Origin of the sequence: Prevotella sp. 20925_1_30, from assembly GCF_041433025.1 — a bacterium.
GTDB classification, from domain to species: domain Bacteria; phylum Bacteroidota; class Bacteroidia; order Bacteroidales; family Bacteroidaceae; genus Prevotella; species Prevotella vespertina.
In genome coordinates this window covers 115,344-217,581 of sequence record NZ_JAPWAR010000002.1, presented here as the reverse complement: position 1 = coordinate 217,581, position 102,238 = coordinate 115,344, and the positions used below count along the sequence as shown (strand labels likewise).

At 42.0% G+C, this 102,238-nt stretch carries 84 protein-coding genes, 1 tRNA gene and 1 pseudogene (1 of these 86 running past the window's edge); 37 read left to right on the top strand and 49 right to left on the bottom strand.

What is annotated here, in order from left to right; all coding sequences use genetic code 11:
- The 8 genes and pseudogenes from O3603_RS01960 to O3603_RS01925 all read right to left on the bottom strand — a co-directional run.
- Positions 1–1,030 (bottom strand): annotated as a pseudogene (locus tag O3603_RS01960) (hypothetical protein); the annotation flags it as partial.
- 49 nt (positions 1,031–1,079) lie between these two features.
- Positions 1,080–1,247, bottom strand: coding sequence for a hypothetical protein (locus tag O3603_RS01955; RefSeq protein ID WP_371520021.1), 168 nt, complete (start codon positions 1,245–1,247; stop codon positions 1,080–1,082).
- Between the two features lie 449 nt (positions 1,248–1,696).
- The gene (locus O3603_RS01950) at positions 1,697–2,581 is read right to left on the bottom strand and encodes a SusF/SusE family outer membrane protein (RefSeq protein WP_371520018.1); all 885 of its coding nucleotides are present in this window, start codon (positions 2,579–2,581) and stop codon (positions 1,697–1,699) included.
- A gap of 542 nt (positions 2,582–3,123) precedes the next feature.
- Positions 3,124–4,530: a chromosomal replication initiator protein DnaA gene (gene dnaA, locus O3603_RS01945; RefSeq protein ID WP_155716166.1), complete on the bottom strand. Its 1,407-nt coding sequence runs from the start codon at positions 4,528–4,530 to the stop codon at positions 3,124–3,126.
- A 371-nt stretch (positions 4,531–4,901) separates the two neighbouring features.
- Entirely contained in the window at positions 4,902–5,882 is a 981-nt protein-coding gene (locus O3603_RS01940; protein ID WP_314867546.1) for an MlaD family protein, read from the bottom strand.
- Positions 5,883–5,892: 10 nt separating this feature from the next.
- Complete coding sequence (locus O3603_RS01935; protein ID WP_371520014.1) at positions 5,893–7,173, bottom strand: N-acetylmuramoyl-L-alanine amidase; 1,281 nt, start codon at positions 7,171–7,173, stop codon at positions 5,893–5,895.
- Positions 7,174–7,225: 52 nt separating this feature from the next.
- Complete coding sequence (gene folB / locus O3603_RS01930; RefSeq protein WP_311453946.1) at positions 7,226–7,609, bottom strand: dihydroneopterin aldolase; 384 nt, start codon at positions 7,607–7,609, stop codon at positions 7,226–7,228.
- A 74-nt stretch (positions 7,610–7,683) separates the two neighbouring features.
- Complete coding sequence (locus O3603_RS01925; RefSeq protein WP_371520011.1) at positions 7,684–10,284, bottom strand: adenosylcobalamin-dependent ribonucleoside-diphosphate reductase; 2,601 nt, start codon at positions 10,282–10,284, stop codon at positions 7,684–7,686.
- A gap of 94 nt (positions 10,285–10,378) precedes the next feature.
- Between O3603_RS01925 and O3603_RS01920 the strand changes: the two genes are divergently transcribed.
- The 5 genes from O3603_RS01920 to rmuC all read left to right on the top strand — a co-directional run bounded on the left by O3603_RS01920 (position 10,379) and on the right by rmuC (position 16,631).
- Positions 10,379–11,116, top strand: coding sequence for a nitroreductase family protein (locus O3603_RS01920; RefSeq protein ID WP_371520008.1), 738 nt, complete (start codon positions 10,379–10,381; stop codon positions 11,114–11,116).
- Between the two features lie 109 nt (positions 11,117–11,225).
- A complete protein-coding gene (locus tag O3603_RS01915; RefSeq protein ID WP_371520005.1) occupies positions 11,226–12,038 on the top strand; it encodes a GSCFA domain-containing protein in 813 nt (270 codons plus the stop codon).
- Positions 12,039–12,057: 19 nt separating this feature from the next.
- Positions 12,058–12,477, top strand: coding sequence for a Fur family transcriptional regulator (locus O3603_RS01910; protein WP_371520003.1), 420 nt, complete (start codon positions 12,058–12,060; stop codon positions 12,475–12,477).
- A gap of 96 nt (positions 12,478–12,573) precedes the next feature.
- Complete coding sequence (locus O3603_RS01905; protein ID WP_371520000.1) at positions 12,574–15,054, top strand: bifunctional UDP-N-acetylmuramoyl-tripeptide:D-alanyl-D-alanine ligase/alanine racemase; 2,481 nt, start codon at positions 12,574–12,576, stop codon at positions 15,052–15,054.
- Positions 15,055–15,233: 179 nt separating this feature from the next.
- Complete coding sequence (gene rmuC, locus O3603_RS01900; RefSeq protein ID WP_371519997.1) at positions 15,234–16,631, top strand: DNA recombination protein RmuC; 1,398 nt, start codon at positions 15,234–15,236, stop codon at positions 16,629–16,631.
- Positions 16,632–16,727: 96 nt separating this feature from the next.
- Here rmuC and O3603_RS01895 read toward each other — a convergent pair whose 3' ends face one another.
- A complete protein-coding gene (locus O3603_RS01895; RefSeq protein WP_315440904.1) occupies positions 16,728–17,096 on the bottom strand; it encodes a helix-turn-helix domain-containing protein in 369 nt (122 codons plus the stop codon).
- A 235-nt stretch (positions 17,097–17,331) separates the two neighbouring features.
- Here O3603_RS01895 and O3603_RS01890 point away from each other — a divergent pair, with 235 nt between their 5' ends.
- From O3603_RS01890 to ettA, 3 genes are all read left to right on the top strand, one after another.
- Positions 17,332–17,784 (top strand): cupin domain-containing protein, encoded by a 453-nt coding sequence (locus O3603_RS01890; RefSeq protein WP_315440905.1) that lies wholly within the window; start codon positions 17,332–17,334, stop codon positions 17,782–17,784.
- A complete protein-coding gene (locus tag O3603_RS01885; RefSeq protein ID WP_371519994.1) occupies positions 17,778–18,068 on the top strand; it encodes a winged helix-turn-helix transcriptional regulator in 291 nt (96 codons plus the stop codon). The genes O3603_RS01890 and O3603_RS01885 overlap by 7 nt, the downstream gene beginning before the upstream one ends.
- Positions 18,069–18,332: 264 nt before the next feature.
- The gene (gene ettA, locus O3603_RS01880) at positions 18,333–20,030 is read left to right on the top strand and encodes an energy-dependent translational throttle protein EttA (protein ID WP_371519991.1); all 1,698 of its coding nucleotides are present in this window, start codon (positions 18,333–18,335) and stop codon (positions 20,028–20,030) included.
- Positions 20,031–20,135: 105 nt separating this feature from the next.
- Here the strand turns inward: ettA and nhaA are convergent, their stop codons facing one another.
- Together nhaA and O3603_RS01870 are read right to left on the bottom strand one after the other, a co-directional pair.
- Positions 20,136–21,461: a Na+/H+ antiporter NhaA gene (gene nhaA / locus O3603_RS01875; RefSeq protein ID WP_371519989.1), complete on the bottom strand. Its 1,326-nt coding sequence runs from the start codon at positions 21,459–21,461 to the stop codon at positions 20,136–20,138.
- Between the two features lie 308 nt (positions 21,462–21,769).
- Positions 21,770–24,271, bottom strand: coding sequence for a YfhO family protein (locus O3603_RS01870; protein WP_371519987.1), 2,502 nt, complete (start codon positions 24,269–24,271; stop codon positions 21,770–21,772).
- A gap of 108 nt (positions 24,272–24,379) precedes the next feature.
- Here O3603_RS01870 and O3603_RS01865 point away from each other — a divergent pair, with 108 nt between their 5' ends.
- The 3 genes from O3603_RS01865 (at position 24,380) to O3603_RS01855 (ending at position 27,088) form a co-directional block, all read left to right on the top strand.
- Positions 24,380–25,078, top strand: a complete 699-nt coding sequence (locus O3603_RS01865) for a 5'-methylthioadenosine/adenosylhomocysteine nucleosidase (protein WP_371519984.1) — start codon at positions 24,380–24,382, stop codon at positions 25,076–25,078.
- Positions 25,079–25,129: 51 nt separating this feature from the next.
- A complete protein-coding gene (locus O3603_RS01860; RefSeq protein ID WP_004383851.1) occupies positions 25,130–25,615 on the top strand; it encodes an S-ribosylhomocysteine lyase in 486 nt (161 codons plus the stop codon).
- A 120-nt stretch (positions 25,616–25,735) separates the two neighbouring features.
- Positions 25,736–27,088, top strand: a complete 1,353-nt coding sequence (locus tag O3603_RS01855) for an MATE family efflux transporter (protein WP_371519981.1) — start codon at positions 25,736–25,738, stop codon at positions 27,086–27,088.
- A 249-nt stretch (positions 27,089–27,337) separates the two neighbouring features.
- On the opposite strand, the gene O3603_RS01850 is transcribed toward O3603_RS01855, so the two are convergent.
- The 3 genes from O3603_RS01850 to typA all read right to left on the bottom strand — a co-directional run bounded on the left by O3603_RS01850 (position 27,338) and on the right by typA (position 31,912).
- Positions 27,338–28,021, bottom strand: a complete 684-nt coding sequence (locus O3603_RS01850; protein ID WP_371519978.1) for a porin family protein — start codon at positions 28,019–28,021, stop codon at positions 27,338–27,340.
- Between the two features lie 105 nt (positions 28,022–28,126).
- Positions 28,127–29,341: a DUF1810 family protein gene (locus O3603_RS01845; RefSeq protein WP_371519975.1), complete on the bottom strand. Its 1,215-nt coding sequence runs from the start codon at positions 29,339–29,341 to the stop codon at positions 28,127–28,129.
- A gap of 768 nt (positions 29,342–30,109) precedes the next feature.
- A complete protein-coding gene (typA, locus tag O3603_RS01840; RefSeq protein WP_009434312.1) occupies positions 30,110–31,912 on the bottom strand; it encodes a translational GTPase TypA in 1,803 nt (600 codons plus the stop codon).
- Between the two features lie 202 nt (positions 31,913–32,114).
- On the opposite strand from typA, the gene rpsO reads away from it, so the two are divergent.
- Positions 32,115–32,390: a 30S ribosomal protein S15 gene (gene rpsO, locus O3603_RS01835; protein ID WP_311453962.1), complete on the top strand. Its 276-nt coding sequence runs from the start codon at positions 32,115–32,117 to the stop codon at positions 32,388–32,390.
- 75 nt (positions 32,391–32,465) lie between these two features.
- Here the strand turns inward: rpsO and O3603_RS01830 are convergent, their stop codons facing one another.
- From O3603_RS01830 to O3603_RS01800, 7 genes are all read right to left on the bottom strand, one after another.
- The gene (locus O3603_RS01830; RefSeq protein WP_371519972.1) at positions 32,466–34,901 is read right to left on the bottom strand and encodes a C10 family peptidase; all 2,436 of its coding nucleotides are present in this window, start codon (positions 34,899–34,901) and stop codon (positions 32,466–32,468) included.
- A 112-nt stretch (positions 34,902–35,013) separates the two neighbouring features.
- A complete protein-coding gene (folK, locus tag O3603_RS01825) occupies positions 35,014–35,424 on the bottom strand; it encodes a 2-amino-4-hydroxy-6-hydroxymethyldihydropteridine diphosphokinase (protein WP_004383840.1) in 411 nt (136 codons plus the stop codon).
- Position 35,425: 1 nt separating this feature from the next.
- Positions 35,426–36,610: an S-adenosylmethionine:tRNA ribosyltransferase-isomerase gene (locus tag O3603_RS01820; protein WP_009434313.1), complete on the bottom strand. Its 1,185-nt coding sequence runs from the start codon at positions 36,608–36,610 to the stop codon at positions 35,426–35,428.
- A gap of 20 nt (positions 36,611–36,630) precedes the next feature.
- Positions 36,631–37,329 (bottom strand): tRNA pseudouridine(55) synthase TruB, encoded by a 699-nt coding sequence (gene truB, locus O3603_RS01815; protein ID WP_371519969.1) that lies wholly within the window; start codon positions 37,327–37,329, stop codon positions 36,631–36,633.
- 26 nt (positions 37,330–37,355) lie between these two features.
- A complete protein-coding gene (locus O3603_RS01810) occupies positions 37,356–38,216 on the bottom strand; it encodes an undecaprenyl-diphosphate phosphatase (protein WP_371519966.1) in 861 nt (286 codons plus the stop codon).
- The gene (locus O3603_RS01805; RefSeq protein WP_004383836.1) at positions 38,216–38,458 is read right to left on the bottom strand and encodes a DUF3098 domain-containing protein; all 243 of its coding nucleotides are present in this window, start codon (positions 38,456–38,458) and stop codon (positions 38,216–38,218) included. Before O3603_RS01805 ends, O3603_RS01810 begins: the two co-directional genes overlap by 1 nt.
- 37 nt (positions 38,459–38,495) lie before the next feature.
- A complete protein-coding gene (locus tag O3603_RS01800) occupies positions 38,496–39,374 on the bottom strand; it encodes an ABC transporter permease (RefSeq protein WP_273541556.1) in 879 nt (292 codons plus the stop codon).
- Between the two features lie 184 nt (positions 39,375–39,558).
- On the opposite strand from O3603_RS01800, the gene O3603_RS01795 reads away from it, so the two are divergent.
- A complete protein-coding gene (locus O3603_RS01795; RefSeq protein ID WP_371519963.1) occupies positions 39,559–40,341 on the top strand; it encodes a radical SAM protein in 783 nt (260 codons plus the stop codon).
- Between the two features lie 634 nt (positions 40,342–40,975).
- On the opposite strand, the gene O3603_RS01790 is transcribed toward O3603_RS01795, so the two are convergent.
- From O3603_RS01790 to O3603_RS01755, 8 genes are all read right to left on the bottom strand, one after another.
- A complete protein-coding gene (locus tag O3603_RS01790) occupies positions 40,976–41,440 on the bottom strand; it encodes an HU family DNA-binding protein (protein ID WP_371519961.1) in 465 nt (154 codons plus the stop codon).
- A gap of 289 nt (positions 41,441–41,729) precedes the next feature.
- On the bottom strand, positions 41,730–43,328 hold the full coding sequence (locus tag O3603_RS01785; RefSeq protein ID WP_371519958.1) for a hypothetical protein: 1,599 nt from the start codon (positions 43,326–43,328) through the stop codon (positions 41,730–41,732).
- A 33-nt stretch (positions 43,329–43,361) separates the two neighbouring features.
- Entirely contained in the window at positions 43,362–43,568 is a 207-nt protein-coding gene (locus O3603_RS01780) for a hypothetical protein (RefSeq protein WP_371519955.1), read from the bottom strand.
- 736 nt (positions 43,569–44,304) lie between these two features.
- A complete protein-coding gene (lpxA, locus tag O3603_RS01775) occupies positions 44,305–45,087 on the bottom strand; it encodes an acyl-ACP--UDP-N-acetylglucosamine O-acyltransferase (protein ID WP_371519953.1) in 783 nt (260 codons plus the stop codon).
- 31 nt (positions 45,088–45,118) lie between these two features.
- Positions 45,119–46,498 carry an efflux transporter outer membrane subunit gene (locus tag O3603_RS01770; RefSeq protein WP_371519950.1) on the bottom strand — a complete coding sequence of 460 codons (1,380 nt, stop codon included), beginning with the start codon at positions 46,496–46,498 and terminating at the stop codon, positions 45,119–45,121.
- Between the two features lie 21 nt (positions 46,499–46,519).
- Positions 46,520–49,783, bottom strand: coding sequence for an efflux RND transporter permease subunit (locus O3603_RS01765; RefSeq protein WP_371519947.1), 3,264 nt, complete (start codon positions 49,781–49,783; stop codon positions 46,520–46,522).
- A 114-nt stretch (positions 49,784–49,897) separates the two neighbouring features.
- Positions 49,898–51,229: an efflux RND transporter periplasmic adaptor subunit gene (locus O3603_RS01760; protein WP_371519944.1), complete on the bottom strand. Its 1,332-nt coding sequence runs from the start codon at positions 51,227–51,229 to the stop codon at positions 49,898–49,900.
- A 278-nt stretch (positions 51,230–51,507) separates the two neighbouring features.
- Positions 51,508–52,932, bottom strand: a complete 1,425-nt coding sequence (locus O3603_RS01755; protein WP_371519940.1) for a CCA tRNA nucleotidyltransferase — start codon at positions 52,930–52,932, stop codon at positions 51,508–51,510.
- A 593-nt stretch (positions 52,933–53,525) separates the two neighbouring features.
- Here O3603_RS01755 and O3603_RS01750 point away from each other — a divergent pair.
- The 11 genes from O3603_RS01750 to O3603_RS01700 all read left to right on the top strand — a co-directional run bounded on the left by O3603_RS01750 (position 53,526) and on the right by O3603_RS01700 (position 64,945).
- Entirely contained in the window at positions 53,526–53,690 is a 165-nt protein-coding gene (locus O3603_RS01750; protein WP_371519937.1) for a single-stranded DNA-binding protein, read from the top strand.
- A 45-nt stretch (positions 53,691–53,735) separates the two neighbouring features.
- Positions 53,736–55,829 carry a hypothetical protein gene (locus O3603_RS01745; protein ID WP_371519934.1) on the top strand — a complete coding sequence of 698 codons (2,094 nt, stop codon included), beginning with the start codon at positions 53,736–53,738 and terminating at the stop codon, positions 55,827–55,829.
- Between the two features lie 756 nt (positions 55,830–56,585).
- Positions 56,586–57,134: a DUF1599 domain-containing protein gene (locus O3603_RS01740; protein ID WP_314868261.1), complete on the top strand. Its 549-nt coding sequence runs from the start codon at positions 56,586–56,588 to the stop codon at positions 57,132–57,134.
- Complete coding sequence (locus O3603_RS01735; RefSeq protein WP_371519931.1) at positions 57,127–59,247, top strand: BT_3928 family protein; 2,121 nt, start codon at positions 57,127–57,129, stop codon at positions 59,245–59,247. Before O3603_RS01740 ends, O3603_RS01735 begins: the two co-directional genes overlap by 8 nt.
- Positions 59,248–59,322: 75 nt before the next feature.
- A complete protein-coding gene (locus O3603_RS01730) occupies positions 59,323–60,012 on the top strand; it encodes an SPOR domain-containing protein (protein ID WP_371519928.1) in 690 nt (229 codons plus the stop codon).
- Positions 60,013–60,183: 171 nt separating this feature from the next.
- Positions 60,184–60,777, top strand: a complete 594-nt coding sequence (folE, locus tag O3603_RS01725) for a GTP cyclohydrolase I FolE (protein ID WP_155716205.1) — start codon at positions 60,184–60,186, stop codon at positions 60,775–60,777.
- A 30-nt stretch (positions 60,778–60,807) separates the two neighbouring features.
- The gene (locus O3603_RS01720; protein ID WP_371519925.1) at positions 60,808–61,410 is read left to right on the top strand and encodes a DUF4840 domain-containing protein; all 603 of its coding nucleotides are present in this window, start codon (positions 60,808–60,810) and stop codon (positions 61,408–61,410) included.
- Between the two features lie 32 nt (positions 61,411–61,442).
- Positions 61,443–62,192 (top strand): exodeoxyribonuclease III, encoded by a 750-nt coding sequence (locus O3603_RS01715; protein WP_371519922.1) that lies wholly within the window; start codon positions 61,443–61,445, stop codon positions 62,190–62,192.
- 10 nt (positions 62,193–62,202) lie between these two features.
- A complete protein-coding gene (locus O3603_RS01710; protein ID WP_371519918.1) occupies positions 62,203–62,955 on the top strand; it encodes an SGNH/GDSL hydrolase family protein in 753 nt (250 codons plus the stop codon).
- A 36-nt stretch (positions 62,956–62,991) separates the two neighbouring features.
- A complete protein-coding gene (locus O3603_RS01705; RefSeq protein ID WP_371519915.1) occupies positions 62,992–64,473 on the top strand; it encodes an MBOAT family protein in 1,482 nt (493 codons plus the stop codon).
- A gap of 1 nt (position 64,474) precedes the next feature.
- Positions 64,475–64,945 carry a hypothetical protein gene (locus tag O3603_RS01700; RefSeq protein ID WP_371519913.1) on the top strand — a complete coding sequence of 157 codons (471 nt, stop codon included), beginning with the start codon at positions 64,475–64,477 and terminating at the stop codon, positions 64,943–64,945.
- A 248-nt stretch (positions 64,946–65,193) separates the two neighbouring features.
- Here the strand turns inward: O3603_RS01700 and O3603_RS01695 are convergent, their stop codons facing one another.
- The 5 genes from O3603_RS01695 to xpt form a co-directional block, all read right to left on the bottom strand.
- Positions 65,194–65,703, bottom strand: a complete 510-nt coding sequence (locus tag O3603_RS01695; RefSeq protein WP_273541310.1) for a toxin-antitoxin system YwqK family antitoxin — start codon at positions 65,701–65,703, stop codon at positions 65,194–65,196.
- A gap of 417 nt (positions 65,704–66,120) precedes the next feature.
- On the bottom strand, positions 66,121–66,684 hold the full coding sequence (locus tag O3603_RS01690) for a DUF4251 domain-containing protein (protein WP_371519910.1): 564 nt from the start codon (positions 66,682–66,684) through the stop codon (positions 66,121–66,123).
- A gap of 42 nt (positions 66,685–66,726) precedes the next feature.
- Entirely contained in the window at positions 66,727–67,191 is a 465-nt protein-coding gene (locus O3603_RS01685; protein WP_371519907.1) for a hypothetical protein, read from the bottom strand.
- A 125-nt stretch (positions 67,192–67,316) separates the two neighbouring features.
- Positions 67,317–68,660, bottom strand: coding sequence for a nucleobase:cation symporter-2 family protein (locus O3603_RS01680; protein ID WP_009434428.1), 1,344 nt, complete (start codon positions 68,658–68,660; stop codon positions 67,317–67,319).
- 127 nt (positions 68,661–68,787) lie between these two features.
- Positions 68,788–69,360: a xanthine phosphoribosyltransferase gene (gene xpt / locus O3603_RS01675; RefSeq protein ID WP_371519904.1), complete on the bottom strand. Its 573-nt coding sequence runs from the start codon at positions 69,358–69,360 to the stop codon at positions 68,788–68,790.
- 221 nt (positions 69,361–69,581) lie between these two features.
- On the opposite strand from xpt, the gene O3603_RS01670 reads away from it, so the two are divergent.
- Positions 69,582–71,654, top strand: a complete 2,073-nt coding sequence (locus O3603_RS01670; protein WP_371519901.1) for a TonB-dependent receptor — start codon at positions 69,582–69,584, stop codon at positions 71,652–71,654.
- Positions 71,655–71,958: 304 nt separating this feature from the next.
- On the opposite strand, the gene O3603_RS01665 is transcribed toward O3603_RS01670, so the two are convergent.
- The 6 genes from O3603_RS01665 to O3603_RS01640 all read right to left on the bottom strand — a co-directional run bounded on the left by O3603_RS01665 (position 71,959) and on the right by O3603_RS01640 (position 80,186).
- Positions 71,959–73,629 (bottom strand): RNA-binding domain-containing protein, encoded by a 1,671-nt coding sequence (locus tag O3603_RS01665; protein WP_371519898.1) that lies wholly within the window; start codon positions 73,627–73,629, stop codon positions 71,959–71,961.
- A 591-nt stretch (positions 73,630–74,220) separates the two neighbouring features.
- On the bottom strand, positions 74,221–74,667 hold the full coding sequence (locus O3603_RS01660; RefSeq protein ID WP_371519895.1) for an HU family DNA-binding protein: 447 nt from the start codon (positions 74,665–74,667) through the stop codon (positions 74,221–74,223).
- A 448-nt stretch (positions 74,668–75,115) separates the two neighbouring features.
- Entirely contained in the window at positions 75,116–76,822 is a 1,707-nt protein-coding gene (locus tag O3603_RS01655; protein WP_371519892.1) for a hypothetical protein, read from the bottom strand.
- Between the two features lie 44 nt (positions 76,823–76,866).
- Positions 76,867–77,061 carry a fatty-acid--CoA ligase gene (locus tag O3603_RS01650; RefSeq protein WP_371519890.1) on the bottom strand — a complete coding sequence of 65 codons (195 nt, stop codon included), beginning with the start codon at positions 77,059–77,061 and terminating at the stop codon, positions 76,867–76,869.
- A 481-nt stretch (positions 77,062–77,542) separates the two neighbouring features.
- On the bottom strand, positions 77,543–79,771 hold the full coding sequence (locus tag O3603_RS01645) for a family 20 glycosylhydrolase (RefSeq protein WP_371519887.1): 2,229 nt from the start codon (positions 79,769–79,771) through the stop codon (positions 77,543–77,545).
- A gap of 340 nt (positions 79,772–80,111) precedes the next feature.
- Positions 80,112–80,186 (bottom strand) — tRNA-Pro (locus O3603_RS01640).
- Between the two features lie 124 nt (positions 80,187–80,310).
- Here O3603_RS01640 and O3603_RS01635 point away from each other — a divergent pair.
- The 5 genes from O3603_RS01635 to tsaE are packed head-to-tail and all read left to right on the top strand — an operon-like array spanning position 80,311 to position 87,476.
- Entirely contained in the window at positions 80,311–81,564 is a 1,254-nt protein-coding gene (locus O3603_RS01635; protein ID WP_371519884.1) for a 3-phosphoshikimate 1-carboxyvinyltransferase, read from the top strand.
- 45 nt (positions 81,565–81,609) lie between these two features.
- Positions 81,610–82,008, top strand: a complete 399-nt coding sequence (locus O3603_RS01630) for a FeoB-associated Cys-rich membrane protein (RefSeq protein WP_004383806.1) — start codon at positions 81,610–81,612, stop codon at positions 82,006–82,008.
- Between the two features lie 52 nt (positions 82,009–82,060).
- On the top strand, positions 82,061–85,399 hold the full coding sequence (locus O3603_RS01625) for a tetratricopeptide repeat protein (protein WP_371520024.1): 3,339 nt from the start codon (positions 82,061–82,063) through the stop codon (positions 85,397–85,399).
- 18 nt (positions 85,400–85,417) lie between these two features.
- Complete coding sequence (locus O3603_RS01620; RefSeq protein WP_371519881.1) at positions 85,418–87,040, top strand: PglZ domain-containing protein; 1,623 nt, start codon at positions 85,418–85,420, stop codon at positions 87,038–87,040.
- Positions 87,041–87,065: 25 nt separating this feature from the next.
- Positions 87,066–87,476: a tRNA (adenosine(37)-N6)-threonylcarbamoyltransferase complex ATPase subunit type 1 TsaE gene (tsaE, locus tag O3603_RS01615; protein WP_371519878.1), complete on the top strand. Its 411-nt coding sequence runs from the start codon at positions 87,066–87,068 to the stop codon at positions 87,474–87,476.
- A 237-nt stretch (positions 87,477–87,713) separates the two neighbouring features.
- On the opposite strand, the gene O3603_RS01610 is transcribed toward tsaE, so the two are convergent.
- The 3 genes from O3603_RS01610 to O3603_RS01600 are packed head-to-tail and all read right to left on the bottom strand — an operon-like array spanning position 87,714 to position 89,406.
- Positions 87,714–87,974: a DUF4834 domain-containing protein gene (locus tag O3603_RS01610; protein WP_314517565.1), complete on the bottom strand. Its 261-nt coding sequence runs from the start codon at positions 87,972–87,974 to the stop codon at positions 87,714–87,716.
- Positions 87,975–87,989: 15 nt separating this feature from the next.
- Entirely contained in the window at positions 87,990–88,694 is a 705-nt protein-coding gene (locus O3603_RS01605; protein ID WP_009435660.1) for a phosphatidylcholine/phosphatidylserine synthase, read from the bottom strand.
- Positions 88,695–88,704: 10 nt separating this feature from the next.
- Positions 88,705–89,406: a phosphatidylserine decarboxylase family protein gene (locus O3603_RS01600; RefSeq protein WP_009435658.1), complete on the bottom strand. Its 702-nt coding sequence runs from the start codon at positions 89,404–89,406 to the stop codon at positions 88,705–88,707.
- 131 nt (positions 89,407–89,537) lie between these two features.
- On the opposite strand from O3603_RS01600, the gene dnaE reads away from it, so the two are divergent.
- Positions 89,538–93,257, top strand: a complete 3,720-nt coding sequence (gene dnaE / locus O3603_RS01595) for a DNA polymerase III subunit alpha (RefSeq protein WP_371519874.1) — start codon at positions 89,538–89,540, stop codon at positions 93,255–93,257.
- Between the two features lie 91 nt (positions 93,258–93,348).
- Positions 93,349–93,663 (top strand): thioredoxin, encoded by a 315-nt coding sequence (gene trxA / locus O3603_RS01590; protein WP_009435672.1) that lies wholly within the window; start codon positions 93,349–93,351, stop codon positions 93,661–93,663.
- A 446-nt stretch (positions 93,664–94,109) separates the two neighbouring features.
- Here trxA and O3603_RS01585 read toward each other — a convergent pair whose 3' ends face one another.
- The 4 genes from O3603_RS01585 to O3603_RS01570 form a co-directional block, all read right to left on the bottom strand.
- A complete protein-coding gene (locus O3603_RS01585) occupies positions 94,110–96,206 on the bottom strand; it encodes a cytochrome c biogenesis protein CcdA (RefSeq protein ID WP_371519871.1) in 2,097 nt (698 codons plus the stop codon).
- A 190-nt stretch (positions 96,207–96,396) separates the two neighbouring features.
- Positions 96,397–97,107 carry a UMP kinase gene (pyrH, locus tag O3603_RS01580; RefSeq protein ID WP_004383793.1) on the bottom strand — a complete coding sequence of 237 codons (711 nt, stop codon included), beginning with the start codon at positions 97,105–97,107 and terminating at the stop codon, positions 96,397–96,399.
- Positions 97,108–97,119: 12 nt separating this feature from the next.
- Complete coding sequence (locus O3603_RS01575; protein ID WP_371519868.1) at positions 97,120–97,911, bottom strand: biotin--[acetyl-CoA-carboxylase] ligase; 792 nt, start codon at positions 97,909–97,911, stop codon at positions 97,120–97,122.
- A gap of 16 nt (positions 97,912–97,927) precedes the next feature.
- Positions 97,928–98,293 (bottom strand): YraN family protein, encoded by a 366-nt coding sequence (locus O3603_RS01570; RefSeq protein ID WP_371519865.1) that lies wholly within the window; start codon positions 98,291–98,293, stop codon positions 97,928–97,930.
- An 82-nt stretch (positions 98,294–98,375) separates the two neighbouring features.
- Between O3603_RS01570 and O3603_RS01565 the strand changes: the two genes are divergently transcribed.
- The 4 genes from O3603_RS01565 (at position 98,376) to O3603_RS01550 (ending at position 100,254) form a co-directional block, all read left to right on the top strand.
- Positions 98,376–98,828 carry a nucleoside deaminase gene (locus O3603_RS01565; RefSeq protein ID WP_371519862.1) on the top strand — a complete coding sequence of 151 codons (453 nt, stop codon included), beginning with the start codon at positions 98,376–98,378 and terminating at the stop codon, positions 98,826–98,828.
- 117 nt (positions 98,829–98,945) lie between these two features.
- Positions 98,946–99,395 (top strand): hypothetical protein, encoded by a 450-nt coding sequence (locus O3603_RS01560; protein WP_371519859.1) that lies wholly within the window; start codon positions 98,946–98,948, stop codon positions 99,393–99,395.
- 6 nt (positions 99,396–99,401) lie between these two features.
- A complete protein-coding gene (locus O3603_RS01555) occupies positions 99,402–99,893 on the top strand; it encodes an RNA polymerase sigma factor (RefSeq protein ID WP_371519856.1) in 492 nt (163 codons plus the stop codon).
- On the top strand, positions 99,880–100,254 hold the full coding sequence (locus tag O3603_RS01550) for a PTS cellobiose transporter subunit IIC (RefSeq protein WP_371519854.1): 375 nt from the start codon (positions 99,880–99,882) through the stop codon (positions 100,252–100,254). Before O3603_RS01555 ends, O3603_RS01550 begins: the two co-directional genes overlap by 14 nt.
- Positions 100,255–100,331: 77 nt before the next feature.
- On the opposite strand, the gene O3603_RS01545 is transcribed toward O3603_RS01550, so the two are convergent.
- Positions 100,332–101,246 carry a hypothetical protein gene (locus tag O3603_RS01545; RefSeq protein ID WP_009435654.1) on the bottom strand — a complete coding sequence of 305 codons (915 nt, stop codon included), beginning with the start codon at positions 101,244–101,246 and terminating at the stop codon, positions 100,332–100,334.
- Between the two features lie 4 nt (positions 101,247–101,250).
- Positions 101,251–101,967, bottom strand: a complete 717-nt coding sequence (gene rsmI / locus O3603_RS01540) for a 16S rRNA (cytidine(1402)-2'-O)-methyltransferase (protein ID WP_371519851.1) — start codon at positions 101,965–101,967, stop codon at positions 101,251–101,253.
- Positions 101,968–102,232: 265 nt separating this feature from the next.
- Here rsmI and O3603_RS01535 point away from each other — a divergent pair, with 265 nt between their 5' ends.
- Positions 102,233–102,238: the beginning of a thymidine kinase gene (locus tag O3603_RS01535; protein ID WP_009435653.1), read on the top strand. It continues 597 nt past the right edge of the window; only the first 6 of its 603 coding nucleotides appear in the window; its start codon is at positions 102,233–102,235; its stop codon lies beyond the right edge, outside the window.

The following is a 102,238-nucleotide window of genomic DNA, read 5'->3' as shown; positions in this document are numbered from 1 at the left end:
GAGGAGTAATCTTCTCAACGGTAATGTTTGAGCGGTAGTCATAACCTGTGTTAAACACCTTTGAAGCAGTCTTTGTGTAAACACCATCTTGTGTATAAACGGTTATAGTGAAGTTGGTTGAGGCATTCTCTGCCAAGAAAGCCACCCATACGTAATCTTTTTCCAACTGAATCTTTGACTTATCCTTGTTGGCTAAGGTAATCATATATTCCTTTTCGTCACTTGTACCAACAAAGTTGCCATCCTTAAGATTAAGTACATCATATGAACGAAGACCATTGATTTTTACACTGTCAATGTTTTTTATCTGACCAATGTTGCTCGATACGAGGAACTTCATACCCCAGATAGCCACCTTGCGATTCAGTGTCACCTCTGTCTTAGCAACTTTCTGTCCTTTGCTATTCTTTATTTCTACAGGCTTAGCTATACCCCAGTTGTAATCAAACTTCTGGTCGATAGTTGCTAATGTACCATCCTGCTTCTTCATATCAAGAGAGACAGTACTGCGGATGCCGTACTTCTTATTGGTATTTGGGTTCTCTGAAGTATGATATTGTAGATTAACGCCACCTTTACCTGTTTCTGTTTCAACCTTCGGATTTACCTGCTCAACTGTTTTCTCACCCTCAACAGCCGTACCAGGATAGAAGAAAGCAAGGTCGTCCGTAGCCTTCATAGGGCTTAAGGTTTTAACCTCACCTGTGAAGTCTGCTTTCTGCTTGTTACTGCTAGCAACCATTGTCACTAAGCTATAGTTAGCTTCGTTACTATTATCATTATCAGCGATGTCATAGATAAACATCTTATCGCCGCTTTTCCACTCAGACTCAATTTGATTATTAGCATTTGGTTTGAGTGTGCGTGTTCCAGCTTGTGCAGCTTTGTCAGCCGCTGCTGTTACCTGAATAGTAGTGACATAACCCTCTTGTTGTGTAACATCACCTGCTACATCGTTTGTATCGCTACAGGCTGTAAATCCTATCATGGCGATTGCGCCACAAAGGAATTGTAATTTCTGTTTCTTCATTCTTATGTTTAGTTTCTTTAGTTTACTTAATTCCAACCTTTTGTCCCTTTTAATCATTGTCTTCTACATAACCAAAGGGGCTTGGCTTAGCAAGGTTATCATCTACACCATGTGTTGGGTTGCCCTTACTTACCCCATTACCACTTCCTGCCAGTAGAGCCACTTCTACCATCGTCTTAACGATTCCACATACGGGACGCACATAACTCTTCTTCATAATTCTCTTGTTTATGAGCATAAGTTACCCTGTAAAGTCTATTGTTCTTTGCAATGTTACTTCCTACAGAATACCTTATAATAATTTATACCTTATAATTCGTTATTTAGTTTACCTTATGTTATCCCAATATCCCTTACTGAGAAAAGAACACTAAATCCGCCTGCAAAGTTAGTATTTTGTTTTGAGATAAACTAATATCTAGAGAGAAAGATTGTGTAAGACCGACTAGCGTTAGTAGCTTCTTGATTAAAATCAAACGTTTAGAGTGAAAGAGAACGATACTAAAACCAAGACACAAAGATAAAAAAGAAAATACTAAAAACAATCGTCTGTTTTTAAAGTATTATTCTGTATGGTGATATCAATCTAACATCACCATACAGAAGGGGGACTATATAATAAGGAGGAATTCTCTTAAGTCCCAATGAATGTAAAGAAGCAAGATCTTACTTTATAACAACTTTCACAGTCTTACCACCTTGACGCTTTACATACACACCTGATACAGGTTTCTCTATCTGTATGCCACCTAAAGTGTAATAGGTTGCAGGAGCCTCACTTGTCGTCTCTACAGCATTGATAGCTGTTGGATCAACCTTAGTAAACGAAACTGTCATAGCTGCTACATCAATAGTAACATCGTATGTAGCCTCCTCTGTGAAGTTCCACTTATTATCATCACCACCAAAGACAATCTTCCCTTCATCGGTCAAGTCGCGCAGATAGAACATCTGGTCGAACCCAGCATAAACATTCGTTCCGAACTTCAACTCACCAGCCTTCAACTCTGTACGTGCTGTGAACTTAGCTGGATTAGAAGCATCTTGCTTCATAATCGTACCTTCACCGATACTCCAACCACCCTTTGTTGCACTACCAATCATCCATAAAGCGGTGTGCTTCAAAGGTGTTGCTTGATAAGCAGCCTTTGTCACAATGACTGTCTTCTCCGCCAAGTTACATACGATATCATAGTTGGCAGATTCATCAACAAAGAACTTACCATCGGTAGGCTCATCAACGCTACTCACCAATGGAGCAACAACGCCCGACTGCAAAGTAACAGGACCTGCACCAGCACGATACTCCAAATTACCCCAACCAAGCTCGGTAAGGAACTTAAACTCCTTATTTGCATCTAAATGAACGGTAGCCTTAAAGACATCAGCATTCCCATCAGACTTCTGCATAACGGTAGACTGACCAAGATTCCACCCTCCCCATGTAGCATCACCGACTATCACTAAACGATCAGCAGCTTTTGCAGACAATGCACCAATAACAAATAAGGCACAACATAAAATAGATTTGGTAAATGTTTTTAATCCCATAAAGACATATATTTAAAAGGTTATTAATATCAAACTCAACCTGAGTTCTCTCATTATATAATTATAATTGATTTCTTTAAATTATCTAAGAAGATTTAGGTTTATATCTCTCCTTTTACAAGTGCAATATTACGAAGAAAATGTGAGACAATAAACAAATACAAATTACCTACAGAGATAATATAAACTGATACAAGTGATTTCATATATTAGATGGGAGATCTTAACCTTATAAAACCTTATATATCAACTTTGTACAATATAAGAAGAAACACAAAAGAAAGGTTCGATAAAACAAAAAATATAAAACATAGAATATGGCTTATTAGTAGGATTCTTATGCTCTATAGGCATCAAAGGAGGCGTGCTTTTCGCTTACTATATCTCTAACCAATATTTCCAACTAAGATTTATACATTCTCCGAAGCGACTAATTCATATATGTAAAAGTATGATTAATCTAAGTAGACAAATGATTGAGCAAATACCCATGATAATAAAAAGTCAGCCATGGAAAGTAGCTGACTTATAAACTAAATACTTTATGCTTTCAATTTAAATGAGTTCTCAATACTTGCTATTTCTGCATAGAACCCCTTGTCAACCTTCAGCCGGTCTTCTATCTTCGAACAACTATGGATAACAGTGCTGTGGTCGCGATTACCCACTAACTTACCGATACGACTTGCTGGCATCTTTGTATATTTCTGTGCCATATACATGCTCACTTGTCGTGCAATAACAATATCTTTCTTGCGTGAACGAGAGTTGACAGCCGTTGTAGTAACACTAAAATGCGCACAAACCTTATCCAAAATATCATCTATGGTTAATGGCTCATCATCAATCTTCACAGCACGTTTTATAACACGTTCAGCTAGTCGCATATCTATATTGCTGTTATAAACAACGCTGTAAGCCAAAAGAGAGTTGATAACACCTTGCAGGTCTCGCACACTACCATTCGCTGTTTCAGCAATAAACTTAATCACATCTTCAGGAATACTAAGCCCATCACGCTTAATCTTATTGTGCAAGATATCCACACAAAGTTGCACATTAGGCTTTTCCAACTCTGCAATAAGCCCGCAAGAGAAACGCGTCAATAAGCGATCATTCATTCCCTTAAGATCTACAGGAGGGCGATCACTAGCTAAGATAATACGTTTTCCGTTACGGAAAAGGTGATTAAAGATATGGAAGAAAGTGTCTTGTGTCTTGGTAGCAGTAATCCACTCTTGTATATCATCCACTATTAAGATATCAATTGTCTGATAGAAATTGATGAAATCATTGGTGGTATTCTGTCTAACAGAATCTGTGTATTGTACCTGGAAAAGGCGCGCAGAAACATATAATACACGCTTTTCAGGATAAAGCTGTTTGACTTTCAATCCTATAGCATTGACAAGATGAGTCTTACCACAGCCTGAAGGACCATAAATAAACATTGGATTGAATTGTGTCGTACTAGGATGTTCTGCAATAGAAAGTCCTATTGAACGAGGCAATTTATTACTATCTCCCTCAACATAGTTAGTGAAGGACTTATGTGGGTCAAGTTGCGAATCAAGGTCTTGAGGCACTGCATCCAGAATCGTAGGACTTTGGTTGCCACGAGCAGTTGGTCTTTGCGAAGAAATATCCTCTACTGCCTCCGGTTGTAAATCTTGTGACAAATGATGTTCCTGATCAACCATCACACGATAACTCAATTGAACACCTTGACCAAAAACACGTATAAGAGTCTTACGTAACAAAGGGACGTAATGCTCTTCCAAATATTCATATACGAACTGACTAGGCACCTGAACCAACAAAGTTTTACTAGCCGGCTGATAGGATTGAAGTACTATCGGACGAAACCAAGTATCATACTGTTGCTCAGTCACATTCTCCTTTATAAGCTGGAGACACTGATCCCAAAGTTGTTTAGGATTGACGTTCATATTGATATCTACGTTACTTATGTCTTTCTACAAATGGTATGTTAACAGACCATTCCTAGTTTTTTACTTTTGCAAAGATAGTAATTTATTTATAAAAATCCCATTTCTACATAATTAACGATGTAGTACTATAAAGCTCATAAACAGCTATTTCAATGTACTTTACAGAGTTTCTGGCTTCAACATATACTCAAAGTTATTTGCTCAATTATAACAACTTGACAAACAAGATGTTTCGTTTAGTAAAGAATAAAATTAATAATATGAGTGAAACAAATACCAAAGATGGTTAAAAAGACTGATTTACACGACCCTTATAACACATCTCTAGTATGTGAAACAATCATCTTTTAATTTAGACGATATTTAAATTACTTATCCTTTCTACCAAATAGCGAGAAGTGAACATAACGCTTGGGGTGAGCCTTTAAGTTGACAAGCAAACTATCAGCACTGCGCATTGTACTATTCAAATTATTGTAAAGAGAGGCATCGTTCATCAACAATCCTAGACTTCCCTCATTACTATTTAGCTTTGCTGTAAGAGAGTTGATATGCTCTAAGGTTGTATTGACTTTCGTCATTGTACCCTGCACATCAATACCATCAACCTTATTGTTTAATGTTGCAATCATACCATTAGCACCACGAATCGCACCACGTGCTTCTGTAATTCCGCCATTTGCATTTGCCATTAAACCATTAACGCCATCCATTACTCTACCTGCTTTAGAAGTCAATACTGGTAGTGAATGATTCATCTGAGCAAGTAACTGGTTTACTTCACGTGTAGAGGTAGTAAGATTAGCTGTAATTTGATTGACATTATGAATGGAGCTTCTCACAGCTGGATCAGCCAAGAGAGAATTGACACTAACAAGTATGCTATCCAACTTTGGTAGCATCTTTTGAATAGAAGGAACCATATCCTTCATTCGACCCAATGCTCCGTCATTAATACGACCATCAATAATTCCATTTGAGGCTAGCGTCTTGCGACTCGTTCCAAGCACTAAGTCTACTTTCACATTCCCCATGACATCACTGATAATATCGGCCTTTGTACCCTCTGGAATGTTCATGCTTTTATCAATATCTACTCCTACCATAATTGGTTCACCAGGCTTTGCATAATCATATTCTATGCTCTTTACTGTTCCAACCTTAAAACCATTTGCATATACAGGAGTAGACGTTGAGAGACCACTTACATTACTGAATCGCATTTGATAGTGTGTATCTGTCGAGAAAATAGATAATCCCTTCAGAAACTGCATACCGAAGAACAAAACAATAACACCTAGTATTGCGACAAGTGCTATCTTTACTTGTGGCGTGAAAAACTTACCCATATTACTTCCTTTACTTATTCTTTTTATTCTTTAAAAACTCATTAATAGCCTCGTTCGTATCCATACGATTTCCTCCTTTATAGGCAATAACAAATGCCTGAGGAAAGTCTTTTTTCAATTTTTCTCGAAGCCGTGCAATCTCATTATAGTTAGTACTGCTACCTATTGTATACTTATAGAACGAGCCTTCTTGTACACATTCTATATCCTTATGTCCTTTGAATTGTTCACAACCTGAACGCAACTGACGATTCGAAGCGATAACCTGTACTTTAAAAATCAGTGCATTTACAGATACACTAGCCTTATTGTCTTTTTTCTCATCAGTAGTTGTTCCCTTTGTTGGAACAGGCGTTGCTTCTTTTTTAGGAGTCTCTTTTATCGCCTTTTTAGCAATAGACTTCTTTGTTTGCTGGGGCTTTGTAGAAGGGGTAACTAGATTCATTTGACCTGTTGGAGGTGTCGGAATAACTCTAGTAACACTAATTTTCCTATTATCTGCAGACTTATATGGTACAACGATATGCGTGTCGTACATATTCTTATACTTGACAAAGGCATTGTAAATCCCCTTTGCCATGGCGTCAATACCATCTGGACTATTTAAAAATTCCTCCTCATCTGCTGCAGTAATAAAGCCTAATTCTATCAGACAACTAGGCATATAACTCTCACGCAACACCAAGAAACCAGCTTGATGTACACCTTTATCAATGCGATTAGCACTAGAACATACCGAACGTTGTATCAATCTGGCCAGCTCAACACTCTTTTCCATGTTTGAATTCTGCATGAACTCAAACATAATATAGCTTTCGGAAGATTTCGGATCAAAGCCTTGATAAGTCTGTTGGTAGCCTTTCTCCATCGAAATAACCGAGTTCTCACGCATCGCAACATCAAGGTTATCCTTCGCACGGTGCATACCTAGCGTATAAACTTGGAATCCCTTAGCATAATGACCAGGCACTACTGAATTTGTGTGTACCGATATAAAAAGGTCAGCTTTAGCCTTATTAGCTATATCGGCACGCTGATGTAGAGGAATAAAGACATCCGTCTTACGTGTATAAATCACTTGCACGTCAGGTAAGTTTTGCTCCACATAACGTCCAAAGGCTAATGCTACGTTCAAATTGATGTCCTTCTCCTTTGATAGAGCACCTAGAGCACCAGCGTCATGACCTCCATGACCAGCATCAATAACAAGTGTGAAGCGCCCATTTGCAGCCCATGAAGTAGCCACAAACAATACAAAGAAAACAATGAAAAGCGTTATTTTCTTAAACATACTTAATTATTTAGGGGACAAAGATACGGTTTTTCATTTGGAAACCTTAGTTCTAAACCTTGGTTTTATCATTTATTAAGTGTAATTCAATGCCTGCACTATGACAATCTGCGCTCATTGGTGGATTCTTTTTCACCAATTTCAAGTCAATACTCTCAAGCTGTATGTATCGTGCCAACAACTCATTTACTATTTTTCCAGCTGCTGCTTCCAATAGTTTCGAGGGTTGCTTCATAACATCGGAAACTATATTGAAGACATCTGCATAATTTAATGTATCATCAACATCATCACTCTTCATAGCTGCAGCAAAGGGGTAACCCAATCGAAGATCAAGTACATAATCATTGCCAACAACCTGTTCTTGTTCCCCAACTCCTATAAAAGCATGATATTGAAGACCCTGTAAAAGAATATAAGTAGACGTTAATTCCATTATTAAACATTAGTTTTAAAGATACAAAGAAAGTGTATTAAGTGCCCTATAAGCACTTAATACACTCCACAAAATTACCCACAACGAGAAGCACCACAATTAGTACAAATCAAGCAACCCTCCTGATAAACAAGAGTCTCCTGTCCGCAAACAGGACAACGGAGCCCTGATGCCTTCGTACCATCGGTTACGTACTTCTTCAAAGCACGCTCCACACCATTCTTCCAAGTGTTAATACTCTCGTTCTTAAGCTGCAATGAGCCTACAAGCTTTATGACATGGTCTATCGGCATACGGTAACGAAGCACACCAGAGATGAGCTTTGCATAGTTCCAATACTCTGGATTGAACTTCTCCGACAGCCCTTCAACAGTCGTCTTATAGCCTCGCTTATTCTCAAATTGGAAGTCGTAACGATGGCTACCATCCTCTGCTGTCTGCTTGATGATCTTTCCCTTGGTAACACTCTTTGGTAAGGCAATACCTTCCTCATCGTCTTGAAGACCCGTAAAAATCTCATAAGGAAAACCATCTAACAGCCCAACAAAGGCAACCCACTTCTCTTTATTATTCTGAAAACGTACCACATCACACTCGAGTTCATTAGGTCTAACCTCCATTACCTGTGGTCGGCTACATACATGTTCGTGATGTTCTTCTGCAGAAGTAAGGTCTTTCGCCTTCTCCTCCTCGGCTGCATTAGTCTCCTTATTCTTATCTTTCTTAGATACAGATATCATCACTCCGGACCTGCTACCATCACGGTATATGGTGCAACCTTTGCATCCGCTACGCCAAGCCTCAACGTATAACTTATTGACAAGAGCCTCATCAACACTATTAGGGAGATTCACTGTCACTGAAATCGAGTGGTCAACCCACTTCTGAATGGCACCCTGCATACGTACTTTCATCAGCCAGTCAACATCGTTGGCTGTAGCTTTATAATAAGGTGAACGCTTTACCAACTCGTCAATCTCTTCTTGGCTGTACTTCTTTCGAGTATCAATACCATTCGTTTTCATCCAAGTTAGGAACTTACGATGGTACACGATGTACTCTTCAAAGGAGTCTCCAACCTCATCAACAAAGTCTACATGCACATCAGCATCATTTGGATTCACCTTTCGACGACGCTTATACACAGGCATAAAGACGGGTTCTATACCCGAAGTAGTTTGTGTCATTAAGGACGTAGTACCGGTTGGAGCAATCGTTAAACAGGCTATATTGCGACGCCCGTAACGTATCATTTCCTCATAAAGTTGTGCATCAGCTTCCTTCAAGCGGAGTATGAAGGGGTTATGCTCCTCACGCTTTGCATCATAGATAGCAAAGGCTCCGCGCTCCTCTGCCATTCGAACGGAAGAACGATAAGCATTCAATGCCAACGCACGATGAACACTAACGGAGAAGTCGGTAGCCTCTTGTGTTCCATAACGCAGACCCATTGCAGCTATCATATCTCCTTCGGCAGTTATGCCCACACCCGTTCGACGACCTTTACCGCTCTTATCCTTTATCTTCTCCCAAAGATGGTACTCGGCTTCCTTCACCTCATCAACTTGTGGGTCGCTCTTAACCTTTTCCATGATAAGATCAATCTTCTCCATCTCGAGGTCAACGATATCATCCATGATACGTTGCGCTAGCTGTGCATGCTTGCTAAAGAGGTCGAAGTCGAAGCGAGCATGGTCTGTGAACGGATCTAAAACATAAGAGTATAGATTCAACGAGAGCAATCGGCAGCTATCATAAGGGCACAAAGGAATCTCACCGCAAGGGTTAGTAGAGACCGTGCGAAAGCCTAAGTCGGCATAACAATCTGGTATGCTCTCACGAATAATAGTATCCCAAAAGAGCACACCAGGCTCTGCACTCTTCCAAGCATTATGCACAATCTTCTCCCAAAGAGCCTTTGCAGAAACCTTCTTAGTGCACTTTGGCTCCGTAGAATCTATTGGGAACTGCTGCTCATAAGGCTTATCATCAATGGCAGCACGCATGAACTCATCCGTAATCTTTACTGACACGTTAGCCCCAGTGACCTTTCCTTCCTCCATCTTAGCGTCTATGAACGCCTCAGAGTCTGGGTGTTTAATACTCACAGAGAGCATCAATGCACCACGACGACCATCCTGTGCAACCTCCCTTGTACTATTGGAGTAGCGTTCCATGAATGGGACAAGTCCAGTAGAGGTAAGGGCAGAGTTATGAACAGGTGAGCCCTTTGGACGAATGTGACTTAGGTCATGTCCAACGCCTCCACGGCGTTTCATCAGTTGAACCTGCTCTTCGTCTATACGCAGGATAGCACCGTATGAATCGGCATCGCCATCTAATCCAATCACAAAGCAATTGGATAACGATGCTATCTGATGGTCATTACCGATTCCAGTCATCGGACTTCCAGCGGGAATAATGTACCGGAAATGATCTAAAAGATTGAATATCTCTTCTTCTGTTAAGGGGTTCTTATACTTATTTTCAACACGAGCTATCTCCTTTGCTATACGTCTGTGCATCTGCTCTGGAGACTTCTCATAAATATTACCAAAGCTATCCTTCATTGCATACTTGTTCACCCAGACACGAGCAGCAAGCTCATCTCCATTAAAGTAAGCCAATGAAGTCTGGTAGGCCTCATCGAATGAGTAAGTTTGATTGATCACCATTGTCGTTTTTAGAAAATTAACGACTGCGAAGTTACGAATTGTTTTCTTAATTCTAAAACATTTGCTTAACTTTGTCGAAACAAAGTTATCAACAATGGAAACTATCAATTCAAGAAGAACTATAAGACGATATTCTCAAGAGGATGTATCGGATGACTTGTTAAGAGAACTCCTATCGGTTGCAGAGAGAACACCAACTATGGGCAACCTGCAACTCTATTCGGTCGTTATCACACGAAGCCTGGAAATGAAGAAGAAGATCGCTCCAGCACACTTCAATCAACCCATGGTTACAGAGGCACCTGTCGTTCTTACCTTCTGTGCGGACTATCGTCGAACAACCTCATGGGCAACACAAAGAAAGGGAACACCTGGTTATGATAATTTCTTATCATTCCTAAATGCGGCGACAGATGCCCTTCTTTATTGCCAAACTTTCTGTAATCTCGCTGAAGAAAGGGGCTTGGGAACCTGCTTCCTGGGTACTACGATCTATAGTCCAAAAGCCTTAATTAAAGCACTCGAATTGCCTCGTTTGGTCATGCCTGTTGCTACTATCACCTTGGGATGGGCTGCTGAAACACCCGAGCAGACCGATCGTTTGCCACTGAAGAGTATTATTCACAATGAGACTTACAACGATTATACGCCCGAGAGAATAGCCGAGTTTTACACGCAAAAGGAGAACTTGAAAGAGAATAAAAACTTCGTTGAACTGAACAAGAAAGAAACACTTGCACAGGTATATACCGATATTCGTTATACAAAGAAGGATAACGAGGCTATGTCTGTGGGCTTGCTTGAAGCACTAAGACAGCAGGGGTTCCTCTAAGAAGACGCCTTCCTTATATTAAAGAGGGCGTTTCTTCCCATCAAAGAGAGGCTTCCTTCATAGCAAGGAAACGCCCTCTTCAATGCAAAGAATAAGTTATCTTACCTTTATGAAATTCCGAACTATTATAGACATCCCTATTCCGAACTTCTCATTCAAGCCCTGCGAAAGAGTCCTTTTTGTGGGTTCTTGCTTTGCAGATAACATCGGAAAGCGATTCAAAGAGGAGAAGTTTCGCACAATAGTCAACCCTTTTGGGGTGATGTACAACCCTGTTTCCATCCTTCACACGGTACAGAAACTATCCAATCAGGCGTTTGATATCGTGGTATTCACGCTTGGGACGAACCATGTCTACATAGAGAAAGCTACGGAAGAGATCGTGGATAATTGTCAAAAACGACCTCAGAAACTTTTCAACGAACAAGAGTTAACGATTGACGAATCGGCTAATGCCCTACGTGAAGCCATCCATTTATTAAGGAAACAAAACCCAAATGTGAAGGTGATAGTGACTGTTAGTCCGATAAGATATGCAAAATATGGATTTCACGGGAGCCAGTTGTCAAAGGCTACATTGCTTTTGGCTGCAGACAAACTAGTACGAGAAGAAGGCGAGGCGGTCTATTATTTCCCTGCTTACGAGATAGTGAATGATGAGCTGAGAGACTATCGCTTCTATAAAGCGGATATGTTACATCCTAACGAACAAGCCGTTGAATACATCTGGGAACGGCTCGTTGCAACCTGCTTCTCATCAGAGGCTAAGAAGTTCCTGGAGGCTTGGCGACCTATTAAGGAGGCATTAGGGCATCGTCCATTCAATCCTGATTCGGAGGCTTATCGGCTCTTTATGCAGAAGACCAAAGAGAAGATTCAATGGTTAAAGCAGCTATATCCTGACTTAGAACTAGACGAGTAATAACTGAAACAAAGCTAAAATGAATGAAAAACAGATAGAAGGTTTACTGGAGCAACATGGTATTAAACTAACAGCAAACCGAATATTGATAGCAAAGGTAATGTCCACGCTAGATTATCCCATATCTATGAAAGAGTTGGAAACAATGCTCCTCACGATGGATAAGTCGAGTATCTTCCGCACGTTATCACACTTCAAAAGCCACCATTTAGTGCATCAGTTGGAAGATGGGAACGACATTGTGCGTTACGAACTATGCCATAGTCATAGTGAGGAAGAGGACGAAGACATACATGTACACTTCTATTGTGAACACTGCCATCGCACCTTTTGCCTCAATGAAATACCTGTTCCGCAAGTCAATTTACCTACTGGTTATAGGCAGACAGCCGTTAACTACATGATTAAAGGAATCTGCCCAGATTGCTCCCATCGGTAGATTCTTTATCAATAAGTAAGAAAAAACGGCTTAGATAAGATGTTGTATTGATAGTTTTGATTATCTTTGCATGAGATTAAAACAATTAGGATAGTAATGAATTATACTATTGAGAAAGTAACGACGCTCATTGGTGCACGCCGTTATGGTGATACTGATGCTAACATCAGCTTTGTTCTTACCGACAGTCGATCACTATGTTTCCCCGAAGAAACATTATTCTTTGCACTCAAAACAGAGCGCAATGATGGTCATAACTATATACCAGAACTATATGCAAGGGGCGTTAGGAACTTCGTAGTAGAAGTAGTTCCAGATAACTGGGAAACGCTCTACTCGGGTTCAAACTTCCTAAAGGTTGTGGGCAGCCTAGAGGCTTTGCAGCGTTTAGCAGAGCGTCATCGCGATGAGTTCCTCATACCGATTGTGGGCATAACAGGTTCTAATGGCAAGACAATGGTTAAGGAGTGGCTTTATCAACTACTATCTCCTCAAATGGTGGTAACGCGTTCGCCAAGAAGTTATAACTCTCAGATCGGTGTCCCACTATCGGTTTGGTTGCTCAATGAAAACACCCAAGTAGGGGTGTTCGAAGCGGGTATCAGTAAGCCAGGAGAGATGATGGCACTGCGTGACATCATACAACCTACCATCGGCGTATTCACTAGTTTGGGTACAGCTCACCAAGAGAACTTCCCTTCCATAGAGGCTAAATGTATGGAGAAATTATGTCTTTTCCATGACACAAAGGCGATTGTCTATTCTATGGATGACGATATTCTGACACATTGTTTGGCTCAATATAACTACCAAGGTGAGCAACTTAGTTGGTCAATAAAGCATACGGACGCAGCATTCTATATAAAGTCTATTGAGAAGAAGGACATTGAGACTACCGTTACTTACACATGGAAAGGTGGGAAAGAAGCCCAATATAAGCTCCCATTTATCGATGATGCAAGTGTGGAGAACTCTATCACTTGTGCTGTTGTTGCACTACATTTAGGTGTGACGCAGGCTGCTCTTGCAGAGCGAATGGCACAATTGGAACCTGTTGCTATGCGATTGGAAGTGAAAGAGGGACAGCATGGTTGCACGCTTATCAACGATTCTTACAACTCTGATTATAACTCACTTGACATTGCACTCGACTTCATGAATCGTCGTCCTGACCATAAGGGACGCAAGAGAACACTGATATTAAGTGATATACTCCAGAGTGGTGAGGAGGATAAGGAACTATATAATAAGGTGGCATTCCTATGTGAGAAGCGTGGAGTTAATAAGTTCATCGGTATTGGAGAAGGGCTTTTAGCAGAACGTAATGCCTTCAAGCATTTAGGAGAGAAGCATTTCTTTGCTACTATCAATGCCTTCATTCATAGCGAGGAATTTACTAACTTGCACGATGAAGTGATCCTTTTAAAGGGTGCAAGACAGTTTGGTTTTGACCATCTCACCGAACTATTGGTAAAGAAAGTACATGAGACTGTATTGGAGGTAAACCTCAATGCGGTGGTAGATAACCTCAACTGGTACCGTTCTTTTATGAAGCCTGAGACCAAGTTAGTGTGCATGATCAAGGCTGATGCTTATGGAGCTGGAGCCGTAGAGATTGCTAAGACGTTGCAAGATCATCGTGTCGATTACCTTGCTGTGGCCGTGGCTGATGAGGGGGTAACGCTCCGCAAGAATGGTATCACAAGTAACATCATGATCATGAACCCAGAGATGTCGTCCTTCAAGACGCTCTTCGATTATGATCTTGAGCCTGAAGTTTATAGTTTCCGACTCCTTGATGCACTCGTCAAAGCCGCTCAGAAGGAAGGCATAACAGGCTTCCCTGTTCATATCAAACTCGATACTGGTATGCACAGACTGGGCTTTGATCCACAGAAAGACATGGATGAATTGATTGATAGACTTAAACATCAGAATGCAATCATACCTCGTTCTGTCTTCTCCCACTTCGTTGGCTCTGATGCAGATAGCTTCGATGAGTTCTCTGCCAAGCAGTTTGCTTTATTCGACGAGGGTAGTAAGAAGCTGCAAGCAGCATTCAAACACAAGATTATCCGACACATGGATAACTCATCAGGAATCGAACACTTCCCAGCACGTCAACTAGATATGTGTAGGCTAGGATTGGGTCTTTATGGTATCAATCCACGCACAAATAAGATTATCAACAATGTTTCTACGCTCAAAACTACCATCCTTCAGCTTCGCCATGTGCCTGCGGGTGACACGGTAGGATACTCTCGTAAGGGTACAATCGACCATGATAGTGTTATCGCCGCAATACCTATTGGCTATGCAGATGGGCTCAATCGCCACCTGGGGAATCGGCATTGTTATTGCTTGGTAAACGGTCAGAAGGCAGAGTATGTAGGCAATATTTGTATGGATGTAGCCATGATTGACGTTACAGGTATCGATTGTAAGGAGGGCGATAGCGTTGAGATTTTCGGCGACCACCTACCTGTTACAGTCCTTAGTGATGTATTAGACACGATTCCTTACGAGGTTCTCACCACCATTAGTAACCGTGTGAAGCGGGTTTACTTCCAAGACTAACGAGTGCTATTCATCCCCTCTTCTTCTCTTGAAGAGGGGATATAATCTATCAAACTCATCCCTATTTGCTCATTTTCAACACTGAATACACAGATAAAAGGACGACTCCATGACTTCCTTTCATCCGTGTATTCTGTGTTTAAGATGAACTTAGTAACAAATAAACAACTATAAGATTTATGGAGATAATATACTTAATTCTGGGACTTATCATCGGTTTCGTCATCTCGTTCTTGTGGCTAAAAGGCAAGATGACACAGGATGTGAGCAAAGCAAATGAGCAACTGGCAGCACTCCGCAGTCAGCTGGAAGCAGAACAGAAGAGCGTTGAGGATCGCCTTGCTATCGCTAAAGAGAATGCGACACAACAGGTGACTGCAACGAAAGAGGCGGCTGACCGACAATTAGAAGAGGTCAAGAACAGCTACACCCAACGCCTGGAAGCAGAGCGCAAGCATAACGAGGAATTACGTAACGAACTACAGAAACAGGCGGAGGCTAAGAACAAGTTGCTGCAAGAGGAGGTGCGTAACATGGCGGCTCAGATGCTTTCAGAAAGTCGAGAGAAGATGAATACGGCTGATAAAGAGCGTCTCGAGGCTTTACTCACACCTTTGAAGGACCGCTTGGAGGCTTTCAATCAGACGGTGACAAACAACAGTAAGGAGACAGCAGCTAATAAAACAGAGATCAAAACGACCTTCGAAGAGGCGATGAAGAGACTTCATGCCGAGCAAGAAATGACCATTAAGGCGATGCGTGAAGACCAAGAACGAACGGTGAAGGAGCTTCGCGAACAGACAGAACGTATTGGGAATGATGCCGCCTCACTAACGAAAGCACTCAAGGGGGACTCGAAGATGCAAGGTGACTGGGGTGAGATGATTCTCGAAAAGACCTTAGAAGACTGCGGACTTATTAAGGATCAGCAGTTCTTCCTACAAGAGAATTACAAGGACGAGGAGGGTAATAACTTCCGACCAGACGCTGTCATCGAGTTGCCGAATAAGGAGAGAGCAGTCGTCGACTCGAAGGTTTCGCTCACAGCTTACCAATCGGCAATAAAGGAAACAGACCCTGAAGAGCAGGAGCGGTTGCTGAAAGAGCATGTAAACTCTGTGCGGAAACACATCGACGAGCTGTCGGCTAAGGGCTACGAGAAGATTGTCCCCGGTTGTATCGGCTATGTCTTGATGTTCATCCCCTACGAGAGTGGCTATTCCGCAGCCCTCAAGACCGACCCTTCTATCCTACAATACGCCTACAGGAAGCATATCATCGTACTCAGTCCGAGCAATCTCCTCATGGCATTGCAACTGACCCGCACGATGTGGCAGAACTATCGATTGAATAAGAATGTAGATGAGATTCTCCGCCAGTCGAATGATCTATACGATAAGTTCGTGACCTTCGGTGAGACCTTCGTTAAGATTGGGACGAGTATTGAGAAGCTCCAATCAGACTTCAACAAGGCTAAGGGGCAACTCAACGAAGGCAAAGGTAATATCATTAGACGCCTCGAAGGTATGAAGACGCTGGGGATTACTCCAAAGAAGCAGATACCTGATAACCTATAAGACACACATCACAAAAGACTCCACTCATGGTCGGATAAGTACCGCACCATGGGTAGAGTCTTTTCGTTTATACACCTTTATATAATAGTGGAAAACTTATTTCAACAAGTACTTCCGCCTTGACTCGATGATATCCTCCATATTCTCACTTGCCCACGAGAGTAGATTATCAATCAGAGGCAACAGACTCTTACCCTTCTTCGTAAGCGAATACTCCACACGAGGTGGTACCTCTGGAAAGACTTCACGACGAATGAGTCCATCAGCCTCAAGCATCTTGAGCGTTGCTGTCAACATCTTTTGAGAGATGTCAGGGATATTCCTTTGCAACTCTTTAAAGCGTTGGTTATCGTTCGACTCAAGGGTGAAGAGCACCAGCATTGACCACTTATCTCCTACCCTAGAGAGCACATTTCGGATAGGACAATTAGGGTAAAGAGCATCTCTAATATCACTTCTATTCATTGCTAATAACGTCTATGTGTCTTATTACTATACAAAAGTAACCATTAAAGTCAACGTTCCCTTTTACTTTATAGTTAAACTATGTAAAACTAAGAAACGGCAATCTCTCTACTTACCGCATTACTTACTTCGAGGTAACTGGCTGACCTTTGCGTGCCTACTTGTGCGATTCTATGAAAGACTATACCTTTGCATCGTCAAAACAAAATAATAACAATTAAACAAATAAAGCATTATGAAGACGATTGAAACAATTAAGGATGGTAAGAACTACACAGCAGTAACAGTTGGAAAGCTCAACGAGATCAAAGATTATGTGCTCCCTCTGGGCGAGATTGAGATACCCGGTAAGGTGTTCGCAGGGCAGGCTTTACACGCAACAGGTAGTGAGCTATCATTCCAAACACTCGTTCCAGGACAAGACAGTGGCTTCTTGCACACACATAAGACGCACGAGGAACTTTACTTCATACTAAAAGGTGAGGGCGAATATCAGGTAGATGGCGATATATTCCCAGTCTCTGAAGGTTGTATCATACGTGTTGCTCCAGAAGGCAAACGTGCATTGAAGAATACAGGTAAGGGCGAGTTGCTCATGCTTTGCATACAATATAAGGCAAACAGCTTCGTTGAGAGTGATTCTCCCGCTAGTGATGGCAATATCTTAAATGAGCCACTTCAATGGTAACCGACCCCTTATTTCCAACGTGTCCGATACGTAATATCCTTGCAAGGATATGCCGACCGGATACGCTGTGGATTATCCAGTTACTCGGTGCAAGTGGTTCGAAAGGATACAACACACTACTTAAGGATCTTCCCGAGAGCGAACTCGCCAATTCCTTGCAGGTATTAATACAGGACGAGATTATCACAGAGAAGGCTGGTAAATACGCACTCTCTACAACAGGTAAAGAGTTGTTCCCATTAGTAGCATCGCTCATAACTTGGTGTAATGAGCACCTTGACTAAATATTCATCTTATTATTTGCACGATCATAAACGCCTTACACCCAGCAGAAAAGAATACCTTTATATACAAAGCATACACAAAATAGCATACAATAGAGCGTTCCCTCCATTTCAAGAGAGCCTCTCTTCCACCCGAAGAGAGGCTCTTCTCGCATAAAGGAAAGGCTCTCTTCATTTCGAGCAGACGCCCTTCTGCAATGCTATTGATTTGTCAATACGGATTATTTTAGCTATCTTTGTCCACCAAACAAAACAGTACATTCAATGGCAACAGTTGACGACAAGAAGATTATCTTCTCAATGGTGGGCGTGTCAAAGATCATCCCACAGAACCAAAAACAAATCCTGAAGAACATTTATCTATCGTTCTTCTACGGCGCAAAGATAGGTATCATAGGTCTTAATGGTGCGGGTAAGTCCACCTTAATGAAGATTATTGCAGGGCTCGTAGAGCCTACGCAGGGCGAAGTTGTGTGGAGTCCGGGTTATTCGGTGGGCTATCTACCACAGGATCCACCGCTCGATGAGAGTAAAACAGTCAAAGAGAACGTCATGGAGGGAGTGCAACAAATCTATGACGCACTCAAAGAGTATGACGATATCAATGTGAAGTTCGGCTTGGAGGAGTATTACTCTGATGCCGACAAGATGGATAAACTCATGCAGAGACAGGCTGAACTTCAAGACATCATCGACGCTACTGACGCATGGAACATCGACTCCCGACTGGAACGGGCGATGGATGCCTTGCGCTGTCCTAAGGGCGATTTACCTGTGACGAATCTGTCTGGTGGTGAGCGCAGACGTGTTGCCTTGTGCCGATTACTCCTACAGAAGCCCGACGTTCTACTGCTTGATGAGCCTACCAACCACCTCGATGCAGAGAGTATCGATTGGTTGGAACAGCACTTACAGCAGTATGAAGGCACCGTTATTGCCGTCACTCACGACCGTTACTTCTTAGATGATGTGAGCGAATGGATACTCGAACTCGACCGCGGGGAAGGGATTCCTTGGAAGGGAAACTACTCTTCGTGGCTCGATCAAAAGACCAAACGCATGGAACAGGAAGAGAAGTCTGCATCGAAGAGACGTAAGACTCTCGAGCGAGAACTGGAGTGGGTTCGCATGGCACCAAAGGCTCGACAGGCAAAAGGTAAGGCTCGTTTGAACTCATACGAACAAATGCTCAACGAGGAACAGAAGCAGCGTGAAGAGAAGTTAGAGATATTTATCCCGAACGGTCCACGCCTCGGTAATAAGGTGATTGAGGCGCAGCACGTGAAGAAGGCGTTTGGCGATAAGGTGCTATTCAACGACCTCAACTTCATGTTGCCACCTAATGGTATCGTTGGTGTCATCGGTCCTAATGGTACAGGAAAGACCACTCTCTTCCGCCTCATCATGGGACTTGAGCAGGTAGATGGCGGTACGTTTGAGGTGGGTGAGACCGTTAAGTTGGCTTATGTAGACCAGCAACACAAGGACATCGACCCTAACAAGACCGTTTATGACGTAGTGGCACAGGGCAACGAAACCATCCGCATGGGTGGGCGTGACATCAATTCGCGTGCTTATCTGTCACGTTTCAACTTCTCAGGAACCGACCAGAGCAAACTCTGTTCAGTGCTATCTGGTGGTGAGCGCAACCGCTTGCAACTGGCATTAGCACTCAAGCAGGAAGGCAATGTGTTACTCCTCGATGAGCCAACGAACGACATCGACGTGAATACGCTACGTGCGCTTGAGGAAGGCTTAGAGGCTTTCGCAGGTTGTGCAGTAGTCATCAGCCACGACAGATGGTTCCTCGATCGTATTTGTACGCACATCCTTGCCTTTGAGGGTAACGGTGAAGTTGTTTACTTCGAAGGCGGCTTCTCTGATTACGAAATCAATAAGGCACGCCGATTGGGCAATGAGGAGATTAAGAAAGGTAGATATAGAAAGTTGATGGAGGAGTAAAAGCAAACAACCAATCAGGCAACCAACCCCACCCCCTTTACTTCCCTTCGGTTAGTGACCGTTGGTTCGGGAAAGGATGGGGTGGGGCTGATTGTTAGCTTGTTTTTACTTACTTTTCTTATTCAGCAGCACATACCCACCTATTCCGCCTAAGATGGAGGCGAGGAAGATACCCAACTTTGCTTGTGTCATCAATAGTTCGTCGGTGAAGGCGAGGGTAGAGATGAACATTGACATGGTGAAGCCGATAGAGGCAAGCATACCTAAGCCTATCAGTGTGCGACGAGTGATGGCACTTGGAAGGGTTGCCCAACGCATTTTTACCATTAAGAAAGTTGCTCCGATAATACCAATCGGTTTTCCTAAGAGCAGACCCAATGTCACTCCGAGTGCTACGTGGGTAGAGAAGATGTCAGATAGACTTAAATCTGTGAAACTGATACCTGCATTGGCAATCGCAAAGATAGGCATGATCAAGAAGGTAACGATAGGTACCATCTTATGTTCAAGCTGTTGCAGCAAGGGAATTGCAATAGTAGTGTCGTGCTGTATATGTGTCAGTACGTCAACCTGTCCCTCCTCCAAGGTTCTCACCTCGTTAGGTTCCTCTTTCTCGAAACGTCTTGTCAGTTTCTTCATACGCTTGAGATAGACCGACTCGTTAATCTTTGCATCGGCTGGAATCATAAAGGCAGCAAGTACGGCAGCAATCGTTGCGTGGATTCCTGACAGCAAGAAGGTTACCCATACACCACCGATACCAAGTGCGGCATAGAAGAATAGGCTCTTGATACCGAGTCTGTTTCCTATAAACATCACTGCGAGAAAGCCCAAACCAAAGAGCAAACTCGCAATAGAGAGTTCGGAAGTGTAGAAGAAGGCGATGACAAGCACAGCCCCAAGGTCGTCTACTATGGCAAGTGTTGTAAGGAAAACCTTAGCTGATACGGGTACTTTATCGCCCAAAAGATATACTACTCCTAAGGCAAAGGCAATGTCAGTTGCCATCGGTATTCCCCATCCCATCGTTTGTGGGGTACCTATGTTCAGACTTAAAAATATCAAGGCAGGTACAATCATACCGCCTATTGCTGCACCAATAGGTAGAATGGTGTTTCTGATGTCAGCCAGTTCGCCTCCGATGAATTCTCTTTTTAACTCTAAGCCGACCACAAAGAAGAACATAGCCATTAAGCCATCATTAATCCAATGGTGCAGACTATAATTCAGATAAGGCTCTCCGTTGACGATAAAGCCAACTTCCTGCTCAAAGAAATGGAAATAGCTCTCAGCAATATTGCTGTTTGCCAATATCATTGCTAAGGTGACACTGAGAATCAGAACGATACCTCCTGACTTCTCCCTACCCATAAACAGCTTTATCGGTAGCATCAAATGCTGGTTTAGCTTCTTTTCAACTCGTTGTCTCATAATTTTCTTCTTATCCTTATTTTACAATATATATAATAGGTGAAGAACGCTATAAGCCTTATACAATAAAAGTATATAAAGCCTATGCCCTAAACACTCTTCGATTTAAACGGAATACTCTCGTAAGCCAATATACTTGCGAGGGGGTATTCAGTCTTATCCTTTTTCAACCTTCATCTTTTGTGATGACTTCCCCTTGTCTCCACACTTCAATTCTCGCAATGACCGCAAGTTCAGAAATGATTGGGGGTATCTCGCATTCTACGCCCCTCCCTATGGGGGAGGGGACGGGGGAGGGACTTCTTCTTCTACTTCTTCTTCCTCCACTCCATATACCCTGCTCCCGCAATCGCCAAGAGCAAGATAACAATCGCAATGTAAGCAATGGTCTCAGTCGTAGAGATACTTGTTGGGTGGAAGTCGAGGACTACGGTATGCTTACCCGGCTTCACGCTCACAGCACGGAGGATATAGTTAACACGTCCCAACTCTGCAGGCTGACCGTCGATAGTGGCTGTCCAACCCGGATAGTAAACTTCAGAGAAGACTACAACACCACCATTCTTAGAGTTGACGGTATATTGCAGGTTGTTAGGCTCATACTTATCGAGCTTCACGATTGCAGTAGAGTCGTTCGCCTTCGCCTGACCTAAAGCCGCCTCAAACTTCTTATCGGCTACCGCCTCATGGCGCACGTCAATCTTACCCACCTCGGCATACTCTGCGTTGGCGTCGTCGACATAGGTGAGCTTGTTAACAAACCAGCCGTTGCCCTGTGCATATGGGTTCTGTATTGGTGCCGTTGTGCCACCCTGCAGTGGAAGAATAAAGTACTTTGTGTTCAGCATATTCAATACAGGGAAGGTCTTCACACCATCAACCGCCTGCATATTACCACCTGCAGCAGCAATCGCCTGCATCGTCTTCTGCATCTCTGGAGCGATGTAAGCATCAATCATCTCTTGATAACGACGGAGCTTAGCAGGGTGATAACCACCGATACTCTTATGGAAGTAAGAAGTCTCGTTCTCGTTAAAGGTGTTCGAAGCGAGGTTCAACACACGATAGTCAAGGCTCTTATCCTTCATAATGGCAAGATCTGTGGAAGTGGCTTGATGAGGCATATCACGCTCACTCTTAGGTACAAACATCTCATCATTTAGGTATCGTTTGTCCACTTGCCACATATCAACAAGACAAAGTACCGCCATGCAGATAACCATATACTCGGCACGTAACTTCTTCATCTTGTAGAGGAACAAGAGGGCGAAACCTATCAAGATCACTATGACCGAACGCCATGCGTCAGCACTCACCATTGCCTCACGCATCGTTGCGATGTTGGATAGAATCGTGTTAGCAGTATTGCCATCCATACCTTGAATACTGGTTATCATCTGACGCTCTTGGTCACTGATGAAGGGTTCCATCATACCAGGGAACAGGGCAATCAATAGCGCAACGCCTGCTGTAAGGGCTAAACTGATATAGACGAACTTCATCTGTTTGGTAAGTACTTCAGGCTCATCAACTATCTTCTTCAAGGCAAGCGCAGCCAAAAGAGGTATCGTAAACTCGGCTATTACAAGGATACTAGCCACTGTTCGGAACTTAGCATACATCGGTATGTAATCGAGGAAGAAGTTCGTAAAGCCCATGAAGTTATGTCCCCATGCGAGAAGAACCGACAGAACAGTAGCCGCCAGTAGTGCCCATTTCATAGAGCCACGCACAATGAACAATCCTAAGATGAAGAGGAACAACACGAAAGCACCCACGTAAACAGGTCCGCTAGTGCCTGGCTGCGTACCAAAGTATTGCGGTATTGCATCATAGAGTTGCGGTATCATCGATTGTATCTGTGGGTCGGCTTTTGCCATAGCAGTGGCGTTCTTGCTCAACGGGACAGTAGCCCCACCCTTCGCATCAGGCACTAAGAGCGTTAGTGTCTCATCAATGCCATAACTCCATTGTGTTATGTAGTCACGGTCTAAACCAGAGCTTGTTTGATTGGCGGCATCCTTCTTTACCAACTCACTCTTGCCTCGCATGCTTTCCTTCTGATACTGCCATGTGTGATAGAGGCTCGATAGATTGATTGCAATACCAATCACTGCGGCAGCTGCTACCACACCAGTCGACTTCATAAAGCCTGTTAGCTGCTTCTCACGCACAGCCTTTACAAGGTAAGCTATCACCATGAAGAGGATGACAAACAGGTAGTAATACGTCATTTGCACGTGGTTCGCCTTTATCTCAAATGCCGTGAAGAGTGCCGTAACAATGAATCCCGACAGGTATCTACCACGATAGGCTAAGACGATACCAGCAATCATTGGCGGTAGATAGGCTAATGCCATTACCTTCCACAAGTGACCTGCTGCGATGATAATTAGGAAGTAGGACGAGAACGCCCACATGATACTTCCGAGTGCAGCTAACGTCTGTCTGAAGTCGAAGGCACGCAACAGAATATAGAAACCTAACAGGTAGGCGAAGAGGAACCATACGTTATCTGGCAACCAGAGATGGTATGCGTTCATCACTTGTAACAGTCCATCGGTCGACTGATAAGATGGTGACATCTGATAAGTAGGCATACCTCCGAAGATAGAATTAGTCCATCTCGTTGTCTCACCCGTACGATTTTGATACTCCGTAAGCTCTTGCGCCGAGCCAACACCCGCTGAAGCATCGTGCTGAAAGAGTATCTTTCCCTGTGTAACGGGCACAAGGAAGTAAGCGAAAGAGATAATCGCAAATACCAATACCACCACTACATCAGGTAGGAATTTCTTATAAGTTCTCATATTTCTAGCGTTTTGTTTCTTCTAAAGTATGCGTATTAATGCGTGCAAAGTTACAAAAAACAAAGTACTTACAACATCCAACTTCTAACTTTTTCGTACCTTTGCAGTATGAAAATAGGAATCATCGTTGCGATGGACAAGGAGTTCACGCAACTCAAGTCAATTCTCTCAGACACGCAAACAGAGCGTTATCATCATAAAGACTTCGTAACCGGAACGCTAGAGGATAAGGAGATTATCCTGCAACAATGTGGTATTGGTAAGGTTAACTCGGCTATTGGTGCTGTGGAGATGATTAATCACTACAACCCCGACTTAGTAATATCAAGTGGTTGTGCAGGCGGTGCCGACACCTCTTTGGAGGTAACTGATGTGGTGGTAGCAAGCGAGTGTACTTACCATGACGCATATTGTGGTGACGAGGTACAATATGGTCAGATTATTGGTATGCCAGCCCGTTTTAAGGCACCAACAGAGCTCATTGAGAAGGCTCTCTCACTAAACACACGTAACGATTGTAAGGATATTCATGTCAAAGCAGGGCTCACTGTTAGTGGCGAATGGTTCGTTAACTCACGGGAGAAGATGCAACAGATCCTTGATAAGTTCCCATCGGCAACAGCTGTCGATATGGAGAGTTGCTCCATTGCACAGGTCTGCCACATCTACAAGAAACCCTTTATATCCTTCCGTGTCATCAGTGATATTCCATTGAAGGATAACAAGGCTAGCCAGTATTTCGACTTCTGGAACAGGATAGCTAACGGTAGCTTCGAGGTGACGAAGCACTTTATTAATATCATATAAAAGGAGTGAGAGCCTCGTTACACAGTAATATAACAACAAAAGAAAGCAACTATGAACAAGATTCCATCATTCACTATTGACCACGAGCGATTGCTACGTGGCATTTACGTAAGCCGTAAAGACGAGGTTGGCAACGAGGTTGTTACCACCTTCGACATACGTATGAAGGAGCCAAACCGTGAGCCTGTGCTGCACGTGGGGGCTATCCATACTATTGAGCATTTAGCTGCTACCTATCTTCGCAACGACCCGGAATGGAAAGACCGAGTTGTATATTGGGGACCAATGGGCTGCTTGACGGGTAATTACCTTATCCTTCAAGGCGACTTGGAGTCGAAGGATATTGTAGAACTCATGCGTCGCACCTTCCAATTCGTCGCTGATTACGAGGGCGAGATACCTGGTGCTGCACCACGCGACTGCGGTAACTATCTACTACATGACCTCCCCATGGCTAAGTGGGAATCACGTAAATTCCTCACAGAGGTGCTGGATAACATCACAGAAGCTAATCTTCTGTATCCGGAGAAAGAGTAGACAAGTGGACGAGTAGACGGGTTGACAAGTTGACAAGTTGCTTGCAATGATAGCGACACGACCTATTAACTCGTCAACTCGTCTACCCGTTAACTCGTCAACCACTAACACAACCACACCATGCCACAATCAATTCATACAGAAAGTATGACCCAAGGCGCACCATCTCGCGCCATCATCAAGTTTGCCATACCCCTTATTCTCGGCTACCTATTGCAGCAGATGTATCTAATCATCGATGCCGCCATCGTCGGGCGATGGATAGGAGTGAACGCATTAGCGGCTGTTGGAGCCTCAAGCAGCATTATGTTCCTTATCATGGGGTTCTGTAATGGTTCGTGCGCAGGCTTCGCCATCCCTATAGCACAGGCTTTCGGAGCGGGCGATTATCACAAGATGCGATGCTACGTAAGCAATTCCATCCGTATTGCCGTTGTATTGGCAATCGTCATCACATTGCTTTCTTGCATTTTTTGTGGTAAGATTCTTCACCTCGTCAACACGCCAGAGGATGTGTTCCATGACGCTTACGTCTTCCTCTTCCTACAGTTCTGTACGATTCCATTTACCATTGCTTACAACTTACTATCGGGTCAGATACGTGCACTGGGGAACTCGAAGCAACCTTTCTACTTCTTAATTGCATCGTCATTCCTCAACATCTTGCTTGATATCGTGCTTATTCTCTTATTGAGAATGGGCGTAGAAGGAGCAGGTATCGCCACTTTCTTGAGTCAAGCTGTTGCTTCCGTTCTGTGTTGGTGGTATATTAAAAAGAAGCTAACGATCCTTGTTCCCAAGGGCGAGGAACGCTCTTTCGATAACAAGAAGATTAGTATTCTACTAAACAATGGCATACCAATGGGACTGCAATTCTCCATCACTTCCATTGGTATCATCATGCTTCAGAGTGCGAACAACGCCCTTGGTACGATTTATGTAGCATCGTTTACGGCGGCAATACGCATTAAATATCTCTTTACCTGTGTGCTGGAAAATATCGGTGTAGCCATGGCAACCTATTGTGGACAGAACATTGGAGCTAAGAGAATAGACCGAGTAAAGACGGGAGTGCGCGATTCTATGTGGATTATGATGGCTTATTTCGTATTGACAGTGGCGATTATCTATCCTTTTGCAGACGAGATGATGATGCTCTTTGTCAATAGTGGTGAGCAAGAGGTCATCGCTAATGCAGCCCAACTCATGCGTATTGCCAACTGGTTCTATCCGTCATTAGGTGTGCTGGTCATCCTCCGTTATAGCATTCAGGGGCTCGGATATAGCAATTTGAGTATGATGAGTGGTGTCATGGAGATGATTGCCCGTTGTGGTGTTAGCCTCTGGTTAGTACCAACCTTCGCATGGTTAGGCGTCTGTTATGCCGACCCTGTCGCATGGCTAATGGCTGATTTATTCCTTATCCCAGCCTACTTCTGGCTTCTACATAGACTGAAACAACGGGGGAAGTAAGCTGTCTTTGAAACCATTCCCAACATCCCCAAAGGGAGGAAGAACGAATGGGTGCAAGGAAAGAGAGCCTCTTCTCCATTTAAGGAAGGCGTTTCTTTGACATGAAGAAACGCCTTCTTCGCATTGAAGAGGGCGTTCCTTCAAAACAAGCAAGACTTTCCCAGCAAACTTCCATTAGGCAACATCCCCTCCTTCAGAGGGACTTGGGGAGGCTTTCCGTTAGACTGGGAGAAGGTAATAGGACTGTTCTTACAAATCAAACTTATAACCTACAGATACCTCAAAGACCTTATTGCGGGCTGTTAGTCCATATTTATAAGCATTGAGTACACCCACATTATAACGGGCATCTAACACCACATTCTCATACTCATAACTGATACCAACGGGGATTGAAAGGGTGAAATTGCGTAGTCCTTTCTTAGTATCTATGTCTATCACACCCTCTTGTACATTCGTTCTATGCCCATCTGCATCAAGGTCATAACTAAGCATTCCAGCATGATACTTACCATAGATTAAGAAAGAAGGAGCGACACCTACGTTGATTGAAAGTCCTGGCGCAATGTAAGAATGAGCCACAAGAGGAACCGAGATATAGTCCGTTCGAGCGTAATGATCGTGCCATATCATACCATTATCATCAACGTCCTTGTACTTACAACCAGCTTGGACGTAACTTAGACCGATAGATAATCCAACTATATCAGACGCCTGATACAGCACATCAACACCACCAGTAAAACCTGGGCGAGCCTGTGGCTTCAGCTCTTGAGATTGATTATCACCAACCTCTATGCCGCCTGATTGATGAGTTAGAGAGGCTATCGACACGCCAACATGAGGTATCACAGACCATGTTCCAACCTTACTCTGCGCAAAAGAAGCCAACGAGATGGCACTCAAGAAAGCTAATGTAATTATCCGTTTCATTGGGTTTTGAATTTTATTAAGTTAAAGATTACATCATAGAAAACGATATTATTCGCTATTTATTATACTCTCCCTACTTGCTCATCAGACTTAAATCCTCTTATCCTATAAACCTAATTTATTCAAGGTTAGGCTATCTCGCTCCCCACCATAGAACGTTTTCAGTACTTCTTCAAAGATATCATTAGGACAAACTACGTCAAATAGCGTCATAGAAGATTTGAGTTTGACGGCATCAATGCTACTCCCCATTATCCTTTTCACCTCCATATTGCCATGCAACAGGACTGCCTTAGTGATTGTGCGTAAGCGTTCGTTCAATAATGGATGAGCCAGATAAGTGCGTGCTTCATCGGTATCAGCCAACCCATAATACTGTGAATACGCACTGTGACCAAAGCCTTTTAGCTGTGGGAAAATAAACCATATCCAATGCGTCTGCTTGTGTCCTTGCTGCATTTCTGCCAATGCTTGGCGATAAGTATTACTCGTATTCTGTGCCTCTATGAAACGTTCAATGTTAAAAGGATCAGCCTCTCGACAGCCCAACAAGTCTTCAAAATCATTAAGAACGCCACGCAATTCGGGTGTCAGAAGGGCATAGCAATAACTTGAAAGCTTCTTTGGAATCACGTAAAAGGCTTGGGCTATACCACCAGCCATTGCTGCTATCGTATCAGAATCGCCTCCTATAGATACCGCCGAACGCATCACATCTTCAAAGTTAGCACCTTCAAGGAATGCTAAAAGAGCCTGTGGGACAGTATTCTGACAGGACATATCATAGGAATAAGTAGGTCGGATATCATCCAATTGCCGACTTAAATCATAATGAAATTGCTCCTCTACATAGCTCTTAATCTCTTCTTTCGTTGCTCCATGACGTGCAAGATAAATGGAGGAAGCAATTGCTTGTGCTCCTTTTATGCCTTCGGGATGATTGTGTGTCACCTCTGCTGATATCTTCGCAAGACCTAATGCTTCCTGTAAACTATGCGCATAGAACGCAACGGGGCTTACCCTCATAGCAGAGCCATTCCCATAGCTATTATAAGGTTGAGGCTCTGGATTATACAACCAACGCATAAAACTACCAGCATAACCAGCCGTTGGATAATGTCTGCCAAGCTCTTGCATGTATCGAACCAGTGTTTCTTTGCGGTGCTCCTTATCGTCACACAGCCATCGAGCCACAGCCAACGTCATCACCGTATCATCTGTGAATTTACTCCTCGGAGTAAACAAATGGAACTCTTTCCGCTTCGTATTATTAAACTCATAGGCTGACCCTATGATGTCCCCAACTATTGCTCCTAACATAGACTAACCTTTTATTATTTGAATCTCATACTGCCCTACTCTCGAAATAACTAACTAGTACCATTGGAGAGAGCCTTGAACTCGGTTACAAAAATAAGCATAATCTGTTAATAAAGCAAGTAAGCTAAGGTTTTAGGCAATACTTTATTCATCGTAAAGACCAGTGCTAACTCCTTGCATATAAACAATGGAATAGAGGCGTAATAGACGTTTCTTGAAGAATTAAAGAGATTGTAAGAAGCCTCTATCTTCAAGGACTTTATTTATTTAGAAGTATTGACTAAGGTTCAAGGAAGTAGTACTATACGAATCGAGGATTAGGTGTTAGCGCTTGTTAGAGTACCTGTTTGCATTTCATTTCTCCTATACTCTCTTTTAATTACCTACTAGACTTGCGTCTTTTACATGTATGTGTTTTCTTTGTTTCATCACGATGAGACACTAGTTTCATCATGATGAGACACAAGTTTCATCGTGATGAGACACTGATTTCATCATGATGAGACAAAGATTTCTTACGAGAGTTTTAAATGCAAGGTATAGAAGAAAAAGACGCAAGATATAGGAGAGAAAGATGTAAGGTATAGGAGAAGGAGATGCAAGATATAAGAGGAAAGGGGATACCAAATGCTGCAAAGGTGATAAACAAAAGGGTTTCGAGAGGTTTAGGGGTATCTGTTTACCAAACGTCCATTACATCGGACAATACAAAAAGAGGCGGCTACCCCACTGGATAGTCGCCCCCTCGTCTTATGATTGAAATAAGATTTAATCCTTGTTCTCGCGCTTACGCTCCAAATGATCAAGCGTTATCTTACGCATACGAATATTCTTTGGCGTTACCTCAACATACTCGTTACCTTTGATATACTCAAGACATTCCTCAAGACTCATCTCTGTCTTTGGTATAACACGAGCCTTCTCATCAGAACCAGAAGCACGGACGTTAGTCAACTGCTTTGCCTTTGTAACGTTGATAACGAGGTCATTATCATGAACGTGCTCGCCTACTACCTGTCCACCATATACTTCCTCACCTGCATCAATGAAGAACTTACCACGATCCTGGAGCTTATCAATAGCATAAGCGTAGGCTGTTCCATTCTCAAGAGCAATCATTGAACCATTGGTACGGCGTACTATCTCTCCCTTGAAAGGCTGATAATTCTTAAAACGATGCGCCATAATAGCCTCACCCTGACTAGCAGTAAGGACGTTAGTACGTAAGCCGATGATACCACGTGATGGGATTTCAAAGGTGATGTTAACACGATCTCCCTCTGCATCCATACCTAACAAGTCACCTTTACGACGTGTTACCATATCAATCATCTTACTTGAGAAGTCTGTTGGTACGTTGATTGTCAATTCCTCAATAGGCTCACATTTCTGTCCATCAATCTCCTTGTAGATAACTTGTGGCTGTCCAACCTGAAGCTCGTAGCCCTCACGACGCATTGTCTCAACGAGAACTGACAGGTGAAGAACACCACGACCACTGACAATCCACTTATCCATTGAACCCTCCATAGGGCGAACACGCAATGCAAGGTTCTTCTCCAACTCTTTGTTCAAACGGTCACTAATGTGGCGAGAAGTGCAGAACTTACCTTCTTTACCAAAGAAAGGAGAGTCATTAATGGTGAAGAGCATACTCATAGTAGGCTCATCTACCGCAATAGGTGGTAATGGTTCAGGGTTCTCAAAATCTGCGATTGTATCACCAATCTCGAACTTCTCCAAACCAATTACAGCACAGATATCACCAGAATCGACATGATCTGTCTTCTTATGTCCCATACCTTCGAAAGTATGAAGCTCCTTTATCTTCGTGCGTTCTTGTGTTCCATCACGATGACAGATTGTGATGTTCTGACCATCCTTCAATGTACCACGATGTACACGACCGACTGCAATACGACCAGTATAGCTTGAGTAATCCAAAGAAGTAATCAACATCTGTGGTGTACCCTCAAGCTGCTTAGGAGCAGGAATTGCTTCGAGAATAAGATCTAGCAAATATTCAATATTATCAGTTGGTTTCTTCCAGTCTTCACTCATCCAACCATTCTTGGCAGAACCATAGACAACTGGGAAGTTCAACTGCTCCTCTGTAGCATTCAGGTCACACATAAGATCGAACACCATCTCATATACCTCCTCTGGACGACAATTAGGTTTGTCCACCTTATTAATAACAACAACAGGTTTCAAGCCTAATTGCAAAGCCTTTTGCAACACAAAGCGAGTTTGTGGCATAGGACCTTCAAAAGCATCTACGAGCAATAGGCAACCATCTGCCATGTTCAATACACGCTCTACCTCACCACCAAAATCAGAGTGACCAGGGGTGTCAAGAATATTAATCTTTACTCCTTTCCAATTGATACTTACATTCTTACTCAGAATCGTTATCCCTCGTTCACGCTCCAAGTCATTAGAGTCGAGAACTTCTCCACTGTTGTCTTGTCCATCACGGAAAAGCTTACCAGCGAGCATCATCTTGTCAACCAAGGTCGTTTTACCATGGTCAACGTGCGCAATAACTGCGATGTTACGAATATCTTGCATGTATTTACCTTAAAAACTTACGCTGAATTACGGTGCAAAAGTACTAATAAAAAATGGAAAACGCTTGTCGTTCAGAGAAAAAGTTGTATCTTTGCACCGCGTTTTCGGATATTCCGATGCATTTGATGTTGTGGTCTGTTGTGATTAAGGCAGGCTAGCAATAGAAGAATGTAATTGCACAATTAATTAATCAAACAAAACTATGTATTTAGAAAAAGCAAAGAAAGAAGAGATTTTCGCACAGTTTGGTAAGGCTCAGAAGAGTTCAGATACAGGTTCTGCAGAGAGCCAGATTGCACTTTTCTCTTATCGAATCAAGCACTTGACAGAACACGTAAAGAAGAATCGTAAGGACTATGTTACTACTCGTTCACTAACTCATCTTGTTGGTAAACGTCGTGCTTTACTCAACTATCTTTATGATCGTGACATTGAGCGCTATCGTGCTATCGTAAAGGCTTTAGGTCTCCGTAAGTAAGACTTACAGCTAAGTAAAATATAAAAGGTAAGAAAGTCAAAGCTATTTAAGCTTTCCTTTCTTACCTTTTTTCTGTTATCTTGTCTTTATCACTTTCTTACCATCTATAATATAGATGCCTACAGGGAGCTCTTCCCAAGTCTTTGATAAACGAATACCTTGCAAAGTAAATATATTCTTTACAGACTCCTTGTAATCCTTAAGCAAGCCAATGCCTGTAGGTTTAAACTCATCTACCATATTAAATACATTGCGTAACGTATTAGGATTCCAAATGTCTTCTCGTTTCCCATCCCTTTCAACCTCTATGTGTATCTCGTATGAATGATTAGGCTCTAATTGAGAAGAAGCAAAGGTGATACGTGTTTGGGCTGCATTGTTGTCTGCATCACAAGGGAGATAAACATAACGTACTGTTCCCAATTCAATCCACTTGTTACTTGTCAAATCGAGTAGACGATAATGAATTGGACCACGATAGCCATTCTTAATCTGATAACCAGATACTTTAGAATGTACTTGCAGACTTATTTCTTTTATTTTATTCAGCTGGAAGGTACTATAATTAGCGTATTCACCATCCGCATAATAATCAATAAAAGTAAACAGAATATTTCCATTGTCCGGCTTAGGCAATACTTCAATCTTGAAAGGTTCTTTCATCTTAATAGGTACATTGACGTCCGTACCATTTCTATTAACCTTTATCGATAGCGTTACGTCATATTTACCTTTGGGCAATTTTCCAACCTTACCCGGGCTATAATAAAGCGTAAGCATTTTGATGATAAAGGTTGATCGACCAAGTCGTTGTGCAACAACGTTAGGCGTAAGTAGATAGCCATTAAAGACCTCTTTAGTCTCTTGATTAGTGAGTGTCATCACCAAGTCGCCACGTACTTCCTCTCTACCTGGATTGTACATCGTAAAACTAAAGGCCGCATTTCCAGCATCTTCATAGAAAGGGGAGAGTACACTTGGGCTTTTCTCAATCACAACAACATCCTTAGGGTTATTTGTATTGATGTGAACAGCATCTGCAGTGAGTCTTACTTCTATTTCATTGGCGTGAGTGATAGGTTTCCAGTCACCGTGTTCCTTTGTTTTGGTATCGAGCATCTCAGAGAATACTGGTACTAAACGGTAGTTTCCGTCAGCAATACCCTTAAAGTTAATATCAGCAACATCAAAGGACATGGAAGTAAAGATAGATGCCCAAGTCTGGTCGCTTGCAGTTGAGTTGAAGATTTTTACTTTTTTGTTCTTGTCATTATAGAGGGCAAGTGCAACCTTGCCAGTGAATACACCAAGTTCACCTTTCACCGAACTATACGAGCCTAACTTCTCAATCTTTGCACTAAAACTTTCAGAACGGCTTGCCTCTGTCTTGTCAATAGTGAGCGATGTGGTGGTTCTTGCATCTAATCCGCGCTCTATATCCTTAAAAGGTGTAGCCTTACCGTCATTAGGATGGGCAAAGACAACTGAGATGTCGTCCCAGAATGTTCCACTATTGAGGGCAAAGCCTGAAACATTAAGGGTAACTATGTTGATGTCGAAGTATCCGTCGTTTTCACCTCCCCAGCCCCAGTTGGTATGAATGAGCCCCTGTTCATCATATCCATCATAAACAAAGGCATGAGGTCCACCTACTACCAAGACAGGGTATCCGTCTGAGATTTCTTGCATCACCTCATTGAGGAAGTCATTGGCAGGAAGGAAGTTTTTGTCAAGATAACGTACCGTATAGTCGAACTTGTCGCGAAGTGCATTGCAAGCATATTGTAAGTTTGAGTCACTACCTCTATAATAGTATCTCATATTGACAGCCTTACCGATGTCAGACATCAATACGCCAACGGCTTGTCGAGAATGTTCCGTTCCCATCTCATTAGTCGTGTTCTTCATCTCATCCCACCAATAAGTAGCACTCTTCTTAGCATCATCACCTGTCGATGCTATATAATCTTGTGGTCGATTCTTAGGCCATTTATTGTAGAACATCACCTGTGCTGTGGCTGTTGCAACACAACCAGTAGGTGTATGCTGTCCATTACTTAGTGGGGTGTACTTATTGAAAGGGTCATACTGGCTCCACTTACAAGTAAGCAAGGGTTCTACTTTTCGTTTGATAGGACGCTGTGGAGTAGTAGTTGCAGCTTTAGAACGCACCTCTTTTACAACACGTTCATATTCCTTTAAGAACAGTTTGAAGTATGGAGGCTGGTCGTTGGGGTTTTCTGTCATCTTATCTCCATAACCCACGAGCTCGTTGAGTTTACTTTCTCCAGAGATAATAACGAATTTCTTGTCGTTTGGATTAGTAAAAATGTAATAAGCTGGTTGCTCATTAGCTTGTGACGAGCGAGTCTTAGGAGAATTGCCTGAGAGTATTGGTTTATTGATATATTTTGAGGCAATACTCAAAGCCTGTGCTTTGGTGATAGGATCTGCGTTAGCTAATAAAATATTTGCACACACAGTTAACATCAGTAAGATTGTTCTTTTCATTTGTTTATATTATTAGTCAAGTATATTGGTTTGTTATATTTATATCAAGATTCTTGCGTTTGAGAGTTCTCAAAACAAATAGATTTAGTTTATATTGTTGCATGTAGACGATTCAGTCATCCCATATTTCCTTTAAAGGTAACATCACAAAATCGCGTTCTTCCATCAAAGGATGAGGGATAACAAGGTTTGGTTCGTTGATATTTAGGTTGTCATAAAGTAGAATATCAATATCTATGATACGGTCTGTATATTGTGCATTGATTGACTTCTTCACTCTTCCCATCTCTATTTCTATGGCTTGTGTCGCCTCTAATAGCTGTCGGGGGGCAAGAGAAGTAGACACACATACACAAGCATTGAGGAAGAGATTAGGACTTTCAAATCCCCAAGGCTCTGTCTCGTGAAAAGAAGATTGGCGCAATACTGTGCCAATCTTTTCTCCTATTCGTGTTATAGCCTCGTGCATAATAGCCTTTCTGTTTCCAAGGTTTGTACCGAGGGATAAATAAACTATATGCATACTAATCGTTGAGAATCAACAATGAATCACCAAAGCAACCAAACATATAACCATTCTTCACTGCTTTGTCATAAGCCTCCATTATAAGGTCATAACCTCCAAAAGCTGCTGTTTCCATCAATAGAGTTGAATAAGGTTGATAGAAGTTAACCAACATAGAATCTGCGAAACCGAAGTTATAAGGGGGGAAGATGAACTCATTAGTCCAACCATCATATTCCTTCAACATACCATCAGTACCAACAGCTGTCTCTGTCGCCTTTACAACACTCGCACCAACAGCACATAAATGATGTCCTGCTTTCTTTGCATTGTTAGCAATCTCACAAGCCTCAGCATTGATGTGCATCTCTTCAGAATCCATCTTATGTTTAGTCAAATCCTCCACCTCTATATCATGGAAGTTACCCAAACCACAATGCAAAGTGATAAACGATTTCTTTATTCCACGAATCTCCATCATCTTCATCATGTGCTCAGAGAAATGAATATTAGTACCTGGCGCAGATACTGCTCCCTCATTCTTTGCAAAGACAGACTGGAAATTCTCCATATCTTCTTTCGTTGCATGAGCAAATTCTTCTCCTTCTTCCTTTGGACGATTATCAATGATGTAACGTGGTAATGGTGCTTCACCTAAAGCGAATAACTCTCGTTTAAACTCCTCGTGAGGACAATCATATAGGAAACGAAGTGTACGACCACGTGAGGTAGTATTGTCAATTACTTCTGCGACCATTGTTCCTGATTCATCAAAGAAGAGTTTATTACCAATACGAATCTTACGGGCAGGCTCAACCAACACATCCCATAGACGCATCTCTTGATTAAGTTCTCTAAGCAAGAACACCTCTATCTTTGCATCTGTCTTCTCCTTAGTACCATACAAACGAGCAGGGAACACCTTTGTATCATTGAATATAAAGGCATCACCCTCTTCAAAGTAATCGAATACATCTTTGAAGCGGATATAATCATCCTCTGTAGGATCTCCATTCACTTCACCCTTGAACATATCAATCTTACCAGACTTACGATGTACAACCATTAACCGGCTTTCATCTCGGCGAGTGATTGTGAAAGTCTGCGTACTACCATCAGAACGTGTCAATACACGTTTAGAAGAATGAGGATATAAAGCAACCTGCTCTTTAGGTAAATTGAATTTGAATTGTGAAAGCTTCATATTAATATTTTGGGAGAGTTTTATTTATCTATTATTTGTTGTTGGAGCCATGTCTCAAACTGGTCATAATTAACACAATCTTCGACTTTTACGTCACCAACTCTTGTACGTCGCAATGCCGTAAGATAGGCTCCGCTATGCATTGCTCGTCCTAGATCGCGTGCCAACGCACGAATGTAAGTACCCTTACCACATCCAACCCGAATTGTCAATTGCATCTTAGCTGTATCAAAGTTCAAGACTTCTATCTCATCTATATGGATATTTTTAGCCTTCAATACAACCTCTTTTCCACTACGACGATAGTCAAAAGCGCGTTTCCCATCGACCTTCACAGCACTATAGGTTGGAGGGATCTGTTCTATATCACCCACGAATTGTGGCAAAGTTTTATCTATCAATTCACGTGTGATATGCTCTACAGGAAAATTCTCGTTCACCTCATGTTCCATATCATAACTAGGAGTTGTAGCTCCCAATTGTAATGTAGCAACATATTCCTTCGTGTGCGCCTGCAATGTTTCTATTTGCTTTGTCATCTTCCCCGTAGCGAGAATTAGTACACCCGTTGCCAAGGGATCTAACGTTCCTGCATGACCAATCTTCACTTTTCCATCATTAGCTTGTGTACAGAGATAACGTACATGTGCCAAAGCTTTGAAACTCGTTATGCCGTAGGGTTTATCAATCGGGATGATTACTCCTTCTTTGAAGTTCATAAGGATCGCTATATAATAAAGGTGGATTAATCAACCATGTTCAATGACATGCCAGAGAGCAACATCACGATAATGATAATACCAATAATGATTCTATACCAGCCAAAGACTTTAAAGCCATACTTAGTAAGGAAGCTGACAAACCACTTCATGGCTAACAATGCGACTACAAAGGACACAACACAGCCAACAGCGAGCATTATCAAATCATGAGTATTCACCCATGTAGCATCTTCTTTCAGTATATCTAGAAGATCTAGCAGTGTAGCACCAGCCATTGTTGGTACTGCCAAGAAGAAAGAGTATTCTGCTGCATGCTTACGTGTGAGTCCGTTCGCCATACCTCCAACAATCGTTGCCATAGAACGGCTCGTTCCTGGAATCACGGATAAACACTGCCACAAACCAATATTAAAGGCACGTTTTTCGTTCAACTTATTTTCTTCTCTACCTTTATTGAATATCTTGTCGCAGAAAAGCATGAAGATTCCACCAACAACCAACATAATTGCTACCGCCCAAATAGAATCAAGCAACCAGTCGAGTAAACCACTCTTCTTTGCAGCTAAACCTATCACTACAGCTGGCAAAACTCCAACAAAGAGCAACCAGTAGAATCTTAATGGATGAATAAAACGCAAAAACGGATTCTCTACATCAGCTGGAACAGGTGTACGGTCAATGTGGAAGAAGCGTTTCCAATACAGACATACAACAGAAAGGATTGCACCAAACTGAATGATGAATGTAAAGGCATGTACAAAGGGACTACCTTGTGAAACGCCCAAGAGATGTTGAGTGATAATCATGTGACCTGTAGAAGAAACAGGAAGAAACTCTGTTAATCCTTCCACAATGGAGATAATGATAGTTTGTATAAGTGTCATTATACCTCCTTATCATTTGTATCTTTCGGCTTATAGATAATTGCGCCGATGATAGAAATAAATCCGATGAAAGTCACTACTGGTGCCACCTTGATGTGACGTGCACTGAAAATACTTGGATCAAATGCAGTTTCTGTTGAACTACCGCCACTCAAAAGAATGAATCCAATGATAACAATAGCAAGTCCAATTGCCAACATGATAAAGTTGACCTTACCAAAGGCTAAATTTCTTTTATCCATATTTATTTGAGGAATTATGAGGAGTGAAAGGAGGTGATTATATCTTGTACAAGTCACCAGCCTTCATTCGCAGGAACTTATTTACCGATAACCATGAGCAGAATGTGGCTATTAACACGCCAAAAGCCACCATCACAACTGCTGTAATGAGTAAGGCTTCTAACGATAAAACCTTTGTAATATCAGGTTCATAATCATATAAGAAGCACATCCCAATACCCAAAGCAACAATTGCCATTAATGCTGAAACCAATCCTTCCAGCACCGCTCTACGAAGAAAGGGAGCACGAATAAAGCTCCAAGAAGCGCCAACCAGTTTCATTGTATGAATGGAGAAACGACGTGCGTAAATACTCAATCTGATTGTATTATTAATCAAGGAGAACGAAACAATCGTCAATAGAACTGCAATAACCAACAAAACAAGACTAATCTTTGCCAAAGTGTTGTTCACACTCTCTACCAGGTTTTGAGGATAAGTAATATCACTCACACCCCGATAAGTGCGTAATTCCTGTGCTATCGTCTTAATAGAATCATTGTTCGCATAGTTCGCTTTCAATTGCAACTCTATCTCACCCGTAAATGGATTCTCACCAGCAAACTCCGCAGGATTAGCCCCCAATTCACGAGTTCCCTCTTTCAAGGCTTCTTCCTTACTGACAAAATTCAAACTATTGATATAATGTAACGAGCGTACACGCTGACAAAGTGCGGCACTCTCTTCCGTACTCATATCAGGTTGAAGAATCATCGTAATGGTCAGATTCTCCTTTACGTATGAACTAAGGTTACGACTGGTGAAGCCTGTCAGTACAACCATACCGATGAGCATCAGCACCATCGCCGTGCTAATACATAGCGTAATAACCTGCAAACTATGACGGTTGCGGGCTTTATTTCTTTTTTTTTCCATTTCTGAAAAGGGTATAATTCACCGAAATTGCTGCAAAGATACAGCAAAATAAAAGAACAGCAAAAGAAATTATAGTTTATTTAGACTTCTCTTTTTATTTATCTTTATGCCTCTTAACGATACCATTTATTTATCTTATCTTTGCATCCGCACCCCCTTTTCAAACATTAAAACAAAAAGTATAATGAGTACGATTATTTATCCTTCACCTATCTTTGGACCCGTACATAGCCGTCGTTTGGGCGTTTCTCTTGGTATTAATCTTATGCCTGCCGATGGTAAAATATGCACCTTCGATTGCATTTATTGCGAATGTGGATTTAACAAGGATCATCGAACGAAGACGCCCCACCCTGCCCGTGAACTTGTTGCTACGGCATTGGAGAACAAACTCAAAGAGATGATTAAGGATAACATCCATCCTGACGTACTAACTTTCGCTGGTAACGGAGAGCCAACTTCGCATCCTCATTTCGCTGAGATTATTGATGACACCATCCGTCTACGTGATAAGTATTGCCCCAAAGCAAAGATTTCTGTCCTCAGTAATTCTACATTCATCCATCGCCCAAAGATTCATGAAGCATTATCAAAGGTGGACAACAACATTTTGAAGCTAGACACGATTGACATGGAATATATAAACAAGGTGGATCGACCGACACAACCATCTTACGATGTGAATCGTATCATTGCAGACATCAAGGCTTTTAACGGACAGGCTATCATTCAAACAATGTTTCTAAAAGGAACGACTGACGAAGGGTTGGATGTTGACAATACTTCTGATTCTTTCGTTACTCCATGGCTCAAGGTTGTGAAAGAGATTGCTCCACGTGAGGTAATGATTTACACCATTGATCGAGAAACCCCTGACCAGCATCTTCTCAAGGCTTCTCCCGAAGAACTAAATACCATTCGTGACAAAGTAATTGCCCTGGGCATTCCTTGCACTGCATCCTACTAAACGAGACATTGTTACAACTAAAAAGACAGGGTAAACAAGAATCAGAATAATAAGGACAAAGTAACATAAAAACATAAGGCTCCAGTAACAAACTTTATCACAGAACTCTCCGATTTTACAGAATCCAGAGCCCACTGTCTCGTAAACCTATTACTTAAAGCCTTATGTTCTTTGTTACTACGCCTTTAAAACTATACCATTGCAAAGTATGTCCTTGTGTCATTCCGTCTAAACCTCATGTTACCATAGCCCTATGTTCCTCTATTACTATCTCTCCAAAAACTATGTCATTGAAAAACTATGTCCTCTGTCTAAACCCTATGTTACTACCCCCTTGTGTTCGTATGTTACTATGTCTTCAAAACCTATGTACCTCTGTCTTATACAAAAGCCTCACCCCGTTAGGTTGGGGTGAGGCTGTGTACCACGGAAGCGAGAGAACCAAATTAATACACTAGTTTTGAAAGACATTAATTTCACAATTAATATAATCGAGTTGTCTTATTACAGAACGTTTGAGACCCTGAATCAATCTTAAATGCTCCCGTGGTACACATATCCTAACTAGCCTCCGTAGGCACATTCCCTCCTGCGGAGGGGCTTGGGGAGGCTTTTTTAGGGGCGGCTTTCTTTCCTACCCTGCTACTGGTCCATTCTCTTCTTTATTCTCCTTTTCTTTCGGCTTGGGGGCGGGGGTGAGGCTTTCCTTCCACTCCTCCCAGTGAATAGAGTCAGACACTAACGAGCGAGTAGCAACCTTATTGCTCTGCGTGCGCGAAGTCTCGGGAATAAAGCGGACACGGACATTCTTAATCTGCTTCGCTGTCACTTCTTCAGGTTTTGCAATACCCTTGTCGGCATTGATGGTGTAGTAAAACGTACCAACACCTTCCAACTTCACCGTGCGACCTTCCGCCATAAAGGATGCCATGACTTCGCCTAAGTCTTTCAGCACGGCATACGTGTCACCACGACTCACGGTTGAAATCAGTGCCAAGCGGTCAGCCACTTGGTCGGTTGTTACGGGTTTTCCAACAACGACTACCTGTGGATACCACAGACCTGTAATTTTCTTTTTTACTTTCTTGAAAAAAGCCATAGTCTTAAACTTTTAAAGATTAATAAATAGATTTATTGTAAATGACATGTAAATTATTTTCAAGTAACAGTCTATCTCGGTTCGTAACAGAGGGTACCTCGGTCCTATACTGAGGTACCCTTAGTCCTATACCGAGGGGGGCTTAGTCCTATACCGAGATACCCTATTTTATAATGCGTTGATTATCAAGTAGTTATAAGAGGATTGTTTTACCCCTATTTTGTCCTGTTTTTTCGCATTAAACTTCGCCTTTTAGAGGGAGACACCAGTAAAGGGGCAAGCACAAGGACTATTCAAACGCCTGCACCCTAGCTCCTATTTCACGAATTGTATAGAACACATAGCTATAGTACTGACCGAAATCATACGAGAACTTTAGGTAGTATGCACTTTCGCCTCCAGGACGAGCTCCAGGAGAACTAGATGACCAATAATAGCCTTCTTTACCAACGTTGTACAACTGACCTTTGTAGTAGTAACCTAAAGCAGGCAAATAAAAGTACTTGTTTGCCTCAGAAGGAGAAAGCAGACTTTCATCTGCATTGGTCGATTTAGGAGTACCATTATCATTTCGCCTATCCCATGCTCCAGGCGAGTTGTTTATATCGTATCCGTTTATGTATGCTTTCTTCTTAAACCACATGCCTCCTTTATATAAATGGCCCATAGTAGTCCATAACTCGTCTGCATCCCAATGACAATCGCCCTTTTCACAATACCAGTACATCTCGTTCACATTAGGAAGACCTGCGCAACTCTGGGTAGCATCGAAGCGACCTGAACCGCCGCCCTCGTTTTTATAACGTGGATCACTATTGCTCTGGGCGTAGTTTAGATTGGCTGGCTGTGAATCAAGCGTTGGCTGCCATGGACTCGCGCTATTCCATTCGTGACCTGCCCAATAATTCTGCTGAGCATCCCACATATAGTACTTTGTTCCGTCGTAGTCGCGTACATTGAGGTTAGCCGTCATATCGTAGTAGGTGTTGGGAGCGTACGTTTTTTGGGATAGAATTTTAGTTATAGTGCCCCTTACTCCTGTTGCCTTGTCCTTTACCCAATAACGTACCCTTAAGGTATGAGTTCCTGGCTTAATCACCATGTAAGCACCGTTAGTTGTTCTGCTAGCTACATTGTTAGTCAAAGGGAAACCGCTGTTGTAGCTGCTGCCACTTGTTGGGTCTTGTGTCACTAAGATTATCTTTTTGCCGTTTGTTACTGCAGAAGCATCTAATGCACCTGTTGTTGGGTTGACAGTGTATTCCTCCGCTATATCGTCGTTGGAGCTTACTTCTATCGATGTTAGGTAACAGTTCTGTAGAATTGTGTTACTTGTGTAAGGCTGGAAAACTAAGTAAGCTGGCTGATGCTCCAATTCGAACGCAAACTGATTCTTGCCTGTCACCTTTTGTGCAGTAGCTGTGCCGTAATCGCCCGCTGTGCCTAAGTGCGCAGTATTGTCTGGGCTGGTTTGGAACTGATATATTGAGATACTTACTGAGTTGCTGCTGCTGTTCTTGCCCAAGTAATAAACCTTATAGCTACTACTTGCAGTAAACTTGCCTGGCACTTTATACTTAAAAGAGGCTACCTTTTGGTCTGGAGCGTTCGTACTCTTTTGCAATACGCCGTCGTCGTCCTTTACGTAGATATAATCGCCTGCTTCCCAATAGAAGTCTCCACTGGTGTAATCCATTGATGTACGGGTCTTAGTCTCGTCACCTGCAACAAAGGTAGTCAGGTTCTTGTCGTTATCCTCATTGGGGTTCGTTGGGTTCTGGGCTACATCCTCGTTAGCGCAGGATGCAAAAGCCAAGGCTATACCAAACACGACTGCCAAAGACTTTAGTCGTGCGGTAAATGAATGTTGTTTCATTGTTTTCTTCATTGTTACTTTGTTCTCTTTGTTAATAACTCTCTGTTAGTCTTCCCATGATGGGTCCCGGTTCTCTTCGTCCTTGTCTTCCTCCCATGACATTGAAGCCTTTGCACTTGAAATGGTACCGCCATGATGACCTGGTCTGTGCTGACTCGGGAAAGACGCATCCATCAAATAAGTGGCTTCGTTGACTTGAATTATCATACACGCTGGTGCAAAATAACTCTTCTTTACTTGCTTTTTTCTCATTACTTCATTGATTAAAATAGTTATTATTTCGTTCTTATTTTGCTCTAAATCGAATTCACAAAAGGGCATAAAAAAGCGAACAAAGGAAACTCCTAGAAGTCCTTTGTTTACAGGGGTTACGGCACGCTTCGCGCGCGCGTATGCGAGAAGAAAAAATGTGTTATTAGACGCTAGGTGCGCATAGTGTGTGTGTGTGTGTGTGTTAGCAAATTATTTGGATTGACCAAAGATAAAGTGCAAAAAGATGCAAAGAATCTGATAATTCTTTGCAGTACTTCATTCACTTGATATGTTATTGCTAATTGTTTCACGGCGGCAAAGGTAAGAAGAATAAATTAACTAGCCAAATAAAATAGGGAAAAAGAAGTCCTCAACAATCAACCTCACCAGCCTCACCCCCGACCCCTCTCCGAATGGAGAGGGGAGTGAATAGTACTGTTTGCTAGGGATTTGTGGGAGGTTTGCTGGAGAATTTGCAGGAGGATTTGTTGGTGATTGGATAGTGGTTAGATAGAGATATACCAGGTGTTTACAATATAATAAAGATGGCTCAAAGGATATGTCATTAAAAGAATATGTCTCTCTGGCATTCTGTCTAAAGAATATGTTACTAACGCTTTCACGTTCCTTTGTTACTTTGTCTTAAAGATTCGTGCGTTACTCTGTCCTAAAATAACAGAAAGACTAACCTCACGGCCAGTCTTTCCTCTCATCAAAAAAAACATTGATATGAAATTTAGATTTTACTAATGATTCCTTCTTCCGTTGCTCGCACAAAGTCGACGATATTGCGAATCTCGTGCGAAGCAGGCACTTGTTGTTCTATCTGAATACAAGCATCAAAAATTGAGGTCTGACCATGGAACAACAGACGATAAGCGTTGGCAATGTGCTTGAGAATCTTCTCATCAACACCGGCTCTCTTATCAATAGTTGTATTCACACCATGATACTCAATCGGTGCACCGCCAGCGATAATATAAGGAGGAACGTCCTTCGAGAAGGTAGTACCAGCTTGTACCATGGCATATTCACCTACCCGTGTGTTCGCTTTCTCTACAACGTTTGAAGAGATAATCGCTCCCGTTCCAATCTTACAATCGCCTGCAATCTTTGCACCATATCCAAAGACACACTTGTCACCAACGACGGTGTCATGGCTAATATGTGCACCTTCCATAAGGAAGTTATTCGAGCCGATAATGGTTTTGCCGCCACGGTGTGTGGCACGATTGATAACCACGTTCTCTCGAACAATATTGTTATCACCCATCACCAGTTCGCTTTTTTCACCCACGAAATTGAAATCCTGTGGTAAAGCAGCAAGCACAGAACCTTGGTGAACCTTGTTTCCACTTCCCATTCGAGTACCATTCAAGATGCTAACAAAGGGGAAGATAACGCAGTTATCACCGATGACGACATCGTCTTCTATATATACAAATGGGAATATCTTACAGCCGTCTCCAATCTTTGCTTTCGGAGAAACTTCAGCTTTTGGACTAATTACGCTACTCATACTCTTGAATACTAAGAATTAAACAAACGATTTACTTAGAACCACCACCAAGTGCATTATACAGATTGACGATAGATTGTAGCTTCGTAAACTGCTCTTTCACTTGTGATATTTCTGCGTTAAGTAAGCTCTGCTGAGCAGTGATAACTTCAAGATAAGTGCTTGAGCTTTGTGCATAGAGCATCTGTGTGTGCTCTACATTCTGCTTCAGAACATCTATTTGTTGTTGCTGTAACTTCTCTTTCTCACCAGCTGAATTATAAGCAACAAGGGCGTTGCTCACTTCTGAACCAGCCTTGAGAATACTATTCTGCCATGTGTTATATGCTTGCTTATACTTATCTTCAGCAACACGCAAACCTGCTTTTAATTGTCCGCGCATGAAGATGGGCTGTGTCAAACTACCAACTACACTCAAGAGCAACTTACCTGGGTTAACCATACCATTGCTATTGGTCCACGCACCAGTAGGTGATATGTTCAATGCTGGATAGAAACGACTGCGTGCCTGCTGAATATTATAGAAGCATTGAGCTAACGCCATTTCATTTGCATGCACATCGGCACGATTGCTTAGAAGTTGTACACCAATACCACCTGCGAAATTCGCCGGTAAGCTCTGATTGGCTAGACTACCGCGAGCAATACCTTGCGCAGGTTCACCAAGAAGAAGACTAAGAGCGTTCTCGGTCTCACGTATCTGACGACGGATGTCTGCGCCCTGTGTCTGTACACTATAGTAAGCTGCTTCTGCACTCTGAACACTCGTTGAACGAGCACGTCCATACTCCATTTGGAGTTTCATCATGTCCCAGGTGTTCTTTGTCAGTCCTGACATATCATCTACTATCTGCTTCTGACGATCGAGCATCAGCAGTGTGTAATAGAGATTAGCTACGTTACAAATCAGACTGGTCTGCACTGCAACCTTATAATCCTTTGACTGAAGAAGGAGCATTTGTGCAGCTTTCTTCTCCGAACGTAGCTTACCAAAGAGATCAACATCCCAACTTGCAGAGACAGGGAGTGTGTAAGACTGGGTGGAAGGCGTGTGCGAACCAAAGTGGGAGATCGTACCCATCGGTGCGAAGACCACAGATGGTAAGAACGCCAACTTTGATGTCTTCACCTGCTGTTCGGCAATATCAATATTCAATGCAGCATTGAGTAGGTCGGGATTATTATTAAGAGCTTTCTCAATAAGTGTCTGTAATTGAGGATCGGTAAAGACACTGCGCCATGGGAGGTTACCAAAGTCATTGGCTCCCTCAAGCGTTCCTTTGTCATCAACAGGGTCTCTCACAATCCCACTCGTCTTCACATCGGGACGCTCGTAATTGCCGTAGAGACTCTTACAGCCTGTCAATGACAGGGCTGCAAGGGCTATGATGATTATATTTTTATTCTTCATTATTGTTCTTTTAATATAGTACTACTCTTCTACCTTATAATCATGTGCAGATCCTTTCGCAAATTGCTCAAGTTCCTTTATGACATCATGATTAGCCTCATCTTCAAACTCGATAGGCTTAATACGCTCTTGTAAGTACTGGAAGCCAGCGAACAGAGCTGGTACAACAAATACCTGACAGAGTGTACCAATCAACATACCTCCGACGGCAGCAGCACCTAATGTCTGGTTACCATTATGACCTACACCGCTTGCAAACATCAATGGTAATAATCCAATGATCATCGCTAAAGACGTCATCAAGATAGGACGAAGACGTGCACCAGCACCTAAGATGGCTGCATACTTGATTGCCATACCTGTTCGACGACGCTCAAGAGCAAACTCAACGATAAGGATGGCATTCTTAGCCAACAATCCAATCAACATAATCAAGGATATTTGCATGTAGATATCGTTGCTATGCCCGAAGATCATCGTGAATATGAACGCTCCTGCAAGACCAAATGGTATAGACAAGATAACGGCTAATGGGAGGATATAACTCTCATATTGTGCACTAAGAATCAAGTAGACAAACACGATACAAAGGACGAAGATCATCGCTGTTGAGTTAGAAGACTCTTGCTCTGAACGTGTCAAGCCAGAGAACTCATAGCCATATCCCTGTGGTAACACTTGTTTTGCCACTTCCTCTGCTGCCTTAATAGCCTCTCCAGAAGAGACCCCATTTGCTGGTGTCGCATTAACAGCAATAGAGGTAAAGAGGTTGAAACGAGTGATATTTGACGGTCCATAAACACGCTTCAACGTACAGAACTCACTTACTGGAGCCATACCTGCTGCTGTTCGAACATAGATGTTATTCATGCTCGACTCGTCCATGCGGCTCTCTGCTGTTCCTTGTATCATCACACGGAAGAGCTTACCGTATGCATTGAAGTTGGAAGCATACATACCTCCATAGTATCCCTGCAATACAGAAAGAATAGCAGCTGGTGATGTACCTGCCTGCTTTGCTTTCGCAACATCTACATCCACCATGTATTGTGGATAGTTCGGGTTGTAAGTGGTAAGTGCTCGGCTAAACTCTGGACGCTTGTTCAAAGCAGCGAGGTAATCCTGTGCTACTTTAAAGAACTTATTCAAGTCGCCACCTGTCTTATCCTGTAAAGAGAATGAAAGACCATTCGACATACCATAGCCAGGAATCATTGGTGGTGCAAAGGCTAGTATCTGTGCACCCTTAATACTAGCTGTTTGCTTATAAATCATACCCAAAATCATGTTAGAAGAGGTTGGGTCAATGAACAATCCAGCAATACCAGCACCCGTGAATACTGATTTAATACGATCAAACATACCATATTCACGCTCAGCAAAAGGCTTCAACTTAACAATAAAGGTTGACTGGTTAGAGCCCTGTCCAGCCAAGAAGTTGTAACCGACTATCTGCTCACGACGTTCAATGTAAGGGTTACTTGCTAACATCTTATCCACCTGATCGGTCACTTTCTGAGTTTCTACTTGTGATGTCCCAGGAGGTAAACTAATCATGGCAAACAAAGTTCCAGTATCTTCATCTGGCACAAGTCCTGTCTTAGTAAACGTCATTGTAAGAACAAGAGCCACGAAACCTACAACAACAGCAGAGCCTGCTATCCAACGATGGTTGATAATCTTCTCAACTTTTTTCTGATACTTAGCATTGATCTTATCATACTGTGTATTGAATGCCATGTGGAATCTATCAATGCGTGAAAGCTTCTTATGTTCCTCATCATTGTCATGTGGCTTCAAGAAAATAGCACATAGTGCAGGTGACAATGTCAAAGCATTCAGAGCAGAGATAACGATTGATACCGCCATTGTTACACCAAACTCACGATAGAAAGTACCAGATGTTCCACCAATAAATGATACTGGCACGAACACTGCTGACATCACCAAAGTAATAGAGATGATAGCTCCTGAAATCTCATTCATTGCATCAATGGCTGCAGTCATCGCACTCTTATAACCTAAATCGAGCTTTGCATGAACAGCCTCAACCACCACAATGGCATCATCGACCACAATGGCAATCGCTAATAACAATGCTGACAAGGTCAAAAGGTTGATGGAGAATCCAAACACCCATAGGAAGAAGAATGTACCAATCAATGCCACTGGCACAGCAATCATAGGAATTACTGTCGAACGGAAGTCTTGCAAGAAGACATACACAACAAAGAATACCAACACAAGTGTGATAACCAGTGTACGAATAACTTCCTCTATAGATGCAAAAAGGAACTCTGTTACATCCTGTTCTATCGTCACTTTCATCCCTGGAGGCATCTGTTTCTGTGCATCAGCCAAGGCTGCTTTTACATCATCGGCAATCTGTGTAGCATTTGAACCTGCCACCTGGTTAACCATACCTAATACAGCAGGTTGACCATTGTTACGCATGGCAACAGAATATAGCAAACCGCCCAATTCCACCTTTGCAACATCACGTAAATGTAATGTCTGCCCATTTGTATTGCTTGAGATAATGATATTTCCATATTCTTCTGGCGTCTTCAAACGTCCCTTATAGCGCATAGTGTACTCAAACTTGAGCTTACTTTGCTCACCAAAGGAACCTGGTGCTGCCTCAATATTCTGTTCTGCAAGAGCACCAGAGATATCAGAAGGAACAAGACCATACTGCTTCATCTTATCTGGCTGGAGCCAAATACGCATTGAGTAAGTCTTCATACCAGGTATATGGACGTCACCTACACCATTAATACGCTTCAACATTGGAACGATATTGATGTTGTTATAGTTCGTCAAGAACTCATCATCATATCGTCCATCATCTGTTGTCAAGGAGTACATGACCACATTCGAACTCTGACGTTTCGATACAGTCACACCCACACGGGTAACTTCAGCAGGTAACAAAGCCTGTGCTTGTGACACGCGGTTCTGCACATTGACTGCCGCCATGTTTGGGTCAGTACCTTGCTTAAAGTAGACTGTAATCATAGCCATACCAGCGTTAGTTGCAGTTGACTCAATATAAGTCATATTCTCTACACCATTGATACTCTCTTCCAATGGTGTAATAACTGAATTCAATACGGTCTGCGCATCAGCTCCTTGATAGGAGGTTTGAATGGAGATCGTAGGTGGTGCGATGTCCGGATACTGCTCGATAGGCAGTGACATCAAACCGATTATACCCAAAAGTACGAAGAAGATGGATATAACCGTTGATAAAACCGGTCGTTTAATGAAATTCGTAAATGTCATAACGATTATTCTTTTGAATCATGGAGATGGGTGAAAAATAGCCTAAGAAAACTTACTTCTCACAGAGAACAGCCCCTCTGTCTCCACTCATAACTCCTAAATCCTAACTTCTAATTACTTACTTTCTCCCTTCATAGTCTTTAAGAAACCTGAAGCAGAGCTCTGATTCTCACCCAACTTCTCAGCTTTCTTAATGGCTTCTTCATACTCTGCTGGAGTCAATGCCTTTATCTTTGCACCATCTTCCAAACTTGAGATTCCCTTGCTAACAATGCGGTCACCCATCTTTAATCCACTAGTAACAATATAATTGATACCATCATTCTGTGGGTTAATGGTTATCTCGCTGTAATGTACCTTATTATTAGCATCCACCTTATAGACAAATACCTTATCCTGCACCTGAGTGGTTGCTTCTTGTGGAATCAACAATGCATGATTATTGTTCTTAGCGATAACAATTTGTCCACTACCACCACTCTTCAACAAATGTTCGGGATTAGGAAAACGTGCAATAACGCTGATTGTTCCTGTTGCTGGGTCAATGATACCACTCGTCTTGACAATGGCTCCCTCATGATTATAGGTTGAACCATCTGCAAGCAACAAACTTACACCTGGGAACTTCTTAATGGCATTACTCAAACCATCGTCTGCACGGCTCAGTTTCAACACGTCAGCCTCGGTCATAGAGAAGTAAACTTCTATTGTAGAAGTGTTGCTAACGGTTGTTACTGGCTGTGCAGAAGAGGCACTTACCAAGGCTCCCTCTTTGAAAGGAAGACTACCGATGTAACCAGAAGCAGGACTCTTTACATAACAGAAGCCAAGGTTATCCTTTGCAGTTGATAGCATTGCTTGCGCTTGACGAACACCTGCTTGCGCTTGACGAACAGCAGCTTGCGCAGAAGCGACACCACTTTGTGCTTGGCGAACAGCAGCTTGTGCCGTTTCAAAACTATTCTTTGCTGACTGCAACTCATAGTCGCCTATCACCTTATTATTATATAGGTTCTTACTATTTGAGTAAGTCAAACGAGCGGTAGCAGCCTGTGCATTAGCCGAATTAAGACTTGCGTTAGCCTGGACAACACCAGCTTCAGCCTGTGCTACAGCACTCTGAGCGGAGTTAACCTGTGCCTCAGCCTGACGAACAGCAGCCTGATAAGTGGAGTTATCCACAACGAAGAGCACCTGACCAGCATGCACATACTCACCCTCATGTACGTATAGTTTCGTGATAAAGCCGCTCACCTTTGGGCGAACCTCTACATCCTGAACACCCTTAAGCGTAGCTGGATAAGTTGTCTTTAGCTGTGCATTAGATGCACCAATCGTAATCACAGGATACTCATCACTTGTAGGAAGCCCCTGCTGACCGCCTCCACAACTGGTCAATAACGCCACAGTTGCAGCTACGAACAATAAGATTTTATTCATTTTCATACCTATTTAATATATTATATTCATTCTTTTTATCTTGCCATTCACCTCTTTCGCATAAGAGATGTGCATACATCTCGTATCTGACTGGTTTCTTCATAAAAGCAATGCATACTAAAAACCAAAGTATAATACTTGAGTTTTTCAGTATGCAAAACTACTCATTAATCATTAAAGATACTTATTTTGCAAATAACATTTAACAATTATTACCTATAAACATACCATTTATGACTCTTATCTATAACCTCCTTTAACAATGGATGTTATCTTCTTCATTCTTAAATCAGCCCCAATTCACTTGCCTTATTGCGCAAAAGTTCCATTAAAGGCTCTCGTTCGTTTGCCACTTTATTATCAAGTACGGCATCTTTCAGCGTCTGCTTCAATATACCCACCTCTCTACTAGGTTTTAGATGGAACATATCCATGATTTCATTACCATCTATGCAGGGTTGCAACAAGCGTTTGTAGTCACGCTCCTTCAAGTCTTTTAGTTTCTCACGAACGATTCGGAAGTTATCAAGAAAGCGTTGTTTGCGGGCAACATTCTTACTCGTTATATCCGCCTCACACAGAGTCATCAAGTCATCAATGTCTTCGCCAGCATCATTCATCAGTCGTCTCACGGCCGAGTCGGTCACCTCTTCATCGGCAATAACAATCGGACGCATGTGTAAGTCTACTTGCTTTTGCACATACTTCATCTTACTATCCATTGGTAACTTCAACCTTCGGAAGATTTCAGGTACCATCTTTGCACCAACATAGTTGTGGTTATGAAAGGTCCAACCCGCTACGGAATCCCACCGTTTGCACTTTGCTTTACCCACATCATGCAACAATGCCGACCATCGCAACCATAAGTTATCCGTATGCTTACAGATATTATCCAATACTTCTAAGGTGTGATAAAAATTATTCTTATGTGCTCGTCCGTTCCTAGTCTCCACGACATCCAAAGCAACTAGCTCTGGTAAGATGATTTGCAAGAGCCCACAACGATACAAATCAATAAAACCCTTGCTCGGTGTTGGCGTCATCATAATTTTGTTCAACTCCTCTTCTATGCGTTCCCCACTAATAATCTTTATTCTTTCGGCATTGCGTTCCAATGCCTCGAAGGTCTCATCTTCAATAAAGAAATTTAATTGTGTAGCAAAACGAACGCATCGCATCATACGCAATGGATCGTCAGAGAAGGTTACATCAGGGTCTAAGGGCGTGCGAATGATACCATCCCATAGGTCGTCAACACCACCGAATGGATCGACTAACTCCCCAAAACGAGCCTTATTCAAACACACTGCTAGGGCATTAATGGTAAAGTCCCTACGATTCTGATCATCCTCTAGTGTACCATCTTCTACCACAGGTTTCCTACTATCATGGCTGTAACTCTCTCGTCGAGCACCTACAAATTCAACCTCCGTGTGCTTATATTTCACTTGAGCAGTACCAAAGTTACGGAATACCGAGAGGTGAGCTTTCTTACCAAGAATGGCTTTCAATTCGCTAGCTACCTGTATACCACTCCCCACCACAACAACATCTATATCATTAGAAGGGCGTTCTAAAAACAAATCACGCACATAACCGCCCACTACGTAACACTCCAGTCCGAGTTTATCGGCGGCATTGGAAATATGATGAAATATATCTTTATCTAATAATTGTGCCAATTCGGCATCTGAAAGATCTCGCATAATTAAATGTTATCTTTGTATGAATAGCAATGCAAAGATACGTAAATTTGTTAAGTCATACAAATTAAGTATCATGTAAAATAAGGTAAGCTGAGCACATCCTCAAGCTGAGTTGTATTTGAAGGAAGAACGAGCAATATTTAAAGGAAGGCTTAGCTATATCTGAAGAGAGGCTTAATTGCATTGGAGCAAAGGCTTTCTTTAAGACAAGAAGAGCGTATGTTAGTTTAACACAAATACTTAGGTAAATTATAGAGAATTTTATATACTGATACTACTTTTAGTTAATTATCCTTATCAAAAGGGCGTTTTCTTATCCGTCTTAGTACAAAATACAAAAATAATAGTACCTTTGCGTCCCCAAAAGAGAGTAAAGATAAATAGATCTTATTCAACACTATAAAAACGAACGAGGCCGCAATAGCAATAACAACTGAGTTTGTTTTCATTTGCATTGCCCATTCTTTCCTTCTTAATAAAGGGACTCTATAACTATTAGAGAGGATGGATGATTGCCGTAAAAACAATCAAGTCGGTAACGACAAGAGGCAGAAAGAGTTATACAAGACAAATAAATATAAAGGACAAGACAAATGAAGAGAGTATACGAAAAGCCCTCAACAACAATAATATTCATGGAAATAGAGGGTAACTTGTTAATGGATAGTGCACATGGCACAAAACATGAAGGTTTCACAGAGGGAACTGATTTAAGTCCACACGTCAAAGATGGAACTGATGATGATAGTCCATTCTAAGGGAAAATAGGATTAAACGAATATCGAAAAACGAATAACAGCAATATGAAATATACAAATCTATTAAAGACTTATGCCTTATGTATGGGTCTTGCTTTAAGTGTTGTGTCTTGTTCCAAGGATGATTTTGGAGATGGCGACACAACAGATGAACAACTAGTAGAGATGTCTTTCACATCCACAGGATTGGAAAAGCCTTCAACAGAAGAGGCTGCTTCTCAATCTAATCAAATAAAGACTCGCACAGTATTAGGCTCTGACGGCTCAACTGTTACTTGGCAGGCAAACGATAAGATTGGTATTGGCTTTAAAGGAAACCAACCCAAGAATTATCCCTTCACCACTCCAACTGCAGGAAGTGATGTGCGTTTCTGGGGACAAGCACCAGATGTCAATAATGTATCATACTTTATGATGTATCCTTATCAGCAGGATGCAAAGATTTCAGCAAACAACAACACCCAAGCAATATATCAATACAACTTTCCAAAGGATCAGAACGCTATTGCAGGCACATTTGATCCAAAGGCGAATGTATCTGTTGGTATCATTCCACAGCGTGGAAAACCATTCGTTGCATACAATGTTGGTGGTTTGCTCCGCTTTACCATCAAAGGAACTTCAAACGTAAAGCAGGTAAAGTTACTTTCTATTGGGCAGGAGAACCTTGCTGGTAACTTAAAGTCAACCATCACTTTTGCTAATGATGGAAAGATTAGTGCGGCTAAAAACGAGTTCACTACGGCTTCTCCAGTGGTGAACTTCAAAGCCGAGTCTGGCAACCTTGAGGAGAACAAGGCATATTATATAGCACTCCCTGAACAAAAGCTTTCACAGGGTTTGACGCTTGTCTTTATCATGCAGGATGGCAAAGCTATCTTGAAGAAGGTTAAGCAAGTAATCAACATTCAGCGTGCCAAGGTTTACGACCTCGGTGAGATGACGCTTGATCCGTCTAAGGCTAAGGCTTTCATTCTCAAAAACCAGGGTCTAATTGAGGCTGTTGCAGCGAAAGTGGTAGGCGGCTTAACTACAACCGCAGATGGTCACTTGGATATTTATGCGGCAGACAACTTGGAGAAGATCCTTTCTTACAAGGGAATGTTAGAAGTAAATAACAAAGACAACTTCACGTCAATTGATGAGCTACAATACTATCGTAATATTAATGGTCTGAACCTTCAAGGTAACAAGAACCTTGCAGGAGAGCTCAATCTCAATAAGTATCCACAGCTCACTGGACAAATAGTAATTAGTGGTAGCCCATTGGTCACAAAGATTAATGTGACTGGATTGGATAAGATAACACAGTTACAAACGCATCATCTGGATGGAATGACAGAAATTGTAACTGGTGGTAACACGAAGCTCAACTTATTCGCATTGTATAATAACAACAGCCTTCAGTCGGTTGATGCAAGCAATATGCCTGCATTAACAACCTTACAGACATATTATAGTCCTAATATACAGACTATCAACACCACCAATTCACCAAACTTGAACGACTTTAATGGTCTCTCTAATGGTAGTCTTCAGAACTTCATAGGATTGTCAGATAACTCAAAACTACAGAGATTTTGGGCATCAGGTTCAAAGATTGAAAGCTATGACTTCAGCAAGATGACAAATCTAAGTAATGTCAACCTTGCAAGTGCTGCAGTGAAAGAAATTAAAGGTCTGTCTGCTGCAGGTGCTAACTTGAAAGAACTTCAGTTATCAAATACCCATGTAAGTTCATTGGATGTATCAAACAATCCAAACCTCACCAAGCTTGACTTGTATAATGTAAGGGAGATGACAACAGTGGATGTAACGCATAATCCAAACTTAACATATTTGCGAACTACCTTCCTTCCATTGACAACGCTTGACTTATCGAACAATACAAAGTTAGTAGAATTAAGTATTGCACATAATAAACTTTCATCATTTGACATACGTCACATGCCAAACTTGGCGAAGTTTTACGCTGGTAGTCAAAGTCCAAATGGCTTCTTGGCAAATATTACAGTCACAATGACTGCTGCACAAAAGACAAAATTAGAACAAGTAAAGCCGTTCTTAGAAAGTGCTAATGATAACAGAGCCAATTACGATGACACGAATAGCTGGGTAAAAGTAGTAGTAGCACCATAAGACTATACTGCATTTACACATACATCCACAGAGCGGGAACACCTTTAACAGGCGTTCCCGTTTTTATATAATCACTCTATCGAAGTGTATCAAATAAAGAGAAAGGTTTTGTAAACGATAAAGCGTTAGCAAATATCTCCTTGTAACGTCTTTAACTCACAAATTCATACCCAGCGAACAAGTCCTTTCCTACCCAGCGGTTGGGTATCATCGTACCCAGCGAATAGGTAGACTTCTACCCAGCGGTTGGGTAGACAAGGACTTACTCGCTGGGTACAATACAACCCATTCGTTGGGTATAAAACAAGCAATAAAAGGATGTTTTAAATATCAAAAAGCCTATCCCTAGAAACACAAAGATTCTTCGCGAAGAAAATCAAAATTGTTCGCGAACAATTCCCAAATTCTTCGCGAAGATTTTTTAACCGAATCTATGCTTATCACGGAAGTAGGACTTGTAAGGCACGGGAGTACATCTTGTGGGGCACGAAATGTACTTTCGTGCCCCACAAAAGTACATTTCGTCGATGTTAACAGTTACGCCCCTCGCCTTAACTATTGTTTACATATAGGGTTGCACAAAATACCTAACGTGCGTCTCCATCAACTGCCAATAGGTTAGAAATTCCGCACAGATAGGTTATAATGCTCTTCCATGAATCCCCGCCAACCAGCGAAACGGATGGTATTAGTTGTTAATTCATTCGTTTATTACAATGAAATTAAGTATTTTTGCAGGCAAATCGATTCATAACAATGGCAAGTCAATTGACAAAGACACAGCAAGAATTTAAAGACATACTGGCTGAATGTAGAGAGCTCTTTAGTAAGAAGCTCCATGATTATGGTGCCTCATGGCGCATTTTACGCCCCTCTTCCCTCACAGATCAGCTTTTCATCAAAGCCAAACGCATACGCTCGTTAGAGATTACAGGTGAGAATCTCGTTGGAGAGGGAGTACGCCCCGAGTTCATCGCATTGATTAATTATAGTATTGTTGGACTGATTCAACTATCCAAGGGCTTTGTTGATAGTGTTGACATCACGTCCGACGAGGCACTCAATCTCTACGATACCTATGCCAACGAAGCCTACGAACTAATGGTAAAGAAGAATCATGACTATGGAGAGGCATGGCGAGATATGCGTGTGAGTAGTTACACAGACCTTATTCTCACTAAGATTGAACGAATCAAGGAAATCGAAGATCTTAATGGAGAAACACTCGTCAGTGAGGGCATAGATGCCAATTATATGGATATAATGAATTACGCCGTTTTTGGTGCTATCAAGCTACATGAATAAATTAAAGACACTATTAGTAAACCTCAGTCGTGCGCTGTTAGCCTTGACATTTATCTTTTCTGGATTTGTTAAGGCTATTGACCCACTAGGTTCGCAATATAAGATTGCGGAATACCTAGAGGCAGTGCAATTATCGGCTTATGTACCCGATTGGGCACAGCTAATGGTGTCGATAGCCCTTTCTGCCATAGAATTTACACTGGGTGTAATGCTCCTCTTGGCCATCCGCCGTCGATTAGCCAGTAAGATATCTTTGCTTTTCATGGCTGTGATGACAGCTGTAACATTGTGGTTGACCGTGAGTAATCCGATACAAGATTGTGGTTGTTTCGGAGATGCCATACACCTAACCAACACGCAGACATTTATTAAGAACATTGTTTTGCTTGTTGCAGCAATCATTCTTACACGCTGGCCTTTACATCAGATGCGCTTCGTCTCAAAGACGAATCAGTGGATAGCCTTCTATTTTACGATTGTCTTTATCTGTATTGCGTCATTATTGAGTCTTTATCATCTGCCTATCTTTGACTTCCGTCCTTATTATATCGGACAGAACATCAAAAAGGGTATGGAGATTCCCAAGGGGGCTAAACAAACAACCTATAAGACAACCTTTATCTGTGAGAAGAATGGTGTAACAAAGGAATTCAATGAGAATAATTACCCTTATAATGACTCTACATGGGTATTTAAAGATACACATCAAGAGATACTTGAGCAAGGATATGAACCACCCATACACGACTTCTCTATCACGAACGAACAGACAGGAAACGATATTACGGATAGTATCTTGACCCATAAAGGATATACCTTCTTACTCATTGCTCCTGTCTTGGAAATGGCTGACGATAGTAACTTTGGTGATATTGATGCTATCTACGAATATGCAAAGGAGAACGGCTATGGATTCTATGGATTGACAGCTAGTACAGATAAGGCTGTACAGCATTGGAGGGACATCACTGGTGCGGAATATCCTTTCTATACGACTGACGGCACAACACTAAAAACCATCATTCGTAGTAATCCGGGCTTGGTACTGCTCTACAAAGGTACTATCATCAATAAATGGAGTCATAACGATTTGCCCAAACAAGCCGAACTCAATGCCCCACTCTCCCTCATAGAAATAGGGCGCGAACCGACTAATAACACGTGGACAAAGATTATGCTCATCATTGTGTGCTACATCTTCCCCTTGTCATTCCTGATTGCCGCTGACCGCATTTGGTCATGGACAAGATGGGTAAGAAAGCGTGAAGAGTGGCTCAAACAGAAAGAAGATTGGGTGAAGCAAAAGGAACAATCAAATAAATTATATCAACTTTTAAAACGTAAAAAACAAATGAGAAAGAAAATCGTAGCAGGTAACTGGAAGATGAACGAGACCTTGCAGGAAGGTATCGAACTAGCAAAAGAGATTAACGAGTCACTCAAGGCAGAGAAACCTAATTGTGATGTTGTTATCTGTACTCCATTCATTCACCTCGCAAGTGTTGCTCAGGTATTAGATTCAAGCGTTGTTGGACTTGGCGCAGAGAACTGTGCAGACAAGGAGAAGGGTGCTTACACAGGTGAAGTATCAGCAGCAATGGTAAAGAGCACAGGTGCACAATATGTTATCCTTGGTCACTCTGAGCGTCGTCAGTACTATGGAGAAACAGCAGAGATCCTCAAAGAGAAGGTTCAATTAGCTCTTGCTAATGGTTTGAAGGTAATCTTCTGCTGTGGTGAAACTCTTGAAGAGCGCGAGGCAGAGAAGCAAAACGAGGTAGTAAAGGCAGAGTTGGAAGGTTCAGTATTCAACCTCTCAGCAGAGGAATGGAAGAGCATTATCTTGGCTTACGAACCAATCTGGGCTATCGGTACAGGTAAGACAGCTACTTCAGACCAGGCTCAGGAGATGTTAGCCTACATCCGTTCTATCGTTGCAGAGAAGTATGGTAAGGAAGTAGCAGAGGACACTTCTATCCTCTATGGTGGTAGCTGTAAGGCTAGCAACGCACCAGAGTTGTTTGCTAAACCTGACATTGATGGTGGCTTGATTGGTGGTGCTTCATTGAAGGCAGCTGACTTCAAGGGTATCATTGATGCTTGGAAGAAGTAATCCATACAAATATTAATGATGAGAGGGAGTCACGTTCCGTGATCCTCTCATCACTTTTCAATTAGAATAAAAGACATGAAAAGACTCCTTACAATCATAGTTCTCATACTGACAACCATTACAACAACTTATGCTCAAAGTTCGGTAACTGTAACGCAGAGTTCCGATATTGATGCATTAGTCAATGGTAAGAAAACAGCGAAGAAAGCTAATAAAGAAAGCAAGAGAGTAGAGAGTCAGCGTGAACAATCACGCCAGTCAATAGGCTCAAAGATTAAGACTCCAGATACAAAACAACTGTCAGTTCCTAAACTGAACGACCACAAACCAGAGATTGCACGACCTGATAATAACACCTTACAGCCCGTTAGACAAGTTGGAACTAAGCTAGTGAAACGTTTAGTAAGAAGGCCTCATGATCCAACTTTCGATGATATAGACGATGGCAAACAAATTGTAACCAAACGTGTAAAGAAAGGCATTAAAAAGGTTAGGGGATTTCGTGTTCAGGCTTATAGTGGTGGAAACACGCGTATAGCTCACCAACTAGCAGATAAAGCGGGACAAACAGCTAAAGAGTTATTCCCCAATCAGCCTATCTATGTTCACTTCTATGCGCCACGTTGGATGTGCCTCGTCGGTAACTTCACAGACTATAACACTGCTAAAAAAGTAATGTTGAAGTTGCGTAAAGAAGGCTTTTCCCAGGCGAATGTTATACGCATGATGGTTAGTGTGAAGACGTCATCATTTTTAGACAACTAAATGTAGTCACACCTTATATATTATATATACACCCAAACAACACCCTTACTAGGGTAACAGGCTATGCCCTTATATGGATAAAGCTCTATACCCTTACGACCATATCGGGCAATACCTTAAATAGGGTAATAAGTCCACTTCATAAACAGCAATAATCAGAAACAACATAATATGACCCCAGAAGCACAATTCCGTGATGGTTTAGACGAACTCGCGGCACATTATAAAGAGATACTAACACTGCTTGGTGAGGATCCAGCAAGGGAGGGTTTAGAGAAAACTCCAATGCGAGTTGCTAAGGCAATGCAGGTTCTTACACGTGGATATACACAAGATCCTCATAAGGTATTAACGGATGCTCTCTTTGAAGAGAAGTATAACCAGATGGTGATAGTCAAGGATATTGACTTCTTCTCGATGTGTGAGCACCATATACTTCCATTCTATGGCAAGGCTCATGTGGCGTATATTCCAAACGGAAAGATCACTGGTTTGAGTAAGATTGCACGTGTTGTCGATATATTCTCTCATCGACTTCAAGTGCAGGAACGCCTTACCGAACAAGTTATGCAATGTATCAATGACACGTTGAAACCACAAGGTGTGATGGTAGTCATCGAGGCGAAACACATGTGTATGCAGATGCGTGGTGTGGAGAAACAGAACTCTATCACCACAACAAGTGCTTACAGCGGTGTGTTCGAATCAAGTAAAACCCGCAACGAGTTTATGAACTTACTGCGTGGAGAGACCAAACGGATATAATAACGACTAATATTTAAAAGGAGAAAAGTTATGAATAAGGTTTTAAAAGTAGCCACACTAACATTCGTGGCAATCGTTACAATCAACTTCTTTACGGCATGTTCTAAGGAGAAAGATACACCAAGTATTAATGTTGAACAGCTCTATCAGAACATCAATGGCAATTACATTGGTACTGTAAAGCTGAGTAATAGCAATGGTGACTTGGGCTCAAAGAATACGACATGGACAGCTAATAAGGAGGTGATAAGTGTTAAGAATATCAATGGTGACGAACTTGCAGCTGGCGTAAAGAACCACTCTTCAAAGTTATATCAAGCTCTCTTGAATGCTACGAATGGTAAGCTAGAAGTAATTATAACGAGTTTTAAGCCACAGGAACAAATGATTTCCTTCAGTGCATCAGCTAAACTCAGCTTCACCATCAATCTCGATGGACAACAGGTAGAGGTTATTGGCACAGGAGGTTCATTGCCTTTCTCTTGTTTCTATGCAATGCCTACACAAGAGATGCACTTTAATTTCACCATTAGAGACCTGAAGAAGAATAATGGAAGAGGTGGTTTCACTCCCCTATCCACCGATTACAACTTGCCTATAACATTTGAGTTTGAGTCACAACAAAAGAGTTAATAATACATTAAAGACGATAGAAAGGAAGATATATGAAGTTTATTTCATGGAATGTAAATGGTCTTCGTGCCTGCGTGGGCAAAGACTTTGAGCAGCAATTCAAGGACTTTAACGCTGATTTCTTCTGTTTGCAAGAGACGAAGATGCAAGCTGGTCAGCTTGATTTAAGCTTTCCTGGATACGAATCATATTGGAATTACGCTGATAAGAAGGGTTATTCAGGTACTGCGATATTTACAAAACATAAGCCATTGAGCGTTACTTATGGTATTAATATTGATGAGCACGACCATGAGGGACGTGTTATTACACTAGAGATGGACGATTTCTATCTCGTAACGGTCTATACACCGAACTCGCAAGATGAGCTTCGTCGGTTGGAATATCGCATGAAGTGGGAGGAGGACTTCCAATCCTACCTACACAAACTAGATGAGATTAAGCCTGTCATTGTGTGTGGTGATATGAATGTTGCGCATCAGGAGATCGACTTAAAGAACCCTAAAACAAACCGCCGAAACGCAGGCTTCACCGATGAAGAGCGTGAGAAGATGACCCAACTATTGAATAATGGATTCATAGATACCTTCCGCACGCTTTATCCAGAGCAAGTAACCTACTCTTGGTGGTCGTATCGTTTCCGCGCAAGGGAGAAGAATACGGGGTGGCGTATCGACTACTTCCTTATCTCCGAACGCTTGAGAGATCGATTAATCGATGCTAAGATTCATACAGAAACTATGGGTAGCGACCATTGCCCAATAGAGATTGACTTAAAGTAAAGTAGCTCTTATGTATGCCCAAATCAAATCATTGTTATTGATGGCTGTAGTTCTTGCAGCCATCATAGCCTATGCTTTCTCTCCAAAAGAGATAACTTTGGGCAGCTACACAATAAGGAAGATAACACTTACAAGTATCTTCCTACCTGCTAAAGAACCACAGAAAGAACACAAGAAGAAGTCTAAGACCATTCATCGCAACCAAACTATTCTCTTCATCGGAGACTCTATGGTGGAAGGACTATCACGTCGCTTGGGTGATTACGCAGGTGAGAATGGGCATAAACTATACTCTGTTATATGGTATAGCTCATCCACTGAACGATGGGGAACGACGCATACTCTGGAACATTACATCGCTAAATACAAGCCAACCTACATCCTTATCTGTCTTGGAAGTAATGAGTTATTCATCAACGACCTCGCTAACAGGGCACAATATGTTAGTGAGATGGTTAAGAAGATAGGCGATATTCCTTTCGTTTGGATCAGTCCTTCGGATTGGAATGGAGATACTGGTATCAATGATATCATCAAAGAAAGAGTAGGTGCAGGGCATTTCTTCGATAGTAGACACTTAAAACTAAAGCGAGGAAGTGACCATTATCACCCTACATGGGAGGCTGCTGCTTACTGGATGGATACGGCTGCAAAGTTTATTGCCAGTAATAAGTGTGACAATCCATTGCAGCTCAATTCTCCTAAAGCACATCACAAGGCAACAAACACAAGTTTGTTACAACCAGCATTTGAAGGCTTTTAATCCATAAAAGGAAAGTAAGCTAAAGAATACAGAAGCATGACAGAACTATCGCAGCTAACATCCACGTTCCTTGATTTCTTATCCTCACAAGATAAGAACTGGTCGTTGTGTACGCTGTCATTCATGGCTTGTTTCCTCGTTTTCTTTGCTCTTTACATTCCACTTAGACACTATCGTCAGCAGTGGACAAAGGTTTATGTCATTTGTTTTAGCCTCTTCTTCGCTTTCAAAGCGAATGGTGCTTTGATGTGGCTATTGCCTTTCACCACCTTTGTATCATGGTATCTAACGCGTTCTATGATGCGTTTAAAACATGGAAAGTTGCGTAAGACGGGCTTAGCCATCACTATTTTCACAGAGTTGATACCCCTACTCTACTATAAATACACAAACTTCACCCTTGAAATATTCCATGAACTCCTCCGCAGTAACTTCTCTCCTATGAAGTTACTCTTGCCTGTTGGTATCTCTTTCTTTACTTTCCAAGCCATCAGCTACACGGTGGATGTTTATAAAGGGAGGTATCCAAAGACTGCAAAACTACTTGATTATACATTCTATCTGACGTTCTTTCCCCTCCTCATTGCTGGTCCTATCACCCGTGCCGAAGTATTATTACCACAGATTCAAACCCCTAAAAGGAATATCAAGAGTGCCCTTGTGTATAAAGGACTGTGGTTGATTGTCTGCGGATTGATAAAGAAGACGCTCATAGCAGACTATCTTGCGCAATATAACAACATAGTGTTTGATGCGCCAGCAGTGCAGAATGGCTTTGGAGATCTTATGGGTGTGTTGGGCTTCTCGGTGCAGATTTACTGCGACTTCTCGGGTTACAGCGACCTAGCTATTGGTGTTGCTGCCCTGATGGGATATGAGTTAAAGGACAATTTCAACTTCCCTTACCAAAGTCTTAACCTCACGGAGTTCTGGCATAGATGGCATATTGCACTTTCAACATGGGTTCGCGATTACCTATATATCCCTCTTGGAGGTAACAGAAAGGGTACTGTTCGCACTTATCTCAATAGCTTCTCTGTCATGATTATTGCTGGTTTATGGCATGGGGCATCGTGGATGTTCATCGTATGGGGCGTTATGCACGGTATAGGACTTGTCGTTCATAAGTTTTGCAACAACAATGGTCTGAAGCAGATACCCAATTCCAAGCCTATAAAAGTTGCTTGTTGGTTCATCACCTTCGGCTATATTTCACTCGCATGGATATTCTTTCGTGCCCCTAATATGGACTCTGCTCTGACATTGATAACGAATATCATTCAAACAACTAGGCTGAGTGATGCTTACACTTTCCTGTTAGAATACCCGCTCTGGACGGCAGTTGTACTCATTAGTTTGGAACTTCACAGCATTAAAGAGGCTGATTATGAATGGTTACAAACGAAGTTCATCCGCTCACCATGGCTGGTGAAGCTCGCTATCTTCGCCTTTGTTCTGCAATTAGTCATCAACTTTAGCCAGCATAGTATACAACCTTTCATTTACACGCAGTTCTGATATGATTATCAAATACAAGTATAGTCCATTGCTATTCATCGATACGTTGCATGCGCCCATCCCTGTTTTGTTTTGTATATGGTTCTTCTTTGGACACAAAGGAACAGATGCATCTCATCCTCTAATGCTTATTCTTGCATTGTGGATGACTGGTCTTGCCATCTCATATTGGCTTTTCAAGCTCTTTATTACATGTCAGAAATTATGGAAGAAAGACTATCTTTCCATCAAAGGAGACCACATCTGCTTTTATGATTGCCTCCGTTGTAAGTACATCGAAGTAACAGCTGATGAGATAGAAGGCGTCAACGATTATAATTACCACTTCGTTCCGTTCATCGTTCAGATAATTTATACAACGAAAGGAAGGCTCTTCACTCTTCCTGATCTTACACATGAAGGCAAGGAAAGAGTGACTGAAATAATTTATGACTTTATGTATAAGACAGAGAAAGAGACCACGTCTCCTTAGCAACAAACAAGTGGCTATGCAGAAAGATAAAAGATACTCCAATTGAAGAGGGCGTTCCTTCATATCGAAGAGACGCCCTTTTGCAATTAACAAGAGGCTCTCTTTGAATCAAAGAGAGCCTCTTGTTAAATCTAATTATAATTCGCTACTCATTCTTTTCATACCTCCATTATATCTTAGTAACCCACATCCCCTCCTTTGGAGGGGCTTGGGGAGGCTTGTAATTACTAAACTCTGACAGGTAACTCCTACTGGATCAGACTTGAATAGTGCTTCAATCCAACCTTTTCCATTCGACCATCAGGGTGTGTAATCGTCATGTAGTCGAAACGACTCTTACCTTCTCTATAAGCCACAACACCGATACTTCCATCACGCAAGTGCAGCGTTAGATAGCCTTCACGCTTACCATCTTTGTAATTGCAATGCCACTTCTCCATGCCATTAGGGTAATAAGCGGTTACATGACCATCAAGAACTGTGTTGGCATCATTGCCTAAGTCGAGGAAAGAATAGCCACCCTCCAAACGCTTCTGACCATCTGGATAGAAGTCCTGGAAGATGTCTCGCTCTACACCCTTATAGCTTTCTTTTGCAAGAAGACGATAGTAAGCAACGTTCTCAGAGCTTTTCACTGATCGTAACGCTTGATTGTAGAAGATTGTATCACGTGATACTACTGTTGTTGTCACACCTTCACGAGCGAAAGATGTTGCTGAAATCAAGCAGACAAAAGCTGCTAAAAAGAACTTTTTCATTGTTGTTAGGTCTTTAATTATTCGTTTTCTATGAGCAAAATTAATAGTAAACTATGATACAACCAAATATTCTGAAGGGTATTTTTAAGTAATTTTTCGTGCCTTTTCAGTTGTAATTAAAGAGCAAAAAGAATAACAAAAAGAGAAGAAATAAGCGTTAAATAGCTTTGAAAAGAAAGCGAACTATACTATTATTAAGGGTTTTATGCACAACAATTAGCATATTGTCATATAATTGACATACATCAAATCAAGGTGAATAGTTATCTTTCAAGCCTTTTACACTTTGATAGGCTCAACTGTTAAAACTGTGTTTCTCTACTAAAAAAGCTACTTTCTTAAAATGAAAAATCCTGTCATCTGCACCTTACCAATTAGTAAATGAGCAGAGACAGGATGAATGTTTTTATCCTAATCTTATAGTTTCATAAACGACATTTGCCGTTTCTTCACGGGCTTACCACCCTTAACTGTAAAACTGTCATTGAGTTCCATCACACCGGTAAAGCGTATCGCATCCTTCCCACTAGGGTTGACAAGCAAGGAGGCTGTCGCATTGTCGAACACTTCCAAGACCATCTGGTAACTCTCATAATCGTTGCGAGTGGTCATAAAAATGCGTCTGCCACCTTTCATAGGCTCTTCCTTGTAACTCAAAAGAGGCGAAACAAGGGACAAGCCACCGCCCCGACCGTATGGAATCTGGTACACCCTACCCACATAAGGGAGGAATAAACCAACCGAATCACCGCTTACTTCAATGCCCCAATCATCTTGTAAATAGATGGAAGGACCTCTCATTGGCTCCATTCTATCCATGAAGATGCGGTAACGATGCCCGCCTAAATGAGCCTTGACAGCAGCAGCTTTCAGTTGAGCCATCGTCTCCTTAGATACAGGCTTGTCATCAGAATCATAGTAAGTCGTTACACATCCAACCATTAGGAGTGCCGAAAACAAACATAAAAACAATCGTTTCATGATAGAACCTCACTTTCTCTCTAATTGAAATATACGTCTTCTTTAATCTAATCGTTCGACCTTTGGTGCATTCATCTTCTCTATCGTAGGTGCAGAAGGCTTACTAGAAGGTTCTGGATCAGGCGTTGCTGGGGCAGGAGAAGCTGGTGCAGCCATTGGTGCCTCATTGCTTTCTTGATGGGATGTGCTTTCCTTTCCCTTAGCTTTATCAGCCTTGTCAGTCTTATCCTTAGCCTCATCTGCAGTCTTATCCTTATCATCATTGGTCGTTAAATCACTCTTTGAAGGCTTTGCATTAGGCCATAAATAATCGCCAACAATGTCTATCGTGTCTTTATCTGCAGTGCGTTGCTGTTCTTCCTCTTGCTCTTCTTCGCTCAAAGGACTATCATCATCAGCAACAACCAGGTTATATCCTATCCCTAAAAGAATGAGTATCACCAGTCCACAAAGTACCTTAAAGGCGATTGACTTAGTAAATTTACGCTTTCTATTCTGTATCGACATAGTCTTTAAAATATATTTTCTTCTCTAATAGGAAACGCTATCGGTGCGTTCTCCTCAACATTATCTGCAAAGATAAACATTTATAAGGAAAACGCACCGAAACGATGATAAAAAATAATAAATGCCTACTCCTTAATACGAATAAACGCATTAGCGAGGATAGCAGTAAGTCCTCCTGTGGTGATACCACTTGAGAAGATACTCTTAATGAGGTCTGGCATCTTATCAAGAATATTAGGCACTAACTCTACACTCAAGCCCATTGCGAAGCTGATTGCCATAACCAATACTGCCTTACGAGTTATCTTCGTTGAAGCGATGATACGGATTCCTGCTGCAGCAACAGTACCAAACATGAGGAGAGTGGCACCTCCTAAGACGGCATCAGGAATAAGAGAAAAGAGCTGACCAACCACAGGGAAGAGTCCTAATAACACCAAGGCAGCTGCAATGAAATACCCTACATAACGACTGGCAACGCCTGTTAATTGTATCATACCATTGTTTTGAGCAAAGATGGAGTTAGGAAAACTATTGAAGACAGCGGCTAGGAAAGAATTAAAACCATCTGCTAAGATTCCACCCTGTGCTCTCTTCAAGAATACAGGACCCTCAACTGGCTCGCCAGATATCAATGAGTTAGCTGTAATATCGCCGAAGGCTTCAACAGCAGTAACCAAGTAGATAAGTCCAAGACCGATGATGGAACCTAAATCAAAGTGCAGTCCATACTTGAAGGGGGTTGGTATATTCAGCGTTCCAGCACCACTTATGCGTGAAAAGTCAATCATGTTAAGGGCGTAAGCAGCAATACATCCAACCAACAAGCCCAACACGATGGATGCCATTCGTAGGAATCTGTTGCTCGAACGATTAAAGAATATAATGCTGACAAGTACTAAGAAGGCTAAACCTAGATTCTGCATGGATCCGAAAGTACCAGCATCTATAGCCGACTGACCACCTCCGCACGAATTGATACCAGCCTTAATGAGGCACATACCAATGAGGGAAACAACAATACCAGACACTAATGGTGTGATGATCTTACGTGTATAAGGGAGTAAACGACTCACTATCATCTCCACAAAAGCCGCTACAAGGCATGCTCCGAAGATGTAACTCAAACCCATTTCAACGTTCATCTTTCCGCCAACCATACCTAACATTCCAGCACCAATTATTGGACTGATGAAAGAGAAGGATGTTCCCTGAATACAGAGAAGCCCTGCTCCTAATGCACCAAAGCGTTTACACTGAATAAAGGTGGCTAACCCTGATACGAAAAGAGACATAGAAACGAGGAAGCCAGTGGTCTCTAAGTCAAATTTCAACGCCGAACTGATAATAAGTGGAGGCGTGATAATAGCCACAAAGATGGCTAATAAATGCTGCAAAGCCGCAAATAAGGTTTCACGAAGGGGTGGTTTGTCATTCAAACCATAGATAAGTTCTTTCGACTTTTCCATTCTTTTACTTTTAAACTATAATATAATAAGGTGAAGTTATATGTCCTTTAGAACACACTTAATTGAATCTTTGTATAGATGAAATAGATTATAAATAAGAAAGGTGGACACATAATGCCCACCTTTTTTAATCTTCTTTCATCTTAATCTCACAATTCTCAAGCGATTCAATGATTGCTAAGCTCTCACAGCGAACGCCTGCTTGCTCTATTGCATCACGTCCATGTTGGAATGCTTTCTCGATAATAAAGCCCATACCTACTAGTTCCGCGCCTGCTTGTTTACACAAGTCTATGATACCTTTAGCCGCATTTCCGTAGGCAAGGAAGTCATCAACGAACAACACCTTATCGCCTTCTCTAAGGTATTCTTTGGATATTACGACATGATACTCACGTTGCTTCGTGAAAGAAAACACTGTCGTCGACAGCATGTCAGCCATGGTTGAAGGCTTCTTCTTCTTTGCGAAGACAACAGGAAGGTCTAATAAGAACCCCATCATGATAGCTGGTGCAATGCCACTAGCCTCTATTGTGATGATTTTATTAATCTCCGTTGAGGCGTATCTACGTATGAATTCCACACAGATACGCTTCATCAAATTAGGATCCATTTGATGATTAATAAACTTGTCTACCTTTAGGATGCCTCCAGGATAGCACTTACCATCCTTTAAAATACGGTCACGTAATGCTTTCATTGTGCAATTAATAGTTTGTCGATGCTGAGAATTAATTGCCAACAAAAGTACTAAAAAGATGGAATATAAGCACTATAACAACCTTACTTTTATCTCTCTTTATTGCAGAAAAGCACATTGACATCGATTAAACATTGTTGTTACAAAAAGATTTAGTACTTTTGCACCCGTTTGCCAGTCTGTTAACAAACTTACAACTGGCGTTTTTTATTAATTATATTATGTACAAACCAACTTTTGAAAAGCGCAGTGTCCTGAAGTTTAAGCACTTCTCTAATCACGGCTACTCGCTCTTTGCCGTTCTTGGTAAGGAGGTTTTGATTGGTGTACTGAGTGTTGCTACCTTACAGCATGCTACTGCCAAAGGCATTAGCGTTAATGCTGAAAAGGCAGAAATGGACTCAGTTATAACCAACCGAGGCGTGATGATGGATGAAATAAGCGTCACGGGAACACGCGCACCACTGACTGTTAGTCAGCAAGCGAGAATGGTAACTGTACTAAGTCGTGAGGAGATCCAAGCGGCGCCAGTACAGAGTGTAAATGACTTATTGAAGTATGCCGTCGGTGTCGATGTACGACAAAAGGGTCCTCTAGGGGCTTTGACAGACGTAAGCATACGTGGGGGCAACTCCGAACAAGTCACAATTCTTCTCAACGGCATCAATATCTGTGATGCACAAACAGGTCATAACGCTTTCGATTTCCCAGTTGATATTAGTGAAATCGAGCGCATCGAAATTCTTGAAGGACCTGCTGCACGAGTTTATGGTACGTCTTCTTTATTAGGTGCTATAAACATTGTAACCCAAACTCCACCACAATCAAGTCTCTCCGCACACGTCGAAGGCGGCTCTTATGGCTATCTTAGTGCTGGTATGCGAGCGAACTTATCAAAGGGAAAATGGAACAATCAGCTATCTGGTTCATATACCCGCAGTGATGGTTATCTTCGTAACAAAGCAGGCAAACTGAATGCTGATTATCGCACAGGTAAGGCTTTCTATCAAGGTAATTACACGGATAACGACGTTAGAGTTCAGTGGCACGCGGGTATGAGTATCAAGGACTTTGGCTCTAACACATTCTACTCAACGAAGTATGATGACCAGTTCGAACACACTTTCAAAACCTTTACTGCCATACAAGCAGAGAATCTTCAAGGGCGTTTCCACATCCGTCCTGCCATCTATTGGAACCGCAGCATGGATCGCTTCGAACTGTTCCGAAACGCTGCAAACAAGTATCCTTTCAATTATCACCGCACAGATGTCTATGGTGTAAACCTCAATACTTACTTTGATTGGAAACTAGGACGAACGGCCGTTGGAGCCGAGATTCGCAATGAAGATCTCGTCAGTGGTAACCTTGGCGAACCGCTTGCTAAGCCTAAGCACATACATGGTACGGACAGAGACTACACCGTTGGTCTAAACAGAACGAATATCCAGTTCGTCTTTGAACACAATCTCATCCTTGACCGATTCACGTTATCTGCGGGTTTAATAGCCGTTAAGAACACACAAGCTGATATGCACATGCGTGTTTACCCAGGCATTGACGCAAGTTATCGCATTGGACAAGCATGGAAGTTATATGCCTCTTACAACACCTCTCTTCGTATGCCTTCTGTAACGGAGTTGTTCTATTCTGTAGGTGGACATAAGGCTGATAAGCACCTCAAACCAGAGGAACTTTCAGCATTAGAGACTGGCGTTAAATATGAAGACAAGGGTGTTACTGCCAGGGCGAGTCTATATTGGAATCATCATAAGAACCTCATCGACTGGATCAATGATGGGACTTTAGATGCCAACGGAGCACCGCTTTGGAAGAGTGTTAACTTTGGAACTATCAACGACTTCGGGGCAGAGATGGCACTTGACTTTAATCTTCTGCAGCTCATCCCATCGCAACGTTTCTTTAAGAAGTTCGGTGTTGCTTATAGTTACATCAACCAGGATAAGACAGAGCAAGCAGGTATCGTGAGCAAATATGCCCTCGAATACTTAAAGAATAAGGTGGTAAGTAACCTCCAAATGAACCTTTGGCGCAATCTTGACCTTGGTCTTAACTATCGCTTCCAACACCGTATGGGCAGCTATTTGGACGTAAATAACCAACGTCACAAATACAGAAGTTACGGCGTAATGGACGCTAGATTAAGTTGGAATGATAAGAGTTGGACAGCCTATCTGGAGGCTAACAACCTCTTCGGAACGCATTATCTTGATTATGGAAACGTCCCTCAACCCAGCACATGGGTTATCGGTGGCATTCGTATCAACCTATAAAAAAGCCTCACCCCAACGGAGCCCTTCCTAAAGGAGCAGCTCCATTGGGGTGTTATTATAAACAAAAAGATCCCCTCAATATAAAAATGTTGTCTTATCCAATTTAGGAAATCACGAAGTAACAAACGATAATACAGTCTTCTTAATAAGAATATATCACTTAAAACTCACGGAAAAGCAGTATAAAACTTAGGAGTTTATTCTACTAGTAATCAACATATTACAAAATATCCTCACGGAATTATCACAGAATCTCACGGAATTCCACGAAAATTCCGTGATAATTTACTGTTAAGAAGTGAAGTCAAGAAACCAAAATCCAGAACCTCTTTTCATCAACTTTAATCACATTTGATTTCTTTAATTTCTTTAATAGATAATCTATCTTATTAGTCTTCTGACTATTATTTAATACGTCAGATAACTTGTTCTTTAATAAGTCATTTATATCTTTACGGGAAGCCTTACCAAATCTCTTTAAATATTCAATAATCATATTCATAAAATATTCATCATCAAAGCTACGATTCTTGATATACTGGCTCTTCAAAACTATATCTTTCGTTTTAGACACTATCTTATGTACCAAATAAAAATGTGGCTTTCTCCCCTCTATGAGTTTTTTCTTTCTAAGATAAGAGACTTGCTCATCTGAAATTAGTTTTTGCTTCTGAACCTTATCCAACAATATAATATCTTCAAGGCTTATTCTAGGATTATCCGTCAAGATGCGTGCAAAGTTCTCATCAATAACCTTACCTGTAATTATAACTCGAACCTTACCATTTGAGAAATCATATTCTGGCATGGGAAATAATCTTACTCGCTGGTTTATAAACATCTTCTTTATGCCACCTCCTTCTGTCTCTATCATGTTAAAGTTACGCATGGCTTCTACGAGAAAACGATTGCGATAAACAGATTCTGGACAATCTTTGGTTACAACATTTTCTACACTTTGTGGCAAAAATTCACCATAATTCTGAAAAATAATATGACTATCTTCATATTCCACAACCTCAATTCTTGCACACTTCGTGTAGTCTTGGTGTGCAATAGCATTATTTAGAGGCTCACGTATGTTGAACATATCATAACGCAACATTTCATCAGGGAAAAGAGAATCTGGACGCACAAGACGATACTTCACATTCCTAACTTTATTGTATAAGCGATCAACACTAAGAAGTAATGGTATTGGTAATATCTCATAATCCTTATTCTGCATTGTCCCAACACTCCTCAAAGACCAACGTATACAAGCCACATAGGGGCTGAGGAAGTGTTCACTTTCTTCTTTTCCTAACAATATCAAAGCTGCCCTAGTTATCTTACCATTAATAGTTACCTTAGCTTTATCAAGAAACTTGTCATTACTCCAAGCTGAAATTTCTGCTTTTCGATAAGGGTTACGGATAATATATTCTTTACGTGCTTTCTCTATCGCATCAGAATCTAAATCATCAATAGTTGCTTGAGGAATAATTCCAACGCTCCAGTCTTCCGTAATTACAAGTTCAGAGAGGATGGAGTCAATCCTTTCACGTTTTATTTCTATTAAAGAGTCGCCAACCCTTTGCCATGCCTTATTATGGGCATACACAGGTAATCTCGCCTTATGCTTAGGAATATTCACTATCCAGACAATATCACCAGTATCATTTGCTTTCAGCTCATCAATCTCCAGATTTTCAATTGGTAGATTACGACATTTCTCGGAGATTTTTGCTTTCGCAGATTCTACAGAGTAGTTTCCAAAGTTTTGAATACCAATTACTTCGAAAGTCTTATCTTGAACACCAATAACAATGGCGCCTCCATTCATATTAGAAATAGCAGACACATAAGAAACAACATCATCACCTTCATGCCCACAAAGACTATTTTTTAGGTTCTTATATTCTTTCCATTCACACCGCTCATTCTCCCTAGGATATTGGATACGTATATATTCAGAAATTTCTTGTCTAGTCATATCGCTAACATTTTTTATATTGCAAATATACAAAAGAAATAGGAAATTACTTCCTGATGCCCATAGAATAATACATTTACCTCTTCTACACCACCAATCATGATGTCTAAATTAAACTTCTTAACTTTATAAAATCGAGTAATGAATATTATCAGAACCTTTCGATCGAAAAATTGTGTTACTAAAGTTTTGTGTTCCTCTGTTACCATGTCTTCAAAGCCTATGTTCTTCTGTCTCACACAAAAGCCCCACCCCTTTAGGCGCCCCCCTCTCTGTAGGAGAGGGGCTGGGGGTGAGGCCGTACCACAGGAGCGAGAGAACCAAATTAATACACTAGTTTTGAAAGACATTAATTTCACAATTAATATAATCGAGTTGTCTTATTACAGAACGATTGATACCCTGAATCAATCTAATAAATGCTCCCGTGGTATATAAAAAGAAAGCCTCCTAAAAGAAAGCCTCCCCAAGCCCCTCCGAAGGAGGGGATGTCCATAACCCTACTTACAGGCTCTCAGTCGTTTCAAACTATATCCAATAAGGACATCCCCTCCTTCGGAGGGGCTTGGGGAGGCTTCTTTGAGGGGGCTTTTACCCTGCCTGTGGTCCAGTGTGGTCTTCACTCCCCTCTCCATTCGGAGAGGGGGCGGGGGTGAGGCTTTCCTTCTTCTTCGGTGTCTCGTAAGAGTTATCGCGCAAGGCAGCTTTCAACTCCACGCCTGGCGTAAATGTTACTCGAGGTTTGATTGTTTCAGTCTTAAAGGCTTTTTCATTTAAAGCACCCTCGCTTGATAAGGTTAAACGCACCGTACCGAACTCGCCCAACTGAACGCTAAAGCCATCACGGAGATAAGAAGGCAGACACTCCATAAAGTTCGTGAGGACATTCTCAATGTCACCACGTGTCAAAGACGAACGACCGGCAATATCCTTCGCAATGTCACGCAACGTCTTCTTACCAGCATTGATAGGACTAGCATAATACTTCACCTCTGACTTCTTTTGCGGATTCTTCCGCGAAACCATTTTGATTTTCATTTGATTATAAGATTTAAATTATTAATTATTATCGTACTGCACTTTGCAGCACTTCTTTGTTTTTCAAATATATAGAGGCTGCGTCAATGCTCCTAAGTCGCATTAAGGATAGAGGACTGACGCCGCCTCCAGTAAAGTTATAAAAAGTATCTCTAGCTTTGTCTCCTTGTATCGTTTTCACTCATCGAAAGCACAACTTTCAAGAGAAAGGTCACCGTTCAATGTTCAGAAATCAATGTTCTAAGGTCAAAATTCAAAGTTCAAAGTTCAAAGCCGAAATTATATACGGTTAGCCGAAAATTTTTATTTGATAAAAATATTTTTCTAACCGCTTCCCCGTAAATTTCTAACCGTATATAAATTTACGGGGAACCGTATATAATTTTTCTTCTGACAGCATGCAAATTTATGCTTATCCGTGACCATATACTTTTGGGGCACTATACATTTAGTAATGAACAAAAGGACGGACAAACATACGACTGTCATTATTCTTATTCCCCTGAACCACATAATTTCTATCAATCAGATGCAACACTGTCCATCCACCCATATATTGGTTTTCAAAATGTTCATAACAATAAGCATAATATTGCGATGTAGAAAGCTCTGAAGATGAGGCATAAAGACTTTTTCCTGCACCTTTGGATCGTTGACTAGTAAACTTTAGAGCATACGTGTCAGGAAAATACATATCATTCAAACCTGCTGATGGATTTGGCAAATAATCAATATCTTCATTACTAAAATGTACAAGGTTTTTAAAATAAAGATTCCATTCTCCAATAGATGGTAAATACCATTTTCCAATGTTAGCTCCAGTTATAGGGACACCAGCGTCATAATGGGCTGCAGCATAAAAGGCTGGATAGTTTATTGCATCATTTCCTTTTATAATACCATCAGTACTATAGGTTGTCGAATAAGTATAATCATAACCTTTTAAATCAGAAAGGTGGTCACTTAGAGTCGCACTTGCAGTATTTGTTGTAACTACATTATCTTTTCCCCATTTAAAATTACTTATCGCACTAGGGTCAATATCTTTTATTGCTGCTGCAATACGTTTAGAGCGGCTCACCACCACTGCTATAGGTGTTTTAGAACTGAAGTTTGCATCAGTCTTCTGTCCAGTAGTTCCATCACTGAAAAGGTATATGTAATTATAGTGAACTTTCATCACTAAGCGATATGAATCATTCGAGGACATTGAGGCTAGCGCAGGGAATGTAACAGAACGACCTGTAATTGGTAATCGATAAGCAGTTCCACCAGTTATTGTAAATTTTAGATTAGCTCCATTTGTTTTTGGAAGAAAATAATAATAATCATTCCAACCTTCTGGAGCTGTTGGGGCATTAGTCCAAGCAGTCCCTGTTGTATAAGTAAAAGTAATATTGTTTGTAAATGGAACGGTTCCTGCTACCGCATAAGTTTGAGTGGATGTATTAAAGTTGATTTTTGAAGGTATATTAAGTGTAGAAGAGAAATTACCTGTCACATCACGTGGAGGAAAACCATCTGCTTGCATAACAACTTTAACTCGGCTTCCAACATGCTTCATCTGGAAAGCAACTTTTTGTTTCCTTGGTGTTGGTGTAATTACAACGTTCTTGGCTATACCTATACGTGCATTCTCGACATCACTACGATCAATACTCCAAGTTTCTCCATTAACCTGTACTTTTTCATTGCAGCAAACAAAGGTATATGTACCTGGTTCAAGACCAATCTCTTCATTGCTACTTGTAGGGGTAAATACATTACTTGTAACAGTTCCTTTTAAAGTACCTTTAAGACTTGTTCCCTGATAAGCATAAATAGTGTATGTGCCATTTGTTAAAGCGCGTGTCATTGCTTTCCCTACTTTGTCAATTGTCTTAGTAGTATCTCGCTGTAAACTAACTTCAGCATACATCATTTCACCCATAGGAACAATTTGAGTTTTCTGTACTTGTGGATCAATAGCCGCACGCGTACCATGACTAATGGTATCATCTGCGTTATAGTCACTGAATGAAATCTCAAATTTAATATCTTTTGCAGCATTCACCTTGTTTGCAGTATTATTAACTACATCATCATTACTACAAGATATTGTTAGCATAGCAACTAACATACATATAATAGAAAAAAAGTTCTTCATTTCTGTCATGAATTAATTATTCTTATAAATTTTATACACCAAATATCGATCTTCTATGGAGCAACTTCAGTAGACGATCCTACCCATTCTTCGTGATCGGCATTTATCTCCTTATCATTGTTCCAATTCTCTTCACTTGAACCTTGTGGATTTAGCGTTACGGAAGCACAAATAAATTTTTCGAATTGAAGTTCATGCACGTTGCACTCGGGACATTCATAGTCTCTTTTCTGTTTCTTTTTTCTCATTTCTTTTATTGATTAAAAATAGTTGTTATTACGTTTTAAATTTCTCTATATTTCAGTTTAAGTAAAGACACAAAAACAAACAAAGGAAACTCTTGGAAGTCCTTTGTTTACTGGCTTTACGGCACGCTTCGCGCGCGCGTATGCGAGAAGAAAAAAATGTGTAATTTACGCCTGCTCTACTAGAGAGAGAGAGAGAGAGAGAGAGAGAGAGAGAGAGAGAGTATACAAATATTTGGAACTACCAAATTATTTGCTATCTTTTTCTCGATTATTTTTCTCTCCGTATTCAATGATTCAAATACAGAAGCACAACAAGCAACACCTTTATTATATAAGGCGTTGTTCGTTGTGGCTTGAATATTTAATGCTTGAATCATTATCGTTTTTTTGTTACGGCTGCAAAAGTAATAAAAGATATTAAAACGGCAAAGAGATTTAAAAGAAAAGTGGACTTTCGGTGTAAAAAGGGGTGTTTATTTGTTTAATTCACATTCACTGCGATACCACGACGCAACATATCGTCCATCAAAGGGCGCACTCGAAGGAGGTAATCAGTATAACTGCGCCGTTCAGGAATGGTCCAACCTGCTTCCGACAAAGCAGCAGCACGAGGGAAAGCTTGATAATAAAGTCGTTCCGTTGAGTTGATACATTCGCTCCAAAGTGTACCACTAACGCCTAAGAGATTATGCTGTACAAAGGTGCTATCCATCCCCCATGCCGGATCAAGACGATAAGTTTGTTCATGCGAAGTAACGGGCATTCCCCAATTAACCTCTGGCATATCGCCTCGCCCTTGTGGGTAGTCAAGATAGCAATGCTCGCCTGGACACATCATAATCTTTGCTTTGTTACGCACGGCTGCATCTATCGCCACCTGCGTTAACCCATTCCGCCAAGCATAAACAACGCACCCCGGCTGAATCGTCTTAAACTCCTTCTCATACCAATACATCGGCGTCTTCCCCAACTGATGAAGCTGTTTTATAACCCGATCAAAGAGGTATTGTTGTAATTGCCAGTTCTCAGTAAACTCTTCCTTTTGCTTTAGTTCCTTACAAGCAGGGCAGTTTGTCCACGCTCCTAATGGTGGTTGACCCGCCTCATCACCGCCCAGATGAACGTATGGAGCAGGGAACACCTCGGCTAACTCCTTTAGAACGTTATCAAGAAACTCGTAAACAAAGGGTTCGGCAGGGCAAAGTAAGTCATTACTAACGCCACAGGTCAAACGAATGGGGACTTCTTTTTTAGCACAAGAAAGTTGTGGGAAACAATGAATAGCAGCCACTTCATGCCCGGGAAGTTCTATCTCTGGAATCACCATAACATGATATTGAGCTGCAAAACGTACCAACTCACGCATCTGCTCTTGCGTATAAAAGCCGCTAATACGCTCTGGCATATCATCCATTCCTACTCTATCGGAGGCTTTCTGAGTAAGTTCTGGATACTTCTTAATCTCTATTCTCCATGCTTGATCATCAACTAAATGGAGGTGAAGAGCATTGAATTTGAAGCGAGCCATCTCTACAATGAAGTGCTTTAAATCGTTGAATGGGATGAAATGACGCACTGGATCCACCATTAACTCACGCACTTCCGTTCGCGGTTGGTCTACTATATAAAGAGGAGGAATCGTTGTTGAGGGGGCAGCAACACCATTCCCTATACATAATTGTTCGAGTGTCATCAGTCCATAAAACACTCCCGCTGCTGTTTTTCCCTTTATCTCTACACCTTTATTTGATATGTCTAACGTATAAGCCTCAGCATTGTTTAGGGTTGAATCAAGGGATAAACGCACCATTACTCCCCTACTCTTCCCACCTTTTATATTATTAGCTTGCGGACGGAGCACACTCGTTGTACGTTCACGAAGTATGCGTTCCGCTTGTTCCTTTTCATTATCTAAGCCGTTCGAAGCCTCAATGCCGATAACATCCGACCAATTCAACGCTTTTTTATAAACGCCTTTCGAATCTGTTTTAGAGAACACTTCCATGCGAAGAGGACGTGGAACGAGTAATTCTTCAGGCTCACAAACATTCTTCTCTTCGGTCTTCGAAAAGAAAGAACGCCAACCCACAGCATTCCGATAAGCCGCTTTTGCCTTTGAAGGAACAATGAGTTTGACTTTCTTAAAATCAATTCCTACAAAGGTATTAGTTGCACAAACGGGTGGAACAAGTGCTGAAAGACGTATCACACGCAAGCCCTTACAATTAGCAAAAGCAAAAGACCCCAAACGAGGAGAACCTTCAAACACGAGTTCACTCAAACCACGACAACCATTGAAAGCCGATGTCTCTATCACACGAGTTGATGATGGGATGAGTAATTGCCCCTTTAAACCATCACAGGCAAAGAATGCCTGACTACCAATAGAGTCCAAAGTCGCAGGGAGAATAAGCTTTTGTAATCTATGCCGAGAGTGCATTGCATTACGTGGAATCACTTTGCAGGCAGTTTGAGAAAGGTCGAGTACAGTTTCATTCACCTTTACATCGCGCAGAGTTCGAAAGTTTTGAGCCTTCATTGGCAATGCAACGAGTAATACAAACATGCTTATCAGTATCTTATTAATAGCATAATTCGCATACACCAGACAAGAGGAAGCAGATGTTCCAGCCCTAAGTTGCACATGATCACAGGTGAGATTACCCCCAAAGATTCCCTCCATTATCGTCTTTCTCATGCTCATCTTCATTTGTAGAAATTAATAGACTTTGGTTTTCACTATGGGAAACAAAGATACAAATAAGAATTGGAAAAGCTATTACTAACCATACCTTTTTATGCACAAAGCGTACTTTGATAATAGAAAATGTAATTAACTCCTATCAGAAAAATATAACACTCGGTAGCACTTAATAACCTTCAGAATTATTACAAGCCTTCTGTAATACCTCTCCAAGGCTTCTGTAATACTTCTCCAAGCCTTTTGTAACATTACAGGAAGGCTTTAAGTCGATTCGAAGAAAACGTTTTTAACAGCTTAAAAAACAAAAAAAAGAAACCAAAGAATGGTTTCTTTCTCTTCAATTAAGTCGGGATGACCAGACTCGAACTGGCGACCACTGGTCCCCCAGACCAGCATTCTAAACCTACTGAACTACATCCCGTTCCTTTAAAAGCCCTGCAAAATTACTTACTTTCCATGATATTAGCAAACTTTTGAAGTTCTTTTTCTCACATCCCAAGTTTATTTTGTAATTTTGTGATGTAATAATTATGCACTGAAGAAGCATGCAATACATCATAACTCCACCCCAACATATTGATACTCGCATCACACTTCCAGCCTCAAAGAGCGTTAGTAATCGTGCACTTATCGTGCAGGCACTTACAAAAGAGGGGATTCTACCAGAGAACTTATCGGATTGTGATGACACAAAAGTTATTTTGCAGGCTTTCTCCCAACCATCAGATGTGATTGACATAAAGGCTTCTGGCACTGCAATGCGCTTTCTGACAGCGTATTTATGCCTATTACAAGGAGAGCATATTATCACGGGAACAGAGCGAATGAAGCATAGACCGATAAAGATTCTCGTTGATGCTTTGCGTTACTTAGGTGCAGATATTGATTATATTGGTAATGAGGGCTATCCTCCCCTGCGCATTCGTGGACGCGAATTAGAGGGTGGACAACTGGTAATACCTGGCAATGTGAGTTCGCAATACGTTTCGGCTTTACTCATGATTGCGCCCATTTTGACCAAAGGATTGGACTTGAAACTCACGGGGGAGATTGTGTCTAGACCATACATCGACCTCACTTTGCATATTATGCATGAGTTTGGAGTTGCCGCCGAATGGACTAACTTCGACACAATTAGCGTCAAACCACAGCAATACACACACCGAACTTACACGATAGAGAATGATTGGACGGCATCAAGCTATTGGTATGAGATACTTGCATTACAAGATGATTTAGACGCAGAGGTGGTTATCTCTGGTTTAAAAGATGGTTCACGCCAAGGAGATGCAGCTGTTCGATACATCTTCTCATTGCTGGGTATAAAGACAAACTTCGCTCGCAAGAATGCAGAAGGGCTGACTGACGCAACACTAACACGCCATACCCGTATGCTGAATAGGATGGATTACGACTTTATTAACCATCCAGACTTGGCACAAACACTAATAGCAGCATGTCCAGTGTTGGGTATTCCCTTCCATTTCACGGGCTTGAACAGTCTAAGAATCAAAGAGACAGACCGCATAGAAGCAATGAAAACAGAGATGGCAAAGCTGGGCTACGTCCTTCAAAGCCGTAACGAAGGGGAGTTGTCATGGGAGGGTGAACGTTGCGAACCTGTTTCTCTTCCTGTCATCAACACATACGAAGACCATAGAATGGCAATGTCTTTCGCTCCATTAGCTATCAAACTGGGGGAAATACGCATAGATCATCCAGAAGTTGTAACGAAGTCTTATCCTCACTTCTGGGCTGACTTACGTTCTGCGGGCTTTCACATTACGGAGGTAGAATAGCCTATCTGTCCTACTTCTCATGTTTCCAAAAGAAGAAAAGAACAAATGAGTATATTTTATATTGGCATTGGCGCACTTATAGTACTGGCTCTTTTTGCTGCCATAACAACCTTATTCACCAAGAAGAAAGAGGGTGAACCCGATGTTGTTATGCCTACTTCTGGTGATTGCTCATCGTGTGATGGCACAGATGATAAGTGCGAGCAAGTGTGCATGATGGAAGCTGCAACAAGGGAAATAGAGTACTATGATGACGAAGAACTCGATCGTTTCCGTGGGCGACAGTCGAATCAATACACCGATGAAGAAGCCGAGGAGTTTGCCAATATACTCTATACCATGCAGCCACAAGAGGCAAAAGGCTGGAATAGAAGCCTCATCCTCCGTGAGATAAATGTCCCTAATCAGATTAAGGATGAACTAATAACAATGATTGAAGGCTAACGTGAAGAAAGCAAACAGACATATAACCTTCTCTTTATTAGCAATCATTACAATGGTGATTGTGGGTTGCTCTACGAAGAATAACACCGCCCAATCTCGCTGGTGGCAGGCTTTTAATACCCGATATAACGTATATTTTAATGGAGCACAGGCTTATATCGATGGTTCTATAGAGAAAGAAAAGGGGAACAAGGATAACTTTACCGAACTTATTCCACTATATACTGTCGGCAATAAGAATAGTCGGGACTTAGGTAAAAGTAACTTTAATCGTGCCATAGAAAAGGCAGAGAAGGCAATAGCTAAGCATAGTATCAAGAAGAGACCAGAGTGGACTAAGAACAGAAGAAAGACTGATAAGGACATAGAGTGGCTCTCAAGACGTGAATATAACCCTTTCTTGTGGAAGGCATGGATGTTAATGGGACGCTCACAGTTCCATCAAGGAGCCTTTGAAGAGGCTGCTGCAACCTTCGCCTACATGAGTCGTATGTACAAGGGGCAGCCTGCCATCTATGGAAAAGCACGTGCTTGGTTGGCTAAATGTTACATAGAACAGGGATGGCTATACGATGCGGAGGATGTTATTCGCAATATGCAACGTGATTCAATGGACTGGCGTGCGGTGAAGGAGTGGGATTATACTTACGCAGACTACTATCTTCACACGGGAGAACTGGCTAAGGCTGTGCCTTACTTACAAAAGGTTATCAAGCACGAGATGCGTCAGAAGCAGAAAGCACGTGAACTTTATCTACTTGGACAAGTGTATGCAGCATTAGGAAAGAGGCAAGATGCCTATGAAGCCTTCCAACGCGTCATCCGTACCAATCCCCCTTATGAACTGGAGTTCAACGCTCGCATTGCCCAAACAGAGGTCATGGCAGAAGGACAAAGCAAGCAGATGATAAGCAAACTAAGGCACATGGCGGCTTCAGATAACAATAAGGAATATCTGGATCAGGTCTATTACGCAATGGGAAACATACATCTTGCGAACAAAGATACGCTTGCAGCAATCAATGCTTACGAACTGGGACGTAAGAAGGCGACGCGTAGTGGCATTGAGAAAGGCGTTTTGTTATTACATCTTGGCGATTTGTATTGGGCTAAAGAGCGTTTCGGCAATGCTAAGAAATGCTATGACGAAGCATTGGGATTACTCGACAGAGATCGTAAAGACTATGAACAGTTGTCTGATCGTTCGAAGATATTAGACGAATTAGCACCTTATACAGATGCTGTTCAGCTACAGGACTCCCTCCAACAGCTTGCTAAATGCTCTGAGAAGGAGCGTAATGCCGCTATAGATAGGGTCATCACGGCATTGAAGAAGAAGGAGAAAGAGGAACAAAATGCACTGGGCTTGCAAAATAACAACGCCCAGCAGCAAGGTATGGATGGTAATTTCGGACGTAACAACACATCGAATAATATTCAAAGAGTCAACTCCAATCATCAACAAGGGAGTACTTGGTATTTCTATAACCCAACGGCTGTACAACAAGGAAAGGTTACTTTCCAACAACTATGGGGCAAGAGAGAGAATATCGACAACTGGCAACGCATAAATCAAACGGTTGTTAGAAATATTGGAAACACTAACACCCCTTATGAAATGACGGATGCTCAACGCGACTCCATATATAAAGCCGAAGCAAAGAGGGATTCGCTCGAACAAACAAGAGACTCTTTAAAGAACGACCCACATAAGCGGGAGTATTATCTAGCACAAATCCCATTCACTGCGGAACAGCTTGCTGCAAGTAACAAGATACTTGAGGATGGTCTACATCATTCAGGAGTAATATTCAAGGATAGGCTTAACAACCTTCGTCTATCAGAGCGGGCACTACGCAGAGTGAGTGATAATTATCCTGACTATGAGGCTATGGACGATGTTTATTACCATCTCTACTTGCTTTATATGCGTAAGAACGAACCCGAAATAGCCGAGACTTACCTTACAAAGTTAAGTCGGCAATATCCTAAGAGTAAGTGGACTACCCTCTTAACCGACCCTTATTACAAACAAAACTTACGTTTCGGCGTGCAGATAGAAGACTCTCTATATGCCTCAACTTACGATGCTTTCAAGCAAGGACGCTATAATGAGGTTGCTAGTAACGCTCAAATCTCCGAGAGACGATTCCCAATGGGAGCCAACCGAGATAAGTTCTTGTTCATTGGGGGATTGAGTAAGCTAAACACGGGAGACGCTAATGGGTGCTTAACCGACATGAAGGAGGTGGTAAAGAAGTACCCTAACAGTCGCATCAGTGAGATGGCTGGAATGATAGTGAATGGTGTTCAGGCTGGAAAGAAGCTCCGCAGCGGTAAGTTCGACCTAAATGCTGTATGGTCATATCGCACTTCCATCCTTAGTGATAGCGACAGTATCCGACAAGCGAAGCTCTCTCCTGAACGCAACATAGACTTTAAGTTCTTGCTAATATACAACCCCGACTCATTGAAGGAGAACAAGTTACTATTCGAGTTAGCACGTTTCAACTTCACAAACTTCCTCGTTCGCAACTTTGAAATACAAATAGAAGACCTCAGCGGATTACATCAAATGATGGTATCGGGCTTCCGCAGTTATGATGAAGCGTATCAATATGCCCGTCAACTATTTGCTGCTAAGGACGTGGTGATGCAGATGAGCAAGACAACTAAGGCTGTCATTATCAGTGACAAGAACCTGAAACTGATTGGAACGACCTATAGTTATAAGGATTATGAGGCTTTCTATAAAAAGAACTTCTCACCGCTTGAAGTCACCAAACGCTATCTCTTGAGTGAACCAGCCGAAGTGGCGACACCGCGCGAGCCTGATCTTCTACAGAAGATAGAGGAGAAGCACGCCAATGACAAGGATCTCTTCCCTGACGATATGGATGTTCCTGCAAACAATACGATGGATATTCCGTTGGACACACCAGCATCAAAGAAGGTAGAGCCAACAACATCTCCAAAGAATGAAAACACTTTCGAGATTCCTACGGAGGTGAAGAAACCAACGTTGGAGGACACTAACACGTTCGTTATTCCTGATGAGAAGTCTGCCGAAAAGCCTACACCTGCTCTCCCGAAGGCTCCTGTCAACACAGGAAAAGAGACGAAGAAGGCTGAAACAAAGCCTACTCCAACACAGCAAAAGACAGAACCAAAAGTGCAGAAGACACCATCTACTGCACAACAGAAAGCACCCGTTAAGCAACCTCAACAGGCTCCAGCAAAGAAGCCAAAGAAGGTAGATGATGGTCCGATCATTTACTTCGGAGATGACGAACCAACATCTGGCAAGAAGAATAACAACAAGACTAACAAGAAGAACCAACCCATTCAAAACAACATCGAAGATGAATATTATGACTTGGAGGGGTTCTAACTAGAAGCAAAAAGATATATGAACAACGGATTGTTACTATGGGTAGATGATGAGATTGAGCTGTTAAAAGCGCACATCCTATTCCTTAAGAACAAAGGATATAAGGTTGTCATGGCTAGCAACGGGGCTGATGCTATTGAGCAATGTGGCATGCAGACCTTCGATCTCGTGCTACTTGATGAGCAGATGCCAGGGCTTTCTGGACTCGAGACCTTACAACGGATCAAGGCGATTCAACCTGCTACACCGATTGTCATGGTGACGAAGAGTGAAGAAGAAGACATCATGAACCAAGCGATTGGAGCAAAGATTGCAGACTATCTCATCAAGCCCGTCAACCCGAATCAGATACTTCTTTCACTGAAAAAGAATATCCATCAGAAGGAAATAGTCACTGAAGTAACGCAGAGCGGATACCAACAAAGCTATCAACAGATAGCTATGGAGATTGCCGACTGCCGTTCGTTCGATGATTGGAAAGAGGTTTATCGTAAGTTAGTACACTGGGAGTTAGAGCTAAGTAGCACTGACAGCAACATGGTGGAAATGCTGAAAATGCAGAAGGAAGAGGCTAATAATGGCTTTGCTAAGTATATTTCAAAGCATTATCTCAACTGGGTAGCACCACAGGAAACAAAGATGAACAGTAGTTTCGCACGTTTGGCAGGACGCAATAAGAAGTCTGATACCAACAACGAAACCAACGATAAGCCCTTACTAAGCCCAGAGGTCTTCAAGAAAAAGGTGTTCCCACTCATTGACAAAGGCGAGAAAGTATTCCTCATCGTCATCGATAACTTCCGACTTGACCAATGGCGCATCCTGTCGAAAGAGATTGGTGACATGTTTGAGATAGAAGAGGACCTTTACATGAGCATACTTCCAACAGCCACACAATACGCCCGCAATGCTATATTCAGTGGTCTTATGCCTCAACAGATAGCAAAAATGTACCCCGAATTGTGGGTCGATGAGGACGAAGAAGAGGGCAAGAACCTCAACGAAGAGCCGCTTATTCGGACGCAGATAGAGCGTTATCGCCGTCATGACAGGTTCTCTTATCATAAGATTAACGACTCAACGGGTGCCGAGAAGTTCATGCAACAATACAAGAACTTAGCTCAGAACGATCTAAATGTGCTCGTTGTTAACTTCATCGACATGCTTTCTCATGCCCGAACAGAGATGAAGATGATACGTGAACTAGCCAGTGACGAGAGTGCCTATCGCTCCATTACACTTAGCTGGTTCCAACATAGCGTTCTTGCTGACGTCATCAAAGAGTTGGCACAATCGAACTATAAGGTGATAATCACAACTGATCACGGATCCATTCGAACGATAAATCCAGTGAAGATTATCGGTGATCGCAATACGAATACGAACCTCCGTTATAAACTGGGGAAGAGTCTTAACTATGATTCTAAGGAAGTTTTCACTATAAAGAATCCGCATCAAGCACAGCTGCCAGCCCCTAACCTCAGTACAAGTTACGTATTCGCTACAGGCGACTCATTCTTTGCTTACCCCAATAACTACAACTATTACGTATCTTACTATAAGGATACATTCCAACACGGAGGTATCTCTTTGGAAGAAATGATCGTCCCGTTGGTCACACTCACACCACGTAAACGATAATTAAGAACAGATAAATAAAAGCAATATGGAAATTAGAATCAATAGTCTCGATACCATTCACGAGGCTGCAAAGGAGTTTATTCAAGGAATGGGAGATGGCAAGGTGTTCGCTTTCTATGGTAAGATGGGAGCAGGCAAAACCACCTTTATCAAGGCACTTTGCGAAGTTCTAGGGGTTAAAGACGTCATAACTTCCCCTACATTCGCCATCATCAACGAGTATACAGACGGCAATGACAACCCTATCTATCACTTTGATTTCTATCGAATAAAGAAGTTGGAAGAGGTTTATGACATGGGTTATGAGGATTACTTCTATAGTGGTAACCTCTGTCTACTCGAATGGCCAGAGCTCGTTGAGGATGTTCTTCCGGAGAACGTCATCAAAGTTACGATTGAAGAACAGCCTGATGGCAGTAGGCTCTTGACGTGTTAAACCAACGAAACAAGACATGCTAACTACATGATTAAGCCCAAAGACAAGTTCTACTAATCATTCATTAGAAGCATAAACAATAAAGAATGAATGAAAGGAAACGCCCTTCTTGATAGAAAGAGGGCGTTTCTTCGTATGAAGGAGAGGCTCTCTTAAAAGGAAAGAGAGCATATCTTTAGTTTGACGAAACCTTGATATACTCTCTTTCTTGTGATTATTAATAGTGTAAGTGAAGTCTTATGACTTGTTATCGTCTACTTCCGTGAAATCAACATATTCCCCTTCACTATCTGGAATAACCTGTTTATTACGTTCCTCTAAAGGTCTGTTATCTGTAATTGTTGGCTCATTTGAATGTGTCCCTCTCTGTTGTCTGTATGGATCAAACTGCTCCCGAATACGTGTTACTCGCTTATAGAAAGCATAAGCAACCCATCCCATCATGATGAGGAAGAAGATGAACAAACTGAAAGCAAACCTTAAGAAATCATGTACCATAATGTCTCCTTTGTATTATGACTTACTTGTCTGCTGTTTAACTATCATTGATAACACAACGTACCAAGCAACTATAATAGCAAAAGACGTGATACCAAAGATAGCAACAAGCGGAACACAAGTAACTAAGAAGAGGTATTTCACCTCATTACCCTTCACTCCCCAATGCTTAAACTTCAGTGCGAACATAGGTATCTCGGATACAAGTAGCCATGAACTAACCAATATCCCAATCAGAATTAGGTATAGTGTCCAAGGGCGATAATACATCTGTTCGCCAATACCAACAAGTAACGAACCCCAAAAGAGAGCGTTTGCAGGGGTCGGCAAACCGATGAATCCGAGTGCTTGTCGCTCATCCAAATTGAACTTTGCAAGGCGCAATGCAGAGAAAGCAGCCATGATGTAAGCCACGAAAGGAAGGTAAGGACGTAGCGGCTCAAGGAAGTCTGGATAGCTCATCAGCTGTAGTTGACTAAAGATAATAGTAGAGGGAGCTACTCCAAAGGTGATATCATCTGCAAGAGAATCAAGTTCCTTACCAATAGGAGAACTAACATGTAAGAGTCGAGCTGTCATGCCATCGAAGAAGTCGAAGACTGCTCCTATAATAATCCACAGCAATGCTACCTTTATATCACCAGTGAAGGCGAATGCCGTCGCAATGCAACCTGAAATCAAGTTACAGCATGTTATGCTGTTAGGAATATGTTTCTTCATTATTATCCGTTTATTTTTTCGGCTTCAACTTAGCGATAATCGTTTGGTCGCCAGTTGTTGCCTGCCCCATCTTAACGCATACTTCAGAGCCAACAGGGAGGAAGATATCAACACGGCTACCTAACTTGATGAAACCAAGATGCTCATCAATGTAACATTCCTCACCCTCCTTAGCATAGGTCACAATGCGTCGTGCCATAGCACCAGCAATCTGCCTACATAACACATCAGTGCCATCAGGAGTAGTGATAATGGTATCAGCATGCTCATTCTCCTCACTTGCCTTGGGAAGCCAAGCCTTATGGAAGTTACCATCAAAGTGTTGTACCGATTTAACTACGCCATCAACAGGGAACCAGTTAGCGTGTACATTCCATAAACTCATGAATATTGAAATCATTAAACGGCGTTCATGGAAGTATGTATTCTCGTCTACTTCCTCTATAACTACGATGTGACCATCCGCAGGAGCCACCACAATCCCTTCGGTCTCTTCACTACCAAAATAGCGAATAGGGCACCTATAGAAGTTTAAAACGATACCATAGACTGTACCAAACACTACTGCAAAGATCCAGAAAGGTATCTTTGACGGAACTGCAAACCATAGAACCAACGCAATAAGGGCTAAACATATACCGCCATAAAGCAGCGTATTTGTTCCTTCTCTATGTATTCTTATCTTCTTGAGCTTCTTTTTAATTTTCCCCATGGACGTTAAATCGACGTTTTGTATCGGTTGCAAAGGTAGTTCTTTTTGCTCGTTTCTACAAATTTTCATAATCATTCTTTTGGCTATATGGGCTTTTCATCGTAACTTTACAGCTCAAAACTCGTAGCTTAATGGAAGATTTCATACATTTACATGTACATACTAATTACTCCATCCTCGATGGTCAATCGAAGGTGACAAGGCTTGTTGATAAGGCTATCGCTGATGGAATGAAGGGTATGGCGATAACAGATCATGGCGTAATGTTCGGTATTAAAGAATTCTCGGACTATTGTGCTAAGGTCAACAAGGGGCGTAAGAAGAATGGTGAAGAGCCTTTCAAGCCCATCTTCGGATGTGAGATGTATGTTGCACGACGCACTATGCATGACAAAGACAAGTCCATGCATGATAACTCTGGATACCATCTTATCGTGTTAGCAAAGAACTATAAGGGCTACAAGAACCTTATAAAACTCGTATCCCATGCTTGGGTGGATGGTTATTACTATCGTCCAAGAACAGACAGAGCCGAGTTGGAGAAGTATCATGAGGGCTTGATCGTATGTTCGGCATGTATTGCTGGTGAGATTCCTAATAAGATTATCCACGGAGATATCGATGGTGCGCGCGAAGCATGCCAGTGGTATCATCGTGTATTCGGCGATGACTTCTATCTAGAGTTGCAACGTCATGAGGTGAAAGACCCAACAATCCTTGCCAATCGAGAGGCTTTTCCCCTGCAGCAAAAAGCTAATAAAGTATTGTTGCAGTTCGCTAAGGAATATGGAATAAAGGTGGTTTGTACGAACGACTGTCACTTTGAAGATAAGGAAACAGCCGAGGCTCACGACCATTTACTATGCTTATCAACGAGTGAGGACTTGGACGATCCTAAGCGTATGCGCTATTCCAAGCAGGAGTGGTTTAAGACTCGTCAGGAGATGAATGACATCTTCTCGGATATACCAGAGGCATTGACAAACACACTGGAGGTGCTAGATAAGGTTGAGCCTTATAGTATTGACCATGGTCCTATCATGCCTTTCTTCCCTATCCCAGAGTCGTTTGGAACAGAAGAAGAGTGGGAAAAGAAATTCACGGAGGAAGACTTATACAAGGAGTTCACCACCGATGAGAATGGCGAGAATCCTCTCTCACCCGAAGAAGGACAAAAGGTTATAGAGCGATTAGGCGGTTATGAGAAGATATATCGTATCAAGTTTGAAGCCGATTATCTAGCGAAACTAGCTTATGATGGTGCAAAGAAGTTATATGGTGATCCTCTTTCAGAAGAAGTGACGAGTCATATAAAGTTCGAGCTACACGTCATGAAGACCATGGGCTTTCCTGGTTACTTCCTCATAGTACAGGACTTTATCAATGCTGCACGGCAAGAATTAGGGGTTATGGTAGGACCGGGTCGTGGTTCAGCTGCAGGTTCTGTTGTTGCCTATTGTTTAGGAATAACGAAAATCGACCCACTGAAGTACGACTTACTGTTCGAACGCTTCCTTAATCCCGATCGTGTGAATCTCCCTGATATCGATACTGACTTCGATGATGATGGGCGTGGGCGTGTGCTGCAATGGGTGATGGATAAGTATGGACATGAGAATTGTGCGCACATCATCACCTATGGTACAATGGCGACAAAGAACTCTATCAAGGATGTTGCCCGTGTAGAGAAATTACCTATAGCGATTGCTAACGAGCTGTGCAAGGCGATACCTGATCGTTTGCCAGATGGCATGAAGATGAATCTAGCCAATGCTATCAAGTGTACCCCACAGCTACAGGATGCAGAGGTTAGTGAGGATATTCGAGAACGAAACACCATAAAGTATGCGAGGATGCTTGAGGGCACTGTGCGCAATACGGGTATACATGCTTGCGGTTTCATCATCTGTCGTAATCCTATTGATGATTGGGTTCCTGTATCCACAGCAACCGACCCTGACTTCCCCGAGAAGAAGGTTCCAGTAACGCAGTACGATGGTCATGTCATTGAGTCAACAGGTTTAATCAAGATGGACTTCCTAGGTCTGAAAACATTGTCAGAGCTGAAAGAAGCCTGTCGAGTTATCCGACAGACCACGGGTGATATTATTGATCTCGACAACATTCCTATAGATGATGAACTGACCTATCAATTATATCAGAAGGGTCAGACAATAGGTACTTTCCAGTTTGAATCAGCTGGTATGCAGAAGTACCTCCGTGAGCTTCATCCAACAGTCTTTGAAGATCTGATAGCCATGAATGCGCTGTATCGTCCTGGTCCAATGGACTATATCCCCGACTTTATTAAGCGTAAGCACGATCCTTCGCTGGTGAAGTATGACATCCCATGTATGGAGAAGTATCTCAAGGATACATACGGAATCACGGTTTATCAAGAGCAAGTGATGCTCCTAAGTCGCCAGTTAGCAAGTTTTACTCGTGGTGAGAGTGATGCCTTACGTAAGGCGATGGGTAAGAAGAAGAAGGCTATCGTTGACCAGATGAAGCCGAAGTTCATCAAGCAAGGACAGGCTAATGGGCATGATCCACAGATATTAGAGAAGATATGGAGTGACTGGGAGAAGTTTGCTAGTTACGCCTTCAACAAGTCGCACGCCACGTGCTATTCGTGGGTGGCTTACCAGACTGCTTACCTGAAGGCACATTATCCAGCCGAATATATGGCTGCGTTAATGACGCGTCGATTCAGCCAGATCACGGAGATAACCAAGCTGATGGAGGAGTGCAAAGCATTGAAGATTGCGACGCTCGGCCCTGATATCAACGAGAGTCAAATCGGCTTTGGTGTTAATAAGAAAGGTGAGATTCGATTTGGTCTAGCTGCTATCAAGGGTATGGGAACTAGTGCTGCCGAGAGTATAGTACGTGAACGAGAGAAGAACGGACCCTATAAGGATATATACGACTTTGCGGAACGTGTCGATCTTAGCAATGTGAATCGTAAGGCGTTTGAGAGCCTAGCTTACAGCGGAGGATTCGATAGTTTCGGCTTACTGAGAGAGCAGTTCTTTGCCCCATCAGGGCGAGACAGCATATTCCTTGATACGCTTGTACGCTACGGACAGCTATTCCAGTTGGAGAAAGCACAGCAACAAAACTCTCTCTTCGGCGACATGAACGCTGTTGATGTCATACATCCTGTTGCCCCCAAAACGGAGAAGTGGCCGACGATAGAGAAGCTCAATAAGGAGCGCGAGTTAGTAGGTGTCTATTTGTCAGCTCACCCATTGGATGAGTATAGCGTCGTACTCAACAATATGTGTAACACACGCTGTTCCATGATTGGACGCAACGCTGACATGACCAAACTATCCCAGACTGACGAGGTGACATTCGGGGGTATCGTCACGGCAGTGAACGAGCGTTTCTCACAGAAAACGGGTAAACCCTTTGGCTTTGTGACGATAGAAGACTTCGAGGGAACGGGCGAGTTAGCTCTCTTCGGTGATGATTGGGCAAGATGGAATAACGTTCTAAAACCTAATTACAGCATTTATATAACGGCTAAATGTCAGCCACGTTACCGCAATAACCCATCGTTATTGGAACTGAAAGTACAGAATGTGGAGCAACTCTATGATGTAAAAGAGCATAAGTTACAGCGGTTTACAATCTCAATGGATGCCTCATCTTTAGATGATGAACTCGTATCGGAATTATCAACGGTGATAGATGAGCACCAAGGCAAAACACAGCTGTTTATTCAGCTACGCACCTTAGAGAACACGATTGTCACTCTACAGAGTCGAAACAAGGGAGTCAATGTAGACCGAAAGTTGATAGACTTTATCACTGCCAGCAACAAGATGGAGTTCCACATCAATTAGCTATATATAAAGGTGGCATACACTTTGATATAACATAAGCGTGAGATATTAGTTTAATAACAAACAGTATAATTATAAAAAACAAAAAGACATGGAAGTAAAAATCACTACCGAGAACTTAGAGACTTATAAGAATGGTGACTTACCATTAGTAGTTGACCTGTGGGCAACATGGTGTGGCCCTTGCAAGATGGTCGGTCCTATCATCTCTGAACTCGCTGAGGAATATGATGGAAAGATCGTTGTTGGTAAGTGTGATGTTGAGGAGAACGATGATGTAGCTATCGATTTCGGTGTGCGCAACATTCCTACAATCCTCTTCTTCAAGAACGGTGAGTTAGTAGATAAGTTCGTGGGTGCTGCGTCAAAGGCTGTGCTTGACGAGAAATTCAAAGCATTGCTATAAACGTCTAACGATACAGCAATCATAAAAGTAAGCCATATTAGGTGGTCGCACAAAGACTCCTTAATATGGCTTTTTTGGTGCTTCCCTCTTCCGTTGCTCTCTTCTTCTAGAAACGGAAGTTCCCACAGCTAGACGATGGATAAGATGAAGGCTATCGCCTACCCAACAACAAACAATGATAATAGAGGGATTTTGTGACACATATATGCGCCGTAAAATGACACATACGTATTACGCACTTGACTCGTATGTGTCACGTGGGTTGACACATACGTGTTATTTCGCTGACACATACGTGTCATTTTGAGGCATACGCAGACGCTATTAGAAACGATAATGGTGTGACGGCAAATTGCCATCACACCATTATTATTATCTTCTCTCACCTACCAGTACGATTGAAACTAACCATTGGTAGGGATTAAGCGTAAGTCTTGTTAAGTTGATTACTTACCTGCCTTGTAGTTTTCAAGCCCCTTATCCAGGAAGTCAAGATAGGCATTCACATCCTCTTTGAAGCTGAAGCTACCATTGAGAGGCTTACCAGCATTATCCAATGGCACATAGAAGGGCTGTGCGAGATAACCGAACTTCGTTTCCTCAAGATAACTCCACTTGTCGCCCACAGTGCGCAGAGTGCGGGTAGTACCATCAGGACGTTTCACCTCTACAGGCTGTTTCAACGGAGTCTTATCATCTACATAGAGCGAGATGAGCACATAATCCTTCATGAGCTTATCAGCTACACGGGAGTCTGTCCATACCGATGCCTCCATCTTACGACAGTTAACACATCCGAAGCCAGTAAAGTCTATCAAGACAGGTTTCCCAGCTGCTGCAGCTGCGCGCATGCCTTCTTCATAATCGGTATATTGTGCATGTACGGTTTGTGGAGCTAGATTGAAATCCTGCGTATTGATAGGTGGTGCGAAAGCACTAACCGCCTTACAAGGTGCGCCCCAAAGCCCTGGAACCATATAAATGGAGAATGCTAATGAGCAAAGACCTAGCATAATGGCTGGTACAGGCATTGCCTTCTGATCAGAATCATCGTGTGGGAACTTGAGTTTTCCTATGAGATAGAGACCGAGCAACCCGAAGAGCGCAATCCAAATAGATAGGAATGTCTCACGATCTAGGATATGCCATCCGTATGCGAGGTCGGCTACTGAGAGGAACTTCAGCGAGAATGCCAATTCAATGAAGCCTAACACAACCTTAATCATATTCATCCATGAACCTGATTTAGGTGCTTGCTTCAACCAAGATGGGAAGAGGGCGAAGAGCGTGAAAGGCAGGGCTAACGCCAAAGCGAAACCAAACATTCCCACTGCTGGAGCTACCCAGTCACCACTTGTGGCTGCCTGGACAAGCAAAAGTCCCACAACAGGTGCTGTACAAGAGAAACTTACCAGTGACAAGGTGAACGCCATAAGGAAGATTGAAAGCAAGCCCGTGGTTGCTGCCGCCTTGTTATCTACTGCATTGCCCCACGATGATGGCAATCGGAGTTCGAACCAACCAAAGAAACTAAAGGCGAATACTAACAGCAGAAGGAAGAAGAAGATATTGAACGGAGCATTGGTTGCTAGCTCATTCAACTTCTGTGGTCCGAATGCAGCTGTTACGATTGACGCTAAGCCGAGATAGATTACTATGATTGAGATACCGTATGTTATGGCATCACGAATACCCTTCTTGCGGTCGTCCTTCGCACGCTTTAGGAAGAAACTAACGGTCATTGGTATGATTGGCCACACGCAAGGGGTGAGCAGAGCGACGAGTCCTCCTATGATACCCATGAAGAAGATGTACCAAAGAGAGTTGCTCTTGTTATTTTGCGCATTGTTGAATGCCGCCAACTCCTTTACTACCGGCGTCCACAAATCAGCGTCTGGCGTACTCTGAACAGCCGTTTGAGCCGTTGCAGTAGTTGAGTCCATCTTAGCCGTGGTAGCCTCTTTTGCCGTATCAGCAGTCATTGCAGCTAGTGCAGATAAACCATCAGCTGCTACCGGAGTAGCAGCTGACGCAGTATTATCGGTGGTAGTTGATGTGCTTGCTGGCGTCGCAGCGGGAGCTTCAGCAGAGCCGTTCCCCTTATAGTTGAACTCCACTTGCATTGGAGGCATACACATCTCGTCGTTACAAGTACCATACTCTAAGTAACCTTTGATTGTGTATGTCTTTGCCGTGATCTTATAACGTTGAATAAAGCTAACACTATTCTCGAAATAGCGGAGCTTCATTTCGAAAGCCTTGTCAAAGACATTCAATTCCTTACCACGTGCCGTGAGTTTACCAACGGGCGTCACACCCTCAGCTTTCTCTATATGCAAAGTAGTAGACGTAGGTCCATCTGCAGGTAAGTTAGTCGAATAGACATGCCAGCCCGCATCTATCTTTGCAGAGAAGATGAGGTCTACCTCTGTTGGAGACACTTGTTTCTGTTGCACAGTAAAGTGTGCTGGCTTCTGTTGTGCGAAAGCTGTAATGCTAACGAACAGCATGAAGATAAACAGTAATGTATTTCTCTTGTTCATTGATTTGTACGATTAAAAATTCGCTTGCAAAGGTAAACAATTAATTCTATATATCGTTGAATTATTTACAGATTATAGGTTCATAAGCCCAAAATCACTACGCAGCAAGAGTGCCATAAGCAACTTATCGAAGCATAGACACTCCATAGCTGTCTTGATTTTATCACTTTAATTACCTTCAAGATATAGCTTAATTGTGAACCAATGTACCTATATCTTCGCCGTCCATCACCTTCTTGAGGTTGCCAACAACATCCATGTTGAAGACGTAGATAGGTAGGTCATTCTCCTTACACATCGTCGTTGCTGTAAGATCCATTACCTTCAAGCCCTTGTTGTAAATCTCATCATAGGTGATTTCAGAGTACTTCTGCGCTGTTGGGTCTTTCTCTGGATCAGCTGTGTAAACACCATCTACACGTGTACCCTTTAGCATTACGTCGGCTTCTATCTCGATACCACGGAGGCTAGAACCTGTATCAGTTGTGAAATAAGGGCAGCCTGTTCCAGCAGAGAAAATACATACATAGCCGGCTTCCATAGCCTCAATAGCCTTCCACTTACTATAGAACTCACCTATTGGTTCCATACGAATTGCGGTCAAAACTTTGGCTTTTGCGCCGATTGCCTCAAGTGCTGAAGAGAGTGCGAGGGAGTTAATTACAGTGGCACACATACCCATCTGGTCGCCTTTCACACGGTCGAAACCTTTCTGACTACCACTTAATCCACGGAAGATGTTACCTCCACCGATAACGATACCTATCTGCACGCCCATGTCATGCACCTCCTTTATCTGCTTCGCATAGTCACTTAAGCGTTCTGGATCTATGCCGAATCCTTGCTTACCCATAAGGCTCTCACCAGAGAGCTTCAATAGTATACGTTTGAATCTTGCCATTTATGTATCTTATTAAACAATAAATTCTACTTCTTTAAACTGGTATTCACGAATCATTCCACTGCGGTCTCTTAGGATGAGATGTCCATCATCTTCTACCTCAAGGATGGCTCCCTCAAACTCGCCATCTATGTCGCGGTAACGATGAAAGCCTCCCTTACGGTACAGAGCTTCGTGATACATTGCACTAATATCATTGTATCCGCCTAGTTCTAACAGGTGATAACACTCTTGGAACTTAGCGATTATCTGCTTGAGGAGTTCTTCCTTATCTACTTCATGCCCTAAGATCTGGCAGAGAGAGACGGGGTTAGGAGCATCACTAACGAATGTGGATTGGTTAACATTAAGCCCTACTCCAAAGATGCAATCCTTTATATGTCCGCCACTAAGTTTGGTCTCAATCAGAGTTCCACTCAGTTTCTTATCCTTCCAATAGATGTCATTCGGCCACTTGAGGCGTATGTCATCCGCAACATAGCTTGATAAGGCTTCTTTCAAAGCTAAGGCTCCTGCCTCGGAGAGCAAGAATTGACTGCGGACAGGCAGCATTGTAGGATGCACAAGGATGGAGAATAATAGGTTCTTACCACTTTCGCTCTCCCAAGTATTAGTTCCTTGACCCCGTCCAGAGGTCTGGTGTTCTGCCACCACAACAGTTATTGGCTCATCTTCCGCAGGTGTATAGTTACGTAAGAAGTTATTTGTACTATCCACTTCTGGTAATCGAATGACCTTTACTTCTTGCTTCTTTTCTACGACTGAAGGCTTGAAAAGACCTAATACTGCATCTATAATTTTCATGAATGATAGCTATCTATTATATAAAAGGTAGAAAGGCACCCTTCACATGGCGTACTTCGTGCTTATCATCAGGGCATCCAACGATGGTGATAATATCGAATCGTATCTCCAAACTTATATTATATCTCTTGACGTAAGCATTAGCTGCAAGAGACAAGGAGCGCACCTTCTGTGGTGTTACTGCTGCATCGGCATTGGTAAAGCGTTCGTCCTTTCGTGTCTTCACCTCCACAATCACCAACGTTCCAGCGTCCATTGCAACAATATCTAAGTCACGGTGTTGATACATCCAATTGCGATGTAAGATGGTATAACCTTGCTGTTGAAGATAGTTAGCAGCAACTTCTTCGCCCCATTTACCTAGATCATTATGGTATGCCATGCGCCTTTCTCACATTATTATTTGCACCACAAAGATAGGACAAAGTTTTGTATAATCAAAATAAAACACGTATTTTTGTGGCATGAGTACCGATGAGCAAATAAAGAAAGACATGTATTTTATGCAGCGCGCAATCGATGAAGCGAAGGCTGCATATCGTGAAGGTGAGATTCCAATAGGGGCTGTCGTAGTATGTCGAGAACGTATCATAGCTCGTGCCCACAATCTCACTGAAACCTTGAACGACGTTACTGCCCATGCAGAAATGCAAGCCATCACGATTGCGGAGAGCGAGTTAGGAGGTAAGTACTTACAAGATTGCACGCTATATGTTACTGTTGAGCCCTGCATCATGTGTGCAGGAGCAATCGGATGGGCGCAACTTCAACGCATTGTATATGGATGCCCTGACATAAAGCGAGGCTATCATGAATATGCTCCTAAGGCGTTCCACCCTAAGGCAAATGTAACCTCTGGCGTCCTAGAAGAGGAGTGTAAGGCTCTTATGCAACGTTTCTTCCAAGAGAGAAGATAGCCTTTCATGATAAAAAACTTAATAATCAATGTCACCTTTTACACCTAACTCTCGTTATACATACGAATCGGTTCAATATTCACAACCAATGTATAACAAATTAAAAAGTATAAAGTTATGAATCCAGTAACACTTGGCACACTCACAGCAATTATCGTTCCTTTAGGAATAGTTGTAGTACTTCCTATTGCAATCGCCTACATTGCCTATAAAAAGAAGCAGCATGAAACAAACAAAAGAACTGAGATTGTCATGGCTGCAATAGAGAAGAACAGCGATATTGACGTACAAGAGTTCCTAAGCAAACTTAATCCTCCACAGAAGACATACAAAGAGAGGATGCTTAATAGGCTACATCAAGAAATCTTATGGGGTACCATTTGTTTAATCGGAGGGGCTGTCTGTATTATAGCAACAGTCACAACGAGCTTCATCAATGGGTATGAAGGAATGGATATCGGTTTCCTTGCGATCTTTGGAATAGTTCCTTTAGCAATTGGGATTGGTCTGTTAGTAGCTTACAAAAGCGGTAAGAAGTCACTTGATCAGGTTTCAGAGAACGAATAAGAGCGTATGACCAGGAATCAATTCGTCAATCAAGTCAATCAGGAACAGGCTCATCTACGTCGGTTCCTGATGGCTTTGTGCTGCGGAGACAGCACTGAGGCTGACGATATTGCACAAGAGACTCTTATCAAGGCTTACCTCCGCTGTGAGCAATATGATGAACGCGGACAGTTCTCGGCATGGTTATTAAAGATTGCATACCATATCTTTATTGATGCTAAACGTAAACAGAAAGAGCAGAGTAAACTATCTTTAGAGAAAGTGTTTGCGCTTCAAGGAACAGCAAACGCAGATGATTGCTTCCGTTATCAAGCTCTTCATGCGGCATTAGCGACACTCTCTGAAACGATAAGAACCAGTATTCTCCTTTATTATATGCAAGGATATCAAATCAAAGAGATTGCAGAGATAACCGATAACAGTGAGGATGCGATTAAGAAACAACTATCCCGAGGACGGGAACAACTAAAACGCTTATTGAAAGATGGACGAAGATAAATACTTAAAAGACCTGCTGTCTGATTATCAGCCAAAGCTCACCGACGATGCAGACTTCATGCAAAGACTACACCGCCAGATGGCTCTTATTGATGAGGTAAAGGCTTATCAACGTGAGGAGAAACGTAAGAACAAAAGGTTCTCCATCGTCATGCTGGCAATTGGAATCCTATTAGGAAGTATTGTCACTATTGCGAGCTTCACTCTACCCGACCTAACAGAATCACTTAAGCAAGGTTCTAATTCGGAGTTTATCATAGTCCTTCTCAACAACATTAAATACATTAGTTTAGCCATTGGTTCCACCTTTATCATGTTGAGTCTGCTCCTTACGTCAAAGCTGGCAGACTTCAACAAATGACCATAAAATCATCTAACACATACAAAGAAGAGGCACTCTCATCACGAGAATGCCTCTTCCTTATTATATATATAAGGTTACTTAACCTGAATAACCAAGTATTTACTTGTACTCCAGAAAGTCTGTGGGTCGGTAATACGAAGTACATACTGACCATTTGTGTCAGCTGATAAGCTGTAACTACTGCTTGGGTGCGCTGTTAACAGTCGTGCGCTCTTACTATAAAGTTTGATTTCCTTGGTAATGCGGATATCTATCTTCGTAAAGTAACTCTTGTTGAAAGCACCCTGCAATACCCTATCTCCATCAAGAATGCGCTGTCCCTTCAATTCGCTCTTAGTACCGAATACATACCAACCAGTATTCAACTGCTTATCTTGCGTATTGATCGTTTCAGTCTTCTGATTGCTTTCGTTCTGCAGATTCTCTTTCTCCGTCGTTAGGTTCTCCTTCTCTGTTGTAAGGTTCTCCTTGTCTGTCTTGAGGTTTTCTACATCTGTATTCAGACCCGTGATCGTCTCATCAAGCTCCTTAATATGGATATTCTTTGACTCTAACTCACTGCGCAAGCGTTTCAATTCACCCTCTTTACGAACCAACTGATTGGTTAGCTGCGTAAGAGTCTTCTTCATTGCATCACCCTTGAAACCTGTCTCGCGCAACTGTTGTTGCAGTTTCTTTATAAGTTCGCGATTCTCTTTCATACGTTGAGCAATGAACTGCACATTCTCTTTCACCTGCTCGTTTTTATCCTCACTCTCGCTATCCTTGGCGATAGTCACACGATTCTCTGCCTCATTGATATCGGCAAATCCCTGTTGAATATCATTGAGTGTCCCCATCATGTCATTAATCTCGTTGTCACGAGCATCAATAATTGCACGTAAGGAATCGTTCTGTATCTGTGCTGGATTAAATGCTGTTTTCTTGTCTTGATTGCAGGATGCCAGTGCAAGAACTCCACATACTGCCACTACTAAAAGTTTCTTCATAACATTACTCTTTAATATTATTTCGCGCCTTCTTAGTCGAAGACTTAACCTTCTCCTTACCGGCAACCACTATCACAAACTCGCCTCTTGGCTCTGTTTCCTCGAAGTATTTGATGACCTCGGCAAGCGTTCCACGAACACTTTCCTCATGTACCTTCGATATTTCACGACAACAACTTACTTGTCGATCAGCACCAAACACCTCCGCAAACTGGCTCAATGTCTTCACTATCCTATAAGGTGATTCATAGAAAATCATTGTTCGTGTCTCATCAGCTAAGCTCTCCAAATGTGTTTTACGACCTTTCTTTTGTGGTAAGAAGCCTTCGAAACAGAATCGATCACAGGGCAGTCCGCTAGAGACGAGGGCTGGAACAAAGGCTGTTGCACCCGGTAAGGTCTGTACCGTAATACCACTTGCTGCAGCCTCACGAGCTAAGAAGAACCCTGGATCACTTATACCTGGAGTGCCTGCATCAGATATGAGTGCGATGGTTTCACCAGCCTTCAATCGATTGACGATACCTGCTGATGTACTATGTTCATTAAACTTATGATGTGATAGAAGACGATTCTTTATCTCGAAATGCTTTAATAAGATGCCCGAAGTTCGGGTATCTTCACATAAGACTAAGTCGGCTTCCTTCAATATTCGGATTGCACGGAGCGTCATATCCTCCATGTTTCCAACCGGTGTAGGTACGAGGTATAATGTTCCCATTGTTGCTTGCAAATGTAAAGCAAAAGCACTGAAGGGCAAAATAAATTAGCTTTTTTTACATAACGAATAGAGGAGTTAAGGAGCCTGTTAGACTATAGATGAGTTAAAGGAAAGGAGCATAAGAGTTAAAAGGAGGTTGCTGGTGGGAGTTAAAGAAGCACTCCAACCAGCACTATAGTCTTTAACTTCTTTAACTCCCTCACCTCCTTTAACTCTAAGGAAAGTATCCTCTAACTCCAAGAAAATACTTATCTTTGCAGCAATTATGGTA

Coding starts and splice junctions, on each gene's coding strand:
- O3603_RS01955 (WP_371520021.1), bottom strand. CDS start 1,247: ATGAAGAAGAGTTATGTGCGTCCCGTATGTGGAATCGTTAAGACGATG.
- O3603_RS01950 (WP_371520018.1), bottom strand. CDS start 2,581: ATGGGATTAAAAACATTTACCAAATCTATTTTATGTTGTGCCTTATTT.
- dnaA (WP_155716166.1), bottom strand. CDS start 4,530: ATGAACGTCAATCCTAAACAACTTTGGGATCAGTGTCTCCAGCTTATA.
- O3603_RS01940 (WP_314867546.1), bottom strand. CDS start 5,882: ATGGGTAAGTTTTTCACGCCACAAGTAAAGATAGCACTTGTCGCAATA.
- O3603_RS01935 (WP_371520014.1), bottom strand. CDS start 7,173: ATGTTTAAGAAAATAACGCTTTTCATTGTTTTCTTTGTATTGTTTGTG.
- folB (WP_311453946.1), bottom strand. CDS start 7,609: ATGGAATTAACGTCTACTTATATTCTTTTACAGGGTCTTCAATATCAT.
- O3603_RS01925 (WP_371520011.1), bottom strand. CDS start 10,284: ATGGTGATCAATCAAACTTACTCATTCGATGAGGCCTACCAGACTTCA.
- O3603_RS01920 (WP_371520008.1), top strand. CDS start 10,379: ATGGAAACTATCAATTCAAGAAGAACTATAAGACGATATTCTCAAGAG.
- O3603_RS01915 (WP_371520005.1), top strand. CDS start 11,226: ATGAAATTCCGAACTATTATAGACATCCCTATTCCGAACTTCTCATTC.
- O3603_RS01910 (WP_371520003.1), top strand. CDS start 12,058: ATGAATGAAAAACAGATAGAAGGTTTACTGGAGCAACATGGTATTAAA.
- O3603_RS01905 (WP_371520000.1), top strand. CDS start 12,574: ATGAATTATACTATTGAGAAAGTAACGACGCTCATTGGTGCACGCCGT.
- rmuC (WP_371519997.1), top strand. CDS start 15,234: ATGGAGATAATATACTTAATTCTGGGACTTATCATCGGTTTCGTCATC.
- O3603_RS01895 (WP_315440904.1), bottom strand. CDS start 17,096: ATGAATAGAAGTGATATTAGAGATGCTCTTTACCCTAATTGTCCTATC.
- O3603_RS01890 (WP_315440905.1), top strand. CDS start 17,332: ATGAAGACGATTGAAACAATTAAGGATGGTAAGAACTACACAGCAGTA.
- O3603_RS01885 (WP_371519994.1), top strand. CDS start 17,778: ATGGTAACCGACCCCTTATTTCCAACGTGTCCGATACGTAATATCCTT.
- ettA (WP_371519991.1), top strand. CDS start 18,333: ATGGCAACAGTTGACGACAAGAAGATTATCTTCTCAATGGTGGGCGTG.
- nhaA (WP_371519989.1), bottom strand. CDS start 21,461: ATGAGACAACGAGTTGAAAAGAAGCTAAACCAGCATTTGATGCTACCG.
- O3603_RS01870 (WP_371519987.1), bottom strand. CDS start 24,271: ATGAGAACTTATAAGAAATTCCTACCTGATGTAGTGGTGGTATTGGTA.
- O3603_RS01865 (WP_371519984.1), top strand. CDS start 24,380: ATGAAAATAGGAATCATCGTTGCGATGGACAAGGAGTTCACGCAACTC.
- O3603_RS01860 (WP_004383851.1), top strand. CDS start 25,130: ATGAACAAGATTCCATCATTCACTATTGACCACGAGCGATTGCTACGT.
- O3603_RS01855 (WP_371519981.1), top strand. CDS start 25,736: ATGCCACAATCAATTCATACAGAAAGTATGACCCAAGGCGCACCATCT.
- O3603_RS01850 (WP_371519978.1), bottom strand. CDS start 28,021: ATGAAACGGATAATTACATTAGCTTTCTTGAGTGCCATCTCGTTGGCT.
- O3603_RS01845 (WP_371519975.1), bottom strand. CDS start 29,341: ATGTTAGGAGCAATAGTTGGGGACATCATAGGGTCAGCCTATGAGTTT.
- typA (WP_009434312.1), bottom strand. CDS start 31,912: ATGCAAGATATTCGTAACATCGCAGTTATTGCGCACGTTGACCATGGT.
- rpsO (WP_311453962.1), top strand. CDS start 32,115: ATGTATTTAGAAAAAGCAAAGAAAGAAGAGATTTTCGCACAGTTTGGT.
- O3603_RS01830 (WP_371519972.1), bottom strand. CDS start 34,901: ATGAAAAGAACAATCTTACTGATGTTAACTGTGTGTGCAAATATTTTA.
- folK (WP_004383840.1), bottom strand. CDS start 35,424: ATGCATATAGTTTATTTATCCCTCGGTACAAACCTTGGAAACAGAAAG.
- O3603_RS01820 (WP_009434313.1), bottom strand. CDS start 36,610: ATGAAGCTTTCACAATTCAAATTCAATTTACCTAAAGAGCAGGTTGCT.
- truB (WP_371519969.1), bottom strand. CDS start 37,329: ATGAACTTCAAAGAAGGAGTAATCATCCCGATTGATAAACCCTACGGC.
- O3603_RS01810 (WP_371519966.1), bottom strand. CDS start 38,216: ATGACACTTATACAAACTATCATTATCTCCATTGTGGAAGGATTAACA.
- O3603_RS01805 (WP_004383836.1), bottom strand. CDS start 38,458: ATGGATAAAAGAAATTTAGCCTTTGGTAAGGTCAACTTTATCATGTTG.
- O3603_RS01800 (WP_273541556.1), bottom strand. CDS start 39,374: ATGGAAAAAAAAAGAAATAAAGCCCGCAACCGTCATAGTTTGCAGGTT.
- O3603_RS01795 (WP_371519963.1), top strand. CDS start 39,559: ATGAGTACGATTATTTATCCTTCACCTATCTTTGGACCCGTACATAGC.
- O3603_RS01790 (WP_371519961.1), bottom strand. CDS start 41,440: ATGGCTTTTTTCAAGAAAGTAAAAAAGAAAATTACAGGTCTGTGGTAT.
- O3603_RS01785 (WP_371519958.1), bottom strand. CDS start 43,328: ATGAAGAAAACAATGAAACAACATTCATTTACCGCACGACTAAAGTCT.
- O3603_RS01780 (WP_371519955.1), bottom strand. CDS start 43,568: ATGAGAAAAAAGCAAGTAAAGAAGAGTTATTTTGCACCAGCGTGTATG.
- lpxA (WP_371519953.1), bottom strand. CDS start 45,087: ATGAGTAGCGTAATTAGTCCAAAAGCTGAAGTTTCTCCGAAAGCAAAG.
- O3603_RS01770 (WP_371519950.1), bottom strand. CDS start 46,498: ATGAAGAATAAAAATATAATCATCATAGCCCTTGCAGCCCTGTCATTG.
- O3603_RS01765 (WP_371519947.1), bottom strand. CDS start 49,783: ATGACATTTACGAATTTCATTAAACGACCGGTTTTATCAACGGTTATA.
- O3603_RS01760 (WP_371519944.1), bottom strand. CDS start 51,229: ATGAAAATGAATAAAATCTTATTGTTCGTAGCTGCAACTGTGGCGTTA.
- O3603_RS01755 (WP_371519940.1), bottom strand. CDS start 52,932: ATGCGAGATCTTTCAGATGCCGAATTGGCACAATTATTAGATAAAGAT.
- O3603_RS01750 (WP_371519937.1), top strand. CDS start 53,526: ATGAAGAGAGTATACGAAAAGCCCTCAACAACAATAATATTCATGGAA.
- O3603_RS01745 (WP_371519934.1), top strand. CDS start 53,736: ATGAAATATACAAATCTATTAAAGACTTATGCCTTATGTATGGGTCTT.
- O3603_RS01740 (WP_314868261.1), top strand. CDS start 56,586: ATGGCAAGTCAATTGACAAAGACACAGCAAGAATTTAAAGACATACTG.
- O3603_RS01735 (WP_371519931.1), top strand. CDS start 57,127: ATGAATAAATTAAAGACACTATTAGTAAACCTCAGTCGTGCGCTGTTA.
- O3603_RS01730 (WP_371519928.1), top strand. CDS start 59,323: ATGAAAAGACTCCTTACAATCATAGTTCTCATACTGACAACCATTACA.
- folE (WP_155716205.1), top strand. CDS start 60,184: ATGACCCCAGAAGCACAATTCCGTGATGGTTTAGACGAACTCGCGGCA.
- O3603_RS01720 (WP_371519925.1), top strand. CDS start 60,808: ATGAATAAGGTTTTAAAAGTAGCCACACTAACATTCGTGGCAATCGTT.
- O3603_RS01715 (WP_371519922.1), top strand. CDS start 61,443: ATGAAGTTTATTTCATGGAATGTAAATGGTCTTCGTGCCTGCGTGGGC.
- O3603_RS01710 (WP_371519918.1), top strand. CDS start 62,203: ATGTATGCCCAAATCAAATCATTGTTATTGATGGCTGTAGTTCTTGCA.
- O3603_RS01705 (WP_371519915.1), top strand. CDS start 62,992: ATGACAGAACTATCGCAGCTAACATCCACGTTCCTTGATTTCTTATCC.
- O3603_RS01700 (WP_371519913.1), top strand. CDS start 64,475: ATGATTATCAAATACAAGTATAGTCCATTGCTATTCATCGATACGTTG.
- O3603_RS01695 (WP_273541310.1), bottom strand. CDS start 65,703: ATGAAAAAGTTCTTTTTAGCAGCTTTTGTCTGCTTGATTTCAGCAACA.
- O3603_RS01690 (WP_371519910.1), bottom strand. CDS start 66,684: ATGAAACGATTGTTTTTATGTTTGTTTTCGGCACTCCTAATGGTTGGA.
- O3603_RS01685 (WP_371519907.1), bottom strand. CDS start 67,191: ATGTCGATACAGAATAGAAAGCGTAAATTTACTAAGTCAATCGCCTTT.
- O3603_RS01680 (WP_009434428.1), bottom strand. CDS start 68,660: ATGGAAAAGTCGAAAGAACTTATCTATGGTTTGAATGACAAACCACCC.
- xpt (WP_371519904.1), bottom strand. CDS start 69,360: ATGAAAGCATTACGTGACCGTATTTTAAAGGATGGTAAGTGCTATCCT.
- O3603_RS01670 (WP_371519901.1), top strand. CDS start 69,582: ATGTACAAACCAACTTTTGAAAAGCGCAGTGTCCTGAAGTTTAAGCAC.
- O3603_RS01665 (WP_371519898.1), bottom strand. CDS start 73,629: ATGACTAGACAAGAAATTTCTGAATATATACGTATCCAATATCCTAGG.
- O3603_RS01660 (WP_371519895.1), bottom strand. CDS start 74,667: ATGAAAATCAAAATGGTTTCGCGGAAGAATCCGCAAAAGAAGTCAGAG.
- O3603_RS01655 (WP_371519892.1), bottom strand. CDS start 76,822: ATGACAGAAATGAAGAACTTTTTTTCTATTATATGTATGTTAGTTGCT.
- O3603_RS01650 (WP_371519890.1), bottom strand. CDS start 77,061: ATGAGAAAAAAGAAACAGAAAAGAGACTATGAATGTCCCGAGTGCAAC.
- O3603_RS01645 (WP_371519887.1), bottom strand. CDS start 79,771: ATGAAGATGAGCATGAGAAAGACGATAATGGAGGGAATCTTTGGGGGT.
- O3603_RS01635 (WP_371519884.1), top strand. CDS start 80,311: ATGCAATACATCATAACTCCACCCCAACATATTGATACTCGCATCACA.
- O3603_RS01630 (WP_004383806.1), top strand. CDS start 81,610: ATGAGTATATTTTATATTGGCATTGGCGCACTTATAGTACTGGCTCTT.
- O3603_RS01625 (WP_371520024.1), top strand. CDS start 82,061: ATGGTGATTGTGGGTTGCTCTACGAAGAATAACACCGCCCAATCTCGC.
- O3603_RS01620 (WP_371519881.1), top strand. CDS start 85,418: ATGAACAACGGATTGTTACTATGGGTAGATGATGAGATTGAGCTGTTA.
- tsaE (WP_371519878.1), top strand. CDS start 87,066: ATGGAAATTAGAATCAATAGTCTCGATACCATTCACGAGGCTGCAAAG.
- O3603_RS01610 (WP_314517565.1), bottom strand. CDS start 87,974: ATGGTACATGATTTCTTAAGGTTTGCTTTCAGTTTGTTCATCTTCTTC.
- O3603_RS01605 (WP_009435660.1), bottom strand. CDS start 88,694: ATGAAGAAACATATTCCTAACAGCATAACATGCTGTAACTTGATTTCA.
- O3603_RS01600 (WP_009435658.1), bottom strand. CDS start 89,406: ATGGGGAAAATTAAAAAGAAGCTCAAGAAGATAAGAATACATAGAGAA.
- dnaE (WP_371519874.1), top strand. CDS start 89,538: ATGGAAGATTTCATACATTTACATGTACATACTAATTACTCCATCCTC.
- trxA (WP_009435672.1), top strand. CDS start 93,349: ATGGAAGTAAAAATCACTACCGAGAACTTAGAGACTTATAAGAATGGT.
- O3603_RS01585 (WP_371519871.1), bottom strand. CDS start 96,206: ATGAACAAGAGAAATACATTACTGTTTATCTTCATGCTGTTCGTTAGC.
- pyrH (WP_004383793.1), bottom strand. CDS start 97,107: ATGGCAAGATTCAAACGTATACTATTGAAGCTCTCTGGTGAGAGCCTT.
- O3603_RS01575 (WP_371519868.1), bottom strand. CDS start 97,911: ATGAAAATTATAGATGCAGTATTAGGTCTTTTCAAGCCTTCAGTCGTA.
- O3603_RS01570 (WP_371519865.1), bottom strand. CDS start 98,293: ATGGCATACCATAATGATCTAGGTAAATGGGGCGAAGAAGTTGCTGCT.
- O3603_RS01565 (WP_371519862.1), top strand. CDS start 98,376: ATGAGTACCGATGAGCAAATAAAGAAAGACATGTATTTTATGCAGCGC.
- O3603_RS01560 (WP_371519859.1), top strand. CDS start 98,946: ATGAATCCAGTAACACTTGGCACACTCACAGCAATTATCGTTCCTTTA.
- O3603_RS01555 (WP_371519856.1), top strand. CDS start 99,402: ATGACCAGGAATCAATTCGTCAATCAAGTCAATCAGGAACAGGCTCAT.
- O3603_RS01550 (WP_371519854.1), top strand. CDS start 99,880: ATGGACGAAGATAAATACTTAAAAGACCTGCTGTCTGATTATCAGCCA.
- O3603_RS01545 (WP_009435654.1), bottom strand. CDS start 101,246: ATGAAGAAACTTTTAGTAGTGGCAGTATGTGGAGTTCTTGCACTGGCA.
- rsmI (WP_371519851.1), bottom strand. CDS start 101,967: ATGGGAACATTATACCTCGTACCTACACCGGTTGGAAACATGGAGGAT.